General features: G+C 44.7%; 93 protein-coding genes and 1 tRNA gene (1 of these 94 only partly in view). 34 read left to right on the top strand and 60 right to left on the bottom strand.

The features are described 5' to 3' along the window. Positions 1 to 14 precede the first annotated feature (14 nt). The 7 genes from ACFS25_RS02020 to ACFS25_RS01990 all read right to left on the bottom strand — a co-directional run bounded on the left by ACFS25_RS02020 (position 15) and on the right by ACFS25_RS01990 (position 9,878). The gene (locus ACFS25_RS02020) at positions 15 to 1,262 is read right to left on the bottom strand and encodes a serine hydrolase domain-containing protein (protein WP_381496733.1); all 1,248 of its coding nucleotides are present in this window, start codon (positions 1,260 to 1,262) and stop codon (positions 15 to 17) included. Positions 1,263 to 1,400: 138 nt separating this feature from the next. Further along, entirely contained in the window at positions 1,401 to 2,927 is a 1,527-nt protein-coding gene (locus ACFS25_RS02015) for a capsule assembly Wzi family protein (RefSeq protein WP_381496732.1), read from the bottom strand. Between the two features lie 40 nt (positions 2,928 to 2,967). Next, the gene (locus ACFS25_RS02010) at positions 2,968 to 4,347 is read right to left on the bottom strand and encodes a sugar transferase (protein WP_381496731.1); all 1,380 of its coding nucleotides are present in this window, start codon (positions 4,345 to 4,347) and stop codon (positions 2,968 to 2,970) included. 184 nt (positions 4,348 to 4,531) lie between these two features. Continuing rightward, entirely contained in the window at positions 4,532 to 6,013 is a 1,482-nt protein-coding gene (locus ACFS25_RS02005; protein WP_381496730.1) for a capsule assembly Wzi family protein, read from the bottom strand. Between the two features lie 118 nt (positions 6,014 to 6,131). After that, complete coding sequence (locus tag ACFS25_RS02000) at positions 6,132 to 7,280, bottom strand: glycosyltransferase (RefSeq protein ID WP_381496729.1); 1,149 nt, start codon at positions 7,278 to 7,280, stop codon at positions 6,132 to 6,134. A 107-nt stretch (positions 7,281 to 7,387) separates the two neighbouring features. Continuing rightward, positions 7,388 to 7,921 (bottom strand): T9SS type A sorting domain-containing protein, encoded by a 534-nt coding sequence (locus ACFS25_RS01995; RefSeq protein ID WP_381496728.1) that lies wholly within the window; start codon positions 7,919 to 7,921, stop codon positions 7,388 to 7,390. A gap of 1 nt (position 7,922) precedes the next feature. After that, the gene (locus ACFS25_RS01990) at positions 7,923 to 9,878 is read right to left on the bottom strand and encodes a beta strand repeat-containing protein (RefSeq protein ID WP_381496727.1); all 1,956 of its coding nucleotides are present in this window, start codon (positions 9,876 to 9,878) and stop codon (positions 7,923 to 7,925) included. 261 nt (positions 9,879 to 10,139) lie between these two features. On the opposite strand from ACFS25_RS01990, the gene ACFS25_RS01985 reads away from it, so the two are divergent. Continuing rightward, the gene (locus ACFS25_RS01985) at positions 10,140 to 12,035 is read left to right on the top strand and encodes a glycosyl hydrolase family 28-related protein (protein ID WP_381496726.1); all 1,896 of its coding nucleotides are present in this window, start codon (positions 10,140 to 10,142) and stop codon (positions 12,033 to 12,035) included. Positions 12,036 to 12,081: 46 nt separating this feature from the next. Here the strand turns inward: ACFS25_RS01985 and ACFS25_RS01980 are convergent, their stop codons facing one another. The 9 genes from ACFS25_RS01980 to ACFS25_RS01940 form a co-directional block, all read right to left on the bottom strand. After that, complete coding sequence (locus ACFS25_RS01980; RefSeq protein WP_381496725.1) at positions 12,082 to 13,428, bottom strand: O-antigen polymerase; 1,347 nt, start codon at positions 13,426 to 13,428, stop codon at positions 12,082 to 12,084. A 231-nt stretch (positions 13,429 to 13,659) separates the two neighbouring features. Further along, positions 13,660 to 14,325, bottom strand: coding sequence for a class I SAM-dependent methyltransferase (locus tag ACFS25_RS01975; RefSeq protein WP_381496724.1), 666 nt, complete (start codon positions 14,323 to 14,325; stop codon positions 13,660 to 13,662). Between the two features lie 234 nt (positions 14,326 to 14,559). Beyond that, the gene (locus ACFS25_RS01970) at positions 14,560 to 15,687 is read right to left on the bottom strand and encodes a glycosyltransferase family 4 protein (RefSeq protein WP_381496723.1); all 1,128 of its coding nucleotides are present in this window, start codon (positions 15,685 to 15,687) and stop codon (positions 14,560 to 14,562) included. Between the two features lie 92 nt (positions 15,688 to 15,779). Then, positions 15,780 to 16,499 carry a glycosyltransferase family 2 protein gene (locus ACFS25_RS01965; protein ID WP_381496722.1) on the bottom strand — a complete coding sequence of 240 codons (720 nt, stop codon included), beginning with the start codon at positions 16,497 to 16,499 and terminating at the stop codon, positions 15,780 to 15,782. A 66-nt stretch (positions 16,500 to 16,565) separates the two neighbouring features. Then, entirely contained in the window at positions 16,566 to 17,309 is a 744-nt protein-coding gene (locus ACFS25_RS01960) for a hypothetical protein (RefSeq protein WP_381496721.1), read from the bottom strand. 49 nt (positions 17,310 to 17,358) lie between these two features. Continuing rightward, the gene (locus ACFS25_RS01955) at positions 17,359 to 18,915 is read right to left on the bottom strand and encodes a lipopolysaccharide biosynthesis protein (RefSeq protein ID WP_381496720.1); all 1,557 of its coding nucleotides are present in this window, start codon (positions 18,913 to 18,915) and stop codon (positions 17,359 to 17,361) included. A 234-nt stretch (positions 18,916 to 19,149) separates the two neighbouring features. Next, complete coding sequence (locus ACFS25_RS01950; RefSeq protein ID WP_381496719.1) at positions 19,150 to 20,115, bottom strand: GDP-mannose 4,6-dehydratase; 966 nt, start codon at positions 20,113 to 20,115, stop codon at positions 19,150 to 19,152. Positions 20,116 to 20,125: 10 nt separating this feature from the next. Beyond that, positions 20,126 to 21,202, bottom strand: coding sequence for a Wzz/FepE/Etk N-terminal domain-containing protein (locus tag ACFS25_RS01945; protein ID WP_381496718.1), 1,077 nt, complete (start codon positions 21,200 to 21,202; stop codon positions 20,126 to 20,128). A gap of 11 nt (positions 21,203 to 21,213) precedes the next feature. Continuing rightward, entirely contained in the window at positions 21,214 to 23,622 is a 2,409-nt protein-coding gene (locus ACFS25_RS01940; RefSeq protein ID WP_381496717.1) for an SLBB domain-containing protein, read from the bottom strand. Between the two features lie 276 nt (positions 23,623 to 23,898). Between ACFS25_RS01940 and secA the strand changes: the two genes are divergently transcribed. The 4 genes from secA (at position 23,899) to ACFS25_RS01920 (ending at position 30,764) form a co-directional block, all read left to right on the top strand. After that, complete coding sequence (gene secA, locus ACFS25_RS01935) at positions 23,899 to 27,291, top strand: preprotein translocase subunit SecA (protein WP_381496716.1); 3,393 nt, start codon at positions 23,899 to 23,901, stop codon at positions 27,289 to 27,291. 87 nt (positions 27,292 to 27,378) lie between these two features. After that, positions 27,379 to 28,482, top strand: a complete 1,104-nt coding sequence (locus tag ACFS25_RS01930; protein ID WP_381496715.1) for a hypothetical protein — start codon at positions 27,379 to 27,381, stop codon at positions 28,480 to 28,482. A gap of 74 nt (positions 28,483 to 28,556) precedes the next feature. After that, positions 28,557 to 29,681 (top strand): glycosyltransferase, encoded by a 1,125-nt coding sequence (locus ACFS25_RS01925; protein ID WP_381496714.1) that lies wholly within the window; start codon positions 28,557 to 28,559, stop codon positions 29,679 to 29,681. A 144-nt stretch (positions 29,682 to 29,825) separates the two neighbouring features. Further along, entirely contained in the window at positions 29,826 to 30,764 is a 939-nt protein-coding gene (locus ACFS25_RS01920) for a 3-oxoacyl-ACP synthase III family protein (protein ID WP_381496713.1), read from the top strand. 93 nt (positions 30,765 to 30,857) lie between these two features. Here the strand turns inward: ACFS25_RS01920 and ACFS25_RS01915 are convergent, their stop codons facing one another. From ACFS25_RS01915 to ACFS25_RS01865, 11 genes are all read right to left on the bottom strand, one after another. After that, positions 30,858 to 32,834, bottom strand: coding sequence for a M1 family metallopeptidase (locus tag ACFS25_RS01915; RefSeq protein WP_381496712.1), 1,977 nt, complete (start codon positions 32,832 to 32,834; stop codon positions 30,858 to 30,860). A 67-nt stretch (positions 32,835 to 32,901) separates the two neighbouring features. Continuing rightward, positions 32,902 to 33,510 (bottom strand): cytochrome c oxidase subunit 3, encoded by a 609-nt coding sequence (locus ACFS25_RS01910; RefSeq protein ID WP_381496711.1) that lies wholly within the window; start codon positions 33,508 to 33,510, stop codon positions 32,902 to 32,904. A gap of 97 nt (positions 33,511 to 33,607) precedes the next feature. After that, a complete protein-coding gene (gene ispE, locus ACFS25_RS01905) occupies positions 33,608 to 34,414 on the bottom strand; it encodes a 4-(cytidine 5'-diphospho)-2-C-methyl-D-erythritol kinase (RefSeq protein ID WP_381496710.1) in 807 nt (268 codons plus the stop codon). 75 nt (positions 34,415 to 34,489) lie between these two features. After that, positions 34,490 to 36,928 (bottom strand): OmpA family protein, encoded by a 2,439-nt coding sequence (locus ACFS25_RS01900; RefSeq protein ID WP_381496709.1) that lies wholly within the window; start codon positions 36,926 to 36,928, stop codon positions 34,490 to 34,492. An 84-nt stretch (positions 36,929 to 37,012) separates the two neighbouring features. Further along, entirely contained in the window at positions 37,013 to 39,148 is a 2,136-nt protein-coding gene (locus tag ACFS25_RS01895; protein ID WP_381496708.1) for a gliding motility-associated C-terminal domain-containing protein, read from the bottom strand. Between the two features lie 286 nt (positions 39,149 to 39,434). Beyond that, positions 39,435 to 40,895 carry an ATP-binding cassette domain-containing protein gene (locus ACFS25_RS01890; protein ID WP_381496707.1) on the bottom strand — a complete coding sequence of 487 codons (1,461 nt, stop codon included), beginning with the start codon at positions 40,893 to 40,895 and terminating at the stop codon, positions 39,435 to 39,437. A gap of 50 nt (positions 40,896 to 40,945) precedes the next feature. Then, positions 40,946 to 41,473 (bottom strand): hypothetical protein, encoded by a 528-nt coding sequence (locus tag ACFS25_RS01885; protein WP_381496706.1) that lies wholly within the window; start codon positions 41,471 to 41,473, stop codon positions 40,946 to 40,948. Positions 41,474 to 41,656: 183 nt separating this feature from the next. Next, entirely contained in the window at positions 41,657 to 43,375 is a 1,719-nt protein-coding gene (locus ACFS25_RS01880) for a GMC oxidoreductase (RefSeq protein WP_381496705.1), read from the bottom strand. A 100-nt stretch (positions 43,376 to 43,475) separates the two neighbouring features. Beyond that, entirely contained in the window at positions 43,476 to 44,114 is a 639-nt protein-coding gene (locus ACFS25_RS01875) for a gluconate 2-dehydrogenase subunit 3 family protein (RefSeq protein WP_381496704.1), read from the bottom strand. A gap of 385 nt (positions 44,115 to 44,499) precedes the next feature. Further along, complete coding sequence (locus tag ACFS25_RS01870) at positions 44,500 to 45,702, bottom strand: M20 metallopeptidase family protein (protein WP_381496703.1); 1,203 nt, start codon at positions 45,700 to 45,702, stop codon at positions 44,500 to 44,502. A 60-nt stretch (positions 45,703 to 45,762) separates the two neighbouring features. Further along, entirely contained in the window at positions 45,763 to 46,458 is a 696-nt protein-coding gene (locus ACFS25_RS01865; RefSeq protein ID WP_381496702.1) for an RDD family protein, read from the bottom strand. Positions 46,459 to 46,627: 169 nt separating this feature from the next. On the opposite strand from ACFS25_RS01865, the gene ACFS25_RS01860 reads away from it, so the two are divergent. From ACFS25_RS01860 to ACFS25_RS01825, 8 genes are read left to right on the top strand one after another with little or no spacing between them, the layout of a single operon-like run. Then, entirely contained in the window at positions 46,628 to 47,587 is a 960-nt protein-coding gene (locus tag ACFS25_RS01860) for a stage II sporulation protein M (RefSeq protein WP_381496701.1), read from the top strand. After that, the gene (locus ACFS25_RS01855) at positions 47,584 to 48,474 is read left to right on the top strand and encodes a hypothetical protein (protein ID WP_381496700.1); all 891 of its coding nucleotides are present in this window, start codon (positions 47,584 to 47,586) and stop codon (positions 48,472 to 48,474) included. The genes ACFS25_RS01860 and ACFS25_RS01855 overlap by 4 nt, the downstream gene beginning before the upstream one ends. Next, a complete protein-coding gene (locus ACFS25_RS01850; RefSeq protein WP_381496699.1) occupies positions 48,458 to 49,261 on the top strand; it encodes a DUF4129 domain-containing protein in 804 nt (267 codons plus the stop codon). The genes ACFS25_RS01855 and ACFS25_RS01850 overlap by 17 nt, the downstream gene beginning before the upstream one ends. Before the next feature lie 30 nt (positions 49,262 to 49,291). After that, positions 49,292 to 50,476, top strand: coding sequence for a DUF4350 domain-containing protein (locus ACFS25_RS01845; RefSeq protein WP_381496698.1), 1,185 nt, complete (start codon positions 49,292 to 49,294; stop codon positions 50,474 to 50,476). Positions 50,477 to 50,511: 35 nt separating this feature from the next. Further along, positions 50,512 to 51,486 carry an AAA family ATPase gene (locus ACFS25_RS01840; RefSeq protein ID WP_381496697.1) on the top strand — a complete coding sequence of 325 codons (975 nt, stop codon included), beginning with the start codon at positions 50,512 to 50,514 and terminating at the stop codon, positions 51,484 to 51,486. A gap of 24 nt (positions 51,487 to 51,510) precedes the next feature. Then, a complete protein-coding gene (locus ACFS25_RS01835) occupies positions 51,511 to 52,656 on the top strand; it encodes a hypothetical protein (RefSeq protein ID WP_381496696.1) in 1,146 nt (381 codons plus the stop codon). Further along, positions 52,653 to 53,471: a tetratricopeptide repeat protein gene (locus tag ACFS25_RS01830; RefSeq protein WP_381496695.1), complete on the top strand. Its 819-nt coding sequence runs from the start codon at positions 52,653 to 52,655 to the stop codon at positions 53,469 to 53,471. Before ACFS25_RS01835 ends, ACFS25_RS01830 begins: the two co-directional genes overlap by 4 nt. Then, a complete protein-coding gene (locus ACFS25_RS01825; RefSeq protein WP_381496694.1) occupies positions 53,468 to 54,820 on the top strand; it encodes a DUF58 domain-containing protein in 1,353 nt (450 codons plus the stop codon). Before ACFS25_RS01830 ends, ACFS25_RS01825 begins: the two co-directional genes overlap by 4 nt. Before the next feature lie 5 nt (positions 54,821 to 54,825). On the opposite strand, the gene ACFS25_RS01820 is transcribed toward ACFS25_RS01825, so the two are convergent. The 4 genes from ACFS25_RS01820 to ACFS25_RS01805 form a co-directional block, all read right to left on the bottom strand. After that, positions 54,826 to 55,047, bottom strand: a complete 222-nt coding sequence (locus ACFS25_RS01820) for a hypothetical protein (protein ID WP_381496693.1) — start codon at positions 55,045 to 55,047, stop codon at positions 54,826 to 54,828. A 161-nt stretch (positions 55,048 to 55,208) separates the two neighbouring features. Further along, positions 55,209 to 56,069: a twin-arginine translocase subunit TatC gene (gene tatC, locus ACFS25_RS01815; protein ID WP_381496692.1), complete on the bottom strand. Its 861-nt coding sequence runs from the start codon at positions 56,067 to 56,069 to the stop codon at positions 55,209 to 55,211. 88 nt (positions 56,070 to 56,157) lie between these two features. Continuing rightward, positions 56,158 to 57,447, bottom strand: coding sequence for a serine hydroxymethyltransferase (locus tag ACFS25_RS01810; RefSeq protein WP_381497404.1), 1,290 nt, complete (start codon positions 57,445 to 57,447; stop codon positions 56,158 to 56,160). Positions 57,448 to 57,834: 387 nt separating this feature from the next. Further along, positions 57,835 to 58,704 carry an AraC family transcriptional regulator gene (locus tag ACFS25_RS01805; RefSeq protein WP_381496691.1) on the bottom strand — a complete coding sequence of 290 codons (870 nt, stop codon included), beginning with the start codon at positions 58,702 to 58,704 and terminating at the stop codon, positions 57,835 to 57,837. Positions 58,705 to 58,841: 137 nt separating this feature from the next. Here ACFS25_RS01805 and ACFS25_RS01800 point away from each other — a divergent pair, with 137 nt between their 5' ends. The 5 genes from ACFS25_RS01800 to ACFS25_RS01780 all read left to right on the top strand — a co-directional run bounded on the left by ACFS25_RS01800 (position 58,842) and on the right by ACFS25_RS01780 (position 65,123). Further along, complete coding sequence (locus ACFS25_RS01800) at positions 58,842 to 59,675, top strand: phytanoyl-CoA dioxygenase family protein (protein ID WP_381496690.1); 834 nt, start codon at positions 58,842 to 58,844, stop codon at positions 59,673 to 59,675. Between the two features lie 132 nt (positions 59,676 to 59,807). Continuing rightward, positions 59,808 to 61,910: a protein-disulfide reductase DsbD family protein gene (locus tag ACFS25_RS01795; protein ID WP_381496689.1), complete on the top strand. Its 2,103-nt coding sequence runs from the start codon at positions 59,808 to 59,810 to the stop codon at positions 61,908 to 61,910. 721 nt (positions 61,911 to 62,631) lie between these two features. Continuing rightward, positions 62,632 to 63,066: a VOC family protein gene (locus ACFS25_RS01790; RefSeq protein WP_381496688.1), complete on the top strand. Its 435-nt coding sequence runs from the start codon at positions 62,632 to 62,634 to the stop codon at positions 63,064 to 63,066. A 97-nt stretch (positions 63,067 to 63,163) separates the two neighbouring features. After that, a complete protein-coding gene (locus tag ACFS25_RS01785) occupies positions 63,164 to 63,919 on the top strand; it encodes a DUF6597 domain-containing transcriptional factor (protein WP_381496687.1) in 756 nt (251 codons plus the stop codon). A gap of 73 nt (positions 63,920 to 63,992) precedes the next feature. Next, on the top strand, positions 63,993 to 65,123 hold the full coding sequence (locus ACFS25_RS01780) for an FAD-dependent oxidoreductase (protein ID WP_456242994.1): 1,131 nt from the start codon (positions 63,993 to 63,995) through the stop codon (positions 65,121 to 65,123). 272 nt (positions 65,124 to 65,395) lie between these two features. Here the strand turns inward: ACFS25_RS01780 and ACFS25_RS01775 are convergent, their stop codons facing one another. Then, positions 65,396 to 66,427 (bottom strand): fatty acid desaturase, encoded by a 1,032-nt coding sequence (locus ACFS25_RS01775; protein WP_381496686.1) that lies wholly within the window; start codon positions 66,425 to 66,427, stop codon positions 65,396 to 65,398. Positions 66,428 to 66,646: 219 nt separating this feature from the next. After that, positions 66,647 to 67,339: a porin family protein gene (locus tag ACFS25_RS01770; RefSeq protein ID WP_381496685.1), complete on the bottom strand. Its 693-nt coding sequence runs from the start codon at positions 67,337 to 67,339 to the stop codon at positions 66,647 to 66,649. 286 nt (positions 67,340 to 67,625) lie between these two features. Between ACFS25_RS01770 and ACFS25_RS01765 the strand changes: the two genes are divergently transcribed. Beyond that, complete coding sequence (locus tag ACFS25_RS01765; protein WP_381496684.1) at positions 67,626 to 68,432, top strand: lysophospholipid acyltransferase family protein; 807 nt, start codon at positions 67,626 to 67,628, stop codon at positions 68,430 to 68,432. An 82-nt stretch (positions 68,433 to 68,514) separates the two neighbouring features. On the opposite strand, the gene ACFS25_RS01760 is transcribed toward ACFS25_RS01765, so the two are convergent. From ACFS25_RS01760 to ACFS25_RS01745, 4 genes are all read right to left on the bottom strand, one after another. Beyond that, complete coding sequence (locus ACFS25_RS01760) at positions 68,515 to 69,936, bottom strand: inorganic phosphate transporter (protein WP_381496683.1); 1,422 nt, start codon at positions 69,934 to 69,936, stop codon at positions 68,515 to 68,517. A 178-nt stretch (positions 69,937 to 70,114) separates the two neighbouring features. After that, on the bottom strand, positions 70,115 to 71,164 hold the full coding sequence (gene rlmN / locus ACFS25_RS01755; RefSeq protein WP_381496682.1) for a 23S rRNA (adenine(2503)-C(2))-methyltransferase RlmN: 1,050 nt from the start codon (positions 71,162 to 71,164) through the stop codon (positions 70,115 to 70,117). Between the two features lie 46 nt (positions 71,165 to 71,210). Then, the gene (locus ACFS25_RS01750; protein WP_381496681.1) at positions 71,211 to 71,738 is read right to left on the bottom strand and encodes a CvpA family protein; all 528 of its coding nucleotides are present in this window, start codon (positions 71,736 to 71,738) and stop codon (positions 71,211 to 71,213) included. Between the two features lie 66 nt (positions 71,739 to 71,804). Beyond that, complete coding sequence (locus ACFS25_RS01745) at positions 71,805 to 72,254, bottom strand: GatB/YqeY domain-containing protein (protein ID WP_381496680.1); 450 nt, start codon at positions 72,252 to 72,254, stop codon at positions 71,805 to 71,807. A 169-nt stretch (positions 72,255 to 72,423) separates the two neighbouring features. On the opposite strand from ACFS25_RS01745, the gene ACFS25_RS01740 reads away from it, so the two are divergent. Together ACFS25_RS01740 and mnmH are read left to right on the top strand one after the other, a co-directional pair. Beyond that, a complete protein-coding gene (locus tag ACFS25_RS01740; protein WP_381496679.1) occupies positions 72,424 to 73,137 on the top strand; it encodes a pyridoxine 5'-phosphate synthase in 714 nt (237 codons plus the stop codon). A 57-nt stretch (positions 73,138 to 73,194) separates the two neighbouring features. Continuing rightward, complete coding sequence (gene mnmH, locus ACFS25_RS01735; RefSeq protein WP_381496678.1) at positions 73,195 to 74,223, top strand: tRNA 2-selenouridine(34) synthase MnmH; 1,029 nt, start codon at positions 73,195 to 73,197, stop codon at positions 74,221 to 74,223. A gap of 15 nt (positions 74,224 to 74,238) precedes the next feature. Here mnmH and ACFS25_RS01730 read toward each other — a convergent pair whose 3' ends face one another. Next, positions 74,239 to 74,823 carry a hypothetical protein gene (locus tag ACFS25_RS01730; RefSeq protein WP_381496677.1) on the bottom strand — a complete coding sequence of 195 codons (585 nt, stop codon included), beginning with the start codon at positions 74,821 to 74,823 and terminating at the stop codon, positions 74,239 to 74,241. Positions 74,824 to 75,018: 195 nt separating this feature from the next. Here ACFS25_RS01730 and prfA point away from each other — a divergent pair, with 195 nt between their 5' ends. After that, on the top strand, positions 75,019 to 76,092 hold the full coding sequence (prfA, locus tag ACFS25_RS01725) for a peptide chain release factor 1 (RefSeq protein WP_381496676.1): 1,074 nt from the start codon (positions 75,019 to 75,021) through the stop codon (positions 76,090 to 76,092). Positions 76,093 to 76,170: 78 nt separating this feature from the next. Here the strand turns inward: prfA and ACFS25_RS01720 are convergent, their stop codons facing one another. From ACFS25_RS01720 to ACFS25_RS01710, 3 genes are all read right to left on the bottom strand, one after another. After that, positions 76,171 to 76,929 carry a succinate dehydrogenase/fumarate reductase iron-sulfur subunit gene (locus tag ACFS25_RS01720; RefSeq protein WP_381496675.1) on the bottom strand — a complete coding sequence of 253 codons (759 nt, stop codon included), beginning with the start codon at positions 76,927 to 76,929 and terminating at the stop codon, positions 76,171 to 76,173. Between the two features lie 76 nt (positions 76,930 to 77,005). After that, positions 77,006 to 78,943: a fumarate reductase/succinate dehydrogenase flavoprotein subunit gene (locus ACFS25_RS01715; RefSeq protein ID WP_381496674.1), complete on the bottom strand. Its 1,938-nt coding sequence runs from the start codon at positions 78,941 to 78,943 to the stop codon at positions 77,006 to 77,008. 121 nt (positions 78,944 to 79,064) lie between these two features. Next, entirely contained in the window at positions 79,065 to 79,760 is a 696-nt protein-coding gene (locus ACFS25_RS01710; RefSeq protein ID WP_381496673.1) for a succinate dehydrogenase cytochrome b subunit, read from the bottom strand. Between the two features lie 371 nt (positions 79,761 to 80,131). On the opposite strand from ACFS25_RS01710, the gene fabD reads away from it, so the two are divergent. Both fabD and ACFS25_RS01700 read left to right on the top strand, forming a co-directional pair. Further along, positions 80,132 to 81,007, top strand: coding sequence for an ACP S-malonyltransferase (gene fabD / locus ACFS25_RS01705; RefSeq protein WP_381496672.1), 876 nt, complete (start codon positions 80,132 to 80,134; stop codon positions 81,005 to 81,007). Between the two features lie 124 nt (positions 81,008 to 81,131). Continuing rightward, positions 81,132 to 81,202 (top strand) — tRNA-Gln (locus ACFS25_RS01700). 164 nt (positions 81,203 to 81,366) lie between these two features. Here the strand turns inward: ACFS25_RS01700 and ACFS25_RS01695 are convergent. Beyond that, on the bottom strand, positions 81,367 to 81,774 hold the full coding sequence (locus ACFS25_RS01695) for an Hsp20/alpha crystallin family protein (RefSeq protein ID WP_381496671.1): 408 nt from the start codon (positions 81,772 to 81,774) through the stop codon (positions 81,367 to 81,369). Positions 81,775 to 82,056: 282 nt separating this feature from the next. Between ACFS25_RS01695 and hemC the strand changes: the two genes are divergently transcribed. The 3 genes from hemC (at position 82,057) to ACFS25_RS01680 (ending at position 84,736) form a co-directional block, all read left to right on the top strand. After that, positions 82,057 to 82,986: a hydroxymethylbilane synthase gene (hemC, locus tag ACFS25_RS01690; protein ID WP_381496670.1), complete on the top strand. Its 930-nt coding sequence runs from the start codon at positions 82,057 to 82,059 to the stop codon at positions 82,984 to 82,986. Then, positions 82,983 to 83,420, top strand: a complete 438-nt coding sequence (locus ACFS25_RS01685; RefSeq protein WP_381496669.1) for a GNAT family N-acetyltransferase — start codon at positions 82,983 to 82,985, stop codon at positions 83,418 to 83,420. The genes hemC and ACFS25_RS01685 overlap by 4 nt, the downstream gene beginning before the upstream one ends. Before the next feature lie 80 nt (positions 83,421 to 83,500). After that, positions 83,501 to 84,736, top strand: coding sequence for an FtsX-like permease family protein (locus ACFS25_RS01680; protein WP_381496668.1), 1,236 nt, complete (start codon positions 83,501 to 83,503; stop codon positions 84,734 to 84,736). Positions 84,737 to 84,777: 41 nt separating this feature from the next. On the opposite strand, the gene ACFS25_RS01675 is transcribed toward ACFS25_RS01680, so the two are convergent. From ACFS25_RS01675 to ACFS25_RS01650, 6 genes are all read right to left on the bottom strand, one after another. Next, a complete protein-coding gene (locus ACFS25_RS01675; protein WP_381496667.1) occupies positions 84,778 to 84,915 on the bottom strand; it encodes an LbetaH domain-containing protein in 138 nt (45 codons plus the stop codon). 10 nt (positions 84,916 to 84,925) lie between these two features. Continuing rightward, complete coding sequence (locus ACFS25_RS01670; protein WP_381496666.1) at positions 84,926 to 85,972, bottom strand: adenylate/guanylate cyclase domain-containing protein; 1,047 nt, start codon at positions 85,970 to 85,972, stop codon at positions 84,926 to 84,928. Further along, entirely contained in the window at positions 85,969 to 86,349 is a 381-nt protein-coding gene (locus ACFS25_RS01665; protein WP_381496665.1) for a response regulator, read from the bottom strand. The genes ACFS25_RS01670 and ACFS25_RS01665 overlap by 4 nt, the downstream gene beginning before the upstream one ends. 71 nt (positions 86,350 to 86,420) lie before the next feature. Further along, positions 86,421 to 87,482 (bottom strand): alpha/beta hydrolase family protein, encoded by a 1,062-nt coding sequence (locus ACFS25_RS01660; protein WP_381496664.1) that lies wholly within the window; start codon positions 87,480 to 87,482, stop codon positions 86,421 to 86,423. Between the two features lie 61 nt (positions 87,483 to 87,543). After that, positions 87,544 to 88,917, bottom strand: coding sequence for an ATP-binding protein (locus ACFS25_RS01655; protein ID WP_381496663.1), 1,374 nt, complete (start codon positions 88,915 to 88,917; stop codon positions 87,544 to 87,546). Next, positions 88,914 to 92,093 carry a cyclic nucleotide-binding domain-containing protein gene (locus ACFS25_RS01650; protein WP_381496662.1) on the bottom strand — a complete coding sequence of 1,060 codons (3,180 nt, stop codon included), beginning with the start codon at positions 92,091 to 92,093 and terminating at the stop codon, positions 88,914 to 88,916. The genes ACFS25_RS01655 and ACFS25_RS01650 overlap by 4 nt, the downstream gene beginning before the upstream one ends. A 678-nt stretch (positions 92,094 to 92,771) precedes the next feature. Between ACFS25_RS01650 and ACFS25_RS01645 the strand changes: the two genes are divergently transcribed. Next, a complete protein-coding gene (locus tag ACFS25_RS01645; RefSeq protein ID WP_381496661.1) occupies positions 92,772 to 95,573 on the top strand; it encodes a 2-oxoglutarate dehydrogenase E1 component in 2,802 nt (933 codons plus the stop codon). Between the two features lie 97 nt (positions 95,574 to 95,670). After that, positions 95,671 to 97,311: a 2-oxoglutarate dehydrogenase complex dihydrolipoyllysine-residue succinyltransferase gene (gene odhB, locus ACFS25_RS01640; RefSeq protein WP_381496660.1), complete on the top strand. Its 1,641-nt coding sequence runs from the start codon at positions 95,671 to 95,673 to the stop codon at positions 97,309 to 97,311. Between the two features lie 75 nt (positions 97,312 to 97,386). Here odhB and gpmI read toward each other — a convergent pair whose 3' ends face one another. The 4 genes from gpmI to eno form a co-directional block, all read right to left on the bottom strand. Continuing rightward, a complete protein-coding gene (gene gpmI / locus ACFS25_RS01635) occupies positions 97,387 to 98,964 on the bottom strand; it encodes a 2,3-bisphosphoglycerate-independent phosphoglycerate mutase (protein ID WP_381496659.1) in 1,578 nt (525 codons plus the stop codon). Between the two features lie 68 nt (positions 98,965 to 99,032). Beyond that, complete coding sequence (locus ACFS25_RS01630; protein ID WP_381496658.1) at positions 99,033 to 99,566, bottom strand: low molecular weight protein-tyrosine-phosphatase; 534 nt, start codon at positions 99,564 to 99,566, stop codon at positions 99,033 to 99,035. 49 nt (positions 99,567 to 99,615) lie between these two features. After that, complete coding sequence (locus ACFS25_RS01625) at positions 99,616 to 99,927, bottom strand: septum formation initiator family protein (RefSeq protein WP_381496657.1); 312 nt, start codon at positions 99,925 to 99,927, stop codon at positions 99,616 to 99,618. A gap of 140 nt (positions 99,928 to 100,067) precedes the next feature. Next, positions 100,068 to 101,348: a phosphopyruvate hydratase gene (eno, locus tag ACFS25_RS01620; protein ID WP_381496656.1), complete on the bottom strand. Its 1,281-nt coding sequence runs from the start codon at positions 101,346 to 101,348 to the stop codon at positions 100,068 to 100,070. A gap of 260 nt (positions 101,349 to 101,608) precedes the next feature. Here eno and ACFS25_RS01615 point away from each other — a divergent pair, with 260 nt between their 5' ends. Together ACFS25_RS01615 and recA are read left to right on the top strand one after the other, a co-directional pair. Then, entirely contained in the window at positions 101,609 to 102,115 is a 507-nt protein-coding gene (locus ACFS25_RS01615) for a hypothetical protein (protein ID WP_381496655.1), read from the top strand. 176 nt (positions 102,116 to 102,291) lie between these two features. Beyond that, positions 102,292 to 103,386 carry a recombinase RecA gene (gene recA / locus ACFS25_RS01610; RefSeq protein WP_381496654.1) on the top strand — a complete coding sequence of 365 codons (1,095 nt, stop codon included), beginning with the start codon at positions 102,292 to 102,294 and terminating at the stop codon, positions 103,384 to 103,386. A gap of 118 nt (positions 103,387 to 103,504) precedes the next feature. On the opposite strand, the gene ACFS25_RS01605 is transcribed toward recA, so the two are convergent. The 6 genes from ACFS25_RS01605 to ACFS25_RS01580 form a co-directional block, all read right to left on the bottom strand. Further along, positions 103,505 to 104,791: a citrate synthase gene (locus ACFS25_RS01605; RefSeq protein WP_381496653.1), complete on the bottom strand. Its 1,287-nt coding sequence runs from the start codon at positions 104,789 to 104,791 to the stop codon at positions 103,505 to 103,507. Between the two features lie 284 nt (positions 104,792 to 105,075). Beyond that, entirely contained in the window at positions 105,076 to 106,323 is a 1,248-nt protein-coding gene (locus tag ACFS25_RS01600; RefSeq protein WP_381496652.1) for a metal-dependent hydrolase family protein, read from the bottom strand. A 131-nt stretch (positions 106,324 to 106,454) separates the two neighbouring features. Next, complete coding sequence (locus tag ACFS25_RS01595; RefSeq protein ID WP_381496651.1) at positions 106,455 to 106,859, bottom strand: hypothetical protein; 405 nt, start codon at positions 106,857 to 106,859, stop codon at positions 106,455 to 106,457. Between the two features lie 97 nt (positions 106,860 to 106,956). Continuing rightward, positions 106,957 to 109,908 carry an excinuclease ABC subunit UvrA gene (gene uvrA / locus ACFS25_RS01590; RefSeq protein ID WP_381496650.1) on the bottom strand — a complete coding sequence of 984 codons (2,952 nt, stop codon included), beginning with the start codon at positions 109,906 to 109,908 and terminating at the stop codon, positions 106,957 to 106,959. Between the two features lie 230 nt (positions 109,909 to 110,138). Next, the gene (locus tag ACFS25_RS01585) at positions 110,139 to 110,486 is read right to left on the bottom strand and encodes a DoxX family protein (protein ID WP_381496649.1); all 348 of its coding nucleotides are present in this window, start codon (positions 110,484 to 110,486) and stop codon (positions 110,139 to 110,141) included. A 130-nt stretch (positions 110,487 to 110,616) separates the two neighbouring features. Next, positions 110,617 to 111,789 carry a glutathionylspermidine synthase family protein gene (locus ACFS25_RS01580; RefSeq protein ID WP_381496648.1) on the bottom strand — a complete coding sequence of 391 codons (1,173 nt, stop codon included), beginning with the start codon at positions 111,787 to 111,789 and terminating at the stop codon, positions 110,617 to 110,619. An 84-nt stretch (positions 111,790 to 111,873) separates the two neighbouring features. Between ACFS25_RS01580 and ACFS25_RS01575 the strand changes: the two genes are divergently transcribed. The 3 genes from ACFS25_RS01575 to ACFS25_RS01565 all read left to right on the top strand — a co-directional run bounded on the left by ACFS25_RS01575 (position 111,874) and on the right by ACFS25_RS01565 (position 114,468). After that, on the top strand, positions 111,874 to 112,884 hold the full coding sequence (locus ACFS25_RS01575) for a nucleoside hydrolase (RefSeq protein WP_381496647.1): 1,011 nt from the start codon (positions 111,874 to 111,876) through the stop codon (positions 112,882 to 112,884). A 58-nt stretch (positions 112,885 to 112,942) separates the two neighbouring features. Continuing rightward, positions 112,943 to 113,398 (top strand): regulatory protein RecX, encoded by a 456-nt coding sequence (locus ACFS25_RS01570; RefSeq protein WP_381496646.1) that lies wholly within the window; start codon positions 112,943 to 112,945, stop codon positions 113,396 to 113,398. Positions 113,399 to 113,511: 113 nt separating this feature from the next. Beyond that, positions 113,512 to 114,468, top strand: coding sequence for a glycosyltransferase (locus ACFS25_RS01565; protein WP_381496645.1), 957 nt, complete (start codon positions 113,512 to 113,514; stop codon positions 114,466 to 114,468). On the opposite strand, the gene ACFS25_RS01560 is transcribed toward ACFS25_RS01565, so the two are convergent. Both ACFS25_RS01560 and ACFS25_RS01555 read right to left on the bottom strand, forming a co-directional pair. Then, positions 114,465 to 115,142, bottom strand: a complete 678-nt coding sequence (locus ACFS25_RS01560; RefSeq protein WP_381496644.1) for a class I SAM-dependent methyltransferase — start codon at positions 115,140 to 115,142, stop codon at positions 114,465 to 114,467. The two genes, ACFS25_RS01565 and ACFS25_RS01560, sit on opposite strands and share 4 nt — an antisense overlap. Positions 115,143 to 115,257: 115 nt before the next feature. Then, positions 115,258 to 115,343: the end of a ribonucleotide-diphosphate reductase subunit beta gene (locus ACFS25_RS01555; protein WP_381496643.1), read on the bottom strand. Its footprint extends 964 nt past the window's final position; the window shows 86 of its 1,050 coding nt (coding positions 965-1,050); the start codon falls outside the window, past its right edge; its stop codon occupies positions 115,258 to 115,260.

The raw sequence follows: 115,343 nt of genomic DNA, 5'->3' as shown, positions 1-115,343 counted from the left end.
TGGGTCGGCTCTACTCATATTTCTACCTCGTTTTCTTCGGCTGACACTTTGTTATTGGACCCGCCGTGCAATACATCAATAAGTTCTTTAACACGATAAACGGTTGTGTTATACCGGTTCCCAAGAATGATGATGACGTATTCATCTTTGGGACTAAACCAAAACATCGTATTGTAGCCCTTCCACCAACCTGAGTGATAAATATACTCGGGCTGCTTCGTGTCATCCAGCATCATCCGGAAACCGTATCCGTAATTTTTGGCTCCTTTCCGCTCGAAACTACGGGGAACGAAGGCTTCAGCAAGCATCTTCTTCGGTAGCAAACAATCGCCGTTCAGGGCACGATACCATCGAAACAAGTCGCCAGTAGTTGAATATATACCCTTATCGCCCACAACATCGTCGTAATAATCCTTCGGAATGCGTCGATTCCACTGGTAGCCCGCCGTTCGATGATGGTTTATGGAGTCATTTTTAGTCGTAGCAACGAATGTCTGATGCATGCCCAGCGGCTCGAAAATATTCTTTTGAATAAAAGCTTCGTAGCTTTGGCCAGTCGCTTTTTCAATAATCGATGCAAGGACCATATAGTTAGTATTACTGTAACTAAACCCCCGACCAGGAATATTATATGGTTTTGGCGTTGGTTTGACCGTTGCAAACCAACGCATGATAGTCGCGTTAGATGGATAAGGTTTTTCTTTCTTATAAAAATTCACCTTCATACTATCATCGAAGGCATACTGATAGTTTGGTAAGCCGCTACGATGGCTTAACAATTCACGAATTGTGATTCCATGATAAGGAAAATCAGGGTAGAATTTCTGGATGGTATCTTCAAAGCTGAGCTTGCCTGCTTCAATTAACTTCAGAGTAGCAACGGCAGTGAATGTCTTTGACAACGATGCTAACTGAAATTTCGAATCTTCGACCAGCGTATCGCGTTGGCTACGCTCAAAATGACCCAAGCCAAAGCACTTCTTGTACAGAATCATGCCTTTTTGCGCCACTAATACATTGCCATTCAAACCTCCACGTACTTTCTGCCGAAAAATTTCGTCAATCTGCCGGGTTTTTTCATCAGCGTTGAGTTGCTGCCGAATGGTATTTTGTTGGGCAGTTGTCAGAATCTGATCATCTGCACAATTACGTAATGCGCGTGCCGACTGATTTAAGGTTTTCTGGTCCTGCCCACAGGATACCCCTAATCCAACTAACAGTAAAAGGGTAAACCAACTCAAGATTTTATTTGTCTGCACCATCCAACCTCACGTATTCGTTCTTTACTATATCAACTAAGTTCCGGTAAAAATAGCAGTTGCTTACTGTACACTATCGTTAAAGCAGTTAAAATAGTGTGAAAGTTTGCTAACGGGCTAACTAGATCCATATAAAACGTGTTAGAAACCTCTTCTTGGAGAGACTATTACCTGACGTTTATGACTACCGCCAAGAACGCCCGTTTTTCGTAGCCCGACATAGGCTCCTATGCTATTGGGAAGCAATTTGCCTGAGTCAAACCCTAAAGAGCCATTCAAAACCGCTCCTCCTAACAAGCTTATGGGTAGAGACGCCGTCACTAAACCCGAAAATTGAGATGGAATAGTTAAATAAGGGATAGCATATGTTCCGGCATTACGACTGAATGACAACCGAGCTGTTACATCGACTTTATCAAACACTAGAGCACTCAGACCCATATGAAAAGCACTGACCCGATTATTAGCAATACCATAACGGGGCGGTAACGATGTACTTACTTCCTGTTGAGGTGTCAGAAATGGCGTTCCAATGGTGCGGCCAAAGTATGTCCAGCCATCAATATATTGACTATTGTTGAAATAGTCATCCCGCCCCCGGCGCTTGGGATCGTCCAGAATAAATAAATCTCCCCCCTGACTTCCTGTAAACAAATACTCAAAAGTGACTTGTTTGAGGAAGAATGCTGAACCGGTCGGCTGATCCCGATTCCGTATACGTAAGCCATTTAACCCATCGTCCAGGTTTGTACCATAAAACAGCGAACCATCATCATATACAAACTGGCGATAGGCAAATAAATTCCAGCGATTTAGACTGACTTCAATGGCAAAATCAACTGACCCAAGGTGATTGCCAACTCGATTCTCTTCAAAATGAGAAATCGTCTGAATACTTTGATCGTCAGGATAGGGGTTACGAGTACCCAAAATTACTGAAGGGTAATATTTAATATTAGATGGCAGGTTACCATTTGTTGATACCGAAGAATTTAAATAATCGGAATGACCCGCCCACATAACCTGGTGGTTGAAGCCACTATATAATCGAACACGCCACGATGGCTTTCCCAGCCGTCCATAAAAAGAAGACTGATGCAGGTAGGAGCTTTTTACTAGCCGATCTGAATTTTCGAACCAGCCATGCGAGAACGTCCCCATAACAGATATAACCCCTTTCGTAAACGGGACAGCCGTGAATACAGGTAAAGAGAGCTGTATTTTAGGAATTGGCAATGTATTCCCGGACCATATATAAGAACCGCTGGTGAGAAGTGTGTCTACAAGACCAATAACCTCTTTCCGACGACCAACGTAAAGTTCAAAAGCACCAAGACGACCTTTCAGGTAAGCTTCAGGAACAAGAAATTGACTTGTCGCTCCCACATTAGCGACAACATTAAAACCATAACCCCAGTCAATCTTTGGTCTATAACCAGTGCTATCAGTTGGTCGGTAATCTGATCGAAGACCAGCATTCAGGCGTGAGGCTGGATTCTTGAGAGGCACAGTGCCATATTGATTTGCGCGTAACCAAAAAGGTGTTTGATCAGAGGAGGCCAGACCACCTATTTCTAGTTGATATTGATTAACCCGCTGCCCATAAACTACTGTACAATTGGCAATAATAAATAATCCACACCAAATCCACAAAAACACAAATCTCATAGAAAATAGGCCGATTATACCGTTGGTCTGGCAATAGCACTCATTTGCCACGGCCCTGGGCCATTACCCGAAGCGTTTGGGCGATAATCCACATATCAAATAAGAATGACCGGCGTCTGGGGTAAAGCAGATCATAGCGTAACCTCTGTACCATTTCATCAATGTTAGCCGCATACCCGTATTTGATCTGGCCGATGGATGTAATACCAGGCTTTACTTTCAATAAGGAACGGTACTCTGGTGCTATTTCGACGATTTGATCAATAAAATACTGTCGCTCTGGTCGAGGTCCAACAACGGACATATCCCCAATCAATACATTATAAAATTGAGGCATTTCATCGAGCCTGGTTTGACGCATAAAGCGTCCCCAGGGAGTAATTCGATCATCGAGCAGGCCACCAGATAACACGGGTCCCGACTTTTCAGAATCTACATACATACTCCGGAATTTGTATATCTTAAATGGTCTACCTTCTCGCCCAATCCGTTCCTGTGCATAAAATATCGGACCAGATGAAGTAATTCGTGTTATGGCTGCTATAATGAGAAAGAAAGGCATACCTAGCCCAAGGGCCGCTGCCGAAAATATGAAATCGAATGAGCGTTTAAGGGTATTAACCTGAAAGTCAGCCAGCATTTGCGATGACAAATTCAGTACTGGCAAAAAATCATGATATTCAACTGACGCCCCGCGAGCCAGAAAACCTCTAAAATCAACTAATAGTTTCACCTGATAATCAACTACTTCCGCATCTTCAACAATAACTCTGAGACGCCCATTATCAATATAAGGCATACAGCAATAAACACAATCTATTCCCTCCTTCTCTATATATCCCGACAGATCATCATAATTTCCTTTAAGGATTCCGTGGTTTTCTGTGGAAGGCTGATCGAAATAACCGTAAAAATGAAATCCCATTTCAGGGTGCGTATCATAAAAACTTTGGATTGAGGCAGCCAGCTTACCATACCCAACAATTACGTAACGCCTATTATTGTAACCTCGGGCCCGGTATTCTCTCAGAAAAACTAGACTGCCAATTCGAAAGGCCACCGCCAAACTTGTAAATAGTGCGTATGTAATCAGTAAATGTTCTCGTGAGTAGTAATAACCTTTTACAGCTACCCAATACACAGAGATAACAGCTATATGAATAGCCATCAGAATTAATAATTTTTTTATTAAATGGTCGGCCTTAAATAATTGCCGGGGATAGATATAAGGCTTAATAACCAGAATTTCAAGCAACCAAACTAAGTTGAATAGCCCCAAAAGAGACGCATAAGGTGGATATGAAACGGCTTCAATTGAGTGAAACTTAATTGCGTAAGCTCCTACAAAAGCCATGTTTAAGCTCAGGAAATCAACGATTACATGAAGCGGAAAAAATAGTATGGAATAGCGGTGCCTCATACTTCTTAAATTTACTCATCAACAAGTTGACAAGAAGCCTGCCAAACTACAATACGCTAAAATAAAGCCTATAGCTGACGAGTCTATATGAATATTATCCTACGGTTAAAAAAGCCAGACCGCAAATTAGGTAGAAATGCTGTCTTAAAAAAATCCAATATACCAATTCCCTGTACTGGCTGAATTACTTAGATTGGTTTGCATGCCACATCTTCCGTATACTGATGTATGTACCAACACTATTCTGATATAAGGTACCAGCATCGGCAGCAACACTGGCAGTGAATTGAAGACCCCCTAAAATATCTAGAGGAGCGACTAGACTAGCATACGCTGAAAACTGATTACGAACAGACGAAAAAGGATTATTATAGGTACCCAGATTTCGACTATACGATAGCTTTACCTGATAGACTGGTAGACCCGATAGTGCCTGCCAGCGTACCGGTAAACTGCCCGCCAACCCTGTATGGAATACATATACCCGATTATTAGCTGTAAATGTACCATTTGGATATTGATCCTGCGGCCCAAGTGCTGGTGGAATAAAAGGCGTACCAATCGTATGCTGGCGGTAAGCCCAGCCATCACGGAATTGCTGGTGATTAAAGTAATCATCCTTACCCCGCCGAGCCGGATCGTCAATAACAAACTCAGGACCGCCTTGGCTGGTTGTATTTAAAAACTCAAATAAAATATCGCGAACAATTGCTTTCGGGTCATTTCGCCGGAGCCGTACACCATTCAGACCATCAGCAATATTAATTAAATAATATAGCGAACCATCTTCATATATGTTTTGACGGTAAAAATAGAGCGTGTGCCGTACCAGATCAATTTCAATAGCCAGATCAACAGAACCAAGGTGATTACCAATTCGGTTGGTTAAATCAAAGAAATTATACTGTGAAGTATCCGTATTTCTAGGACTAAGAGTTGATACTACATAAAAATAGTTAAGTAGGCCAGATGGCAACTTTCCATCAGACTGAATAGAAGGAGGAATATTCGCTGGGTCAGCGATCTTGCCACCCCAGACAACCTGATGGTTTAGCCCTCCATATACACGTACGACATCTTGTGGTCGCCCAAAACGAAGATATAAGGACTTTTGATGCAACATCGTATTTTTAATATACCCATTCGCATCCAGATAACCATGGGCAAATGTACCCTGAACGGCTACCCATCCTTTCGTAAACCCAATAGGGGTGAATACCGGAATTGAAATCTGAATTTTGGGAACAGGCATTGCATTGCCTGACCAAGCATAGGAGCCCGTTGATAAGGTTGAATCGGCCAGACCAAACTTTTCACGTCGTCGGCCAATATAGGCTTCAAAAATCCCTCGACGCACTTTCACATAGGCCTCTGGCAACAATATATTTCGCTCATAAGGTAATGGATTTCGAGTTGCATTAGCAACTACATCAAGTCCATATCCGAAATCATATTTTGAATTTTTCCATCGACCTGTGCTGGGGCGAGCAGTGTCATAATCACTATGAATACCTGCCCGAAACGTTAGCACAGCTGATCGGTTCGGGACAATGCCATATTGATTGGCTCTTAACCAAAAAGGCGTTTCGGTTGATGAAGAAAGATAAGTACCAACTTCAGCAGAGTACTGGGTAGGCTTACGAATGGGTTGAGCTGGTAATGGCAAAAAAAAAGTGCTTCCTATAATCAATGCACATGATTTATATAATATTGCTAACGCACGCATCGATTATTATTCATTAGATTGTAAATCAATATAGGCACAAGAATAGTGCCGACCGTGTTCATTTTGTTACCATCGGCACCAACTTTCGATGCTGGATATACTTTTCAGCAACAAAATTTCTAATTTTATCTATGAATGTTGATTCATCAAACGATTCTGCATGTTCACGAATGAACCTCGGCTCGAAATGATCCTCCAACTCTTCATACCGTTTTATGGCAGCCACCAGATCGTCAACAGTTTGATTTTTAATAAATAAAGCGGTTGCATACTTGGGTTCTTTTACCACAGGGATTTGTGTTGCTTGAACTCCTCCTTCCCCATAAGCGATAACAGGTCGCCCTGCGGCATTAGCTTCTAAAGGCGTAATACCATAGTCTTCATGCTGCGGAAAAATAAAGGCTCGGCAATCCGCATATACATCAGCTAATTCCTGTGCTGACAAACCACTAAGGAAGGTGATGTTACTATTGGCTTGTGCCTTAATTTCATCAGCTTGTACACCTTTCCCAACAATAATTAATGGATAGCCTAATTGATTGAATGCCTTGACTACCAAATCAACCTTTTTATAGTATTCTAACCGTGAAACGACCAAGAAATATTTCTTAGGTTTCTTAGAAACATAAAATTTCTTGGTGTTAACAGGAGGATTGATAATCGAAATATCATTTTTTACCTGATACGCTTTTTGCAATCGATTAGCGGTTTCATCTGTCATAGCAATGTAATAGTCAGGCCGTTGCCCAAACTTAAAATCAACATTACGCAGATATTTTAAAATTGCATCAAAGAATATTCTTTTTACTGGACCAGCTCCAGCATATTGAGCGTAAGAGGTCGGATCCCAAGCTAATCGGAACGGCGTAAAACTGTAACTGATAACTAACGCTCCTTCTTTGACCTTAACATATTTGGCACAATGTGTACCTGACATTAATACCACATCAAAATCTGTTAGATCATGTGACTGCATTGCCCATACACCTAGAGGAAAGAATAGATTTTTCATCCTATCATCCGTTTTAGCAATCTTCTGCATCCAGGATGTACGGATATCGCAATCTTTAAACTCAGGAAATGTAAGGTCAGGCTGATAACATTGTGTATAAATTGGTGCGTCTGGAAATGCCTTATGAAAGCATAAAGCCACTTGCTCTCCCCCTGCTCTGCACATTAACCCATCCTGTACTAAAGCAATTTTCATAAAAAAGAACTCCTCATTGGTTTACACCTAAAACACCGCAAAAGTAGGCAATCTCATTTGCAAACGGAAGTTCATAAAAATACCCGCTAACAGCGGGCATTTCATGTCTATTTTTTTAATATTCTATTACTAATCTGCTGTCGTTCAGTCTTTAAAATTGGTATATAAACACCAGACGAAAGCGTTTTCGGTATCCATTCGACCTGATGCCGACCGGCCGTTTGAAAACTATTTTCCAGCAAGCGTTCAATTACTTGTCCTTTCTCATCAACTACGAATAAACTAATTTTCCCATCTTCTGGAAGATTGAAATCAACAATAGTTGATCTGTCAAAAGGATTTGGGTAGGCTTTCAATTGAAGAGAAAAGTCGTTTTTATCACTAACTGATTTAATATTGGCAGTAAAAATACTTCCATTCTTTGCTACAAAACCAGGTAATAGAGAAACTGACCGACCAGCTTGATAATCAACAGTAGTCCCTATTCCTACAATATTAACAGCTTCTATAGTCTCTACAGCTTGTTCCAAATATTTACCGCTCCTCTCATAACTTACCTGAATTCTTATTGATTTAGGCGAAGTCTGCGCTAAGCTAAGCAACGTCATAGAACACCCTAATAACAGTAGTAGAAATCGCATATTAGTTTCTGTTATGACGTTGTAAAACCCTGATTTGTTTCTCCATCACCATCGTCTTCTTCTGAAGGAGCTCATTTTCTTTTTTAAGCTGAATCATGTATAACGTCAATTCCTCAACTTTTTCCAGCAGTTTAGCATCCATCTTGCCAACATCCATACCTTCTCTGACAACTTGCTCTGCCGAAGGAATACCTGGCAGATGTTGATTTTCCTTTACATATTTTTCAACCTGGTTTAGACTCCTCAATTTATAGGAACTTCCAAATACTTTATCGGACCAGTCGCCAGTTGTCTTGATGGCCACTTTAACCTTCTCTGTCAGAATTCCTTCGGATACGTACAAACGATAGCCAACGGGTGTTTGCTGAATACCAGATCCAATAATGACCCCCCCCTCATTAGTATTTTGTAGGTTGTTACTTTCTAGCTTCCACAAGCCTGCATCCTCAGCAGCTACTCTCGCCCCACTGCCCGTTGTACTACCCAATACAACATCTCCTTGAGCATTAACTGTCAAGAATTTTGTTTGATTTAATAAAGTTGTAGAATTAACATTTGTAAGCTTGGTGAAGCGAAGCCCGCTCTGACCAGTTGCTGAAGCTGTGATTTCGAGCTTAGCATTAGGAGCGGTATTACCAATACCTACATTGACACCATTACCAAGAATTAATACATTGCTGGCAGTTACCTGAGCATTAGCACCTATAGCTGCAGCATTAGTAAGACTAGACGCGGAAGTAGGCACACCTGCTCCATTTCCAAGAAATGTATTAAAACTGCCACTACGATTTTCAAGGCCAGCGCTTGGCCCTAAAAAAACATTATTACTACCATCAATATTATTATAGCCAGTCTGAGACCCTAAAAATAAATTTGTGTTTCCTGACTGATTGGATAAACCAGCACTATTACCTAAAAATGTATTATTCGTACCCGTTACATTATAATAACCAGTTTGTGTACCCAAAAATAGATTATTATTACCCGATTGATTTTGATTACCAGCCTGTGTCCCAATAAATACATTTAACATACCATTAATATTCTTAACTCCAGAGTTGGAACCGATAAAGGTATTATTACTACCATCAGCATTTGCCATGCCACTCCCAACTCCTAAAAAAGTGTTACCTACTCCTACATTATTTGATGAACCAGTCATAAAACCTATAAAAAGATTAGACTGTCCAGAGGTATTGCTGTACCCTGCCCTTGTCCCAATAAAAGTATTTTGGTAGCCGACATTGTTCTGATATCCAGTAAGATAGCCAATAAATGTATTACTAGAAGCGGAGACATTCGATTGGCCTGAATTGGTTCCTAAAAAAGTGTTTTCTATTCCATCTTTGTTCGCTATTCCTGCTTTGGCTCCAACAAAAGTATTACCGTTACCCAAAGTATTAGCGGAGCCACTGAGAGAACCAATAAATACGTTCAAATTACCTGACGAGTTACTTCCGCCAGCATCTGACCCCAAAAAAGTATTATCTGAGCCGTTCAAGTTGGCATAACCAGCACCTGATCCATAAAATGCATTATTATTTCCAGTTGCATTAAAATAACCAGACCGATAGCCACTGAAAACATTGTTGTACCCAATATTATTTGTGTATCCAGCTCCGGAGCCAATAAAAGTATTGTTATTACCAGTTGTATTACTATAGCCGGAACCATAACCAACAAAAGCATTGTTTTGGCCCCCTGTATTCTGGTTTCCTGCAGAAGCGCCTAAAAATGCATTCTGTGTACCAGACATATTTACAATACCTGTCCCTCTCCCAATAAATAAGTTACTGGCTCCACTCATATTAAGATTGCCAGCACCAACACCTACAAGCGTATTGTCAGAACCAGGAGCAGCAGATGAAGGAGTGGTTGCCACATAATTGCTTTGAGAATACACTTTTGTTATTGTCAATAACAGCAATAGTGCCGTTGTTAGTAATATTCCTTTCATAATCCCCAAAATTATATGTTTATACAATCAAACTTATAGTAGCAATAATTATACCGTTTGGCATTAATTTCTACATTATTTGACCAAACATGCAAATAAATTAAAATTAGCCAACATACTGTAAATTCAACTCTTATTCGTAAGATTAGTCAAAAATCCAAACAATTACTAAGGAATCGTCAAACAGTCATTCAATATAACAAGTTTCCATATAATCAAAGTCAACATTAAACAACCTATATATCAGCAATTTCTTGAAATATGCCATTTATAAATGAACAAGTCAGTGTACAAACTTATGCTAAAGATGTCATTGAATACACAAATATGTCCAACTTATCATATAATTTGATTAACGTCAAAGGCCCGTTAAGCGACAATTCTTGCCAAGAAAGGCAGATCATGCCAAAAAATAGTTGGAAATTCTCCTATGCTAAAGATAGCGTAGAAACTACCGGCAATGTAAAGTCAAATAGAATTCATATAGAAGGCATCTCGAACTATATACCTAATCATCCGCAATACATAGATGTACGTAATTACGGAGCAAAAGGTAATGGCGTAACAGATGATACACAAGCCTTTCAGAAAGCTATTGACTATGCTAACACTTCAGGTATAAAGTTAGTAATGGTCTCAAGAGGCAATTACAAAATAACCAATACAATAATTGTAAGAAGTGGAGTTACTCTTCAAGGTGCCCCTAAAATTCCCTTCAAAGCTAACTTTGCAATGGACTTTGCCTTAATATCAGTAAAAACACAGCAAGGAAATATAAAAAAATCTGTCTTTGTAATAGAGATGGGAGCTGGAATTAAAGGGTTTTCATTTTACTGGCCTGATCAAATGAAAACGGCAAAAATACCCATACCTTATGGTTGGGCTATTACAACAACAGGGAAGCAATCAGGGGCAGATAATATACAAATTGAAGATATTATGCTAACGAATTGCTACAATGGTATAAATGTAGACTTTGGTGGACAACTTAATGTTAGAAATATCTTTGGGCAAACTTTTAATATAGGTATTCGTCTAGACAGACTATACGATGTAAGCCGGCTTGAAAACGTTCATTTTTGGGACTTTTGGGCCAATGAAGGGAGCAAAGCAAAATCATACATTCAGATAAACGGAAAGGCGGTAGTAATTGGGCGAGTAGACGGATTACAAGGTACAAATATTTTTGCGTATGGGCATAAAAATGTCTTAAATTTTGTCGATTTTGGTTATGGATCTGCTTGGGGGCAGTTTAGTAATGTTACAGCAGATGTTTGTTATATTCCTATTCAAATTGACAAAGTAAATATAGTTCAGTTAATCAATGTTAATGGAACAATTTGGGACAAAAAAACTGGCAAAAGTTTTATAGAAACAGGCACAAATATTATAGGCGAAGTTAGTATTACAAATTTAAACGCTTATCTACCTCAAACAGTTATTAACATAAGTTCAACTAGCGGAGTTTTTAAGTTAACAAATATAACTGCGAGAAAAAGAGGATTAGATCAATTTGATGTTTTTCAGTATAAAATAATTAATCAATCAACAGCAAAAGTCTTCATTGATGAAGCCGATTATAACGAAGTTTCTGGTATTGTTCAGATTGGCACTCATATAAAATTTTCATCTGATGAGGACATTACAGCATCTATTGAAAATTTTTCTTCTCCATACAAGTGGAATAATAATTCAGGTCGTGTAACACCTATTCAGAATGGAAGTAGATTTGTCCTAAACGGTAAAATAGAAGTAGCTAGGATTCCAGTACCACTATTTATTAGTAATAATGCGGGTGTATACATAATAGAGTGTGATATAAAGCTCAATAATCCTGAGAATTTAAATGCAGATGGGCAATTTTACCTGCGGTTAACTGACTTTACCATCAATGATGTCATATTACCAGGAAATCCCTTAAACGGTTTTTTTACAGAAAAAACACATCTTCGTATTCCCTTTATTGTTCGCAAATCTGGACTATACTTTGATTTTGTATTTGGCAACAATAGTAATATTAAAGAAAGCAGTATGGATATTAGTAATTTAAAAATTTATCATATGGATACTTACAAAACTACGCGTTCACTAATTGATTGGTTACATGTTAAGCAACCTAATGCATTAAACTTACCTCTACCGAAGGTATTAAAGTAATCAAATACTAAATATTTAATAAATATTTAGTATTTGAAACTGAAACTTATTTACTTAAACGAAGCCGGGTAATTAAGTATAATGACACCAACAAAAAAATAGTAATATAGAAACCCCAAAAACCAGCAGAAACTGTTAGATAGGATATGAAAGCAGAATATATTATTACACTGCTAGCTTTTATTACATTACCTTGATCTGCGTACTTTTTTGTCAAAATATCAAGTCGTCTTTGAATATATCCCCAAGCAAACCCAAATATTATTACGCCTATGATTCCAAAGTTCAAATACATCTCACCAAACATACCCATTCTTAACCCCGGATGAGTTGTAGCATCTAAACCTGCTGTATTTACAGTAATTTTGCCAATTCCATAAGTATCTCTAATAGAATAAACAGAAGATGGTATAAAAGACAAGAAAGCAGCTAAATAACTTAGTCCCCAATAATGTTCTCTATTCCAATAACCAAGAACCCAACTAAAATCACGTATATCAGAAAATGTATTGCCATAAAAAATCTCAGGCAAAAAAGATTGCAGAGCAGTATCTAGATTTAAGTCATATCCATTGCTACTGTTTCTAATAAAAGCTAATGCCATTACTAAGATGAGTGTAGCGAAAACGATGCCTAATATTTTGACAATGGGAACATAACCTTTCTTTCGATATATCACATATAATACTCCGAAGCTTAGCCCTTCCAATATTAAAGGAGCGCGCACACCCAAAAAAAGCCCTAATAAAATAAGAGTTGATAATAAAAATTTGTCCATGTTTGCTCTATACTGTAATACTCTAGTTGAAGTCATAATAAAAACGACATCAAAAGTAGATAATATAAAGGTATATATTGGACCATATTGTGGATTCAACATAAAAAACTCTCTAGGATTTTTTACTAAACCGGCTAAAAATATAAAGATTACAAAGCCTAGTAATAAAAAAATATAACTAATTGTAAAAACTCTTGACACTTTTGAATTTTCCGTTACAGCTACAAAATATCTTCCTAAAGTAGAAGAAAATAAGACTATAATTCCTTCTAAAGCAGTGAATGGTCGGAAATTGTCATATATATACTTGCCCAAATATGCAGCAGTAAACCCTATAATTGTAACTATATAAGCTTCATTTGTAGCTTTTTCTATAGTATATAAGTTACTGGGTCCCCATACAGCCCAAACGTTTAATATAGAACTGCTAAATGGATACATTATTAATATTGGTATAAAAAACACTAAAAAAAGATTGAAATGCCAATAGTCTATATAAGCATTTGTTTTTTTGTATTGTCTATACCAACTAAAAAGGAAATATACAATCAATATAGCATCTAGGGAGAGAAGCCAAGGGTTAAATTTAATTATACCATCAAACGCTTCTACCATAACTTGATACTTAATTAAAAATTTTTGTACTTAGGATGACTTTTATATAATTTTTCATTAGTAAAATAGATATATCAAAAAGTATTATTCATTATAAATGTCATTACGTTTCATAAATCAATATAATAAGATTTACTTTCACTAGCGTTAACATATTGTATCCCTATATACGATATATAACCTAATAATTTTTAGATTATATGCCATTGAACCTAATAGCATATAATCTAGCTACAGATGGGCTACAATTGCGAATTGCAAATATTCCATATCAGATATATATTTAAAAAAAATAAAATTTAGAATATTAAAGTTCTTATAACCTTTGATATTTATTTCCTTTATAGAATTAATACCTTCAATTTTATCTACTTTGTAGCCTGCTTCTATAAACATTCTTTCGCTACTTTTTTTGGTAAAAAATCGCAAATGCGTTTTATCAAAAATTCCTGCATCTACATAATTAAAATCCTTCTGAATTAAAATATGATACATTGCATCAAAGTACCTCAAATTTGGTATAGAACATATTATGATTCCATTGGGTGAAAGATACTTTTTACACAACTGGAGAGCGTCAAAGGGACTTACCAGATGTTCCAAAACATCATTGAAAAATATACAATCAAATTTTTGATTGAGAAGATCAATATTTTCATCAAAAAAAGTATTAAAAACTTTATTCAAAACTAACCTCGCTTTCTCAGATGATTTTTTATCTGGTTCAATTCCCCAAACCTCACAATTGAATTTTTCCCTAATGGAGCTTCCAAATGCGCCACTACTACAACCAACATCTAAAATATATTTCACATTTTGAGGTATGTATTTCAACATTTCATGCCTTTCATGAGCGTAATAGCTTTCATTTTTCGCATCGTATTCTTTCTTTAACATAGTCTTCTGTAGTAAAAAAATGCATTTTAAACAACTGTTCTGCTGTATCAAGTATAAATAAGAATACTCGATACGTTATATTAAATAAAAAAAGCACTACTATGCAAATTTTTTATTCAACTATTGTAATAATAAATGACAGTAAGTTTTTATCACTAACAATAGCTTAATACATAATCTGCACGAAATGGCTAATTAAATAATAAAACGTTACACTAAAAGCAAGTTGAAATCTTATAATTTGCTCTCAGATGATTTGAAAACTGAAGGAACTTCTATAGGCCTTTCGGTTCTATCAATCCTTCTTATAATATCCGCTAATTTCATAGCAGATTGGTGCCAATTAAACTTAGATATTTGTTCATATCCTCTCCTAATCAGTTCTGTTCGCATTTGGTCATTGCTTAATATGCTAAGCAGACCATCACGAATACTAATTGTATCATAAGGATCTACATAAACGCTTGCTTCTCCGCATACTTCAGGTAAACTAGTTGTGTTTGAAACCAAAGTTGGACAACCACAAGCCATTGCTTCCAAAGGTGGAATTCCGAAACCCTCAAAGAATGAGGGGTAAGCGAAGACAAGCGCATGTTGATATAACTCCACTAACTCACTATCTTGTATATAACCTGTAAATACAATTTGCTTGTTACCACCAACTTCTTCTTTAATATTGCTATCAGCAAATACTTTATGTTCTGAACCAACAATGACGAGCTTAGTATCCATTAGATTACAGGCCTTGAAAGCTCTAATCAACCCTATAAAGTTTTTACGTGGGTCAATTGATGACACAGCTAGAACATATTTCCCATATGGATTTAAAGACGATAAAGGAGGAGGATTAAGAAAATTATTTGATACACTAGGGTAGACAATATCTATTTCAGATTGAGGCACACCAAAATATTTAACAATGTCATTTTTAGAACTATTGCTGATAGTGATAACTCTTTTTGCTCTAATAGCCGCTCTAGGTATAAAAAAATTATATAAAGTAGAAAATTTAGTTGAAAACCATTCAGGATGTAAATGAAAAGATAAATCTAAAATTGACACTAAATTGTTTGAATAAAATATAGGAGCTAAATTACAAAGATTTATTAACAAAGGATTCCCGTAACGACGTAGTATTATAGGCAGTTCAATTTGTTCCCAAATGATTCCTTTTCTTATCTTACCAACAACTTGCACATTTAACTCCTTTGCAATGTCTGGATGAATTATATTGTTAGGAGCAATCAATACAAGATTTGGAAGCAATTTTTTAAGCTCTCTGCATAATTCAATAGCAAATCTTTGTGTACCAGTTATTGGTTGAGTTAAAAACCGAGCATTAACAACAACTAAATTTTCCATAATCTATTTATTTAATTAACAAATATAACAATAAGGATGTCATTTTGTGCTCTTTCATAAGATAGGTTATTGATTTAAATCATTCAGTAATTTTATCTCGATAAGAATAGTCTTACTCTATCCATTATCGATCTATAGAGATATTGGTTATTAGACATTAATCCTAACTTTAACCACAAACGGTAATTCTCCCAAACTGCCTTTGGGTTGTGTGAAGCTCCACCTTCACGAAAATTAGCTAAAACGTTCTCAATTAGTATAAATTTAACTCCAAATTTTTTCAATCGTAGCATAAATTCATAATCACCTGTATATTGATACGATTCATCAAAAGGACCATATTTTTCGTAATAAAACTTTGGTACGAAACAAGTAGGGTGTTCAATCATTTTTTTATCAAGTTGGCTTACGTTTGTACATTGCAAGCCAACAAGTAAAGTATCTTTATATGTGCGCTGAATACCGTGGTAAACAGCCGGACCGTGAGTATTATAGGCGTCAACTACTATCTGCACCGCCGTTAAATCATACCAATCATCACTGTTAATGATACCAATCAGTTCTCCTTTAGCCATAGCAATTCCTTTATTCATGGCATTATATATACCCGTATCTGGCTCAGATAGGTACCGGACTTTATTTGGATGAATAATACTATATTTCTTTACAATGCTTAGTGTATCGTCTGTCGATTTTCCATCTATCAAGATATATTCTATATTACTATATGTCTGTTCCAAAACAGATTTAATCGTTTGTTCAATAGTGTTTTCGCTATTATAACACACGGTAATAATAGTAACAGTTTTCATAATTCAAAAAGAGTTATTATAATAACATAGTTAAATATTCTACTGTTTCTTAATTTACTTAGAATACTATATCCAAGGTAGATTACCAAGTCCTATACTTCTACGTTTTAAAATATATTCATATTTATAACGAAGCCAATGAAAATAATTACTATTATATTTAACACCTGTTGAACCACTATACCCTTCTATACGTGGCAATGTTATAAGTGGTTTATATACATAATCATGAGCAATAGCAGTTAGAGCAGCTTTACATAAAATATGTTCAAAAAAAACACCTTTACTATCATCTACAATGTTTTTGTACGGCAATAAATATTCAGGCAAAAACGATGTAGTAAAGCCAAAAAATCGAGAGTCGCAAAAAGAAAGATTCCACTTGAAATCAACTAATATATTTACATTAGACTGTACAAAATAATCATTCAAAAAAGTTGAAAAATTAATTAATTTATTTCTCCCTGTCACCTTAAATATAAATTCAGAATCTTTTATGAATTTAGAATTTAAGTAAGCATACTCTAAACAATTTAGTTCACCGTAGCCTTTACCAAGGCTTTTATCGTAATCGTTTCCATTAAAACTTAAAATCTCTATGGAATTACTATATAATTCATTCTCAAAGTAGGGAGATAGATCAGTATTTGTATTTTCAACAAATACGATAGGGACCTTAGCAACTTCAATCCAAAATCGGATTGAATCAATATATTGGCTTTTACGCACATTAGCATCCTGCAACTTCGTAAATGCCATATTATCTGGATTTACAGTACCAGTCAATATAATTACTACTTTTTTGTTCATTCAGTTTGTAATGATTTAATTTCCAGAGATTACTAGTATCTTTAAAAAATCATAGTCTATGTTTCAGTCTAGGTAAGATAACAGTCGAATATATTTTCATAAGTATCTTTCTACAAAAAATTCCTATGAATAATAAAAAAACTCCACTAGACAAACAGGACAAAAGTAGTATAATTACAATATTACTAAACTCTTTTCCTGACGTCTGATTCTCCACATATAAAACCAAAGATAAAGTTAGTATTAGTGATAAAAATAGAGGTGAAAAAATACGCCTTGTGTAATCTTTTAACGTTAACCCAACCCTTTTTAAACCAAAGTATAGCACATACCAATTTAAAGTCATTAATTTAGAGACTAATGTAGCTAATGCAATACCAATTAAACCATAATAATTTCCAAGAAAATATCCTAAAATCACAGTTAACATACCAGCCCATAAAGTCCATTTGTTGAATGGCCATGAACCTGTATTCCAAACAAAGTTACCTGCAACCGAATGTTGAACTTCTAAAAAAGTAGTTATACCGAAAATGGCAGATAATGTATAACCTAAAAAATGTTCTGGTCCGATCCATAAAGTTATAATATTTTTACCACATGATAGTTGAATTATGATAAGGACGCCCACCATTGATAAGCAAATAAGTATCGTATTAACAAATAAATCCTGTAGACCACTCAGCTTATTTTGTATATAACTTTTAGCAATAAATGGACCTATCGATTGATTCATCACTAGGGCTATAGCTGCTATATAAGTAAATATCTGTTGATTAATAGCATAATCAGACACTTTATCTGCTCCAACAACAATAGATACAATAAATATATTACCTTGACTAATTAGCCATCCACCTAATTGATTTATTACTAATGGAGCAGATTGACTATATATTTGTTTTGCTATATTAAATTTAACAAGTTCTTTCCAATGGTTTTCATTCTTGAAAATATTTCTATGCTTTACATAAAATGCAAAATGTAGAGTTACCAGTTGCCCCAAGTTTTGTAACATAAAGCTAAGTGATACTAAAACTATAGAATGGTAATAAGGCAAAAAAATAAGAAGTATAGCAAAATATATAATTTGTGCTATACTTCTTATTATACTATCAGTACCAACTTCACGATAACCAATTAGCATCGAAGCTGGAACGTTTGACAACAAATTAAATATAATTCCAATTACGTAAATTAAAAAAGCAATTTTCAGATTAAAGATATTTGTCTTTTCGTAGTAAACTGTTAGATAAATAATAAATACGCCAACTCCCGCTAGTACTAAAATAGTAAAAAATGAGAATAAAGCCGTAATATATATTTGTTTTATCGAATACGACGCTAAGTTTTTAATTGATCCTTCACTTTTAGATAAAGCGTTTGAATTATCAATGTAGGCAATCAGGCGAGATATAGTCTGCACAAGACCTAAATCTGCCATTTGCAAAAATGCGCCGAATGAATAAAATATATACCAAAAATTTAACTCTTCTTTATTGAGGTTATTAAATAATAGTGGAGTTTGTATTATCCCAATACCTATTGTAAGTGCAAATCTTATCCATGAGAAAGAAATACCTTGCAAAAGTTTTTTCAAATCCATTATTTTCTCCTCATAGTTTGACTACAGTTAGATGTTTTTTTCTAGTTTTAATAGAAAAAAACATCTAACATTATGATTTATTATGAAAATATAATATTCAGATAAAATTTCACAATGGTTTTACAAGTAATTATTAATGAGGTTATTTTATCGAAAAATTCATTATGTAAAAATCAATAACCTACTAAAGATTTAACATGGATATATAAAGAATAAAGTGCTGAGTTTTTTTCTTTATATATCCATGTTACCTACTCGACCTTCAACCATCATTTTAGCCACATCTTCCATTATATAACGAGCTTCCCATTTCAATTTATTTTTGGCCTTATCTGGATTGGCATGTCCTTCAGCAATATCAGTTGGACGAAAGAAAGTAGAATCAGTACGAACATGTTCCTCCCAATTCAAATTAACACTTGCGAATACAATGCGAATAAAATCTCGCAATTTATTTGTTTTACCTGTTGCAATAACATAGTCATCAGCTTGATTTTGCTGAAGCATGAGCCACATAGCTTCTACATAATCTGGTGCCCAGCCCCAATCACGAGCAATATCAATATTACCTAACGTGAGAATTTCCTTGTTACCATTAGCAATACGACAAGCTGTTGCAACAATCTTTTGTGTAACGAAACGCTCAGGTCGTAGCGGAGATTCATGATTGAAAAGAATACCCGTACTTGCATGCAATTGATAAGCTTCCCGATAATTGGCTACCTGCCAGAAGGCAGCGGCCTTAGCAACTCCGTATGGGCTACGCGGTCGAAAAGGCGTATTTTCATCTGCTTCTACATTCCCTGTATCACCAAAACACTCACTTGAACCCGCATTGTAAAAACGAATAGATTGCCCAGTGAAACGAATAGCTTCTAAAAGATTAAGCGTTCCAACACTGATACTTTCTAATGTTTCAACAGGTTGTTCAAAAGAAAGTCCAACAGAGCTTTGTCCAGCTAAATTGTAAATTTCATCTGGTTTTGTACGCTGTAGGGTTTGCAGAACAGAGCGAAAGTCGTTGATACTAATTGATACGGTTTCTACCTTTTCTCGAATGCCCAGCCTTTTTAAACTACTGAACGAAGCCATTTGGGCATCACGTGATCCTCCAAATACTTTGTATCCTTTTTCTAATAATAGTTTAGCCAGGTACGCACCATCCTGCCCTGATACACCACATATTAACGCTGTCTTCACGAGATCAATTTTATGAGTTAAGAATGAATCGCCGTGTTCCACAAACAAGAAATCCTAGAATAATTCCAGCGATGCTAAAACCTAATATTATAAAGGTCCTTTTAGGCGCACTTTTTTTCAGAGGTACCCGAGCCGGCTCCAAGACTTTAAATACTGGTGATTCTTCAGATACTTTAATTTTTGCCTGTTCAAGCTGTCTAGAGAGTTCATTGACAAGATTCTGAGTTAGCAGAAAGTCTGCCTGAAGTCGCTGTTCTTCAATTTTTGCTGTATTCAGATACAGGCTGCGATTTTTATCCCGATAGTTGGATAGAGCATATTCGGCCTTTTGATACCGATCTTTTGCTTCTTCTACTTGATGGGTTAAAAAACGAACTTGGCTCCTGGTTTTCTCTGTTCGATAACTCGAAATGTAATTAGTCAAATATTCTAGAGACAAACGAGCTACTATGGCTGCTACGACTGGATCAGGCATAGTAGCCGCTACAGTAATGACCCCGTTTTTTTTGTCGTACGTTGCTAATACGGCATTATGTATCTGATTAATAAAAATTTCTTGCTTTTTCGTGATCTGTAATGTCTTACTCTGATTTTTCGGATCAGGCAATGGGCTTTCCTGAACACTATCAGAACTTAACAAGCTTCCCAATAACGATTGCTTATTTTGCTCTTCAATAAAAGTTTGTAAGGAAGTTTCTTTGCCCAAAAGTTGCGAATAAACGGATTGCTGTAAAAGTTGAAGTGCAAATGGAACACTTTGTAGCACATCCGGATATATATCCGGCCGAATAGCATCCATATTACCACCCGCGGCACTGCTGATATCAATTCCAGCCAAACCAGCTAACGATCCCAATCCTCCTAATCCTCCAGCTTTAGATTGAATTTCTGGCATAACCGTTACCTGCACATTATACTGGTCAGGCTTCGAAAAAGCATACACAACCCCAATAATTAGCATAATCAGCCCACTTATGATAACTGTCCTGCGGCTACTTTTCAAAAATTGGACAATATCACTCAACCGAATTTCAATTTCATCGGGATCAGATTGGTTATTAGGTGATATGGCTTGTGTAGTAGACATGGCAGTTAGGACTACTTTCTTAGGTTGATAATGACCGACGTAGCAGTGGCTGCCAGTGTGCCAATGAGCGAAAGAATACCAACACGTTCAATTGGGCTTAAGCGATTACTATCTATTGGTTTAAATGGAATAACGACCGTTGACCCTGGCTCGACACGGGGCCGTGATGTAAAAAATAAGAATCGGCGGGTGCGAGCCTTACGACCGTTTGGATAGTTTACATAGGCTTTGCTTATTCGGGCGTTATCCGTAAAGCCACCTGCTTCACTGATGTAGTCGTCAAATTTATAATCCGCTTTGTAGCTGATCGATGATGGGTTCAGAACTCCCCCCTGAATAGTAACTACCTCAGACCTTCGTGGAATCAATAACGTATCACCGTCCTGAAGTAATAGATTTTCTTCAACGCCCGGATCAGCAATAAGATTGCGCAAATCATTTCCAATCAATTGTCCCTGCCGTCGGAATTGGGCACCGGCCATATAAGCTTCTGGCTTTAAGCCTCCTGCCCGCTTAATAATATCGCCGATACGTTCCTGCCGGTTAAAGATGACATAGGTACCAGGTTGCATAACCTCTCCATAAATATTTACCTGACGCTGTGCCTCATAGTTAATCGACGTACGGACATAAACAATATCAAATGGTTGAAGTCGAAATTCAGCCGACTTATCAGAATTACCTTCTACTGTCGTAATCTGCAAATTTCGGTCTACAGAAAAGCGGTGTATCTCTTGCGTAGTGGTACGGACGCCAGCAGAGTCCTGACGAATGCGCCGAGCTACCTCAATTAAGTTGGGCTTAGCTCCTTCCTGAAAACCACCGGCATAGGCAATCAGGTCAGCAACACTCATATTCGTGATGAACTCAACTGTATCAGGCTTGTTTACGGCTCCTTCGATGGTAACGTAGTACTTCTCTCGCAAATCCTGAATGGATAAGATAGTCAGGCTATCCTGCCGCATAAGTGGGACATCCGCAATTTCACCCCGCATAAGTTTGCCTAAGTCAAACGATACGTTTTCTCTATCCAGATCGGACCGTTCACGAATAATAGTCGCGCGGTTCATAAAAGCATCTTTACGAAGACCTTCCGCCCGACTGATAAGTTGACGGACTGTTTCTAAACCGGGTTCTAGTGAATAATCACCGGGCCGCATGATTGCCCCTGCAATTTGAATCCGGTTTTCATAACGTTCCAAAATTTTTCCAACTTCGTACTTATCACCCCGTTGTGGCACGAAGCTAGCTATTTGGTCTTCAGTAATTGTTACAATTCGACGTTCACGGGCCGTATTGCGCCGAAGTGTAATGGATGCTCGATAGGCATCATCGGCAAACCCCCCGGCAAAACTCATTACTGTCTTTAGAGTTTCTCCCGGTAATACTTCAAAAATAGCGGGCCGGCGTACCTGTCCAGTCAGTTCAACGTGGGTTTCGTAATCAGCTACCCGGATAACGTCCTGGTCCTGTAGCCGGATATTGTCCCGCTGATCAGCTTTCAAAATAAAATCGTATAAGTCAAGTGTCCTGACAACGCGATTACCCCGAACAACATTGATTTTTCGGAATGATCCTGTCTCCGGGTTGGGACCACCTGCCAGATAAAGAGCATTTAATACAGATCCAAGGGATGAGATTGTATAAGTTCCCGGTCTAACCACTTCGCCAACCAGAATGACTTGGATACTTCGAATATTAGTCAAGCTTACATTGGCACTGGTTCCACTTCCCGGCTTGCCTAAGCCTTGATAGCCCCCTTGCCGTAACCGGGAAATAATACGCTGTTCAGCTTGTTCAATAGTGAGTCCGCTAACAAAGATCGGAGCTAAATCAGGCACTTTTACGGCTCCATCCGGGCTTACCTTTAATTGAAATGCGCCCGTTGATGCACCAGAAATATCAATACTAATTTCGTCGTCCGGCCCTACTACATAATTACGGGGTGTAGCAATACGCAAGTTTGGCTCAAATGACAATTTGGCATTTTCGAATAGTGATGCGCCAAAAACCTTAAGCTTACGGCTGGTATCTCTGCGCATCGTATCCGGCGAAAGCGAATCTATGCGCATCGAAAGATTAGATGGGAGAGATCGGCCCCTAGAACTTTCAGATGGCTGTTGATTTTGCGGTAAGGATGTTGATGTACGCATCTGAGTCATACGCTTTCGCATCTTGGCAATATCATCAAGGGTATACCCCTGCGACATTGCCGCCTGCTCAATTTGAACTTCGCTAAGGCCGCTGGCCTGCGCTTTCTTGTAGAAGTTCTGTACGTCTTCATCACTCAACTGATCAACCCGCGAGCGGGGTTGTTGAGCGATTACCGAATATGGTCCTGTCAGCAAAAAAAACAGGATAACAACTTGATAGGGACGAATACGGTGGATGAAATGTGACAATTTGTCCTTAATAAACATAAACAATGGCTATTGGGCCAAAATTTGAATTGCAAAAGTAACAGATTCCTGTCAAAACTACGTTCCCATACAATAATGAGTATCTATCAATAGGACTCTTAGGTTGTAGTAACGCTGTAATGCACTAAATTTGCAAAAAAAAGTCGGTTGATCAGTTAATACGAGGCCGTTCGTACGGTCACTCGTATATAGTATCTAAACTAACGATTACACAGACGGCCCCTTGTTGACTGTTACGGTAGACTAAACCGTTGACGGCTAATTACTAACGATAAGATGATTAAGCTCATAGCTAAATTTTTCGGAACAAAATCCCAACGGGACATTAAGGAGCTGTTTCCTTATGTTGAGATGGTGAATACCGAATTTGCCCAATTAAAAGATCTTTCCAACGACGAACTACGTCGTGTTTCAGCCGAACTCAAAGCTCAGATCGCTCACGAACTGGCTGATATTGATGCTCAACTTGCCGACCTTAATGAACATGCCGGTCGCCCTGATGTAGATGTCAATGAGAAAGAACAAATCTTCGACAAGATTGACAAACTCGAAGCTGATCGCAATACGGAATTAGAACGCGTTCTCCTCGATATTCTGCCCCGCGCTTTCGCGGTTGTGAAGGAAACGGCCCGCCGGTACACCGAAAATGACTACCTGACAGTTTCGGCTACTGACTTTGACCGTGAAATCGCTACCCGCAAGAAAAACGTTGTCATTGAGGGAGACCAGGCTCACTGGGCCAATGTTTGGGATGCTGCCGGTACACCCGTTAAATGGGATATGGTGCATTATGACGTCCAGATTATTGGTGGCGTTGTGCTCCACCAGGGTAAAATTGCGGAGATGGCTACGGGCGAAGGGAAAACTCTCGTTGCTACGTTTCCAGCCTTTCTTAATGGGCTGGCTGGCCGGGGAGTGCATATTGTAACGGTCAACGACTATCTGGCTAAGCGTGACTCGGAGTGGATGGCTCCATTATTTGAGTTTCACGGAATGCTGGTGGATTGCATTGATAAACACCAGCCCAACTCAGAACAGCGTAAAAAAGCCTATCTCGCTGATATTACCTACGGGACTAATAATGAATTCGGCTTTGATTACTTACGCGACAATATGGCTCGCGAAACGGGTGAGCTAGTTCAGCGCAAACACCACTACGCTATGGTGGATGAGGTTGACTCCGTTCTGATTGATGATGCCCGGACACCGCTTATTATTAGTGGACCCGTACCGCGTGGTGATGAACAGGATTATATTGAACTGAAGCCACGCGTATCCCGATTGGTTGAAGCGCAGCGGAAATTGGTTTATGATTATTTGAACGATGCCAAAAAGAAAATAGCGGCTGGCGATGAAAAAGAGGGAGGAGTTTCGTTGTTCCGCGCTTATCGTGGTCTGCCAAAACACAAACCCCTGATTAAGTTTTTGAGCGAAACAGGGAATAAAGCCTTACTGCAGAAAACAGAGTCTATCTATCTGGCCGAAAACCAGAAACAGATGCCTGAAGCAGATGCTCCTTTATATTTTACCATCGACGAGCGGCACAATGGTATAGATCTGACCGAAAAAGGTATTGATTACATTACTGGCTCGGGCGAAGATCCTAACTTTTTCATTCTACCTGATCTGTCAATTGATCTCAATGCCATTGACAAAAACGGTGAGTTCTCGGAGCAGGAGAAAATTCTGAATAAGGAATCTATTGTTCGTGACTATGCTGTTAAAACACAGCGTATCAATACCGTCAACCAGTTATTGAAAGCTTACTGTTTGTTCGAGCGCGACACTGAGTACGTTATCATGGACGGAAAGGTGAAGATTGTGGACGAGCAAACGGGCCGGATTATGGAAGGTCGCCGGTGGTCGGATGGATTACACCAAGCCGTAGAAGCGAAGGAGAATGTGAAGGTCGAAGACGCCACGCAGACTTACGCAACGGTTACGCTCCAGAATTATTTCCGTATGTATCATAAGCGGGCTGGTATGACGGGTACGGCGGAAACCGAAGCCTCTGAATTCTGGCAGATTTACAAAATGGACGTGGTCGTGATCCCGACAAACCGAGCCATTAGCCGGGCCGACGAAGAAGACAAAGTTTATCGTTCGGTACGCGAAAAATACAACGCTGTTGTTGATGAAATTACCAGTCTAGTTGAAAAAGGCCGGCCAGTGCTTGTGGGTACGACCTCGGTCGAGAACTCCGAATTATTGAGTCGCCTGCTGACTCTTCGCAAAATTCAGCATCAGGTTCTGAATGCTAAACATCACCAACGCGAAGCTGAAATTGTGGCTTCGGCTGGTTTCTCCGGTACAGTTACCATCGCCACTAACATGGCAGGTCGAGGTACAGATATTAAATTGACTCCTGAGTCTAAGGTGGCGGGTGGTCTGGCCATTATCGGTACAGAACGTCACGAGTCGCGCCGGGTAGATCGGCAGTTACGCGGTCGGGCAGGTCGTCAGGGCGACCCCGGAACATCGCAGTTTTTCGTCTCTCTCGAAGATAGCCTGATGCGCTTATTTGGTTCAGAACGCATTGCTAAGGTAATGGATCGGATGGGTCTGGAAGAAGGTGAAGTTATTCAGCACTCGATGATTACGAAGTCCATTGAGCGGGCGCAGAAGAAAGTCGAAGAAAACAACTTCGGCATTCGGAAGCGGCTTCTGGAATATGATGACGTGATGAACTACCAGCGCGAGGCCATTTACAAACGCCGTCGAAATGCACTCTTTGGTGATCGTCTGCCCCTCGACATTGCCAACACAATGTATGATGTGGTTGAAGAAACGGTAAACAATGCTGAAGGCAATTATGAAGAGATAAAACTTCAGTTGCTAACCACGCTCGGGGTATCGCCCGAACTAACCACCGAGGAATTTAATCGCCTGAAAAGGCCCGACCAGATTCGGCGGTTATACGACGAAGCCGAAGTAAATTATCAGGCTAAAAACCAGGCTATCGCTGAGAAAGCATTACCCGTGCTGACGCAGGTATTTACCGATCAGGGGCATCAAATAAAAAACATCGTCGTGCCCTTCTCCGATGGTCTGCACGAGTTGACAGTAGTGTCAGATTTGCGTAAGGCTATTGATTCGGGGGCACGTGAGATCGTGACCGAGATGGAAAAAGCGGTAACGCTGTCGGTAATTGACCAGGAATGGAAAGAACACCTTCGCGAAATGGACGACCTGAAACAGTCGGTACAAAACGCTGTGTTTGAGCAAAAAGACCCGTTGTTGGTGTATAAATTTGAATCTGTTGAGTTATTCAAACGATTCCTCAATAAGGTTAATTTCGACACAATCAGCTTCCTGACTAAAGCTGATATTCCAGCACAGGAGGCCGAAGAAATACAACAGGAAATCCGTCAGGCTCCGGCGCATAAACGTCCTCAGCCTCAGCCAAAGCTCCATACGAATATGGAAGACTTCGATGACGATCATCTTGCCACGGGTCCTGAAGAATATGCCCGGCGCATGGCTCAGAATGACGCGATGGGGGCTGGTGCACCGCCCATGCCCGCGCGTCAGGCTCCGGTACGTGTAGCTAAGTTAGACCGTAACGCACGCGTTAACGTTCAGTATGTCGATGGTTCTGTGAAGCGCGATGTCAAGTTCAAAACTGTCGAAAACGATGTTGTAAGTGGTAAGGCAATGCTCATTGAGTAAAGCCTTGTTAAACCTTACAAAAACGCCCGACGAATTGTATATTCGTCGGGCGTTTTTATGGAGTTGCATGGTGTACTATTTACAGATATGAGCCGTTATCATGGCAAGATGAACAAAGCTTTTTTCCCCCTGTTAGCAGTCGGTTTAGGTGCGTTCTTATCAGCACCTGATCCAATTCGACTTCGCTCTGAATCGCTCCCCTTTACACCAAAAGAATTCTATATTGCTGCTGTTACCGACCAACGCCCTGATAAAGGTCCGGTTGCACGTTTGGTCTTGGCACTTAATCAATCGCCACAACCCGTTGATCTGGAAAGAGGGATAACCAGTAGCTTTCAGCAGTTTATCAACCAGGGATTAAAACAAAATAAGACTTTACGACCCATTGCTATGCGCATTCGTCAATGCCGGGTGAGTGAAACGGCTGTTGGCAATCGTATAACGGGCCAATTTACTTTTGCCGTTACATTTGAACTGCTAGGCAAGGATGATGCAGGTGCTACAACCAGCACCCGCCTGACCGACTATCAGGGTAGTGCCAACTATACTCGACCATTGGACCATCTGGACGTTGTTGAGCCTACAATCCGGCAGGCTGTAGTTTCATCTTTACGAAGCCTGAATGAGTATATGAAGCGCGAGAGTGGCCGAAATGAGAAGTTAGCCAGGAGTCTGCGAATTAACTTTGTTGATGATACTCGAATCACTACAGATGACACGGTTCACTATAATACCGCTCGCAAACTCACCTGGGCCGATTTTCAGGCTCCCCCACGCCGGGGTAGTCATTATGCCGCCGAGGTGTTCACTAGTTTTGCCTATGAAGGCAAGAGTACGGTGAAGGACGGCGTGATTATCCTCAACCTTACAGCGAAAGCATACATGTTAAAATCCTCCTCATGGGCCCGACCTGATGCGCGCAATGACTATGCCCTCAACCACGAACAGCGGCACTTCGATATTGTAAAAATTATCGTTGAGCGGTTTAAACGGAAAATTCAGCCTGATAGCCTGACACTGGAAGATTATAATAGCATCACGCAATATCAGTTTATTGAGTCGTTTCGGGAAATGAGTCAGATGCAAACTCAGTATGACGATGAGACGAATCACAGCATTAATCAGGTCGCTCAGGAACGTTGGAACCAGAAAATTGATGCAGAACTACATACTTTCGGTATAAAGAAATGACTATAGCCGCACAAAGTAGTTCCCCATTTTGGCTCCATTATATAGGTTATCTACTCCTTTTTTCATCTTATTGAATGAAAAAAGTTCGCGTTCTACACGTCAGCACCGCCCACCAGCCTCAGGACCCGCGTGTAGTATTTAAGCAATGTCAGACGCTTACCGAGTCGTACGAAGTGTTCTGTGCTCTACCCCATGCCGATCCAGCCGTTGCACCTGATATTCACTTTATCCGGTTACCCTATTACCGGCGTGTTATCTGGCGAATACTGATTACCTGCCCATTTATTTTGTTTCGCTGCTTATGGTTACGTCCTCAGCTTATCCATGTGTATGTGCCGGAATTTATCCCGTTTGCTTATGTATTCCGACTTTTTGGGGCGCAGATAATTTATGAAGTACAGGAAAACCTGTACAAGAAGATGCACCTGAAAGCAGTTAATAAGGGCTATTTGCTGGAACAGGCATTTCATTGGTTTGATCAACTTGCCCGACGGCACTTCTACCTAATTTTTACTGAGCACGGCTATTTAGACACCTACACTCACCTTGCTAAACCTCATGAGGTGATTTATAACTATCCTTTGCTCACTTTTTTGGAGCCATTTCGAGCACCATATCAACCTAGTAAAGAGCAGCCGTCCTTTTTTTATATAGGCTGGCTCAGTTTCGAGCGGGCGTTCGATACACTAATTGATAGTTTGGCCATATTGAAAACAACATATGCCCAATTTGTTGTTCATCTGTTCGGTCGGCGTACCTTTACGGAAGTTAATTTGGAAAAGCTTCCCAATTTTGCCTGCGTGCGCGATAATCTTCGTTTCTATGGATATAAAGACCAGCGTATTGCTTTTTCTTACGCGGGTGGAGCAACAGCCGGAATTGCCTTATTAAAGCCTATCGGCGACTATCCAGACTCATATACGACAAAATTGTTTGAATATATGGCCCTCGGCCTACCAGTCATTACATCCGACTTTCCGCTTTATCGTGACGTTGTTGAACGACACACTTGCGGTTTTTGCGTTTCGCCTTATGACCCGGTACAGGTAGCAGACGCACTGTTGTATTTGATTGAGCATCCCGACGAAGCCCGTGTTATGGGACAGCTGGGACGTAAGGCCGTTGAGCTGTTTTATAACTGGTCCAGCGAAGCGACTAAACTACTAAGCTTTTACAAACTCGTACTCAGTCAAGAGTAAGCGTGTTAAGGGGCTTATTAAAAATACGATAAATTCAATGCATTGTGGTATTGTTCCAATGTTCAATACCACGTTTTCCCGGAAGGATTTAACTTTAGGCACTAATTCGGGTTATACCTGGGTTAGCCCTACTTATTTGGCCTGATGTATATACATGCAGTAAGCCATTACCTGCCTTCGCAGGTAGTTGGCAATGAACATTTTACCCAGCTTAACGGTCTATCCAGCGACTGGATTGTGGAACGTACGGGCATTGTAGAGCGACGCAAAGCCGCTCCTGATGAAAATACGAATACCATGACGGTTGAAGTTGTTCAACGACTTATGGACAAAGTTGACCTGACCACCGTTGATTTAATCGTAGGGGCTACTTATACACCTTATGATACCATTGTTTCAATCGCTCACGAAGCTCAGCATCATCTCGGCATTCCTGATATTCCGGTTGTCTCAATCTCAACAGCCTGCTCGTCGCTGCTGAATGCTATCGAATTGGTAGAGGGCTACTTTGCCTTGAATAAAGCCAGCCGTGCCTTAGTTATTGTATCAGAGCATAATACGCTTTATTACAACGAACAGGACACCATTTCTGGACATTTATGGGGCGATGGGGCGGCTGCATTGCTTATCACGAAAGAACGGCAAAGCGAAGGTGATTTTACGATAAAAGCATTACTAACCGGCGGAGCAGCTCACACGGCTAAAGCCACTACGGCTGTGATGATGAAACCCGCCAATGGGGGCGTTACGATGCCGCACGGGCGCGATGTATTCATCAACGCCTGTCAGTATATGCCTAAAGCCAGTTTACAAGTGATTGAGCGTTGCGGACTGACTCTAGCCGATGTAGATTATATTTTGCCCCATCAGGCTAATCTCCGCATCTCTCGCAATGTCATGAACACGCTTGGGTTGCCAGAAGAAAAGTTGATTTCCAACATTCAACGATACGGTAATACGGGTTGTGCGGGTTGCGCAATCGCTCTTTCGGAGCAGTGGGATACGTTTAAGAAAGGCCAACGCATTGTCATCACTGTCTTCGGAGGAGGTTATTCATTTGGGGCAATGTTGGTAGAAGTATAAAAAGTAATGAATCAAAACCGCCGTTGTGGTAAGTCGTTTAGTACTAAACGACTTACCACAACGGCGGTTTTGATTCATTACAACAGCTCTTATTTACTGGGCTTCTGCACGCCAAGTGTTGTTCTTACCGTTGATGTCAGGCAGTTTTTGGTCGGGATCAACAACGACCGTCTTTATCGGTGAAGTCGAATTGTACTTGAATGTCCAGGTACTACCTCGTTGCCAAACCTCAATTGGCAGGTTTATACGACCTTTCTTGCCATTCGTTTCGGTTACTTCAATCGTAACAGGCATAGCCAGCTTTTCGAGATTTTCGACGGAAATCAGCGACCCTTTATCGGCTGTACCATCTACATATTTTACGTCTTTTACGCTCTGATCCAATTTCCAGGTTTCATAGAAGTAACCGCGCCAGAACCAGCCTAAATCCTCACCGGCACCGTCTTCTATACTACGGAAGAAATCATAAGGTGTTGGGTGCTTGAAGGCCCAGCGGCTAACATAGTTTTTGAAGGCAAAATCGAAACGATCGGCACCAAGGATAACGTCGCGAAGTAGTTTGAGGCCCATACCCGGTTTGTAATAGGCCAGAATGCCTAAGGCTCTCGGCTGCTGTACATCGGGAATGGTCATGATTGGTTCAGCAGGATAGAACAAGGCAGGCGCAATATCGTGCATTGTGCCGCGCTCCCGATTGTATTCGCCTTTGTTAAAACTAGCCGTAGAGAGGGTATTAATAAAGGTGTTAAACCCTTCATCCATCCAGGGGAATTTTCGCTCGTTACTACCCACAATCATCGGGAACCAGTTGTGGCCAAACTCATGGTCTGTTACACCCCATAGGGCATCTTTCTTGTCTTTATGGTCACAAAAAATAATGCCGGGATACTCCATGCCCCCAACAATACCGGCCACATTTGTCGCCACCGGATAACTGAATTCGTAGAGGTATTTAGAGTAAAACTCTACACACGCTTTTACATACTCTGTCGAGCGATTCCATGAATCATTAGTTGCACTTTCAACCGGATAAATAGACTGAGCAAGGGCTGGTTTGCCACTCGGCAGATTCATTTTGGCCGCATCCCACACAAACGCCCGCGACGACGCCCAGGCAACATCACGGGTATTCAGGCAACGGAACTTCCAGGTTAGCGTACCCGATTTTTTCGGGCGGCTGTTTGCATCCGTAACTTCGTCCTTTCCACGGATAATAACCGTCTGATCACTTTTGCGAGCCTGGTCCAGACGCTTAATTTGTTCACTGGTTAGCACTTCGGTCGGATTCAATAATTCGCCCGATCCCGCAACGATATGATCCCAGGGAGCCGTAACGCTGTATTCATAATCACCGTAATCGAGGTAAAACTCGCCTGCTCCTAGGTAAGGTAACACATTCCAGCCCTCAATGTCATCATACACACACATCCGAGGATACCATTGGGCAATCTCGTAGATAATACCGTCTTTTCGTTTCAGCTGACCCATTCGGTCAGATCCGTATTCAGGGATTTTGAACGCATAAGCGACTTTCACCTTCACCACATCGCCATTTGGTTTCACCGACTCTGCCAACCGAACTTGCATTCGGGTGTCGGTAATGATGTATGGAACGGTTGTAAACTTGCTCTTTCCCTGCTCGACAGTGACGCTTGAAATGGTCAATCCACCGGCAAAGCCCACATTACCAAATCGCCCACCTGCAACGGGTGTCGTTTTTGAGGCCCGTGAGGAATCACTGAAAGCATTCTGGTCTAGTTGCAGCCACAAGTACGATAACGTTTCGGGCGAATTATTTTTGTAAGTAATTGTCACTTCGCCAGTGATGGTATTCTGCTGATCGTCAAGTGCGACATTAATCTGATAGTCTGATCGATTTTGCCAATACCTCGGACCGGGGGCACCGCTACCCGTACGGTAATCGTTGCCAGGCTGCATGTTAAAGAGTGGATGAAATAGAGCTAATGGGTCATACTTTGACCCAGCTACTGATGTTGACGAGGGTGCAGTTTGGGCGAAGGATGCTAGACTTAGTACCCACAATCCTGCCCAGAGAGCGATTTTTTTCATGAAATAATAGAAATACGAACTTTATACTAAACAAATAACGGTATAAAGCGGCAAAATTAGATAGCGGTCAAAGAGACAGACGCAAATCGAGGCCGTGGTGAACGAGTAAAAAGGCAAACAGGGCAAGCCAGAGGATATCAACGAAGTGCCAGTATAAAGTAATCAATTGTATTTTCAGACGATTGGGTGGATTAACGCTATAGACAAAGGAATCGACATAGAGCCGGCGACGCATGGCTTCTGACAGGATAATGGCTAAAAAAATAAGTCCAACCAGAATGTGAAGTAGATGGATACCCGATATGATATAGACGAAACCACCAGCAGGGTTTCCTTTTAGCCCAATACCTGATCTGAACATCTGCCGCCATCCCCAGGCTTGTAAAAGAATAAACAGCGTACCAAGTCCGAGTGTGGTAGCAATATTGGTTCGGTAATTTCCGAAGCGTTCATGCCGAAATGCCTGAATAGCATTTTTAAGCGTAAAACTGCTAAGTAGAATAACCCCTGTGCTGATTAAGAATACGTTAGGCAGTTTTATATCGGTCCAGCCGGGTCCAGTGCGCCGAACCACATAAGCGACTAGTAGTATTGTGAATATCATCACACTACTCGCAATACCCATCCAGACCATAAAGCGGAACGGCTCACGCCGTTTCGTCACGAAATTGCTCATAGAGTATGTTTGTGTATGTATCGATCAATCGGAATAGCGTATAGATAGCTGACGCACGCATAATTGCCAGGTGCCCGGTACAAACCACAAACTGGTTTTACAGCTTTCCTTCCCAAACGCGGTAAGCCGAAAATTGGTTTGGCATAACAATGGGAGCGTTAAAAATGCCATACACAGTTGATCCGGAACCACTCATACTGGCATAAACGGCTCCAGCATCATAGAGTTGTTCTTTAATTTGATTTAGGATTGGATAGGTAGGAAACAGGCTATCTTCAAAATCGTTTTGGATAGTGCTGCGCCATGTATCTATAGGATTCAATAACTGATTATGTAATGGTACTTTGGGTTGCCGGGGTTGTATCCCGGCATAGGCTTCGGCGGTTGAAATGGCTAGGTTTGGGTAAACCAACAGGATATGATAGCCACTTAAATCAACGGTTATTTCTGAAAACACATCACCCTTTTCTGAACAGTACACTGGCCGGTTCTGAACAAAAAAAGCACAATCGCTGCCCAGCAATCGGGCGTAATCCTCTAACTCTGTACTACTCAGGCCCAAGACGAACCGGTCATTTAGCAGCTTTAGCGTAAAGGCCGCGTCGGCAGACCCGCCACCCAGCCCAGCTCCAATAGGCACAATTTTGTGAAGGTGTAGCTGGACAGGTGGTAAATCAAAATCGGCTTTCAGCAAATTATAAGCCCGAACGCAAAGGTTACTATCCAGATTGTCGGGGATAGGCAGGCCACTGCTGCTAAACGTAAATTTATCGGAGGGAATTAACTCCAGTATATCTCCCCACCCTACCGGGTAAAAGCACGATTGCAGGTTATGGAAACCATCTGGTCTCTTTTCGACGATGCGCAGACCAATATTAATTTTACAGCTAGGAAAAACAAGCACAACTCAGCAGGATAAATGATGACTGATAAACGCTACGAGGAAGAATATCATTCATCATTCAAAGGCCGTTACGCCCTACTTTATTTCTACCACCTTAAACTCCGTTCGGCGATTACGCTGGTGTTCGGCATCGGTACAAATGACCCCATCGGTGCAGTTGTTCACTAATTGTGACTCACCCATCCCTATAGTGGCCATCCGTTTACGGCTAATTCCTTTCGATACCAAGTAGTTTGCTACAGCTTTAGCCCGTTGCAGTGACAGGGCTTTGTTATGTTCTGCATCACCCCGGCTGTCGGTATGCGACCGGATCTCAATGATCAGCGATGGATATTTCCGCATGGTGGCGACTACCTTATCCAGTTCGCGAGCGGCATCAGTTCGAAGGCTGTATCGGTCGAGGTCATAATAAATATTATCAATCGTTACAACATCACCTACGCTAAGCATTCGCAAATCAGCCGACATCTCCTTGGGCTTTGTCTTTTTAGGCAAACGCTTAATTCGGTTTGTATTGGTGCCAAACGCCGGTTTAGAAGCAACCAGCGTATAATCGCACCCTTCAATCAGATCAAAAACATATCGACCGTCCGGACCGGTTACGTATTCTCGTTGTGAGCGGTCGCATTCATTACGAAGGCGAACCGTTACACCTTGAATCGGTCGGCGGTCACGGGCTCCTATAACGACACCCCGGATGCGTGACTGTGTCAGTGGGCCAGTGCTATTCTCCGGTGCTATAGTCGCAATAGTGTCCATTTCGATAGTTGGCTTTATCAACCCAATTTCGAGCCGGCTCGGCTGGTCGTCGGTTAGCGAATGCGTTGTAAAGCCCACCGTACTATTGATATAGCCATCCCGACTAGCCTGAAATATAAAGGCATTATCGCCTTCTAAACAAATTTGCAGGACTCCGTTTTCGTCGCTGAGTACTGTCCGGTCAGGGCGACCCTCTCCGTGTGATTTAATAAGCACACTCACACTATCCAGAGGCTGTTGAGTGTTGGTGTCATACAAACGGATAGTCAGATCACGGCATCCGAATAAAGAACTCTCCCGTACGAAGCGGTAAATGTCATCACTACCCTCGCGTCGATTACTACTGAAATAGCCCCCACGTCGGTCGCTATCTGTAATCAGGCTGAAATCATCTTCTGCCGAGTTGATCGGCGCGTCGAGGTGTTCGACTGCCTGTACAGTTACGCTGTTAGACATATTCGCAAAAAATATGTCTAATGCGCCAAGTCCTTTCCGGCCATCAGACGAGAAATACAGATTTCCAGCGTCATCCACAAACGGAAATAATTCGTTGCCTTTTGTGTTAATTGTGCTACCCAGATTAACAGGTCGGGTCCACTTTCCGTTTTTATTTTGGCTGACGTACAGGTCTGTACCACCAAGTCCACCCGGCATATCTGAGGCAAAGTAAAGAAATTGCTCGTCGCGGCTAAGTGTTGGGTGGCCAACAGAATATTCATCACTATTGAAGGGTAATTCCTCAATGTTCACCCACGAACCATTCTGCTGAGTAGCGGTGTAAAGTTTGAGCTTGTTTACCCCTTCTGCACTCTTATTAGCCCGGCCATTATTGTAGTTATTACGGGTAAAAATTATACGCGAACCATCCCGCGAAAACGTGGCCGGGCCTTCGTGGTATTTAGTATTGATCGTCCGACTAAAGCGTTGAGCCAAGTTGACATGTTGATCGTCATACCCTAAACCCTCCGAAATATTAATGCCCTCGTAAAAATTAGGTACTGTGCGTGAGTCATTGGCTGTTGGACGGGAGTATTCATCATCACCAAGTTTATTTTTGGTTTTAACGCGGGTGTCAGAAGGCTTACTTGTGCTTCCGTCGGCGTTAATTATGCTACCCACCTTCAGGTTATTTCGGTTTGGCACATAAAATAAATCGAGATAACCCGATCCGCCACCACTGCCCGTGGTTTCAATAGCTGAACCGCCTTTACGTCCCGCTACATAAACCAAGCCATCGCGATAAAAGGCAGGACTAAACTCGGCGCCCTTAGAGTTTAATGCCAAATATTCCAGCCGATAACGTACAGCGTCTTTCCCCTTATTAGTCAAGGAGCCAGTTGCTGTCGGCCTCACCGGTTGTTTATCTTTTGCCTGTAGATAACGTTCATATTGCCTTTGAGCCTCCGGGAATTTACCATTGCTGGCCAACGTCTGAGCGTACTGTAGAATTTGTTGTGGGTTTCCTTCCGTATCATTATCTATAGATTCACGGTAATACCGCTCCGCTTTCTGATTATCACCAACCTGTTGATAGGCAAATGCTAAGCGGTTTTGCGCCGTAGACTTCTGCGAAACGGTAAGTTGTTCCGCATGCTCGGTTAACAGTTCAGAATAGGCTTCTATTGCGCGGCCATAGGCTTTATAGTTGAGCAAACGGTCGGCCTGCTGCAACAATGAATCAGCCTGTGCCCAGGCTGTTGAGCAGCTTAGCCAAAGCAATCCTCCCAAAATCCATAATATCCGATTCTTACCCATCAGTAAATTAATTCCATGCCTTACGGCCTTTGCTCTCACATATCATCCGGCAAACGAATTCGTCCTAAAATCATTACTAAGAAATCATCGTGCCAATGTTAGAAACCGGACATATTCGCGACTATCGCTAAGTCGAATCTGGTAGTAATATGTCCCGTCAGGTAACCCTTCTTTCGCATCGGCCACGTTAGCGCCCTGATTGGCCTTTCCATTCCAATCGTTCTTGTAATCCGTATTGTGGTAAACGACGTGCCCCCACCGATTATAAACATCCAATTGAGCCGTTAGATTAACGGGTAACCGCCGAATAACAAACAAATCGTTGATGCCATCGCCGTTGGGAGAAAAACCTTCAGGAATAAAGACGGTTTCTCCTTCTTCGGGTCGTAGCGAGTGAAGGGTTATGGTAGTTGGTTCTTCATTATCACCCGGATTGCCGTTCTGATCGGGATCAGCCTCTATACCATTAGTCGAACGGTCTCGGCAAATCGTCCCATTTATATCAACGCCCTCAGCTATTGCTTTATTAACAAAGGTCAACGTAGTTGCCTGGCTCATATCCAGCCGAACTGTTAACCAGATACGGCCCTGTTTGCCAGCCGCCAGATTTCCGCTACTTAATAAGGTCGTATCAGCACCACGTCCCGTATAGGTCGATTTGGTAACCAAACCGCTATCAGCCCTACTATTTACTGAGTGAATCTGCGCACTCGAACTCGAAAAAGCAGCGTCCAGATTGTCAGTTATCTGCATGTCCGTTAACGCATGCGCACCAAGGTTTACAAGTGTCAGTTGATATGTCAGTTCAACAAGATGGGTATCTCTTTCAGTCAACCAAACCGGCTCATTTACTTTTTTACTCAGCCCTACCATTTCCCGCGATGGGGCTGTTATCGTTCGCTGGACAGAAGCACCTACGCAGGGGCCATTACCATCCGGGTCAGGTATCGAGAGAGTAAAAAGGGCCGTCCCACGTTGTCGGTCCGTTTCCGATAACAGGTAACGAGCCGTCAGACCAGTATCTGTAAATAACCCACCGCCGTCACTCTGCCAGTTGGTTTCATTGGCCGAACCTCCTAGTTGAGCCGTCAATCGAACAACACCCTTTACCCAGTCAAGCGAATCGAGCTGAACTGCAACCGTTGCCGGGTTGCTCATGCAGGGTGAAACAGCATTTTGACAGGGGGTAATACGCACCGTTACCGCTACGGGATCCGTATAACAGCCCTGTTTACTACATCCAAAAATATAATATTTCCCCGCCAATACTGCGCCCGGCGACTGCACGATGGACGCAGTGAGTAACGGCCCTGTCCGAAACTGGTAATAGGGACTTAACGTTGAATTTTTCTCCGTAATAGCTTTCGACAAATCGGCTGTTTGAAAAGGGCAACCGTTGCTTAGAGTAGCTAATAGAGTTAAAGGCTGATCGGCTGTACGTACCACTATAGATACGGATTCAGAACTGTCGCTCCGGCACGAACCAATTTGGCAAATAGCCCGGTACTTTGTCGTCTGATACGGAATTACGGTTTTGACCAAACCCTCGCTCCCATCAGCCCAACGAATAGTGCCTACACAACCAGATGCGGTAAGTTGAATCGGTTGACCAGCACAAATTTCGGTTTTGCTAGCAGAAATAATTGGTGTAATTGGCGTAGCTACCTGCACCGAAACCAGCGCAGATGGATTACTCAGGCAATTATTTTGCTTACAAGTAGCTTGAAAGGTAGTAGTTTGTTGCAGTTTACCCGTCCAGATAGCACCCGTAGTCTGGTCGGACCAGTGGATTACACCAGTACAGTTGGATGCCGTTAGCGTAACCGCGTCATTAGCGCAGACAACTTTTGCCGAGCTTGTCACGACGGGCGCACCAGGCGTGTTAACGACAACTTTCCAGACATCGGCGAAACAACTAATGCACCCCGGTCGAGCGCGGCAAATAGCCGTATATTTCGTGGTTTGTTGCGGCTGAACCTGTATAACACCTCCCGTTTCACCATTCGACCAAACAACCGTGCCAATACAACCTTTGGCCGTGAGCGTAACGGGTTCATTACGGCACACAGCATTTGCCGAACCTGCAATTACAGGCGGGGCCGAATTTTGACATGTATCGGCCAATGGATAAGTTGAGGCTATAACTCTGGAGGTTAGTAAACTCAAGACCACTAACCACCTGAAGTTGCCAATAAATTTAGCTAGTAGTTGTCTCCTCATTTGGAATGTCAGTTATGCCATATTAAAACGAATATCATGCCAAGCTTTTTTTTAGTAACTTTTAACTTGTATGAGTGTCCATAACCAGCCAATTCCTTACGTTCTTAATACCCTTTATTTCTCAAAAAGCATCTTTATCACATGATGAAAAACACGTATGAATTCATCACAAACCATGCCAACATTCTGACTTTTTACCAGGTAAAGCGGTCATTTATAGTAGAATGCTGATTAGAGAATGACCTGTGTAAATGGGAGTCATTGAGTAATTTGATAAAAATTCGTTCTATTCCAACGACTTATTGTTACGGTCAGCAAGGGTGAAAATCTGGTCGATGCTTTTCGGAAGTTCGTTCCGATTGTGCGTCACGAACAAAATTGTTTTGCCGATGAAGCTATCGATTAATCGGCGAGCGAGTTCAATGTGGTACCTGTCTATGGCCTGAAATGGTTCGTCTAATAGCAACACGGGCGCATTTTTCAAGAAGGCCCGAACCAGCAAAACTAACCGTTGCTCGCCCGCAGACAACGTTCCGAATGGTCGATTCGTCGTATCGGTTAGATCGAAATAAGTTAATAAACCGGCTAAATCAGCTTCGGTTTCGGGCGAAACTCGATTTGGTGGGGCAAGCGTATCAGTCAAGCCAGATAGGGCCACCTGCCGCACCGATAAATGTTGTGGGAAATATAAATGCAGTTCTGGCGAAACAAACCCAATCCGGCGCTTCACATCCCAAATACTTTCGCCCGATTTGCCACGCCGGTAACCAAACACACTCACATGATTAGAATAAGCCTGGGGATGGTCTCCATAAAGTAAACTGAGCAGCACCGATTTCCCTGCTCCATTTTGGCCAAATAGTGCCCAACGTTCACCCGCCCGAATTACCCAATCGACGTCCTTTAGAATGACAGTATCCCCATAGCGAACTAAGATATTTTGTAATCGGAAAACTTCCTCAAAATTTACACGTTGGGGCTGTGTCTGCAAAACTGGTAGCACCCTGATTACGGGTTTTTTCTGGTGCCCTGGCTTGTACTCTTCTTTAGCACCTGACCAGCGAAGTTGTCCTTTTTCCATCACAGCAAGATGCGTAGTGAATGTTGGAATGTCGGCCGCATCAGTTACCAATACAATCGTCAGGCCGTGATTCATTAGTTCGCCCAACCACGTTGTTAACTCAATTCGGAAATTTACATCTAAGCCTACGAATGGATTATCCAATAGCAAAACGGACGGATGCCGTAGAAGAGCTTTGCCAATGCGGGCCTTACGAGTTTGGCCGTTAGATAGTTTGATAAATGACCGGCTTAACAAAGGCATCAACCCTAATCTCTTCAGAAGCGCAGTTGATTCTGGAGAGTCGTTGGTCAACTGCAAAAAATCGCGCAACGAAGGAATAGCGGTATAACCGGCATCACTTCCTGCTGCACTATCGCTCATTGTAGCCTGATACCGCTGTTGATAAAAATAACCGTTGTAAGAAAACTGGTTGGATTCTTCTTTAAAAGAGACGAACTCGGCTGGTACCCGACGCGATAATGTGCCCGGCAAAGCCGGAAATCGGCCCGCTAGGGCTTGTAAAAACGTAGTTTTACCACTACCCGTTGGCCCAATTACAGACCAGCACTCGCCCAGATTTAGTTGAAATGTGAGATCACTACTGACTATTCGGCCATTACGCCGAACAGTTAACTTGTGTAAAGAGATTAATGGAGTTTGTTCGGACATAAAAATCGGGGCCATACCTTTGCAAAGGTATGGCCCCGATTAGTCTTTTAGCTTCTTAATTCCTACTACTTGTTGGGTGGCGTTGTCGTCGTCGGAGTTGTGGGGGGCGTAGTAGTCGAACCTGAGCCCGTTGTACCAGTACCACTCGTCGAACCACTCCTTGTACGTCGGCTACCGTTGCCTGTCGAACCGTTATTCATTCGGTCAGTCGTGCCCGAATTCGTTGTGCCACTGTTCATCGTACCAGTAGTACCCGTTGTACCGTTGTTCATTGAACCAGTAGTGGTCGAACCGGTGCCCATTGTACCATTAGTTGACGTACCCGTACCCGTGTTAACACCAGTGCTTTGGCCGTTCGAGTATGTTCCTGTTGTTGTGCCCTGATTCGAATTAACTGGTGGCTGCGTTTGGTACGTACCCGAAGTTGTACCCGTGTTGGTACCATTTGTGGTTGTTCCCATTGTGCCCGTCGTTCCGGTACCCGTTGTGCCGGTTGTACCTGTACCCGTCGAACCAGTGTTCGTTGTTTGGGCATTAGCGTTGAGGGCCATGCCAGCTACTAGCATCCACCCCATAATCATTATTTTTTTCATCGTCGAGTTCTGTTTATTTGATTAATAATACTGTTTAATCTATAGTATAACTCAACTTGTGGGTAAGTGTTTATTTTTTGTTACTATTTTTTTATATGTCAAAGAAAATCAGCGTATTCTACAAAAAATCGGGTAGTTAGTATAGTGATACTAACTACCCGATCAGATTCATTTACTAACCTCTTATAAAGTACCTTTCTTCATTTCCTTTACCGCAAAGTCAGCAGCACGGGCGGTTAGAGCCATATAGGTAAGAGATGGGTTTACACATGAAGATGAAGTCATGCAGGCACCATCTGTATTAAAGACATTCTTAACAGAATGAAGCTGGTTGTGCGCATTCAGCACCGACGTTTTAGGATCACGGCCCATGCGGGCTGTTCCCATTTCGTGGATTCCGATACCAGGATGTTTCGACTCATCATTATAGGCTGTCACGTTTTTAAGACCAGCGGCTTCAAGCATCTCGGCGGCATCGTTCATCATATCGATACGCATTTTCTTCTCATTTTCGCCGTAGGCTGCGTCGAACTCGATTAGTGGCAAGCCCCAGCTATCTTTCTGGTCGGGCGAGAGTGTCATGCGGTTATTCGGGTTGGCAATCATTTCGCCAAAACCGCCGAGGCTCATTGTCCATGGGCCAGGTGTTGTCAGACTTTCTTTGAAATCTGCGCCAAAACCTTCCTTACCGTTGCCACTGTTCCAGCCACCACGACCGGCTCCACCCTGATAGCCAAAGCCACGAACATAATCGCGTTTATCACCACCCCAGTTCCGATAACGAGGCACATAAACGCCATTTGCACGTCGACCGTAATAATATTGATCTTCCATACCATCAAATGTACCGGCAGCACCAACAGCCAGGTGATGGTCCATGATGTTACGGCCAAGTTGATCAGAATCATTTCCCATCCCGTTTGGGAAACGGTGCGACTTCGAGTTCATCAAGATAGATGTACTGCCAAAAGCTGATGCGTTCAGGAAAATAATCCGGGCGTAGTATTCGCGAACTTCTTTGGTATTTTGGTTAATAATCCGAACGCCAGTCGCTTTGCTTTTCTTCTCGTCGAAGAGCACTTCCGACACAATCGCGTCAGGCAGCAGAGTTAGCTTTCCCGTTTTTACAGCGGCTGGCAATGTCGCTGATTGCGTGCTGAAATAGGCACCATAAGGACAACCGCGCATACACTGGTTACGGAACTGGCAGGCCGCCCGCCCGAGATCATAGTGTATTTGCTTCGGCGCAGTCAAGTGGGCTGTCCGGCCCATTGTGACGGTACGAGCCGGAAATGCCTTTTCGATTCGTTTCTTCGCTTCTTTCTCAAGGCAGTTCATCTGCATTGGAGGCATATAATTGCCATCCGGCAGAACGTCCAGACCATCTTTACTGCCAGATATTCCAGCGAATCCTTCTACATATGTGTACCAATCTTTAAGGTCTTCATAGCGAATCGGCCAGTCAACACCAATGCCTTCCTTACCATTTGCCATGAAATCCTCTTTATTCAAGCGATAGCTTTGCCGTCCCCACATCAGCGACCGTCCGCCCACGTGGTAACCCCGAATCCAGTCTACCTTTCGTTTTTCGAGATAGGGGTGTTCTTTATCGTTTTCAAAGAAGTGCCGCCATTCCTCGTTAGCCGTGTAGCCAGTGCGCATATTGGCCCAATATTCTTCAGCCGCCATTGTGGTGATACGGCCCCGATGCGGAAAATCCCACGGATTATTGGTTGCTGTTGGGTAGCCTTCAATGTGTTTCACATCACGACCTCGCTCCAACATCAGCACCTTTAACCCTTTCTGCGTTAATTCTTTAGCGGCCCAGCCGCCAGAAATACCTGATCCAACAACAATAGCGTCGTAGGTCATATCCTTTTTTGCGTCGATATTAAGATTCATTTTTCTAAAGAGTTATAGAGTTTTAAAGCAGCAGATTAATAAAGTAGATAAATAGCTTCCAGCGCTATAAATACACGTTTATAACCTAACACTTTATAACTTAAATAGCCCATGCCTTCTGGCCGGGTTTGAGAGGAACACAACCATCATAACGACCAGGAACAGCTACATACTCGAGGGCCTGTGTGCAGCCTATTTCGGATGTAAAATAGCCAGTCAAGGTTAAATCTTTCAAAATTGTGAAGAAAGGCGTGTACCGTTTCTTAGCGTCGGGCATTTGTAAATCAGCCTGAGCATTTTCCACTTTTGTCGCACCCTTACCCGGATTCATCTGTGCCAGTTGCTGCTTGGCATCGGCTTGCAATTTTTTTACGATCTCAATTCGTTGAGTTGGATCGAGTTGTACAAAGGCTTTACCATATGCCTCCTGACTCAATTTGTTGGTTTGTGTCAGGCCATCCAGAAAACGTTGCTGATCGTCTGGTTTGTAACAGTCTTTCAGGATGATATCGATTACCTCATTCACCTTGGCGGCTTTAGCGCCGGGGGTGTTCGTTGTTGGAATAATGGTATCGGCCAGTTCAGCAACGGTTGCATCCTGATCGGCCGTCAAGAAAAGCGGCTTGCCTGTCAGGGCACGTCGGGCAGCCGAGGCTTCGAGCGTATCGGCCAAAACGGGCAGCGACATTGTTGCGCCAGCCAGCGCGGCCACCCGCATAAGGGCGTCTCTTCTGTTCATGTTCGTAGAGCGAATTATACTTTCAAATAGAACGATGTAAGCAAGTACAAATGTATAACAATCGGGGAATGGATTGTGCAATTTGGGGATACAGTTTTAGGGAATAACTTTATTTAGAAGGTTGCTAATTATGCGCTTAAAATCAGCGAGGTCTACAATTGAACCAGAAGTTGCAGACCTCAATGGATGAGCCGAATAGATGAAGCACCTACGCATGAGCGTATTCGGTACGCGATAGCAACAATTGGCTTTCCACGGCGGCATTAGCCGCGAATTTGCCACTTGATTTACCCACTAAGTACTGTAGTACTTTTGCTCCTCCAAAAACCAGGCCCTGACTAATAACAATTAATCAGGGCCTGGTTTTTTCTTTGAAATACGCAACTCACATAATCCCTAATTCCTGCACGGCCAGCCAGCTCATCAGGCCCGCGCCCGTTTCCAGAGCCGCTTCGTCGATGTCGAACGTTGGCGTGTGAACACCGGAGATAATTCCCCGCGCTTCGTTGCGGGTTCCGAGCCGGTAGAAACATGAATCAACCACCTGCGAATAGAAGGCAAAATCTTCTCCCGCCATCCACAAATCGAGGTCAACGACGTTTTCGGCACCCATGTAGTCAACGGCCTGCGCCCGCACGCGACGGGTTAATTCGGGATGATTTTTGAGGAAAGGATACCCGTGAACAACGGTAAATTCACACGAACCGCCCATAGCTTCGGCAATGCCTTCGGCCAGTTTGACCATGCGCCGTTTGCCCTCTTCGCGCCATTCTTCGTTCATGCACCGGAATGTGCCTTGAATCGTAACTTCGTTTGGAATGACGTTCGTGACACCATCGGCGATAAACCGCCCGAATGATAACACCGACGGACTAGCCGGAGGACAGTTTCGGCTGATGATCTGCTGCAATGCAACAATAATATGTGACGCAATCAGGACAGGATCAACGAGGTTGTCAGGCATAGCCGCGTGGCCTCCTTTCCCGCGCACGGTCAGATAGAGTTCATCAGTGCTGGCCATGTACATGCCTTCGCGGAAGCCGATTTTGCCCACTGGAATATTCGGAGCTACGTGCTGACCAAGCATACTAATTGGTGTCGGGTTCTCCAGAACGCCTTCCCTGATCATGAGTGATGCCCCACCCGGTGCTTTTTCTTCCCCTGGTTGAAACACTAGCTTTACCGTTCCCTCAAACTGGTCGCCCAGGACGTGTAAAATGCGGGCGACACCAAGCAGACTAGCCGTGTGAGCGTCGTGCCCACACGCGTGCATAACCCCCTCAACAGTGGATTTATACGATACATTGTTCGCTTCATGGATGGGCAAAGCGTCCATATCAGCCCGCAACGCAACGACTTTTGAACTGCTTGAAGAACCGTTATTTTTACGGCCTTCAACAATGGCAACCAGACCTGTATCGGCTACTCCTTCCTGCGGAGTTATGCCAATGGCTTTTAGTTGGTCGGCCACGAAGCGGGCCGTATTATGCTCCTGAAAGGAAAGTTCGGGATGCGCGTGCAGGTGTCGGCGAGTCTGAACGATGTCGGCTGCGTACTGCCGAGCAAGTGATTTGATGGAGTCTAGCATTGAATAACGCAGCTGGAAGGCCGCATTTATAAGTAATTGACCTGTGGCTTTCCAGCCGTGTTATTGTGTCGTTATAAACTGATAATCGCTGATAACCGTTTCCAAAAATGCCCGATTTGGCAAATCACTCTGAATACTGGTCACTCGCTTGATTTTATCGGTGGTGCGCTGGATTATATTTTCATCGCCCTGACGCAGGATTTGGCGAACGATCCCCATGTCCCGATCTGTGAGTAACCGTATATCAGGAAATTGCACGGTGTAGTTTTCGGATAAGGGCCGAATCAAGATATCATCCAGTAATACAGCTGGTTTTAATTTAACGACGGCAGTTCCAGCAGCAATGTCACCCAATCGTTGGCCTTTACCGTTAATTGCTACGGTAACAATCGGCACAATACCGCCAAACAAGCTCACCGATTCAATAATGCGCAGTAGCCAACGGAGCAGGTAAGCCCCCAAACCCGGCTGTGATCCATCAAGCATAACAACTCGGATACCCAGCGCTATTTTGCCCACACTACGGCCATTTAGGAACCATTCAGATACTAAATCGTAAAACACCACCGGCAATAACAAGATGACAGAATAAAAAGTACCTAGCGGTATGCCTAGTCGGGCGGGCAGGCCGAATACCAACAATGTCCAGCCGAAAATGACCAGATAATCAAGCATAGACGCCAGAATCCGGTCGCCGATGCTGGCAGGTTCATATTCCAGTAAAACATTTTGAGAAGTGCGAATAGCAATCGACATGTACGTAAATCAAAACGGGGCCGCCTGTGCGGTCGATGTCAAAAGTCGTAAGTAAGGCTGTGCGGTCAAAATATTTCCCGTAAAAGAGAGTTAAGTCCTTCTTAAAATCAGATTTTTAAGTCAATTTAACAACCTTTACGACCATTACCGATAATCATCGGCTTACTATATGCGCGAAGCTCTTTTCATCAAACGTAACTCCGACAAATGGCGCGCTATGGAACAGACTCCCAAAGCAACGGCTGCCCAGTCGGACCCCGACGAATTGGTAACCAATTTTGTGGAATTGACTGATGACCTGTCGTATGCCCGAACATTTTACCCTGACTCGAACGTAACACGCTACCTCAACGGCTTAACGGCCCAAATGCACCGGGGCCTGATGCAGAACCGGCGCGACGACCGAAGTCGATTTATTACCTTCTGGCAATATGAGTTACCCTTGTTGTTTCGGCAGTCGCACCGATTACTGGCTATATCGGCGGGTATTTTTCTGGCGGCTGGCATTCTTGGCTGGGTATCGGCAGCTCATGACAACACGTTTGTCCGGCTCATTTTGGGCGATGGCTACGTAAATATGACGCTTGAAAACATCAAGAAAGGCGATCCGCTTGGTGTATATAACAGTAGTGATCAATCGACAATGTTCGTCCAGATCACCCTGAATAATATCTACGTAGCCTTCCGAACATTTATATTCGGCCTGTTTGCCTCCTTCGGGACCATGGCGATGTTGTTCTACAATGGGGTGATGCTGGGAGCGTTTCAATATTTTTTTCACGAACGAGGGCTACTTCTCGACTCGATTCTGAAAATCTGGATTCATGGCACGCTCGAAATATCGGCTATTATAATTGCGGGCTGCGCGGGCCTGACCGTTGGCAACAGCCTGCTATTTCCGGGAACTTACTCGCGGTTGGACTCATTCAAACGGGGCATTAAACAGGGACTAAAAATTGCTATCGGGCTAGTACCGATTTTCATTATGGCGGGATTTCTGGAAAGTTTCGTTACACGGCTAACCCTATCACCCCTTGTTAGCGGAGGTATTATTTTGATCTCTGCCGCTTTTATTATCTGGTATTTCATTCTATATCCTATCTCACTTAATCGCAATAACCAGTTATGATTCAACTTTTCGAACAACGCGATTTCGGCAACAAAATCAACGCCACATTCCAGTACATCACCCAGAATATGCGTAGTCTGGGGATAGCTCTGCTCTATATTGTAGGTCCGGTGGCTTTAATTGCGGGCATCGCAACGGGTATCATGCAGTCTAACTTACTGCAGCTTACTGGCGGTTCTACCCATACGGATACCAGTAATCCAATGGCGGCCTTCCAACTGATGAGCCAATTTGTGTCACCCTCGTTCTGGATAGCCATTTTTTTCAGCCTTTTGGCCAACATTGCTGTAATCCTGACTACCTATGCGCACATGAAGGTGTACGACAAAACGAAGAGCGGTGTCATTAGTGTGGCTGACGTTTGGACCGAAGTACAACCCATGCTGGGACGAGCCATCACCATATCAATTCTTAACTCAATCGTTATTACTGTTGGGTTCATATTTTTCTTTATTCCCGGTGTCTATCTCGCCGTTGTGCTATCACTGTCCTTAGCCGTTACCGCTTTTGAAGGCACTGATTTCGGCGTTACCTGGTCCCGCTGTTTCCAGCTAATTCGAGACAAGTGGTGGTCAACCTTCGGATTAATTTTAGTTATGGGCCTTATCGTGGCTATTATAGGGTTAATATTTGCCGCGCCAACGGCCATCCTCGCCTTTCTTACAGGAATGAAGATGCTTCCCGATGTCTCGGTTGTATGGCTTATGGTCGGCAATGTCATCAGCATCGTTGGCCGGACATTACTGAACGTCATACTGTATACAGCAATCGGTTTTCAGTACACGAATTTAGTTGAACGGCAGGAAGGCCGGGGCCTGATTTCGGCTATCGATTCCATTGGCACGTCACCAACTTTACCCCGCGCAACGGATGAAGGAACATTTTGAGTTACATAAAGAACTATTATTTAATCAGTTACAATGGAAACTTTATACCGGACGACGTTTCTTTAGTCTGACTGGTTTTCCGCTGTGGATTTGGGTAGTCCAGTTTTTTATCATCACCGCATTCCCTAGCCTAGCGCAACCTGTCTCCACTCGTGATGATCGCTCAACGATGGTTGTCCGTTATCCCAAGCAAGAACACCTGCACGACCTGCAAACCGATCACGATTATCAATATGGTCACGATGTCCCTCCACCCGAAAATCCATTAGCGCGGTTTTGGGTGTGGTTGGTTCGTAAAATTGGCTATTTCCTGTCTAGCGATGCCTACCAGAACATCTGGCAGTACGTTATTCTGGCAGTCGTTGCCGCTGCCGTGATTTATCTACTTACGAAAGCCGACGTACTGAGTTTTATGTTTCCGAAGAAAGCTCAATCGGCGGGACTGGATTATGAAAATTTGGCAGAAAACATCAACGAGATTGATTTCGATACCGCCATCGATGAGGCCATTAGCCAGCGAAACTTCCGGCTAGCCGTTCGGCTCTTGTACCTGCAAACACTCAAACATCTGACGGATGCAGGCCGTATTAACTACAAGCCCGAAAAGACCAACCACCAATACATTTATGAGTTGGCAAACTCACCGCTAAAATCCGATTTCGAAGCCTTGACCCGACAATTTGAATTCGTTTGGTATGGTGATTTTCCGATAGATGAAACGCGGTTTGCTGCCTTACAAACTGCCTTCAAACAGGTCAATAAAGCTGCTCGACAACCAACAACCTAAGAATCGTCGGGCAACCCGGCACAAGAAATTTTGCTCAAACCGAATAAATATCTTCTCATCCTGCTAGCCACCGTAACGGCCTACGTACTCTTCGAGTATTACCGTCCGAAGCCAATTGACTGGCGACCGACTTACGAGAATAATGATAAAATTCCGTTTGGTACGGAGGCTTTGTTTGAGCTATTGCCGGATATGATGCAACCGTCGGCCATTAAGATGGTGCGGTTGCCCGTATACAACTTTCTGACGGAGACGAAATTGCCAACTCGCAGTAACTATATACTCATCTGCCATAGTTTTAAAGCCGATGGCAATGACTTAAAACAACTTCTAGCATACGTCCGGCGCGGTAACAACGCCTTTATTTCCGCTTACGACCTGCCTGATTCGCTAGGGAAAGTAATTGGTTTCAAAGCCGACGTAAAAGACCCGACTAAAGCTGATTCGACGTTGCGGCAGAATTTCACCAATCCACCTCTGCAAAAAGCGACCGGCTACAACTTCTTTCATGATGATGGCCGTAATTTCCTGGCCGTCAGAAAGCCCCAGAATACAAGCGTGTTAGCCCGTAACGCCCGTAAGGAACCAGTTTTCATTCGCGTTCACTACGGTAAAGGGCAGTTTTTTATTCATAATCTGCCGCTGGCCTTCACCAACTACTATGTACTGGACCAGAAAACGTCAGATTATGCGTTTAAAGCCCTCTCCTATCTACCCGCTCTGCCAACCTACTGGGATGAATTTCAGAAGCAGGGCCGGTTCGATGAGGACCAGCAGTCTATTTTCCGGTATATTCGTTCGCAGCCAGCCCTTAACTGGGCGTATTATTTAGTGGCGTTTGGCCTGCTTTTCTATACAATCTTTGCCGGAAAGCGAACCCAACGCATCATTCCCATTGTAGCCCCCCCCAAAAACACCTCGCTGGACTTCGTAAAAACCGTTGGGCGAATGTATTTTCAACAGGGCAATCACGATAACCTCGCTCGCAAGAAAATTCAGTACTTTTTAGCTGATGTCCGCGAACAATTCGGATTAAACACAGCGATATTAGATAAAGAATTTGCCGATACGTTAGCCCGAAAAAGTGGCGCATCGAAAGAAGAAACCGATGAATTAGTGCAGCTGCTGCGCAATGCGCAGAAAAGCATCTCGCTGTCGGAAATTGATTTGCTGGCACTGAATCGGGCAATGGAAAAGTTTAAACAAACCATCTAATCGTGCAGGCGGCTCCTCACGATCAGGTATACTTTATGGAAAATTTCGAAACTCGCTTAGACCTTGCGTCGCTCACAACCGCTGTTGACGCCATCCGTGCCGAAGTAGGTAAAGTCATTGTTGGGCAACACCAGACGGTTGATTTATTGCTGACGGCTTTGCTCGCCGATGGTCATGTACTGATTGAAGGTGTGCCGGGCGTAGCCAAAACACTGACTGCCAAATTGCTTGCTAAAACAATGTCGGTGGGGTTTAGTCGGATTCAGTTTACTCCCGACCTAATGCCATCCGACGTACTGGGAAATTCTGTTTTCATGCCAAAAACCGGCGATTTCTTGTTCAGGAAGGGGCCAATTTTTTCCAACCTTGTCTTAATTGATGAAATCAACCGGGCTCCGGCTAAGACGCAGGCGGCTCTATTTGAGGTAATGGAAGAACGTCAGGTGACAAACGACGGTACAACTTATCTTCTTGATGAGCCGTTTATGGTGTTGGCTACTCAAAATCCGATTGAACAGGAAGGAACCTATCGCTTGCCTGAAGCACAGTTAGACCGTTTTTTGTTTAAAATTGTCGTAGGCTATCCTATTGCAAATGAGGAAGTTGATATTCTGAGAGGCCATCATCAACGTCGAAACTTGACAGATGCCCTCGACGCTGTTAACGCCGTATTGACTGCCGAGCAGTTAACGATATTACGTGGTCAAGTTCATCAGGTTCATGTAGAAGACAAGTTATTCGACTACATCGCTCATATTGTGCAGGCCACCCGCGTCAATAAATCGCTCTACTTAGGCGCGTCACCCCGCGCATCGGTAGCACTGTTGAATAGTGCGAAAGCTCTTGCTACCCTCCGAAGCCGCGATTTCATTACGCCCGAAGATGTGCAGGAACTGGCCGCACCCGTATTACGCCACCGGGTATTGCTCACACCCGAACGCGAGATGGAAGGTGGTACGGCTGACGAAGTTGTTGCGCAGTTAGTGCAGAAGATTGAGGTACCACGATAGATGACTAGTAACTAGTGTAAAATAATGATCTGTCAAGAGCCAGAAATAGCCGACTGCCGCTTTGCCCAATGGCATAGCGTGGAGCGACTATGGCTGCTCTATTTGTCTTTTACACTCCTCCTTATTCGTTGTTCATTCGCTCAGGGGCAGACACCACCGCGTGAGCAGTTGATAGGCACATGGATTGGCGTTCACTCAGAATTGAGTACGGATTTAGTATGTCCATTACCAACCTATATCCAATTAGATGCCGACAGTATCTATCATCTTGGCCTGGTCGATGGCTCAACCAGTGAACTGAAGTCAACCTGGTCCGTCACTGGTGAGAACGTCCGTTTGGACACGATTCATTACGCTTCCCGGCTCCTTAGCGTAAAGGATAACCTACTCCGAATTGGGACAAACTACCCGATGGTTTTTCGCCGATTTACCGACATATCGATTGACTCAGCAAGCGCTTATCAGCAACTAAGCGGACATGTCTGGCAATCAGACAACCTGACGATTTATCTTTACACCAATGGTCAAGTGAGGCTGGAAAATACGATAACAAACCAGCGTACGGCTCACTTCTGGCAGTTGGCGCAGTTTGGCCAATCGGTATTTCTGATTATTCGAGGTAACCAGTACAATCACAACGGTGGGTACAAACCGTTGTGGCAGATTAGCACTGTATCATCAAAATTAATGCAGGCTATCGGCTGGAACGGTTGCCGGGTAGCGTCTGAGACGTTTCGGTTGGTTAGAGATTTATCGCCTGACGATTTGCACCAACCTACTGATTTTCAGACTTGTGATAACTGTTTCCAACCAATATGGCATGAAGTGCCCCTTAGCCATTCGCCCAGGCGTTACGACATTAACCAATTATTCAGGAAACAGTATCAACCAGTTAGTCAGTCAGGGCAGTCGGGGTTAATTCGGATTCAGTTTGTGGTTAACTGTGAAGGCGAACAGGGATTGGTTGACTTACATGGTTTTGGCGAGGATTATTGCCCGAAAATCTTCGACTGCCGAATTACCGACCAATTGCAGACAATATGCCGGGACTATGTAGCTGCTGACCCATCGCTTCGTATGCCTGAAAAGACAGATGCTCGTCTACAGGATGTCTCCGTTTCACTTACGTTCCGGCTTAAAGACGGACTCTTAACCGACATTCTGCCATGAAGCGCCTTTTCTTCTTAAGCCTTCTACTACCCATTGCGGTGCAGGCGCAAGATGGTGAACGCATTCTAAAGGCTTGTGCGTCAATGCTGGCGAATAACAGAGCACCTCAGCCTATGCCTTTTTTTGGGATTAGGCGAGAGAACATTCGACTAGATACGATGTCGGCCAGCGCTCAGAGTTATCGCCATCGAGCCTTTACGTATCTCTGGCAAGGTAATTATGAAGAAGCTGCGCTGTGGTTGGAAAAAACGGGCGATAACTATCCCAGAGAACATGGCATCATCGGTGAAATTTATCTATCAAAACTACAGGATTATCCCCGTGCTCTTCGTCATTTAGATACCTATGACGCGCTGACGCCTAATTTCGATGACATGATTAGTAACAACCCAATCAGTTATCTACGTGGTTTAACGTATCGAAGTATTGGCAATCACACCAAGGCGATTGAGCAGTTTTCAATTGCTATAGATTCTCTTTCCAGGAAACACGGGCCGGAATGGGTTAATTACAAGCACTTTGTCAGCCGGGCGGTAAGTTATATTGCTACACAGCAGTCAGAAAAAGCGGTAGATGATCTGAACAAAGCCGCTAAAAATTTTACTCGTAGTGCGCTCATAGCCTACCATCGAGGCCGCGCACTCCTGCAACTGAACCGGACGACTGAAGCCCGCACTGCTTTCGAAGATGCTTCGTTTTTTTTTAAGTCTTTACGAGCCGAACGTACGGCTGATTACCAGGAAGATGAATTTAATCCTGTTTACGAAGAAGAGATTGATGAGGCTCTAACCCATTTAAAAAACCAAACCCGTTGACATTTTTTCGTTCTCTTTTCGTAGCCACCCGCCTGTGGTTTATCCTTACAGTGTTTGTGTTGCTGTTCATTACAGCCTACGCTTTCCCAATTCTGTTCCCATTGGTGCAGGTTGCCTTTGTTGTATTTATCATTCTAATTGGGCTGGATAGTTGGCTCCTGTTTCGAACCAAAGCCGGGAATGGCATTTTCACCCGACGTGAAGTACCTGATCGTTTATCAAATGGTGATGAAAATCCGATCACAATTTACCTCGAAAATCGGTACTCATTTCGGACCGATGTGGAAGTAATCGACGAGATTCCGTTCCAGTTTCAACGGCGCGATGTGCTGTTCCGCGCGCGCCTGAATCCGCGGGAGACACGGGCTATTCGCTACGAACTCCGGCCCACTCGTCGGGGTGAATACAGTTTTGGAGCCGTCAACGTTTTTGCGTTGTCACCACTGGGTTTGCTAAAACGACGGTATCAAGTTGAACAGGGCAAGATGGTGGCCGTCTATCCCTCTTTTTTGCAGATGCGGCAGTATGAACTTCTAGCGGCTACCAACCGCCTGACCGAAGTTGGTGTGAAGCGTATTCGGCGCATTGGGCACAGTATGGAATTTGAGCAGGTTCGCCCGTATGCCACCGGCGACGACGTTCGAACGATCAATTGGAAAGCCACTTCCCGCCGAAGTGATTCGCAGGGTGCAGCATTAATGATTAATGCGTATCAGGACGAACGCTCGCAACCCGTTTACTGCCTGATCGATAAGGGCCGCGTAATGCAGTCACCGTTTGACGGGCTTACACTACTCGATTATGCCATTAACGCCAGTTTGGTACTGAGCAATATTGCGCTTATGAAACAGGACCGAGCCGGTATTCTGACTTTCTCCGATCATATTGGCCAGCTTCTCCCCGCCGACCGTCGTACGGGGCACATGCTCAGAATTTTAGAATTGCTTTACCGACAGAAAACGCGATTTCTGGAAACGAACTACGAGAGTCTTTATGCCAGCGTTCGGACGCACATCCGCCAGCGGAGTTTATTGCTGTTGTTCACTAACTTCGAGACCGTGAGTGCTATGCAACGGCAGTTGCCGTACCTGCGTCGATTGGCTAAAGACCATTTACTGCTAGTAATCTTCTTCGAGAATACCGAACTCCGTAACCTGCTTGAGCAACCGGCAGCCGATACCGAGCAGATTTACCTCAAGACAATTGGCGAGAAATTCACGTTTGAGAAAAGACAGATTGTGAAAGAGTTGGCGCAATTTGGCATTCAAACCATTCTGACGGCTCCGCAAAACCTGACAGCCAATACAGTGAATAAATACTTGGAAATGAAAGCGCGGGGGATGATTTAAGAATTTTAATTCTTACCCAAGCCCCCTTTAACCGACTCATAATCAGATTTTAGCCGCCCGGCTTCCTTCGCCAGAAACGTTTGTAGCTGACTGTTAAATTCATCTTTTTCAGCATCAGACAGGGATGCATATATATCTTTTAACTCCTGATTGATAGCAGCCCGCTCAGCATTAGTAGCCGCGTTGATGGATCGGTAATGGTATTTTCGAAAATCGTACTGTGTCATGTCTAATGGCTATTCTTCAGGTAGATTAACGTTACGATACACTCTATTATTCAGCCGTGTCTTTGCTAAGTCCATTCGCTTTCTAGTAAAGATACACGAACCACTTACAAAGCAAAAAGCCCATCCTTTATGAATGGGCCTTGCATTAATTTTTTGTGCTATTACGATTCCATCAGTTCTTTACGCTCCTTCAATCGAGTCCGTTCTATTCGTGCCGACACTAGAATGCTCACTTCGTATAATAATGTAAGTGGCAACGCTACCAGTACCTGACTGTAAATATCCGGCGATGGTGTGATAACACCAGCCACAACCAGAATTATAATCCAAGCGTGTTTGCGATATTCCCGCATAAATTTCGGGGTTAAAACACCCACTTTCGACAGTACATAGGCAACCATCGGCATCTGAAATATCAGCGCGCATCCCAGCGAGAGTGTTACCAGAATACCGATATACGATGTAATATCGAATTGGTTTTTGATTTCGGGTGTAATCTGAAAGTTAGCCAGGAAATTGATGGCTAGTGGCGAGACAATGAAATACCCGAATAACAGGCCAATAAGAAAGAGCAACGAGACAAAGAACACAGCTCCGCGAGCCGCATTTTTCTCGACTGATCGCAGACCAGGTTTAATAAACCGCCACACTTCCCAGAAAGCATATGGGAAGGCAAAACAGAGTCCAATAATAGCCGACGATGTCATAGCCATTGTGAACTGATCCGACACGCCCAGAGACTGCAACTCGAAATTGAGTTTCTTTACGCACAAATCTGCATAGCCCGTCGCATCTGCCAGTTTACACATCATTCGATACGTCCAGAAGTTAGGGTTTTTGGGGCCCATAACAACGACTCTAAAAATATCATCAATGTAAACAAAGGCAATGATGGCAAACAAGAAAATAGAACCGACCGCACGGATAATGTGCCAGCGGAGTTCTTCCAGATGGTCCAGAAAAGACATTTCCTTGCCTTCGGACACTACCTCTTCTTCGTCAGTCAGTTGATCTAATGGCATTGTTATAATAAGTGAAAGATCGGCAAAAGAATGAAAAAGTGAATGACTATGGCGAACCCATAAAATTCACTCTCGCACAAGTAATGAGTTAACTTTTATAGAGCGGAAATGCTTTCATCCACTCATTAATTTCTTCTTTAACGGTCGCCAGCGTTGCGTCATCGTCGTGATTCATCAACACCTTGTCTATATATACGACAACTTGCTCCATATCCGATTCTTTCAACCCGCGTGTAGTCATAGCTGCCGTTCCAATACGCATCCCCGACGTTACCATAGGCGATTTATCATCGAACGGAACCATATTTTTGTTGATCGTGATATCAGCTTTAATAAGCGTGTTTTCAGCCAGTTTACCCGTCAAGCCTTTCGAGCGTAGATCAATCAACATCAAGTGATTGTCTGTACCACCCGAAATAATTTTGTAGCCCAAGCCTAGAAATGCGCTCGCCATCGCCTGTGCATTAGCTTTCACCTGCACGGCATACTCATAGAATTCGTCGCTCAACGCTTCACCGAATCCAATTGCTTTTGCCGCAATGATGTGCTCCAACGGACCACCCTGTGTACCCGGAAAAACGCCCGAATCCAGTAGCGACGACATCAGACGCGTTTCGCCTTTTATAGTTTTAATACCAAATGGATTCTCGAAATCATTCCGCATCATAATTATACCGCCCCGTGTACCACGCAGCGTTTTGTGCGTCGTTGTCGTAACAATGTGCGCATGATCGAGCGGATCATTTAACAATCCCTTGGCAATCAGGCCAGCCGGGTGAGATATATCAGCAAGTAATAAAGCGCCAACTTCGTCGGCAATGGCCCGCAAACGAGCATAATCCCAATCGCGACTATAGGCCGAAGCGCCACAAATAAGCATTTTTGGCCGTTCACGCTTGGCTGTTTCCTCAACAGCATCATAATTGATAACACCCGTTTCCCGCTCCACGCCGTAAAATGTCGGACGGAAGTATTTGCCCGAAATGTTTACCGATGAACCGTGCGTCAAGTGACCTCCGTGAGAGAGATCAAAACCCAAAATTGTATCGCCGGGGTGTAGACAAGCTACGAACACAGCTGTATTTGCATTGGCACCGGAATGCGGCTGCACATTGACCCAGGTAGCGCCAAAGAGTTCTTTAGCCCGGTCGATGGCGATTTGCTCAACCTGATCTACGACCTCGCATCCGCCATAGTACCGTTTACCGGGTAAGCCCTCAGCATATTTGTTGGTCAAAACACTGCCAGCCGCTTCCATAACGGCAGGCGACACGAAATTTTCGGAAGCTATTAGTTCAATCCCCGACTCCTGCCGGTGTTGTTCTTTGGCAATCAGGTCAAATACCTGCGTATCGCGGGTGGTAGTGGCGGTCGTCATGCTACGAGCGTTTTTGTATTCAGTTATTCTGGTCATTGGCGGTTACTTCTGAGAACCGGCAAACAACCAACTCATTATACAGCAAAGGTACGGCAGAAAATGGTAGGATTTGGAAGATTTTGACTGTGATATAGTAAGATGAAATGCGGACAATATTTATTTATTTTTGAGCCTATACGAACACTATCCAAACCATCGAATAAAACTTCATCCTACCAAAAAACTATCAATGGCGTTGGCAATTCCTTTCGTTCCTGCTACATGTCAGCACTAAACAGGTATATATCATGAGAAAGTCAAGTCACTGGCAATTATCCGAACAAAGAGAAGACAAATCAGGTGAAATTGATGGCCGGTAAAGCACAAGGCATCAGCTCGGTGTAATTATCATTTTCCTTTCGCTATTGTCTGATACTTAAGAGGAGTCATGCCCACATGTAACTTAAACTGTTGGTGGAAATGTGAGCTATTATTATAACCACATTCCAGCCCCACCTGCCCAATACTTAAGTCGATGTTTATAAGCAGTTTACGGGCGTGACCAATGCGCAACTCATTAAGGTATTCTACAAACGTTTTTCGGGTGCGATTTTTAAAATACCGACAGAATGCCGCCGGAGCCATACCGGCCACAGATGCTATCTGCTCTACCCGGATTTCAGTCCGAAAATTCGCCAGGACAAACTCTAAAACTCGCTTCATCCGCTCAGTATCAGCTGCTCCCGGAGCAAGTTGATAGCTATCGCTAGCCAATAAGCAATCATCCTGGTCAGTAGCCAACTGGTTCAAAATAGTCAATAAACCCATCAATTGAGTTAAGCCCGTCTGTAGAGGTAGTTGTTCCATCATCATCGCTACCGATTGGCTCATTGACGTACCAAAGCGCAGACCAAACCGAGCGCGTTCGAGCAGTTGGCGTATAGCGTCAGCCTCTGGTACAGCGGCCAGCCCTCGCTCAGTAAACGTAGCCGGAAACTGCACCACCACCGATTCGGCCTGCTCCTCTGAACTGCCCTGGTAAAACTCTTCGTCGTTCCGCCAAAAATGTGGTAAGTCAGGACCCAGCAATACCAAGTCACCCGCTCGAAATGACTCAACGTGATCGCCAACAAAACGACGGCCATGACTCTTGGCAATGTAAGTCAGTTCATACTCTGGATGATAATGCCAGGGTGCGTCGAAGTAGGGCAACTGAAATCGACGAACCAGCAGCGAACTCTGCTCACTGAACATTACTTTCTCGAAAAGAGCTTTCACAAAATGGTCTATTTTAACCTGTTTTCTTAAACAGTAAAGGTAAAGTCATCAAAATTAAATACAAATCAGCAAAATATCTGCTTTTAGTCTTACGAACGCCCAGCTACTTTTGCTTCATATTCTTAAACTACCAGCCAATGGAAGCTACAATAGACAAAGAAACGCTATTAAATGAACTGGATTCTGACTACACCGTTAGTCCAGAAGCAATTGCGTTTTATCGGGAGAAAGGATACGTTAAACTCAAAGATGTATTGAGTCCAACCGTCTTGGACTACTATGGCAGTATTATCACGGACTTAGTTTTTCGGCTTAATACGCTCATAAAACCGATGGAAGAGCGTACAACCTACGAGCGGGCTTTCCTGCAAATTATGAATCTATGGCGCGAAGATGAGGAAGCGAAAGCCTTTGTTTTCTCGAAACGACTCGCCAAAATTGCCACCGATTTAATGGGCGTTCAGGGCGTTCGGATCTATCATGATCAGGCTTTGTATAAAGAACCATCAGGCGGTATTACGCCTTGGCATGCCGACCAATTCTACTGGCCACTGGCATCACCCAATACAGTTACCGTCTGGATTCCTTTGCAGGAAACACCAATGGCAATGGGTCCGCTGGCTTTTGCAGAAGGAAGCCAGCATGTTGAAATTGGCCGCGATGTTGAAATTAGCGACACGAGTGAAAAAATCCTGGCCGACGAGTTGCAAAGGCAAAATTTCAACGTTCATGATACACCGTTCGACCTTGGCGAAGTGAGCTACCATGCGGGCTGGACGTTTCACCGGGCAGGACCAAATGCATCAAACCATCCCAGAAAGGTTATGACGATGATTTACATGGACAAAGACCAGATTATTACACAACCGCGTAATAAATTTCAAGTGGCCGACCATGCGAAATGGCTCAACAATGCACCCATTGGCAGCAGCCCACAAGACGACCTGAATCCAGTATTATTTAGCTATTGATCGGCTATTCCTGCCTTTTGTCCAGAAAACCCCGGCCAACGCTGGGGTTTTCTCGTTTAGTTAGGGTGATGAATGGAAATATTTTCGTTCAATTGCTGTTCACTTACCAAACCATCACTTACCCGAAGCGGTATGAAATCTATTTTCGCACTCGTTGGGTGGCTATTTATTAGCTTAACCGCAACAGCGCAGATTCGTAAAGACCCGACCAGCTGGTCAGCCAAAGTCGATAAACAGCCCGCCAAAGTTGGCGATGTCATCAGTATCCGCATTCAGGCCAGTATTGGCGATGGGTGGCATCTCTATTCAAACGACCTTGATCCAAACATTGGTCCTATTCCAACCACATTCAAATTTTCCGCTTCCGATGCGTTTACCCTTGTAGGCAAACCAGTTCCGGTAGGTGTTCAGGAGGTTTTCGAGGAAGTTTGGGGGGCTAAAGTCAGGCAGTTTGAAAACAAGGCCGTTTTTCTGCAAAAAGTCAAGCTTCTTAAGTCAACCGCTACTTTCGCCGGGACGGCTGAGTACCAAGTTTGCTCAACTAAAGACGGGGTTTGTTTACCGCCAGCCGAAGCTGAATTTTCGGCAACCATTCAGGCAGCGGCAGGCGCCAACACTTCCCTGGCTACTACACCCCCTGTAGCGTCTATTCCCGGAGCAACGTCAATTGTTACGAAGCCAACCTCAGAAACGGTCGTTGCGGCAATTACCCCAGCTTCAACACTAGCTGCTACGGAATCTATTCCACAAGCGGCATCCATCAATACAGCACTAACTAAAGAGCCGGAATTGATCATTGACGAAGCGACAAAAGCATCGGATGGATCATTGTGGAGCTTCATGCTAGCGGCTTTTCTGTCAGGTCTGGTTGCCTTACTCACCCCTTGCGTGTTTCCTATTATCCCGGCGACGGTCAGTTTTTTCACAAATCAGCAAGGCGGGCAGTGGAAAGCCTTGTTGTATGGAGCATTCATCATCGGCATTTATGTCCTGATCGGCACAGTTGTGTCACGATTTAACGGACCTGCCTTTGCCAACTTCGTTAGTACCCACTGGTTACCAAACCTCTTGTTTTTCGCCATCTTCTTTATTTTTGGGTTATCCTTTCTGGGGCTTTTCGAGATTGTTTTACCCAATTCGCTTATTAATCAAGCTGATGCCCGTTCAGAGAAAGGAGGCATTGCCGGTATTTTCTTCATGGCATTTACTCTTGTGCTGGTATCATTTTCCTGCACCGGACCCATTGTTGGCAGTTTGCTTGTAGCATCGGCAGGTGGCGAAGTCATTAAACCCATTTTGGGGATGGCAGCCTTTTCGTCGGCTTTTGCTATTCCATTTACACTATTTGCGGCTTTTCCTCAATGGCTTAAAAACTTGCCCCGCTCGGGTGGGTGGCTCAACTCAGTTAAAGTAATATTGGGCTTTCTGGAACTGGCTCTTGCCTTAAAATTCCTGAGTATTGCTGACCAGGTTTATCATTGGGGATTGCTCGACCGCGAAGTTTTCCTGTCGCTCTGGATTGTTATATTCGCCTTAATTGGCTTCTATTTCCTGGGTAAAATCCGTTTGCCTCACGACAGCGAAACCAAATATATAAGCGTTCAAAAATTGTTGATGGCTATCGCGACGCTCTCGTTTGTTGTTTATATGATCCCAGGACTTTGGGGCGCACCGTTGAAAGCCCTGTCAGGTTACCTACCTCCCGAAACCTCGCAAGATTTTAACCTAAATGATCGTCAGGGGGCAGCAAGTACAATAGCGAATCCGCTAACCGAGACGCCTAAATATGCGAACCTGTTTCGCTTACCGCGCGGTTTACAAGGCTTTTTCGACTACAAACAGGGATTGGCTTACGCAAAAAAAGTAAACAAGCCCTTATTCATTGATTTTACGGGCCACGGCTGTGTCAACTGTCGCGAGATGGAAGCCCGTGTCTGGTCGGACCCTGCGGTGATGTCGCGGTTGCAGAATGATTTTGTAATTGTGGCTCTGTACGTAGACGATAAAACCGAGCTTCCCGAAGCTGACTGGTATACCTCTACTTACGATAACAAGGTAAAGAAAAGCATTGGTGCACAAAACGCTGATTTTCAAATCACTAAATTTAATAATAATGCTCAACCGCATTACTGCTTAGTTAACGGTGAGGGGAAGTTGCTGGTGTCTCCTAAAAATTATGACCGCGACGTAGCACATTTCGTTTCGTTTCTGGATTCCGGTAAAGCAAAGTTTTAAGAAAAATAGTTGTAACGTGGACGGTCGGCAGCAGCGACCCGCGTATCCATAGGCTAATAGCATTTCAGTTACAACTTGGCCTTTGGCTACGCGGGTTACCACAGGGCCGACCGTCCACGTTACACAACAAAAAATCCCTGCCAGACTCTGGTGGGGATTTTTGTTACTCCATAAAGCCTACTTATCGGACAACGCTTTGTGCCGGAAATGATTGGGCCTACATCATTTTCATGTCTGTTTTCGACTGGTCGGTAAGTAATACGCGACCGCGCTCTTTATGAACAACAGGGAATTCTTATAAAAATGCTCTTTGTGGTGTCAGGTTTGAGAACCTGACACTACAAAGAGCACATGAAATATCCTGATCGAACAGAAAACGGAAAAACAACCGAGCGAAGGACATGTAAGCAAACAAAGTTTGAAAAACATTAAAATCCTTTGAACAACTTGTAAAACCGCATTGCATAAAAGGTATTTCCGCTATATTCTTTCACTAAATCAACGATAACAACGCTCTACCTATCAACACATTAACGAATATATCCTTCTTTTACCTCAACTGTGACTTATTACACCTAGATTTGGATATACATGTAAAATATGCGTATATCCACGAGTTAGCGGCAACCTCGACAAAACGAAAGTACAAACATAGTTGACAATAATTTCGCTTGTACCGTTTTGTGCAAGCTGTGATTCGATAACTAAAAAAGCAAAAAAAATGGAAGACAAAAAGAATCAAACAGACCACTCAACTTCCCCCGTTAATACAACACCAAAGGTGACAGGAATTGGCGGCATTTTCTTTTTTTCAGACAATCCGCAGGAAACACAAGAATGGTATGCCAAAAATTTAGGGCTTGAAATCAATGAATGGGGTTCGTCGAGTTTTGAATCCAGAAACATTAATAGACCTGACGAGATAAACTCTCTTCAATGGAGCCCTTTCAAAAAAGGAGATGAGTATTTTTTTCCATCCAAAAAAGATTTTATGATTAATTACCAAGTCCAGAATATTGAAGGGCTTGTAAACAAACTCAAAGAAAACGGGGTGACCATACTTGACAGCGTTGCAACGTACGATTATGGAAAATTTGTCCATATTATGGATTCAGAAGGCAACAAGATTGAACTATGGGAGCCTATTGACAGCTAAGGCAGCCAATAACATCAGTTTGGCAATATGGCAACCATCATCGTTGCGGGACTACTACTCTACCTTTCTTTTTAATCAAGTCCAGTAAAGTAGAAAAATGGAGCTAACAATCAAATCAGCTTTACCCAACCATTCCATTTCGCATTTTGTTCATAGCTTCTGGATGGTGGAAAACAAGACAGGAATAGACATTACGTCAACTGTGCTACCAAATGGAATGGTTGATATGATTCTGATAAAAGTGAATTCAGAGAGTTTGAAAATGTTATTGATAGGCATTGACACGATACCCAGTCAGGTAACTATCACAGTAGGCACGCAATTATATTCGGTGGGTTTCAAGTTATTGGCAGTGGAATACCTGTTTGGAAATTCTATCAAAGATGTGCTGAATGAAGCACAACAAATTTCAAATGATTTCTGGCAATTTGAAGAAGACGATTTGAACAGCTTGGAAAACTTTTGCAACAAGGTAACACAAAAAATAAAAACCATTTCAACAGAGAATATTGACAGCCGAAAGAAGAAATTATTTGAACTTATTTATTCCTCGTTTGGCTCAATGACAGTAAAAGAACTTTCCGAAAAAGTGTATTGGAGTAGTCGGCAAATCAATCGTTACTTCAATCAGCAATTTGGTATTTCGCTCAAGGCATACTGCAACATTCTTCGTTTCGGAGCTTCATTCAAAAACATCAGCGAAGGCAAACTTTTCCCAGATCAAAATTTCACAGACCAGAATCATTTTATCAAAGAAATTAAAAAGTATGCCGGGGTTACACCAAAAGAGTTGAGCAAAAACAAAGATGAACGTTTCATCAACCTTACTGCAATCAAAAAGTTTCCTTCTTAAAAACGGCTGATTTTTACTATTCCATTTCTTATAACATCAGCAATTTTGCATCGTAATTAAACAATGCAAAATCGTGTTACTGAAAAATAAAAAAATAGCCATAATCGGTGCGGGACCCGTTGGTCTGACCATGGCAAGATTACTACAGCAAAAAGGAATAGATGTAGCCGTTTACGAACGAGACAAAGACGCACAAACACGGATTTCAGGTGGTACACTAGACTTGCATAAAGGCTCAGGACAAGATGCAATGAAAAAAGTAGGATTGTTGGAGAGTTATTATTCAATGGCGAGACCCATGGGAAGAACCGTGGTTGACGAACAAGGCAAGGTGTTGTTGGCCAAAAACCCTACTTCTGAGGAGCAATATGACAATCCTGAGATAAACAGAAACGATTTAAAACAACTATTGCTTGCTAGTTTAGCAAGCGACACAGTTGTTTGGGACAGAAAGTTTATCGGACTTAAAGAACACAACGGAAAATGGCTTTTGTATTTTGACAATAATGTAAATGCAATCGCAGACCTTGTTATTGGGGCTAATGGAGGAATGTCTAAAGTAAGAGAATACGTTACAGATTCAGCAATTGAATATACTGGAACGGTTATGATACAGGGCGAAGTATTTCAGCCGGAAATAAACTGTACGGAGTTCCACCAATTGTGCAATGATAACATATTAATGACTGCAAGTAACGGCAATTTATTAGTTGCAAATCCCAGAAACGGCAGCGTATTGAGCTACAATGTAATTTTTAAGAAGCCTGAAGAATGGGTTCACGAGAATGAATTAAATGGTCAAAATAAGGAAAGCATCATTGCGTTCCTGTTAAATAGATTACCTGCTTGGCATGAATCTTACAAACAACTATTCCGTTCAACAGCTTCTTTTGTTATATGGCCAACGAGAAAAATACCGTTGGATAAACCCTGGAAAAACAATCGCTCTTTGCCTATAACACTTATTGGAGATGCCGCACATATAATGCCGCCCTTCGCAGGTCAGGGTGTAAATACCGGACTGATTGACGCATCAATTTTATCTGATAATCTAAGTAATGGAAAGTTTGAAACCATAGAAGCTGCAATAACCGACTATGAACAAAAAATGATTATTTATGCAAAAGAAGCCCAATTGGAAACGAGCAAGAACGAATTAGATATGCAGCACCCCAACTTTTCCTTCCAAAATTTTTATCAATAATTTCGCAATAGAATGGGGGCTGATAAACAAAGACTCAAGTTTAGTTTTCCGATGGCACCGACCACCCGTTATCTTTAATACAAGGGTTAGGCTAACGTTCTCTAACCTGCTTTTCAAAGCTAATCGCTTTGAAAGTATGGCTAATTTTCACTTTATCTGGATAACATCGAATAGCCAAAGGCAAATTACAGAGCGGCACAAACTAGATACTGATTAATAAAAAATCCCCGCCAAGTTCTGGCAGGGATTTTTTGTATAATAAAGTCAACTTATCAGGCAATGCTTTCAGCCGGAACCGTTTGGGCCTGCATCATTTCCATGTCTGGTTTCGATTGGTCGGTAAGTAATACACGACCGCGCTCTTTACGGACAATACGCGAATAAAGCGAAATCTCCTGATCAAACAGAAAACGAAAAAACAGCCGAACAAATGATGTATGGTATTTCAGCGTTTCGTAATATTCTGGTGCCGATTTCTTAATGTCGGGTAGTCTGTTCCAGGGAATAGACGGGAAGTCGTGGTGTTCGTTATGAAAGCCCACGTTCATGTTAGGAACATTAAGCGGGCCATAATAACTATAGGTCTCCTGTTCTGGATCAAGTGTCAGGAAGTGCTCCTGAATCCAACGTGCGCCCAGTGGGTGGAAACCAACCGAGAAAAACAGGCAAAGTCCCAGAAATGCTAATGCTTTCCAACCAAACAGAACAACAATCAGCGTATCGAAAGCTAACTGAATCACTGTATTAGCCACAACCCATTTGTCAATCACAGCTAACTCCTGCATTCTGAGGGTACGAATACCCTGAAAAATTGGAAAGAACAGCAACCAGATTGCCTTACCGATGGCGTAGTTTTTAATCAATTTAGCCTCGTACCAATCTGGTAAATCAGCGTCCAGCTCATGAACACCTTGAAAGGCGTGATGCTTGATGTGAAAGCTCTTGAATGTCAAGGCCGTTGGGAATACCGTTGGCAGGTTGGCGAAAATTGCCGCCCACGTGTTGGCGACTGGTTTGCGAAAAATTAAGTTGTGAGCTGCTTCGTGAATACAAACGAACAGCGTATGTGCCGGGAAAGCCCCAATAAACCAAGCCGCTGCCACAACAATCCACCAAGATTGGTCGCGAACAAGGTAGGCCATACCCGTCATAAGTATAACACACCCTACACTAACCCAAAACGTAGTTGGATTTTTTTGCCCAATCAATTTTTTGATTTCGGGGTGAGATTTCAGGATTTGTCGGGTACGAGTCCGATGAGGTTCGGAAGCGTTCGAACGAACAAAATCAGTTAACGTTGCCATAAGATGAGTGCCGCTAGTACAACGGGGTCGCCCGTGTGATTCGGTAGAAAATGAACAGTAAAATTAACACAATTCTAACTGGAAATGCCATTTATGCAACCGAAATTCCTCAATTTTAACGGCATTCTCATTTCAAATAAGAAAGGCGGAGCCAACTGGCCCCGCCTTTTCTGATTCAGGTTGATTCAATAACATTAAAGTGAATGGTAGAATTAGAAATTAAAACCCAATTGGGAATGAATAACCCAGCGATACAACTACACCCCGGTTACGAACATTGACGTTTACAACTGGCACTTGTATCTGCCGGGTAAAGCCCTGTGTATAGCGGCCTTCGATAAAGAACTTTCCAGCACCAGCATCCATGGCTAAGCCCAGCCCACCAACTGCGCCAACATCCCAGCGACTTAGTGTACCGCCATAATTGACATCCATATCAAATGGGCGTGTGCTAAAAAGTGCCGAAGCACGGGTACGAATACGGCCATCAATCGCATAACTCACAGCCGGTCCAGCAATTAGGTAGGGTTGCACAGGGCCATCGGTCAGGTTAAATTTAAATAACAACGGGATTTCAATCTGTTGTGACTGATAGGCAATAGTTGCTCCGAGCGGCAAACTAAATCCACCAAGGTTGAGATCTAATCCTTCTTTTATAGCAATGCCTTTCTGTATATAAGACACTTCGGGACGAAATGATACACGGTCACTTAGTGGAATATCTAAGAAAATAGCACCGGTTGGCCCAACAGAAGGGTGAAATGCGGGGGCTAAGCTACCCAGATAATTGGGTTTAGACGCAAAACCCCAGTTAGCACCGCCCCGGATGCCGATCTGAACTTGAGCAAATGAAGTTTGGGTAGTGAGTAAGCCAAACAAGGCAATGGCACCGGCAAGCACAATTCGTTTCATGGTGTTAAAGGGAAAAACTGGTTGAAAACGCGAACCTGAAATTGATTGTGTAAACTGTCGGCTATAGGCTGAATGGTTTTTTAGTTACGAATTTGACGGTTAGAGAGGGTGGCCAGAGAAAGGATTAATCAGGTTTAGAAAAAAATTATGATTCTATTCCTGATGGGTAGTACACTGATTACGCGCTATAGCCTGTTTTCACTATGAATCAGCCAGTTGCACTTTTTCTTGAAAACATTGTAGTAGCCTCGTAACTTTACCAATCACCTACGCTCTTAACCGGACAATGAATTATATTAAACCAACCAAATTTAGCTATCTGCCAAACTTTTTGATGCCATTAGATGTGCTTGGCATCTTTGAGCGCGACCCCTTTGGCAATTCGCTATTAATCAGGCGTTTTATAATTGGTTTAGTAGGCTGGCTGACCTATGCCCGATATACCGTAGTAAACCGAATTCAAATCGAGGGGACCGAAAATTTAGAGAATTTGCCCATTAATAACGTGCTGTTCCTGTCGAATCATCAGACGTATTTTGCCGACGTTATTGCTTTTTTTCACATCTTTTGTGCTGTGAAATGGGGGTTTCAAAACACCATGCTGCCGCCCGTCTATTTGTTCGGACCTCGGGCTCGGCAGTATTACGTGGCCGCTTCAGAAACGATGAAAAAGGGAATTGTACCGCGCGTTTTTGCAGCGGGAGGGGCTATAACTATTGAACGCTCATGGCGAGCTGAAGGGCGTGAAGTTCAACGGGCAGTTGATAACACAGCCAACGAGAAAATTGCCAAAGCGCTGGCGCACGGGTGGGTCGTTAGTTTCCCGCAGGGCACAACAACTCCTTATGCACCTGTACGCAGAGGAACGGGGCATCTCATCAAAAACAACGGGCCGATTGTTGTGCCGGTAGTTATCAATGGGTTTCGACGAGCCTTTGATAAGAAAGGGTTACGTTTCAAAAAACGCAACACGCTTTTAACCGTTCAGTTTAAGGAACCTCTCCAGTTTAGTCCCGATGAAACCGTTGATGACATCATCGCTAAAGTACGCCACGCCATCGAACAGGATGCGCCGGAGTGGGTCAAAGAATAGAGACATAGATGGAAAGCCCGTGTAGCAAGGAATGAAAGATACACAGGCTCCTTAGCCTTCGTTCAGACTTTTGTCCATGCGGCTAAAGTACCCAGCGGAAGAAAATATAAAGCGTAAAGGATAGTAATATCGAGACGGGAAGCGTCAATATCCAGGCAAGAGCAATATTTCTGATTGTACCCGCCTGCAAGTTTTTCACTCCTTTATTAGCAACCATGCTCCCGGCAATCCCCGACGAAAGTACATGTGTCGTACTAACCGGTAGTTTCAGCCAGGATGCCATACCAATCATCATAGCTGCCACCAGTTCTGCTGAAGCACCTTGCGCATAGGTTAAATGTTGCTTACCAATTTTCTCTCCTACGGTTACCACAATCCGACGCCAGCCAATCATCGTGCCAAGACCCAGCGATAAAGCAATCATCAAAATTACCCACAATGGTGCGTAATCTGTAAACCGACGCAGCCCGCTTTCTTCACCCAGATTTTTGTTTAATAAGGATAGCTGACTTGCACTAAGGTTTGACCCTTCATCCTCAGAAATTTTCTTTATGTTGCTATTAATGAGCAGCAAATCTCGCCGTACATCCAATCGTTTCTCATTTGGAATTCTGTTTTCAACGAGTGTACCGTTTACTAATGCACTCAATTCAGAAAGTTCATTACGAGTCTGGGATAACCGGGCACGGTTCGTGGCTGAAAGGCGACTCGAGTCTAACGTAGAAATCGTTTGTTGAATACCCCCAATATTCGACTGCATCAAGCGAGGATCAAGATCAGATTTCACAGCAAAATGATAGGGTACGATGCCAATCAGAATAAGCATGATTAAGCCAACCCCTTTCTGGCCGTCGTTGCTACCGTGAAAAAAACTCACCAGGGAGCAGGTAGTAATCAGCACCGCCCGAATCCAGGTGGGCGGCTCTGTATTCTTTTTAGGTTCTTTAAAAAGCTGGTCTTTTGCTTCGTCGGGTACTGATCGGCGCAGAATAAACATCAGCACAATTGCCAAGCTAAACCCTAATAATGGTGATAACAATAGAGCGTAGCCCGTCTCGATGGCTTTTTCCCAGTTAACAGCGGCTCCGGTTTTGTTTTCGGGCATCGTGGCAAAAGCCAGACCTACACCCAAAATCGACCCAATAAGTGTATGCGAACTCGAACTCGGTAAGCCGAAATACCACGTACCGACGTTCCAGATGATGGAACTTAATAGTAGGGCCATGACCATCGCTACGCTGTGATAAACGTTTTGATCCACCAGCAGTTCAACCGGAAGCAGGTTCACAATACCCATTGCAACACCAATACCACCCAGCAGAACACCAGTGAAATTGCAAATCCCCGACCACACAACGGCAGCCGTCGGCTTTAGCGAATTGGTATAAATAACAGTGGCAACGGCGTTGGCTGTATCGTGGAAACCATTAACAAACTCAAAGGCACAGGCAGCGAATAGACTGATAAAGAGGAGGATAAAAACATCCGTTTCTAAGCCAAACATAAGTAAATTGTATTCTATAGTTAAGCAAACGGGGGGTCCGTAGGCTAGTGATTGCCACAAAAGTACGTCAAACTAGGTAGAGCGATATTACTAAATTGTTAAGACACGCAATACAACTTCCCTGCCACGCCCAGTTTGCCCGTATTTTAAACAAAAAAAGAGCGACTTTCCAGTCGCCTTACTTCTTCCCGGCCAGTTGCCCACAGGCGGCATCAATATCTTTGCCCCGACTCCGGCGGACGTTTACCGTTACGCCTTTAGTATCTAAAAATCCGGCGAATCTATCCAATGTTTGGGGGTCAGTATTTTTGAAATTAGCTTCGGCAATGGGGTTATATTCAATAATATTAATTTTTGCCGGAACGCGCTTTGTGAACTTCCAGAGTTCCTGCGCGTCTTGCAAGGTATCGTTGAAGTTGTAAAATAGAATGTATTCAAACGTAATTCTCGTACCCGTTTTTTTGTAGAAATAACTGAGTGCGTCTCCCAAGACCTCCAACGTATTGCTTTCGTTGATAGGCATGATCTGGTCGCGTTTCAGGTCGTTGGCCGCGTGAAGCGAAAGGGCGAGATTAAATTTTACGGCATCATCACCCAGTTGCCGAATCATCTTGGCAATACCCGCCGTTGAGACCGTAATCCGCTTTGGCGACATACCCAGGCCATCGGGCGAGGTAATGCGGTCAACAGATTCGAGTACGTTTTTATAATTCAGCAATGGTTCGCCCATGCCCATGTACACGATATTCGAGAGTGGCGCGTCGTAATTCTCCTTTGCCTGCCGGTCAATGGTCACTACCTGATCGTAAATTTCGGCTGCGTCGAGGTTACGCTTACGATCCATATAACCCGTCGCGCAGAACTTACACGTCAATGAGCAACCTACCTGACTCGATACACAGGCGGTCATGCGGTCAATGTCATCGGTACGCAGAGATGGAATTAAAACACCCTCAACCAGATTCCCATCAAACAATCGAAATGATGACTTTATTGTGCCATCATTACTACGTTGTTCCTGATCGATGGTTAATGGCCGAATCTCAAAATTAGCATTCAACAAGTCCCGCGTTGGCAGTGACAGGTTCGTCATCTGCTCAAACGAAATCGCCGATTTTTTCCAGAGCCATTCATGAACCTGTCTAGCTCGGAATCCCTGCTCATTATTCTGCGTAAACCAGTCTTTTAGCTGAACAGCCGTTAGCTTACGAATATCTTGTTTCTCCATTTTTGATTGAGCGAGTGAGCGAATGGACGGGCCATCTACTCAATCACTAATTAATTTCAGCGCGCCATTTCTTTCCTGCATCCAACCCTTTAGGCACCCAAACGGCGGCTTTATCCATTACTTTCGGCGCAATTGGCCGGATATAAGGATACAGAAAGGCGGTTTCGATTTGACGGGGAGGCATTTTAACGCCCATATAGCTGAACAACCAAAAGATAACACTAATTCCAAAGACCCACGTAAAAAGACCCACAGTTGCACCAGCCACGCTATCGAATGTGCCTAGTATAGAATATTTTAGCGACCGCCGGATGGCAAAACCCATCTGGTTAATCATGACTACCGTCGGGAAGAATATTATCGAAAAACCCAGCCAGGGCAAAATTTTCCGGGCAAGCTCACGGCTGATATATGGACTGAGCAAGTCTATGCCAAACGCCAGAAATTTAAACCCGACAATCATAGCCACAACAAACGCGATGACCGCAACAATCTCCACCAGAAGACCTTTCCGGTATCCGTTATAAGCCCCCCAGATGAGAGGAATAAGCATAAGTAAGTCGAGGGTATTCATTCGTACCTACGGGTTTTAGCCCGTATCTGGCAATAATTTATTACAGGCTAAAGCCCATAGGTACGTTTATTGTAACAACGTTTTGACCATTGCTAAAATAACTTTTCCGTCGGCTTGACCAGCAAGTTCTTTGCTGGCTACACCCATCACTTTACCCATATCTGAGGGAACGGATGCGCCAACGCGGGTGATAATGACTTGTAGTTTCGCCTTCAGTTCATCTTCCGACAGCTGTTTGGGCAAATACTGCTCGATAACCGCAATTTCAGTTTCTTCTACTGCCAGCAAATCCGGGCGATTCTGCTGTCGGTAAATGTCGGCTGAGTCTTTCCGCTGCTTCACCGCTTTTGTTAGAATCTTGGTTTCATCTTCGGGTTTAAGTTCGCCGGACTGACCTTCTTTAGTTTCTTCGAGCAAAATCATGGATTTTACTGCTCGCAGCGCGCGGAGTCTATCCTGATCTCTAGCCAGCATAGCTTGCTTAATATCGGCGTCAATTTGTGCTTTTAATGCCATCTTGTCAATTAGTAAATTAGCGAACAACCGGGTCGCCGGTGCGGTGAAACAAAAACAATGAACCTTCACTACGTTGGCAAAGTTACGAAATCAGTGAAGCTATTCACTACGGGATGTCAGTCCAGTCAATCATCAATCCAACAGCCCGGTCATACGTTAATTGAAAAAGATGACACGTTTAAGCGTTAATATCAACAAAATTGCCACCATTCGAAATGCACGGGGCGGCAATAACCCAAATCTCGTGAAAGTTGCACTCGACTGCGAACGCTTTGGTGCGCAGGGAATTACCGTTCACCCACGCCCCGACGAACGTCATATTCGTTATCAGGACGTGCTGGATTTGAACGAAGTCGTTACGACTGAATTTAATATTGAAGGCAACCCGGATGAACGGTTTATTGAATTGGTCAAACGAATAAAACCTGCCCAGGTGACACTCGTTCCCGACGCGGACGACGCTATTACATCCAATGCAGGTTGGGACACGATTCGTCACGCCGATCATCTTCGGCAGCTGGTTGAGACGTTCCAGGCCGACGGCATTCGCGTATCAATTTTTGTGGATGCTGATGAGCGTATGGTCGAAGGGGCCAAAGCCGTTGGCACCGACCGGATTGAGTTATATACGGAACCCTATGCTACCCTTTATGCAGAAGACCGCGAGGCTGCCATCGCGCCCTTTGTCCGGGCTGCTCAACGGGCTATCGAACTAGGGTTGGGCCTCAATGCAGGTCACGACCTTAGTTTAGAAAATCTACGTTTTTTCAGTGAACAAATTCCGGGGTTGAAAGAAGTATCCATCGGACACGCCCTTATAAGCGATGCGCTATACTTCGGATTAGAGAATACAATACAGATGTATTTAAGGGAGCTGCAATAGCGTAGACTTTAGCCTAATGTAGCTTTGCAAAAAAAGGCTAAAGCCGGTGTCACATACATGGTAAACCAGTTATCAGTTAACGAATTTCTAGAAAAAGCTCAAAGTTTGCCCGTCATCGACGTTCGGTCGCCGGGGGAGTATGACCGCGCCCATATTCCCGGAGCTGTGAGTATTCCACTGTTCAATAACGACGAGCGGGATCAGGTCGGTACAAAATACAAAAATGCAGGCAAGGACGCAGCCGTGTTGATGGGACTCAATTTTGTTGGTCCCAAATTGTCGGACTTTGTTAAACAGTCAAAAAAACTTAACCCCCAAAGCAAAGAAGTATTGGTGCACTGCTGGCGCGGAGGTATGCGTAGCGGATCATTCGCCTGGTTGTTAGACACAGCAGGGCTCACTGTGTCTATCCTTACTGGCGGATATAAAGCTTACCGAAATACTGCTTTAAGTAGCTTTGCCGAACCACTAAAACTCATTATTCTGGGTGGCAAAACAGGAAGTGGTAAAACAGATATTTTGAAAGAATTAGCCCGGCAAGGTGAACAGATTATTGATTTGGAAGGGCTGGCCCATCACAAAGGCTCAACCTATGGAGCCATTGGTCAACTCCCGCAGCCGGTTACAGAACAGTTTGAAAATCAGCTTTTTCGAACGCTTAAGCCGCTGGATGCCAACCGCCGAATCTGGCTTGAAGATGAAAGCCGCAATATCGGTTCGTGCTTTATCCCCATGCCGCTTTGGCAACAAATGCAGGTCGCTCCAGTAGCTTTAGTCAACATCCCAAAAGACAAACGAGTAAACCGTTTAGTGGCTGAATATGCGGGCATTGATCACAACTTACTTGTTGAAGCTACCGAGCGAATTCGCAAGCGGCTTGGTGGTAAAGTGACTAAAGATGCCCTTACTGCACTAATTCACCAAGACTATGCAACTGTGGCTGATTTAACACTGGATTATTACGACAAAGCCTATCTGCACGGACTTTCTCAGCGCGATGCGGCACAAATTTATCCGATAGAAATAGGAGAAGATAACCCCACTCAAACGGCTCAACAGCTTATTAAGTGGGCAGACACCCTGTAATTAATTGGGCCAAGATTATTTTCTTTTCTTCGTCTCACTCATCCGCCGAATCACCTCGCGCTTCTGAAATCCCAGGTGCCACACCGCGAAGGGCGTTTCCTGCTTACCAAAACAGGCTTCGCAAATAGGGCTGTTGGCTGGAACAGCCGCGTTATACACAAAAAGTGTATCGTTAATTTTCTGGATGTTGGAAATTGGCGACTGCTTCTGTTTCGCACTATATAAATAAGCGTCCAAAATTTCCCGCTCTTTACTATTCAGCGTTTTATTCTGTATATCAGTGGCGCCCAACAAGCGTATATCTAAGGCGTAATGCTCGGCAATTGCTTTCGTGCGAGGCATATTTTGCAACTGGCAAAGTTTGGCTCGCCCGGCAGGATCAGTCATTTTTTGAAGTTGCGTTGTCAGTTCTTTCTGCACCACCGCACTAACTTTTCCACCCAGATTATCAACCGTCTCTACTAAATCTGTATTGGTAATCCGCTTAATTTTCGAGTCGGCCATCTCTTCTTTCAGTTCATTCGTGTAATGAACCCGTTCAGGGTTACAAGCCGTTAAAAAGCTGATTAATAAGCTGGACAGTAACAGAGGACGTATCATAAACAGGAACTTAATGCAGTTGGGTTTCGTCATTTATCTGGAAAACGATTCCGTTGGCTGCTTGGTTGCAATTGTTGATGACAAAGCCTAACTGCCAGGATTTTCGTAATTTTGTTTTTTATTATCTGTAACTCCCCTTGCCGTACCACCTTCAATTATATATGCTGGCTGGAACGGCAAATAAAGTCATATCTCATGCTTGATCAGTTAGAAGCCATCAGCGAACGCTTCAACGAAGTAGCTCAACAAATTGTGCAACCCGAGGCCGTTTCTGATCAGAAGCGGTTTATGAAGTTGAGTAAAGAATACAAGGATTTAGAAAAGATCGTTGTGCAATATAGGGCCTATACGCAACTGCTCGAAGAAATTGAGAATGCGAAGCAAGTTATTGCGACCGAAAAAGATGAAGATTTTCGGGATATGGCCAAAGGTGAATTAGATGAACTGCTGCCCCGCCGGGAAACGCTGGAGGAAGCGCTCAAGGAAATGATGATGCCAAAAGATCCAAATGACAGCAAAAACGTCATTCTGGAAATTCGTGGTGGCACCGGGGGCGACGAAGCAGCCATTTTCGCGGGTGATATTTTCCGTATGTACCAACGGTTCTGCGAGAAAATGGGTTGGAAAATGTCACTGGTCGATTTTACAGAGGGCACATCTGGCGGCTATAAAGAAATTATTACTGAGGTAGAGGGCGAAGACGTGTACGGTAAACTGAAATTCGAGTCAGGTGTGCACCGGGTGCAACGCGTACCAGCAACCGAAACCCAGGGACGGATTCATACGTCGGCGGCAAGTGTGGCCGTACTACCGGAAGCCGAAGAAGTGGACGTTGAACTGAACATGAACGACATCCGTAAAGATACCTTCTGTTCGTCGGGGGCGGGTGGTCAGTCCGTAAACACCACTTATTCGGCGGTTCGGCTTACGCACATTCCATCCGGTATAGTGGTCCAATGTCAGGATGAACGCTCTCAGTTAAAGAATTTCGACAAAGCGTTGACGGTACTGCGGTCCCGGATTTATGAAATCGAATTGCAGAAGCACAATGACGCTATTGCTTCGCAGCGCAAAACGATGGTGGGTAGTGGTGACCGCTCCGACAAAATCCGGACGTATAACTATCCGCAAAGTCGTGTAACGGATCACCGTATCGGCTTAACTGTTTATAACTTACCCGCCGTAATGGACGGTGGTATCGGCGAATTTATCGAGCAGCTTCGCATTGCTGAAAACGCCGAACGATTGAAGGAAGGGGCAACGGTATAGGTCCATCTACAAAAAGCATTTTCTACATGCAGAAAGCCCGGTCATTCCTGACCGGGCTTTCTGCATTTTTACTTTACTCTAACCTTGTACGTTATCCGAAACCAGCTTAGCACCCAAGTACTCGCGGTTCATACGGGCAATATGATCAAGTGAAATAGATTTTGGACACTCAACCGAGCAGGCACCGGTAAACGAACAGGCCCCGAATCCTTCGGCATCCATTTGGGCTACCATTCGCTCTGCCCGCTCCTTTTGTTCTGACTGTCCCTGTGGCAAAATCGCTAACTGCGACACTTTTGCCGAAACAAATAGCATAGCCGAGGCATTTTTGCAGGCAGCTACGCAGGCTCCACAGCCAATACAGGCAGCCGCGTCCATTGCTTCATCGGCAACAGTACGAGGAATAAGAATTTCATTCGCATCACGCGCCGAACCCGTGTTAACGGATACATAACCGCCTGACTGGATAATCCGGTCGAAAGCAGATCGGTCAACCATCAGGTCTTTGATAACCGGAAATGCCCGCGCCCGCCAAGGCTCTACCACAATTGTATCGCCGTCATTAAATGACCGCATATGCAACTGGCACGTAGTAGCACCAGTTTGTGGGCCATGCGCCCGACCATTGATATACATCGAACACATTCCGCAGATACCCTCGCGGCAGTCGTGATCGAACGTAACCGGGTCTTCGCCTTTCCGGGTAAGTGTGTCGTTCAGTACATCGAACATCTCCAGAAAAGACATATCCTCCGATACGCTATCCAGATGATATTCAACCAGCTTTCCGTCTGTATTACTATTTTTCTGTCTCCAGACTTTCAGGTTAATTTTCATTAATGTAGTCGTTAGTCTGTAGTCATTAGTCAACAGTGTTCGTTTCTGACACCCGTTGACTAATGACTACAGACTGTTATTTATAACTCCGCTGTGTCAGTTTCACGTTCTCGAATTCGAGTACTTCTTTATTAAGCAGTTCAGGTTGATCTTCTCCCTGAAACTCCCAAGCCGCTACATAAGCAAAATTGTCATCGTCACGCAGGGCTTCACCGTCGGGCGTCTGGTATTCTTCGCGGAAATGGCCACCACAGGATTCGTCTCGGTTCAGCGCATCGTCAACCATCAGCTCACCTAGTTCGATAAAATCGGCCACACGTGATGCCTGCTCCAACGCCTGATTCATCTCTTCCGCATCACCCATGATCTTCACATTAGACCAGAACTCTTTTTTCAGCGCCTGAATCTTCTGCTTGGCTGTTTTCAATCCTTCGGCAGTGCGTGACATGCCGCAGTACTCCCACATGATATGGCCCAATTCCTTGTGCAAATCATCAACGGGCCGTTCACCTTTTATTGATAGCAGACGAGTAATCTGAGCCTCAATTTTCTGCTCAGCTTCTTTAAAAACTGGTGCATCAACAGGTAATTTATCAGCTGGACCGATAGTCGCCAGATAGTCGCCAACAGTGTACGGAATCACGAAATAACCATCAGCAAGTCCCTGCATCAGCGCCGACGCACCAAGACGGTTTGCCCCATGGTCGGAGAAGTTAGCTTCGCCGAGTGCATACAGACCAGGAATAGTTGTCATGAGGTTGTAATCTACCCACAAACCACCCATTGTATAGTGAACGGCGGGGTATATCATCATCGGCAACTCGTAGGGATTTTCGCCGGTGATTTTTTCATACATCTCAAAGAGGTTACCGTATTTGGCCTCAATCGTTTTCTGACCGTCGCGTTTAATTGCATCGGCAAAGTCCAGATAAACAGCCAAGCCGGTTTTACTAACGCCCCGGCCTTCATCGCACATGTTTTTGGCATTGCGCGATGCTACATCACGGGGAACCAGATTCCCAAAGGCAGGATAACGACGCTCAAGGAAATAATCACGGGCATCTTCGGCCAGATCAGTTGGCTTTAGCTCTCCTTTCTGAATTTTTTGTGCGTCTTCTTTCGATTTTGGTGCCCACACACGGCCATCATTTCGCAGCGATTCCGACATAAGCGTCAGTTTCGACTGGTAGTGGCCTGATACGGGAATACAGGTCGGGTGAATCTGCGTAAAACAGGGATTCCCAAACATAGCCCCTTTCTTGTGTGCTCGCCAGGCCGCTGTCACATTAGAACCCATCGCGTTTGTTGATAGGTAGAACACGTTACCATAGCCTCCTGTACAGAGTAGGACAGCGTGGCCCGAATGCGATTCAATTTTACCGGTAATCAGGTTGCGGGTAATAATTCCGCGCGCTTTGCCACCCTCAACAACAAGGTCGAGCATTTCGGTTCGTGGAAATAACTTCACTTTTCCGTTGGCAACCTGACGGCTCAGAGCTGAATAAGCCCCGAGCAATAACTGTTGGCCGGTTTGACCACGAGCATAAAATGTCCGTGATACCTGCGCACCCCCAAACGAGCGGTTAGCCAGCGTACCACCGTATTCACGGGCAAATGGAACGCCCTGCGCTACACACTGGTCAATGATATTAACGCTAACTTCGGCCAGCCGGTGTACATTACCTTCCCGAGCGCGATAGTCACCCCCCTTGATGGTGTCGTAGAACAATCGAAATACGCTGTCGCCATCATTCTGATAGTTTTTGGCCGCGTTGATTCCGCCCTGAGCGGCAATTGAGTGTGCCCGGCGGGGACTGTCCTGAAAACAGAACGCCTTAACGTTATAGCCTAATTCGGCCAGCGACGCAGCCGCCGATGCACCGGCTAAGCCAGTGCCCACCACAATAATATCGTATTTACGCTTGTTAGATGGATTTACCAGCTTCAAGGCGAATTTTTGCCGTGCCCACTTTTCGGCTAAAGGGCCTGCAGGGATTTTAGATTCCAGTTTCATTCGTCCAATTATGAATGAGTGATCAAGCGAATGAGTGATTAACAACCGCACGACACTAACCGACAGCCAACTATTTACTCATTGCACTGACAGACCAGTCGTTCTTTCACCCATTCACTCATTAAATTATATGGTGAACCTGTAAAAACACATAAATCGGCATAGCAGCAAAAGCAGCTGGAATGATGATTGCAAAAAAGTATTTGCCCACAATCTCAATGACTGGCGTGTATTTCTTGTGGCGGATACCAAGCGTTTGAAAGCCGCTCTGAAAGCCATGGGCAAGGTGATACCCAATAGCTACCATACAGATAACGTACAATAATACATACCACCATTCAGCAAAGGCAACCTTCACAACGGAGTACAAGTCTTTGTACTGCTTGCCATCATACTCGGCCATTGGGACCGAACCAAAGTGCATTTCGTACCAGAACGTACGCATATGAATGATGATAAACAGCAGCAAAATAGTGCCCAGAATGCCCATATTACGAGACGACCAGTCACTGTTTGCTTCCGGCTTGCTATAGGCATACTTAACCGGCCTTGACGCCTGGTTGTGGCGCGTCAGGATGAAAGCCATCAGCGCATGGACCAGGATAGACGTATAGAGCAGGTACGAGACAGTAATGATAACCGGATTGTGGGTCATGAAGTACGTGTACTCATTGAATGCCCGTCCGCCATCACCCTTAAACAGCTGGAGATTACCAGCCATGTGAATAATCAGAAAAGAACTTAAAAACAGTCCCGTCAGCGACATGATGACCTTGCGGCCGAGGGAGCTGGACAGAGTTTGTGTTACCCAAGCCATACGGTGAACGACACGAAATTTTAGTGGTAAACTAGTAAAAAAAAGCCGCTTTAAACGGCGCATCAAAGCTAAATCACAAACCCGATGCAAACAAGGCTAAACGTCTTTATCCGCCGTTTTATAACTTATTTACAGTCGATATAAATTGAGCGAATGTCTATTTTAGCAACAGAATGTTAGAGTCAATTGTTCGTCTGGTTTAGGTTTTAAATAAGTGGCTATCAAAAGATAAACCCTCCGCGTTTGTAGACGACTTCTGTGAACGATAGATTAGTGACAGAGAGGGAGTTATTGCCCAGATTAGGATTTTCCTTTTGAACAACCATAATTATCCCCCTATTTTGCACCATTTGTCAGCTCCATTTCTTGTTATGAAGGCATACGTATTTCCCGGTCAGGGTTCACAGTTCAGGGGCATGGGTCAAGATCTCTACCAACAATCCGAAGCCGCCCGTCAGTTATTCGAGCAAGCCAATCAGGTGTTAGGTTATAGCTTAACTAGCATTATGTTCGACGGTACCGACGAAGACCTTAAACAAACGATTTATACACAGCCAGCCGTTTTTCTGCATGGCGTTATCCTGGCATTAACTACCGAGTCATTCGAGCCAACTATGGTGGCCGGTCACTCTCTTGGCGAGTTGTCTGCTTTAACAGCGGCTGGTGTACTCTCATTCGAGGATGGCCTACGATTAGCATCAGTTCGCGCAACGGCTATGCAGCGTGCCTGCGAACTGGTTCAGTCGACGATGGCCGCTGTGCTGGGCCTGACCGATGACGTAATTGAGCAAATATGTTCGGAAATTACGGAGGAGATTGTCGTTCCAGCCAATTATAACTGCCCCGGCCAAGTGGTTATTTCGGGCAGTGTAGCGGGTATTCAGCTGGCTGGCGAGCGGCTAAAAGCAGCCGGTGCGAAACGGGTTGTGCCACTGCCTGTAAGTGGTGCCTTCCATTCTCCATTTATGGAGCTAGCACAGACCGAATTTGCCGAAGCGGTCCAAAACATGCCGTTCAGTACACCCCGTTGCCCCGTCTATCAGAATATCAGTGCTCAAGCCACGACGGATCCACAACAGATTAAAACCAATCTAATTGCTCAGTTAACGTCGCCCGTTCGCTGGACACAATCCATTGAGCGGATGGTAGCTGACGGCGCTACCGAATTTTACGAATGCGGGCCAGGCAAAGTGCTTCAAGGATTAATTAAGAAAATCAGTCCACTTACTCCGGTTATGGGAATATAAGCTTTATAGGTTGCTGAGAATCAACTGAGAAACCTTTATTAGTGCAAAAAAGTCACTTTTTTTAAGACAGCACTTGTTTTTGACGCCGGTCATCAGTTACCTTTGCACTCGCAATTACAAAAAAGGCCCGATAGTATAAGGGTAGTACGACAGATTTTGGTTCTGTTTGTGGAGGTTCGAATCCTTCTCGGGCTACATAGAAAAAGCCGCTTGATTTTAATCAGGCGGCTTTTTCTATGTATGTGTATTTTATTGAATCAATCAATACAGAAAAGCCGCTTTCGTGAAAGCGGCTTTTAATTCATCTATAGGCTACAGGACCAACATATAAGTCCCGGAAGGAAATGCAGTGGATAGACTTAAAAAAGATTTTTGATGTCGATTCGACGATTTACGTGTTCCTTGTCTTTAAAGGGTAGCGTAACCACTACCTGACCACGTTCGTGAATAGCTTCAATACTATCGGCATCAACAAACGATGGGATGTCCAGAACCCGCAGAAACATGGGTACAGCCAAGCGCTGGTTAAGCCCGTCTTCCTGAGATTGCTTGGATGTACTGACCAACAAGGTATAGAGAACGAGTTTATTGCCCTCAACCAGCACATTAAACGAATTGGCACTTACGCCGGGAGCAGACAGGGTTATTATTAAGCGTTCGTCGTCTTTCTCAACGTTCATGGTTGTCTGACTAGAACCACCGTAGAGCGTATTTAGCAAGTCGACCTGACCGCCAGTTCCCTGAAACACATTTTCTATAGCTTTCATAGTGGATGTTATTTACTGTTCAAGTAGTAGGTAATAGACAAACCTCGTGCCTAATACATTAATCCTTACTTTCGCGGCCAGATTGTCAGCCGAATAACATCCAATTTTGTCATACAATGCCGTTTTGACACTGTATGAACACACTTTGCCTTTTCTACAGTATATCCACGTGTAAACAATAGTGTTGCGATTTCTGGTCTGAATGTGGTTCTCTTTCTACACATGACCACAATGCAACAGAGGTACTGAAAGCTGGTTTTCATGCCGTACCTTTGTTGAACCATGCATATCAGAATTGGAACACGTAGCAGCCGCCTAGCAGTGTGGCAGGCGGAATACATACAAACATTACTTCAGAAGGAAGGTCTGACATCGGAGTTAGTGCTTATTGAAACCAAAGGTGATCTGGTACTCGACCGGTCACTGGCGAAGATTGGCAGCAAAGGCGTTTTTACTCAGGAACTGGAAGATCAGCTGCGGGCAGGAACCATTGATATTGCGGTTCATAGTGCAAAAGATCTACCATCGAGCTTACCTTCCGATCTACACCTTATTGCGTTTACAGAGCGCGAACCCGCCAGCGATGTCCTCGTTAGCCGTAATAAATCCCTATCCCTGGGTGGAGGAGAAGCGTTTCGGATAGGTACGTCGTCTACCCGGCGAGTGGCTATGCTCAGACACTATTGCCCGCATATAACCACCGTTGATATGCGCGGCAATCTGCAAACCCGGCTTCGCAAACTTGACGAAGGTCAATGCGACGCCCTATTGCTGGCTTATGCAGGTGTTCACCGTATGGGGTATGATGATCTGATTGTAGAACGATTACCCGTTGCTGAATTTACCCCCGCCGTTGGACAGGGAAGTATTGCCATTGAAGCCTCGATACCTTCGTTGGATACCCACGTTAGCAAGACTATTATACGACTTGTCAATCACGAACCAACCGCTGCCTGCCTGCGGGCTGAACGGGCATTTCTAGCTCGTCTTGAAGGGGGTTGTAGCATCCCGTCTTTTGCACTAGCTCAATGGACCGATGAGAAAACCATTAGTCTGACTGGTGGACTTGTGAGTCTGGACGGTAACCAGTTATTGCGTGAGACCTTTGTCGGCGCATCAGAGGAAGCCCCGTTGTTAGGTCATTCTCTGGCGGAAGCGATTCTGGCACGCGGGGGCGATGAATTACTTCTACAAATCCGCGAACAGATATGATGCCTACCATTGCCCAATCTGATGCCGATATTCGTCGGTGTTTGCCCGCTATGCTGGCTTTACGGCCACACCTGACGCCCGAACAGGCTCTTGAACAAATTCGCTTTCAGCAAGCCAATGAAGGATTTGTTCTCGCCTTTGTTGCTGCCGAAAATCCGTCGGAACCAGCGCCAGCCGTGATAGGTTACCGTACCTTGAATTTTCTATACAGCGGCAAAACGATTTATATTGACGACCTCTCAACGCTGCCTGCTGGGCGGGGAAAAGGGTACGCCAGCGAATTGCTCGACTTTGTTGTTGAACAGGCTCGCCAGTCTGGCTGCCAATGTGTATCGCTCGACTCAGGCCAGAATCCGGCACGATACGATGCTCACCGGCTTTATTTGAACAAAGGATTTAATATTACCAGTCATCATTTCAAACTGGATTTGTAATAGCGTTGCTAACCATAAGGTTGTAATTCAGTAATTTGCGGGTGCATCTTCTGAAAAAAGATCAGTATTGAGCTGAGACTATGAATCTTTTTCGAATTAGTTGGAGTAATCTAAAAGACAAACCCCTAAGCAGTTTTCTGAGTGGGTTGTTAATGACATTCGGCATCACGATTATTTCGTTACTGCTCCTGCTCAACAAGCAATTGGATGATCAGTTTCGTAAAAACATTAAGGGAATCGACATGGTGCTGGGCGCCAAAGGCAGTCCGCTTCAACTAATTTTATCCAGTATTTATCAGATTGATTCGCCCGTAGGAAATATTCCGCTCGATGAAGCAGAACGGCTAACGCGAAATCCGATGATTAAAACGGCCATTCCGTTATCAATGGGCGATAATTACCAGTCGTTTCGCATCGTTGGCACGAACAAAAAATACCTCGACCATTTTGGCGCTACTATAGTACAAGGAAAACTATTTCAGCAACCTTTAGAGGTTGTCGTTGGCCCTCGTGTCGTTGCTGTAACAGGGTTGAAAATTGGTGATACATTTGCCGGATCACACGGTTTAGACAAGGATGGTGAGGTTCATGCCAATTCAAAATACAAAGTTGTAGGGGTTCTTAACCCGACAAATACCGTCGCTGACCAGCTCATTCTGACGCCTTTATCGAGCATTTGGTCCATTCATGAACATCACGACGAACACCACGAAGTAGGCGAAGCGCACGAAACCGGCGCAACCCATGAAGAGGAAGACCACCATGAGGAGGCCCCGCGTGAGATTACGAGTATGCTCATCAAGTTTCGGAATCCGATGGGTATGATGCTGGCACGGGGTATCAATAGTAACTCAAAACTTCAGGCAGCCTTACCTAATATTGAAATCAATCGGTTGTTTTCACTACTCGGCGTGGGCGTCGAAACGTTACGAGGACTAGCCATCGTAATTATGCTTATTTCCGGTATCAGCGTGTTCGTCTCTCTTTACAACTCATTGAAGGAGAGACGCTACGAAATGGCGCTGATGCTGTCTATGGGAGCCACACGCGCCCAGCTTTTCGGCATGTTACTCCTTGAAGGATTAGTTTTGGCACTGATCGGTTTTGTATTGGGAGTTATTTTTAGCCGCGTTGGATTATGGCTATTTTCAAGCAGTGTCTCCTCAGAATACCACTACAATCTAGCTGCGTTTGGTATACTACCCGAAGAATGGGTACTCCTGGGGGTTGCCATTATTATTGGTTTATTAGCCGCTGCCCTCCCCGCTCTGGGCGTTTATCGCATGAATATCTCGCGAACGCTGGCCGAAGAGTAGAGCCGATTTGTGTAGTCGAAATACTAATGCTTGTCACTAACTCAACTGGCAATTTCTCGAATAACCCGGTACGGATTACCGGCAGCCAGCACATTTGCCGGGATGCTTCGCGTAACGATACTACCCACGCTAATCGTCTTGTTTTCGCCAATACTTAGGCCGCTAACATTTGCTGCCAACGTTCCTCAACTACCCCACTACATTATAAATCACTACGGGGGCGGCTTTATTTTTCAGGGTTACCTCACCAATACGTTCACAGGTAAAGGACTCAGCTATTTTTTGTTGTGCCGATTCGACAATGACTATTTGGCCGGGTTGAGCGACCGCTTGTAACCGCTGAGCCATATTGACCGCATCGCCAATTACGGTATAATCCAGTCGCCGGAGGGTAGCCGAACCGATATTGCCCGACACCATTTCGCCGGTATTAATGCCAATAGATACCTGCGGGTGATAGTTAGGACGATTTGGCAGGTTGTCTTCCAGCGTAGCTATCTGCGTTCGAACGGCCAACGAAGTTTCAATGGCGCGATCAAAATGGTACTCCCCCCGAAAAACTGCCATCACCGCATCGCCCATAAACTTATCCACATAGCCACCCTGAGCAATAATTTCCTTAACCATCACATCGAAATACCGGTTAACCAACCGCACGACGGTATCCGCTGATTCGCGTTCAGCGATGGCGGTAAAACCGCAAATGTCAATAAATAGAACAGTGGCTACAATGGTTTCACTAGCCGATAAAGCGGCCTCAAATTCGGGCCGGTTCATAAACGTCAGCACCGATTCATCCACGTACATCCGCAGAATATTGTTTTCTTTTATGGCTTGCAGGGTTTGCCGGAGCTGAACGACATACTGCATCGTTTTCTGCATTGTCAACTCCAAATCCTCGAAATTGACGGGCTTCGTGATGAAGTCAAAGGCACCCCGGTTCATGGCCGTGCGAATATTATCCATGTCGCCGTAAGCCGACACAATCACAGATTTGAGCATTGGGTTGCTCTCGTGCAGTTTGATCAACAACGTCAGCCCATCCATACCCGGCATGTTAATGTCGGTCAGAACCATATCAACGTCCGACTGTAGGGCCAGGGTTTCAAGGGCTTCTACGCCATCGTGCGCAAAAACAAATTCGTACTGTTTCTCCCGAATCTGCCGCCGAAATTTCTGCTTGATAAGTAGTTCAAGATCGGTCTCATCGTCAACCACCAATATTTTGGCCTTCATGCTAAATCCTGAAGTTTTTGTTTGAGAACCGCAAAGTCGAGTGGTTTTGTCAGGAAATCATTAGCTCCCAAGTTAACGGCCTGTTGCTGCGATTCAGGGTCGCCATAAGCCGTAATCATCATAACGACGGGGGGCGGAGGTGATTTAAAATCTTCCCGAATATGTCGAAGCAACTCAAAGCCGCTCATACCCGGCATGTTAATATCAGATAAAATCAACACAACTTCTGAGCTATGACCAGCAAGGTACGTAAGAGCCTCTTCGCCGGAATTGGCGAAGTCCAGTTGAAATTCTGCGTTACGAATTTCGCGACGAAACCGTTGGAGAAATAGATCTTTTACGTCAATTTCATCATCAACGACTAAAATTTTCATCATGATCAGAGGGAGGTATGAGTCAAATATAAGAACTTTACGGTAGGCCCTTACAGATCAGAGACGGTTCATTTTCATTTCTGCGCATTAGGCGGTGATAGATACCGAGCCAGAAACCGGTAGATCTCATCACGCGAATCACGGGCTAGTTTGGTATCAAGTCGATTAAAACTATGCCCACCCGGTGCATCCTGATAAATTTTGTACTCAAATTTTTTGTCGTGCGCTTTCAGGGCATTGATTAGCGATTCTACTTCTAGTACGTTTACATCTTCGTCGTTCGTATTTGTGTGAATCAGTAGTGGCGTTTTAAGTTTCTGGGCGTTCCAGACAGGCGACCGACGACGGTACTCCGCTACATTGTCGGACGGATCTTTGCCAATATGCGTAGCTTCCGAAAATATTGTGCGGTAACTCTGTGGTTTATAGCCTAGTCGGGCAATAATATCGGTGACGGGTACACCGGCATAAGCGACCTTATAGTCTTCGGGGTGATCGAAAATGTTCATCAGCGAAATCATACCGCCATGACTCCAGCCGATGACACCTACACGGTCTGCATCGACCTGCGGCATATTTTCAACGGCCCAACGCTTCCCGGCCAGCACATCATCATTTTCAAAATCGCCGTAGTCAATCTGCTTATAAAATTCACCGCCATAACCGGCGCTACCCCGATATTCGGGTGCGATAATCAAATAACCCTGATCCAGCAATTCACGAACGACATGGGCATAGAGCGTGCTAAAATCACCGTGGATGCCGTCATGCACAAAAACCAGAAGCGGTAGTTTTTTGGCTGATGCAAACTTTTTCGCCACAAACGTGTAGGCCGGAATGACAACAGGGTTACTGGCCCCCTGCCCCGTCGGATTCTTGATAACATGAGGTGGTTTGCTACCATAACGAACTTTATCGATGATGGCTATGTCGCCCAGCTTCTGATACCAGAGCAGGTCATCGACCGTTTTTGCTAATCCCTGGTTGGCAAACCGGAGATTTTCTTCAAGCATTCGAACACGTTCATTAATATCCACGGGTGATGATGGGGCAGTTGTCTGGACCGGGGGTGTAATTTGCCCGTAGGCAGTAAAATGAATGAGGATGATAAGGAAAAAGAGGTACAGATTACGCATAGGTTGATGAATGATTAGGTAAATGCTTAGTTCAATTCAGGTAATATTAGTAGTCATAATTTTAGGCGGGGAGCGTGATGATAAACGTTGTGCCCTCGCCTTCTTTACTCTCCATTTCTAAGGTGCCGTTGTGCCCTTTGGTAACAATATCGTAGGCCATTGACAATCCTAATCCGGTGCCTTCACCAGTAGGTTTTGTCGTAAAAAAAGGCTGAAAAATCTTTTGTTGTACCGCTTTTGGAATACCCGTACCATTGTCGCTGACAGTGACTTCAGCCTGACCATCGGCGCATCTCGTACTGACCGTTACCGTTGGTTTATACTCCAATGTTCCAGCTTCCTTCTGCCGTTGCTGAACGGCATAGAAGGCATTCGTAAAGAGATTAAGCAGTACCCGCCCCATGTCCTGCGGAATCATGCTGACCTGTCCCAGCGAGGTGTCGAGATCAGTACTAAAATAGGCATTGAAAGTTTTGTCCTTTGCCCGAAGGCCGTGATACGCTAGCCGTAAATATTCATCGCAAAGGGCGTTAAGGTCAGTAGGTTCCCGTTGACCGTTACTAGCGCGCGAGTGCTGAAGCATGCCTTTAACAATGGATGAAGCCCGCCCACCGTGATGACTTATTTTTTGGAGATTCTGCTTCAGGTCTGTTAGCAGTTCAGTTTCCAGACCAAGATCGCGGTCTGTTTTATTTTGTTCCGTGGCTAACTCGTCGAGCAATTCGATGCTGACTTCAGAAAAATTGTTGACAAAGTTGAGTGGATTCTGGATTTCGTGGGCAATACCCGCCGTCAGTTCTCCCAGCGATGCCATTTTTTCACTTTGAATGAGTTGGCCCTGCGTCGCTTTCAGCTCGACAAGGGCTTGTTCCAATTCTTCTTTTTGCCGGGTAATCTCAGCCGTTCGTTCAGCAACTAAGTATTCCAGTTCGTTCTTTTTATTTTCAATAATGCGCCGTTGTTCAGCCTCCTTTTCACGTTCCAGTTGTTCTTTTTCTGCCGCCTTCTTTTGGCGCGCTGCAATTACAGCAAACGTAACTAGCCATATACCTGCGAACCCATTAGCCACATCAAAGAAAGCGTTGCTAGATTTCGTAAATCTAGGTAACAGGCCTTTTATCAGCTCATTGAGAAAAAAAATCAGTGCATATGGGCCTATTGCCAGCAGTAAGGTTCGGGCCGGTTTAAATTCATACCGCTGCCAGATAGTATAGACAATCATCAGGAAAATAATCAGCCAGAACCAGCCTAGTGCTATTGGCGCTGATAATAGTTCACCAATGCCTATCAGGCCAAGACCAATTAGCCATACTCGTTTGAGGTACGTATCCCAATTTGGCAGTAGTGTATCGGTATCTAAAAGATTACGAATGTACCGGACTACAAAAAAAGCGACTGTAATTGCTATATAAGCCTCTGGATCTTCAACGCTCATACAATTTGTTCGTTAACAGGATTCGACTGGCGGGCGATGATCTCATTTTGCCGACGAATGCGCCCCGACAAACTCCTAACAATACTACGAAGTACTTCGCCCCGTTCTTCCATCAAGTCGTAGAAATCGTCCTGATCGATTCTCAATAGCCGCACATCGGTGATCGCTTCGGCCGTTGCTGACCGGGTTTCGGTATCCAGCAGAGCCAATTCACCGAAGAAGTCTCCCCGACCGAAGCGGGCCAGTTCAGTATCGCTATCAATAATAGCCACCTCACCCGTATAGATAACGTACATGCCCGTACCCAGGTCACCCTTGTGGAATATGGCATCACCCGCGCCGTGTTCCTCCTCTTTCATTATGGGCGTAATACTAGCCAGCACATTTTCAGGCGTTTGAGAAAACAAGCTGGTCTGGGCTAGCAATAATACCCGGTCGTAGGCTGAAATCTGGTCGGTCGAATGGGCATCGTGAGGCATAAGCAAAGGAGATAAGGAGGCAAAGCGAGATTGTAAGGCTTGTTTGGCAGCCAACGCATCAGCTATCGGCAGGCTCAGTAAGACAACATGCACCGTCCAGGCCGAAAAGATAGACTCGCCTTTTCGCAAAATAAACGTTCGGATGGGTTCAGTATCATCCAACGGTCCCAGTTCAACATCGAGAATACGATTCTTTTCGGACCGGGGCAGATCGTCAACTAATACCTGTAGCGTTTGATAAGTAGTTCTTGGAATCAGATTATCGAGCATTTCAAGGGCATTGGCCCGGCGTTCGCGGGCTGGATGCCCGACACCCAGCCGTGCTCCGGCAATAGTTTCGGAATCGTAAAGCTGCATTAACACATCAAACAGCCGTTGTACTAGTACCGACAGTTCATAGTCAAGCGTACTGGTCAGGTCATCGTCCGTTAAGCTTCCATGCAAGAGTCGTTGTGCCAGAAGGACTTCTTCGTGCATAATGGTGCGAAACAGGGTGTCGTCGGCAGGCTCATTTGGGAAACGACGCAAGGCTCGCAAGGCGGCACCACGCACCGTCAAATCGTCCTGCTGAGCAAGTCGGTTCAGGAGTTGGTGGCTGCCAGGGGTATGGATAGCTCCGCAAATGGCCGCAATGCGCTCCAGAACCAATCTGTCTTTTGTTGACCGTTGTACCTGACTCAGCGCCGGAATCGTCTCGGCACCTCGCGCTTTGAGTGCCTGCGTTACGGCCCGACCAATTGTTTTATGAGTAAGATTTTGAAGTAAATAATGTGTCAGGTCAGCATTGACCAAGTGACCAGCGGCTGAAATCGCGGCTCTTTTTACATTGGTATACGGGCTTGTCAGTTGCTCGTTTACTAAGGGTGCAAAATTATTCAGATGCAGCGTTTCAATCAAACTCAAGGCTATTTGCTGGTGCACAGGATCAGTGTCTTTAGCTAACTGAGTTAAAGCCGTTTGTGCAGCGACATTACGCGGATTTAATTCCAGAATGCCTTTTATGGCTCCCTGCCGAATATTCAGGTCTGTGTGATTTAGAAGTGGGGCCAATTCAGCCGGTTCAGCATTAATTCTTCGGCCCAACAAATAAGCAGCCTGCTGTCGTAACGACGGCTCATCATCTGCTAAGGCAATATGAGTTAGTTGACGAACTGGTACAGTCTGATTCATGCGGGCAATAGCACTTAGCGCCCGCCATCGAATTTTTGCATTGGTATGGATGAGCAGTGCTGGTATTTGCCGGGCCAGTTCCGTCGAATCGTGGGAATCGAGCCAGCTAATAGCCGTCAGCACATCGTCGGGTCTGTTGCTTTGTAGTTGGCGGACAAGGCTAGTCTGGGCTACGGTTGGCATAGCCAGCTGGTCACGCTCCAGAAATCGACGGCCAATGGCATCATTGAGTTCATACAGATACCGCTTGTAGGTTTGGCGCAACAACCATACAGCCCCAATCAAGAGCGATATCCAGACAAGTGCTCCGCCAGCATTGAGCGTTGTGTGAAGCACAAAAATCAGCAGACCGGCCACTCCCAAGCCAATTGGTTCATATAAACCCTTTGCCAGTGTATGCCCCTTAAGACGTTGTGCAGGTAGCAAAGGTTGAAACAGAACCAGAAATACAGGGTCAAATAGGGCCCGTCGTATAACTTCAAAAATTAGGTAAAGACCACAAAAATAAATAAGCAGTGCGGTTTCATTCGCAACAAAATAGCGCAGAACAGTCAGGCCGGCCAAACCAATTAAAGCGACCCAGGGTAGCATCAGCAATGAACGTTCTACACCAAATCGGTCAAGTACTTGCCGCGACAATAGTAGTTTAGCCAGCATAGCCACCCCATAGGTTAGAGCCAGTACATAGCTTACGTACCGGATAACATCGGTTTGGTCGTGGAAACGGTGTTTTACATTAATGAAAAAGTTGTATTCTATTTCGGTGGCAACGGCCGCCAGAACGGCTAAACTCAAGCACATGTAAAAGATCAACTCACTGCCGCCAAAGCGCTTGCCAATTAGTCGCGATGGTTCCCGACGAGGAGCCCGGTCTGATCCTTGTGGTGCCTGTACATCATGCGACTGGATGGTTAACTGAAGGACATAAAGTGCCGCCAAAAACGCCCCAAAAGCTACCAGCAGTATTCGTAACACATCGGCATGGGCATGAACCAACGCGGCAAGAATAGCGCCTATGGCTTTAGCAGGCATATCGCCCGAGCTGATAACACCAAACAGCCTTTTGCTTTGCCGGGTATCGAACACGACCGCCGAAACGCCCCAAAACTCAAGATTTGTAAGCAGATAAATAACCCGATAGCCTGTCATTATACTCACCGCAGCTAGGACCGAATGACCAATGATAACCAGAACACCAACCACTACCGTCATGACAACGGCGGCTATCAGCACGCGCACTGCCAGACTGCGTAACACCAGATGATGCTCAAAATAGGCATATACTCTACCTACGCCAATCATAGCTACTGCCGACAGTATGTAGGCAATGGGTAGGCTAGTTTCGGGGTTATTTTCCAGCAGGATGGCATTGGCCGACACATAAATAAGAATAGTGCCAATGCCCAGTAGAAAATTATGGATAAAGAATAACCACACGGTTCGGCTTTCCTCCGGCCGGATGCCTAATGCACGGTGCCATCGTTGAGAAGAAGTAGATTGAGAAGTAGAGTCTGCACCAACAATCATAAGCAGGATTCACGACGCGATTTAAGGTCAAATATAAGCATCGGCACATGACAAGACGATAGACCAATGGTTAATAAGTACCCAACTAGACTTGTCACGGGCTAAAAATCGCAACAAGTGCCTGTCATCTACTAATTTCAGCACCTAAATCACCCGCCTATAGCCCGGAGAGGTAATTATCAGGTCAGACGCAGCAAGGGTAGTAATCCCTTGTACATGGGTCAAAAAGTATAGTTGTAACTAGTGTATAATGGATACGCTAATCTCTTTTTAGTCTTTACTTAATTATGACTTAATCCTAGTAGCCGACTCTTTTATGGCTTTTGGGCCTGAACGTAACTGATTATCTGAATGGAAACACAAATCGAACCACTTACCCACTACGTTCTGGCAAAAAAAGTAGACGTTGATTCAAACAGGAAGCCATCTCCAAACCGGGATGGCTTCCTGTTTGAATCAACATTTCGACCGGCAACATTAACCAATGAATGCTTACTTGGAAAAGCGATCAGGCGTCAAATTTGGCTTCCGTTTGCGTCAACGAAAACAGTTTTTTGGTTGTTGTGCACATAAACAGGTTGTTATCCACAATCGGTAGAATAAAAACAGAAGATTTTGCAGTCAAGTATTTGACCGAAACGCTACCTTTGCGGGTCATAACAACGACGCGCCCTCGTCATGGATCAGTACTCATATATCGCCAATTCCGACGCGGCTTACGTAGATCAACTCTATCAGTCTTATAAAAAAGACCCACAGACGGTTGACGAAAGCTGGCAGCAATTTTTTAAAGGGTTCGAGTTTTCACTCACCTATGGTGAAAAAGCCAATGGAACCGGAACACCGGGCCAAGGTACACCAGGCAAAACCAACGGTGCCACATCAAATGGTTCATCCGGTAACGGACAAGCTACAGCCAAGCCAGTTATAGATACTTCCCACGCAGAAAAGGAAGTCTCGGTTGCTAGTTTGATTAAGGCCTACCGCTCACGTGGTCACTTGCTGGCAAAGACAAACCCACTTAAAGAACGTAAAGATCGGCAGCCACGAGTCGATTTACCCGACTATGCCTTGTCGGAAGCTGATTTAGACACGGTTTTCGAATCAGGTAAGTTGCTTGGTATCGGACCGGCCACACTCCGCGTTATTATGGAGTCGCTCCGCAAGATTTACGCGGGCGAAATCGGGTTCGAGTACATGTACATCCGCGAACTGGATGTTAAGAACTGGTTGCGTAACAAGATTGAAAAAGAAGCCCTTGTTTTCATGCCTTCACTGGATGAGAAGAAGCGTATTCTCGAAAAGCTGAACGAAGCAACTGTTTTCGAAAACTTTCTGGCAACCAAGTATCTGGGCCAAAAACGTTTTTCCCTCGAAGGGGGCGAAGTGACCATTCCGGCTTTGGATACAATCATCAACCAGGCGGCCGACATGGGCGTTGAAGAGGTGATGATTGGTATGGCTCACCGGGGACGACTGAATATACTGGCCAACATTCTGGGCAAGTCGTATGAGTCTATCTTCGACGGCTTTGAAGGAAACGTACCAGAACAGGTACATGGCGATGGTGATGTTAAATATCACCTTGGCTATTCGAGCTTGATCGAAACCAAGTCAGGCAAGCAAATCAGCGTTAAACTTGCCCCTAACCCTTCTCACCTAGAAGCGGTTAACCCGGTTGTCGAAGGTTTTGTACGAGCGCAGGCCGACGAGGAGTATAATGGCGATTTCACTAAAATCATGCCTATCCTGATTCACGGTGATGCCGCCGTTGCAGGACAGGGTATTGTCTATGAAGTAACACAAATGGCTAAACTGGCGGGTTATAAAACCGGCGGCACAGTCCATTTTGTTATAAATAACCAAATTGGCTTTACCACCGATTTTGAGGATGCCCGCTCGTCTATTTACTGTTCAGACGTCGCTAAAATTATCGACGCGCCTATCTTCCACGTTAACGGCGACGACCCCGAAGCGGTAATTTTCTGTTCTAAATTGGCGGTAGAATTTAGGGAGAAATTCAATCGTGATGTGTTTATCGACATGGTCTGCTATCGTCGCTACGGTCACAACGAAGCCGATGAGCCGAAGTTTACGCAGCCGACGATGTATAACATCATCGAAAAGCATCAAAATCCGCGCGAAATTTATAAAGACCTGCTCATTAAGCGGGGCGATGTAGATGCCGAACTGGCGACGCGTATGGATACGGAATTCAAAAAGCAATTGCAGGACCGACTCGACCGCGTCAAGCAAAAAGCGGAGATTCCATATAAACCGCTTCGTCTGGATCTCGATTGGGCCGAACTCCGCTTCAGCGAACCGAAGGACTTTGATCAGTCTCCCGAAACGGGTATCTCATCCGAAGTACTGGATGCTGTGGGCAAAGCTTTGGTAAAAATTCCTGAAGGTTTCAAACCGCTGAAACAAATTGATAAGCTCCTGAAAGACCGGCAGGCCATGCTTACCGACACTAAAATGGTGAACTGGGGTACGGCCGAATTGCTGGCTTATGGTTCGCTGCTGGTAGAAGGTAAACCCGTTCGGTTGAGTGGTCAGGATGTGCAGCGTGGAACATTCTCGCACCGTCATTCCGTTCTTCACGATTCCGAAACGAACCAGGCATATTCCTCGCTCGACTTTATTAAGGAAGGACAGCAGAAGTTTCAGGTTTACAACTCGTTGCTGTCTGAGTATGGCGTATTAGGCTTTGAGTATGGCTATGCAATGGCAAATCCGCACGCGCTGGTTATTTGGGAAGCGCAGTTTGGCGACTTTTCCAATGGTGCTCAGTTAATTATCGACCAGTTCATTGCGGCTGCGGAATCGAAATGGGGTATTCAGAACGGCGTAACGTTATTGCTTCCACACGGCTATGAGGGTCAGGGACCAGAACATTCCAATGCCCGCCCTGAACGCTATTTGCAACTCTACGCTGAGTACAATATGATTGTTGCGAATATCACATCACCCGCCAATTTCTTTCACCTGATGCGTCGGCAGTTGATATGGCCATTCCGCAAGCCACTCATTGTGATGTCGCCAAAGTCGTTACTGCGGCATCCGAAGTGTGTCTCACCACTGGAAGAACTTACTAAAGGTTCTTTCCAGGAAGTACTGGGTGATAGCTACGCACAAGCGAAGAAAGTGAAACGGGTATTACTTTGTACGGGTAAAATCTACTATGATCTACTCGAAAAGCAACAGACTGATCAGCGTGACGACGTAGCTATTGTGCGGCTGGAGCAAATCGCTCCTTTCCCCAAAAAGCAATTGGATGCTATCTTGGGAGCCTACAAAAACGCCAAGGTTTTGTGGGTACAGGAAGAGCCCGAAAATATGGGATCGTGGACTTATCTGTTGCGCATTGGCATGAATCTGCCGATTATTGCTCGTAAAGCTGCGGCTTCGCCAGCAACAGGCTACGCCAAAATACATACTCAGGAACAAGCCGACATCGTTCGGAGAGCGTTTGAATAAATTCAGTTGTAAGTTGTAAGTGATTAATGTGTACGTAGATTATTCAATCAGTACGTAGACTTATTAGCTTACAACTTGCTCACTTACAACTCGATATATGGCCGTTGACATGAAAATCCCTCCTGTGGGGGAATCCATTACCGAAGTAACCGTTGGCACCTGGTATAAGAAAGAAGGTGATCACGTAAAAATGGACGATGTTCTTTGCGGGCTTGACTCCGACAAGGCTACGTTCGAATTAACGGCCGAAGCCGATGGTATTCTGCATATTCTAGCTCAGGAAGGCGATGTATTGCCTATTGGTGCCAGTATCGGTACAATTGACAACGGCGGTAGCGCCCCAAGCGCTGCCCCGGCAGCCGAACCAGCTAAGGTAGAAACGCCGGTACAAGTTGCACCTACACCACAAGCTACGCCCGCTTTACAAGACGTGGCTGAGCCTGTTCAGGCTCCTGTTGCAAACTCGGCTACGAGCGTTGTTGAGATGAAAGTTCCGGCCGTAGGCGAATCCGTTACAGAAGTAACGATTGCCTCCTGGAGTAAGAAAGATGGTGATCAAGTCGCCCTTGATGAAGTTTTGTGTGAACTTGAGTCAGACAAAGCTACATTCGAACTCCCGGCCGAAGCTGCCGGAACGCTACGTATTGTAGCACAGGCTGGCGAAACGTTGCCTATCGGTGCGTTGATTGCCAAAATTGAAGTAGGTGCAGGTGCCGCAGTCACTCCGGCAAATACCCCCGCTCCGCAACAGGCTACGAGCGCACCGGCTTCTGAAGTTGCCTCTAATGGTCAGAATGGGAATGGCTATGCTGCTCATTATCCATCACCCGCAGCGGCCAAGATTCTGGACGAAAAAGGTGTTAATGCACAACAGGTTCAAGGTACGGGTGTTGGTGGTCGTGTAACGAAAGAAGATGCGGTAAAAACATCGTCTGCTCCGGCACCAGCGGCTCCACAGCCGTCCGGCGTTTCGGCACCATCCACAGCACCAAAACCAGCCGCTCCAACGCCAGCTGCAGCACCCGCACCAAGCGGAGAACGAGGTCAACGTCGGGAGAAAATGACCTCACTTCGACGGACAATTGCCCGCCGGTTGGTAGCGGTCAAGAACGAGACGGCTATGCTGACCACCTTTAACGAGGTGGATATGAAGGCCGTTATGGACCTTCGGAATAAGTACAAAGACAAGTTTAAGGAAAAAAACGGGGTGGGGCTTGGCTTTATGTCGTTCTTCACGAAAGCGGTTTGTATTGCTCTCAAAGATTTTCCAGCCGTTAACGCGCAAATTGATGGCGATCAAATGATCTTCAATGATTTCTGCGATATTTCGATTGCCGTTTCGACAGAACGGGGTTTGGTTGTTCCGGTCATTCGGGACGCTGATAAACTGAGCTTTGCCGGCGTTGAAAAAGAAATCGTTCGGCTGGCTGGTCTAGCTCGCGACAACAAACTGACTATTGAGCAAATGACCGGTGGTACATTCACCATTACCAATGGCGGTACATTCGGGTCAATGCTTTCAACACCAATTATTAATGCACCACAGTCGGCGATTCTGGGCATGCACAACATCGTTGAGCGGGCAGTGGTTGTTAATGGCGAGATTGTCGTTCGACCAATTATGTACTTGGCCTTGTCATACGATCACCGGATTATTGATGGTAAAGAATCCGTTAGTTTTCTGGTTCGTGTGAAACAAATTTTGGAAGACCCTTCCCGGATTATATTTGACATGTAATCGTTAACGGTTCATTCATAAAAAAGCTGCTCTGAGGAACTCAGAGCAGCTTTTTTGCTTAGTTAACTAGTTAATCTACGCCATAATTAAACTCATACCGCCCATTTGGGGTGGTTGCGGAATGCCCATAAGTTGTAAAATCGTGGGAGCAATATCAGCCAGTTTGCCATTATTAAGCGTTGGATGATAGTCTTTATCGACCATAATACATGGCACTAAGTTGATTGTATGAGCGGTATTGGGCGTCCCATCATCATTAGTCATGTATTCTGCGTTGCCGTGATCAGCAATAATAATGGTTGTATAACCATGTTCCAGTGCAGTTTCCGTAACGGCTTTTGCACAAGCATCGGCAGTCTCGGCAGCTTTTATAACGGCTGAAAATACACCCGTGTGGCCCACCATGTCGGTGTTAGCGAAGTTGAGGCAAATAAAGTCTGGTTCTTCGCTCTCTAACTCCGGTATTATGGCGTCACGAATGGCGTATGCTGCCATTTCGGGTATCTGATCGTATGTTTTTACGGGCACGGTAATCGACATCCCCTTATCATCCTGAATCACCATTTCTTTCGGTGAAGGACACAAAAGACGTTTTTCGCCCACAAAAGGCTCTTCACGGCCACCCGAAAAGAAAAATGTAACGTGGGGATACTTTTCTGTTTCAGCAATTCGAATCTGCTTCCGCCCCGCTGCCGCAATGACTTCACCTAACGTATTTTGCAGGTTGTCTTTGTCGTAAATAACCTTTACGCCCACAAATTCGCTGTCGTAGTTGGTCATCGTAATATAGTCCAACGACAGTTTCGTCATGCCCTGCTCGGGGAAATCTTTCTGCGTTAGCGCCTGTGTGATTTCGCGACCCCGATCTGTGCGGAAGTTGAAACACAATACAACATCGCCTTCTTCGATAACAGCGATCGGCAAGCCATCAGCTTTCGTTATGATAAGTGGCTTTATAAATTCATCCGTAACACCGGCATCGTACGATTCCTGTAATGCCTGTGTCACGTCGGTAGCGGCCAGTTTCTCCCCTTCGCCCTTTACCATCGCGTCATAGGCTATTTTGACCCTCTCCCAGCGGTTATCACGATCCATGGCGTAATAACGACCAATAACGGTAGCGATCTGCCCAGTTGTCACCGCCATATGGGACTGTAAATCGGTCAGATAACCAATTCCGCCTTTAGGGTCGGTGTCACGTCCATCCGTGAAGGCGTGAACGAATACGTCAGTCAAGTTGTGCGCGTGGGCAATAGATAACAATCCTTTGATATGCTCGATGTGGGCATGAACGCCCCCATCAGACACTAAACCCATAAAATGCACCTTTTTGCCATTCGTTTTGGCATAGGTCAGCGCATCTACTAAAACAGGCTCGTTATCAAGCGTATGTTCTTCAACGGCTTTGTTGACCTTCACTAGATCCTGATAAACAACCCGGCCTGCACCAAGATTCATGTGGCCCACTTCTGAGTTTCCCATCTGACCCGTAGGGAGCCCAACAGCCAGTCCCGAGGCTTCTAGTGTGCTATTGGAATACTTGGCATACAACGAGTTCATAAACGGTGTGTGAGCCGCTTCAATAGCCGATACTTCGGGCTTAAGGGGAATACCCCAACCGTCGAGAATAAGGAGAAGAACTTTTTTTTCCATAGTTCTAAAGAATAAAAAAGAGTAAAGTCGAACCGTTGAAACGACGCAAAGGAATGGCGACAACCAAATTATTTTTTCGTCACGCCATGACCCGGCTTTTCGCTCGGTCGCTCATTAAGGTTATGCTGTTGAATAAAATAGGTGAGCAATTGGCGGCAACAACGGAGGGTAATTTGGTAAACCTCTTCAAAAACCTCCGGCCCTTCGTAATAGGGATCCGGCACGTTAGGCTGATCGCTTACATCTGGATCAAATTCACGAAGTAAAAAGATTGTATCGGTAGAATACAGCCCTGTGCTTCGGTAATTCAGTTTTTCGATGGCTTCGAGATTGGTCTCGTCCATAGCTACGAAATAGGTGAACTGAGCTAAATCTTCGCCGATTAAGCGTCGGGCGCGATGTGAGAGTGTTAGCCCGTGTTCCAACGCGTTTTGGCGGGTTCGGCGGTCAGGTAGTTGGCCGAGGTGAAATGACGCTGTTCCAGCTGAATCAACCTGAATTAGTTCACCTAATCCAGCTTCGGTGACGAGCATCCGGAAGACACCCTCCGCCACCGGCGACCGGCATATATTGCCGTAACAAACGAAGAGAACAGAAATCATAAGGTATAAATCACAATGATGAATGCCCTACGAGGTGCACCATCCATCATTATTTTTCTAATGGTTCATTCTGCTCATCTACAATGACAAACACATCTTCGCCTACTTTCTTCATCAGGTATTTTTCGCGGGCAAACTTCTCCCGAAGGCGGTCGTTACCGAGCACCTCTTGTCGTTCTGTCTGCACAGCTTTAATTCTAGCCTGATAAAACTTGGCTTCTCCATCCAGTTCACGCAGTTTCCACCAGTTCCGAATCTGGGTTGGCAAATCGTTGGCATCAAAAAATGTCATCCACGCCAGTAGTCCTAAGCCAGTAGCGACATAGAAATTGCGAACATAGCGGAGAATGCGATTAAACATAGTTGCAGTATCGAGCCGAGTGATTGTTGGGCCGCCGAAACGACCATTTGCCGTGTCATTTTTAACCCGACACCCTTATGAATCAAAAGGTGCCGGGTTGAAACTAGTATCGGCCACCTGGCCCGACACAACAGAAATGCTTAAAAATTCAAACCTGGGAAATAACCAGTTTCGCCTAGTTCTTCCTCAATACGCAGCAGTTGGTTATATTTCGCCATCCGGTCTGACCGCGAAGCTGAACCCGTCTTGATCTGGCCCGTATTAAGCGCCACTGCAAGATCAGCAATGGTCGAATCTTCGGTCTCGCCCGAACGGTGCGACATGATATTTTTGTAGGCGTTACGCTTCGCCAGATTCACGGTATCAATCGTTTCCGTCAAGGAGCCAATCTGGTTTACTTTCACCAGAATGGCGTTAGCAATACCTTTATCGATACCTTCCTGAAGCCGAGTTACATTGGTTACAAACAGATCGTCACCAACGAGTTGAACTTTGGAGCCTTTCAGTTCGTCGGTGTGGGTTTTCCAGCCCGCCCAATCGTCTTCAGCCATACCATCTTCAATCGACATAATGGGGTATTTGCTCACCCAGTCTTTCCAGAAACCCGCCATTTCTGACGAAGTCAATTTGTCGCCGGTTGATTTTTTGAAGTGGTAAACACCAGCATCGGCATCATAAAACTCCGATGAAGCAGCATCCATAGCAATCCAGACATCTTCACCTGGCCGGTAACCAGCTTTCTCGATGGCCTGGATAATTATTTGAATCGCTTCTTCATTCGACTTGATGTTAGGGGCAAAACCGCCTTCATCACCCACGTTAGTACCGAGACCCAACTTTTTCAGAACGCCTTTGAGCGTATGGAAAATTTCGGTACCCATCCGCAACGCTTCCGAAAAACTTGGTGCGTTGGCAGGCATAACCATAAATTCCTGAAAATCGATGGAGTTATCGGCGTGAGAACCACCATTCAGAATGTTCATCATCGGAACGGGCAGTGTATTGGCATTAACGCCACCAATATACCGATAGAGGGGCATTCCTGCTTCCTGAGCGGCAGCTTTGGCTGCGGCCAGAGACACCCCAAGAATAGCATTCGCGCCTAAACGGCCCTTATTAGGTGTACCGTCCAGTTCAAGCATGATTTTATCAATCATACTCTGTTCGAAGACCGAAATGCCGACCAGTTCTGGAAAAATCAATTCGTTTACGTTCGAAACGGCTTTCAGAACACCTTTACCTACATACACCTTTGGATCATCATCGCGAAGTTCGACAGCTTCGTGGGAGCCAGTTGATGCGCCCGATGGCACAGCGGCCCGCCCCAGATAACCATTTTCGGTGCGGACGTCCACTTCGACAGTTGGATTGCCACGTGAATCCAGAATCTGCCGGGCATGAATGCTTTGGATGGTACTCATTGCAAAGAAATAAGAAGGGTTAACAACGAAATATTTTATCGCTCCGGCGCACCGGTTTGTCGGGTTTGACTACCAAGCCATTAGGCTAGTTAGCTAACCAGCCGTAAAGTAACGAAATACAGGGCAGAACTTTAGAAAAGGAACCGTATTGGTGCGTGACTTAACGATTAATTTATGGTCTATACTGTCCTGAAACAGAAGTTGTCAGAAAATGTTGTCTATTTGTGTGCTCATATATCGCCACTAAACCAACCATACCTATGCGCGGACTCTTATATTTCCTGTTGTTTTTATTAGTTATTTTCGGTGTTCTCTATGCGCTTACTGGCTGGAGTTATAGTGATGGCGAACGCGCCGGGACCGTTTCAAAGTTTAGCCGACGGGGTTTTCTCTTCAAAACGTACGAAGGCGTACTGAACGTGGGCGGGTTTTCGGGCGAGACAGGCTCGCTAACGCCACAGTATTTTGATTTTTCGGTAAAAGACGATGTCGTATCAAATCAGATTACCGAAGCCGTTAAATCGGGTCAGCGCGTAACGCTACATTATGAAGAAAAAATCTTGAAATTTCCCTGGAACGGTGAAACAAAGTATTACATCACCTCTGTAGAAGTAGTAGGGACGCCTGCACGCCCATACGGTGATGGGTCAGCTTATCCGGGCTATCAACAGGGGCAACCGCAATCGGGTCAGCCTCAGCAAACACAACCCCAAATTCAGCAACCGGCACCCGCTCAGCAGCCCGCTACCGCCGACTCAACACTGTAAGTGAATTAGTCGCTAAAAGTCCATCAATTATTCTGAAAACGAGGCAGTTGATGGACTTTTTTGCAACCACTATTTCCCTATAATTAAGGCCCTCCAGAGTCTTATCTATTTTCAAAAAGTGTTTGGTAGTCTGCCCATTTTTGGGTAATTTTATCTGTTTAAACAACCGTCCTAACATGGCAAAATCAGATTCGGCACAAGCCACAGCATCTGCTCATGAAAATAAATTAAAAGCCCTCCAGACTACCATTGAGAAGCTGGATAAGGCATTTGGCAAAGGCACTGTAATGCGTTTGAGCGAAAGCAAAGTTGTCGATATTCCAGTTATTTCTACGGGTTCTCTAGGGTTAGATTTAGCCCTTGGTATTGGCGGCTTACCACGTGGCCGCGTTGTGGAGATTTACGGGCCTGAATCATCGGGTAAGACAACACTTACACTGCATGCTATTGCCGAAGCACAAAAAGCAGGTGGTCTAGCTGCTTTCATTGATGCAGAACACGCCTTTGACCGTAGTTACGCCGAGAAGCTTGGTATTGACGTTAAGAATTTACTTATCTCGCAGCCCGACAACGGCGAACAGGCGCTCGAAATTGCAGAGCATTTGATCAGTTCAGGTGCCATTGATATTATTGTTATTGACTCCGTTGCTGCCCTTGTGCCAAAAGCCGAGATAGAAGGCGAAATGGGAGAAAGTAAAATGGGTCTACAGGCTCGTTTAATGTCACAGGCGTTGCGGAAGCTAACTGGTACGATCAACAAAACAGGTTGCTGCTGTATCTTCATCAACCAGTTGCGTGAAAAAATTGGTGTTATGTTCGGTAACCCCGAAACAACAACCGGTGGTAACGCATTGAAATTTTATGCATCAGTTCGTCTGGATATCCGACGCATTGGTCAGATTAAAGAAGGTACCGATAATGTAGTAGGTAACCGCACGAAGGTGAAGGTTGTCAAAAACAAGTTGGCGGCTCCTTTTAAAGTTGTTGAGTTCGATATTATGTACGGCTTAGGCATCTCCAAAGTTGGCGAAATCCTCGACTTAGCCGTTGAGATGGAAATCGTTAAGAAGGCCGGTTCCTGGTTCTCCTATGGCACTAGCCGTTTGGCGCAGGGTCGTGATGCTGTTAAGGAATTACTTTTGGATAATCCTGAGCTAATGGCGGAGATTGAAGGCAAGATTCGGGCGAAAATTTCTGAAGATGATACCGTCCTGCTTGATCCGGTTCTTGAAGGTACGGCTGCCGATGATGAAGGTGAAATTGACGATTAACTATTAGTATTGCTGAATCAGGATATTCGGCGTGTAAAATAAAAAGAGGTAGCTAATCCACATTAGCTACCTCTTTTTATTTTACACGTATGCAGTTTACTCTCAAATAAGGAGGTAACTACCGCTTATCAATTGATTTGAATTCGCGTAGCGTTGCGCCAGTATAAATCTGACGCGGACGGCCAATAGGTTCTTTCTGTTCACGCATTTCTTTCCACTGCGCTATCCAGCCCGGCAAACGACCAATCGCGAACATCACGGTAAACATGTTCGTTGGGATACCCAAAGCACGGTAAATAATACCCGAGTAGAAATCTACGTTTGGGTACAGTTTGCGTGACACAAAATACTCGTCGTTCAGCGCGGCTTCTTCGAGCCCTTTGGCAATTTCGAGTATTGGATCGTTAACACCGAGTTTGCTCAGTACATCGTCGGCTGCTTTTTTGATAATTTTAGCACGAGGGTCGAAGTTTTTATACACCCGGTGGCCGAAACCAAATAAACGGAAGCCCGTTGTTTTCGCATTTTTGGCCATATCAATGTACTTCGAAACATCTCCGCCATCGGCTTTGATATCTTCGAGCATTTCAATTACTTCCTGATTGGCACCACCATGCAACGGACCCCATAAGGCACTGATACCCGACGAAATGGACGAATAGATATTAGCCTGAGACGACCCTACAAGTCGGACCGTTGAAGTTGAACAGTTTTGTTCATGGTCAGCATGGAGAATAAGCAACACGTTCAATGCTTCGGCCACCACCGGATCAACGGTATAATCTTCGACTGGCAACGAGAACATCATGTTCAGGAAGTTCGGTATGTAGTCAAGATTATTTTTGGGGTAATTAACCGGATGACCCAATGACCGTTTGTAGGACCAGGTAGCAATGGTTGGTAATTTAGCCAGCAACCGAATAATGTGCGCGTCGGTTTGATCTTCTCCCTTGCCACTTTCCAGATCAGGATAGAACGCACTCATTGCGCTAACCAAAGACGACAGAACACCCATAGGGTGGGCTTTAACCGGAAAACCATCGAAAATTTTCCGCATGTCTTCATTCACCAGCGTATGACGACGGATAGCCGTTTCAAATGTGGAGAATTCTTCTTGTGTCGGCAGTTCGCCGTAAATTAGGAGATAGGCGACTTCCAAAAACGATGCTTTGGCGGCCAAATCTTCAATAGAATATCCCCGATATTGCAGAATGCCTAGTTCTCCATCCAAGAACGTGATGGCACTTTTTGTGGCACCGGTATTTTTATAACCCCGGTCCAAGGTAACATAGCCCGTCTGATCACGGAGGTTCGAGATATCGAAGGCTTTTTCATGTTCGGTTCCCTCTAAGGTCGGAAATGAATACGTTTTACCATCGACGGTTAATTCAGCGGAGTTTGCCATACAAAAAATCAGGGTAGAGTAATCAGAGATAATGAATTAGGCATTTATTGGGCATCGGGACACATTTCGATTGGACAGATTCTGCTTCAGCGAAGCAACCACACCAAGTAAAATACTGGCATTGAACCAACCGGACAAATCCACTGCACCAGCAGACTGAATAGTCCAGTCCACACCGGGCGAAATTAGTCCAAAAACCCAAACGACAGATGAAATTGTCTAAAAAAAGCCGTGTTACGTTTGTATTAAAATGTAACTTAAAGAATTCACAATAAGTTTTCTCATTATCGTTTGGAGAAAATTCCTCCTTTCATGACTATTCGAACTCGCTGTACATCGGTAATTGTTTTGGTCGGATCACCATCTACCGCCACTAAATCGGCCAGCAAACCCGATCGAACCCGTCCCCGGTCGGCCAAGTGAAACGCATCGGCGTTGACCGATGTAGCTGAGCGCAGAACATCAAGTGGTTTCATACCATAATCCGCCATCATTACCAGTTCGCGTGCGTTGTCGCCATGGCTAAATACCCCCACATCGCCACCCGCACAAATCGTCACTCCCGCATCCAGTGCCTGCTTAAAGGTCACTCTTTTTTGTTTTATCCGGTCAGGTTCAGGCTCCTGTCCCTTTTTCCAACCGCGATACTGGCTAACAGCGTCTCCAGCCGCCAATGTTGGACAAAGTGCGGTGCCATGTTGTTTCATAAGCGCAAAAATTTCAGGCGTTCCGGCGTCACCGTGCTCAACCGTTTCGCAACCACCCAAAATGGCCCGGCGCATTCCTTCAGCCGTGCTGGCATGAGCAGCCACACCTCGACCACTACTTTTAGCAACGTCGACAATGAGTTTAATTTCTTCGATAGTATAAGTTGGCCGAGCCTCAGCCATTAGCCCCCAACGATAGTCAGCATAAATTTTTATGGCATCAGCTCCTTTGCCAATCTGCCGACGAACAGCCTGAATAAGTGCATCGTGACCATCAGCTTCTTCGGCACCTTGTGGCACATCTATATCCGGGCTGAAGCCTTTGGGCGCGTAGCTACCCGTGGCTATAAGCGCCCGCGTAACAATGATCATGCGTGGTCCGGGAATGATACCCTTGTTAATGGCTTGCTTTAGGCCAACATCGTCGTACTCTGCGCCTTCTGTACCGAGGTCACGAACGGTTGTAAAACCTGCTAACAGAGTTTTTTGGGCATGAACTGTCGCCCGCGCCACTCGTAGCGAACGGGCTTCTTTCAACACCTGATCATCCCAGGGCGTTTCGTTATAAGGGTGTAACAGCAAATGCGAATGGCCTTCAATCAGACCAGGCATTAAAGTGGTGCCTTTCAAATCGACGACTTCAGCACCAGTTGCCGAAACAGTATTGGCCGCACCGACAGATTCAATTTTATCACCCGATATCCGAACCACCCAGCCTTCGTGGGTAGTTTCTCCATCGAAAACGCGGTCAGGTTTGAGAAGATACGTTGGCTGTGCAAAAAGTGACACAGGAAACCAGAGTATCAGAAAGTACAGTTTGTTCATAAGAGAGGAAGTGATAAAATTAGAAATAGGCAAAGACGCTTATGAGCTACAGTGGTCGTTTTTCTCAACTAGCACGGATATCCCTAAAGAATTAACAATATGACGGATGAAATACAGAACATAATTATCAATCAACGACGCTTTGATACTATAACATCCCAGGCATTCTTTCCAAATAGTAGCACTAACAAGGCCGGCAACAGGATTGCACCAGTCCGAAATCCGTCACCAGTAAGCTTGTAGATTCCCGTATTATATTGGGTAAAGCTCTGAAGTAGATAGTAAATTGACGCAGCCAGCAACGCAACCATTAATACCATATATACAGCTTGCCCCAATCGGCCAATCAACCACGTTATCAGCAGAGTTAGACCCACTACGACGGAGACCGTAACCAGAGCTTTCGGAAAGGTTTCGAGGTAGGAATAATCAAAAAAGAACACCCCAGCTTGACCAATCAGATTGGGGTGAGACAGTAGCCAGGCGTCCAGGACGACTAGCACCAGGAGTAAAACGTAAAAGAAAGGGTTACGCATGAAATTAGTTTACGTATTGATTTGACCTTGCTAAGGTAGACTGAATCAGGTGAATGCTAAATATGGTCGACTTAGCATCTATCCGATTCAGTGTATTTTATCCCGCCAACTCCATCTTCAAAAACTTGCCCGTATAACTTCCTTTCACTTCAGCCACCTTTTCGGGTGTGCCTTCGGCAATGATGTAACCACCTTTGTTACCGCCTTCGGGGCCAAGATCGATGAGGTGATCAGATACCTTAATCACATCTAAGTTGTGCTCAATAATGAGAACAGTATTACCCTTATCGGCGAGTTTGTTCAGAACGTCAAGCAAGTGCGCGATGTCCTGAAAGTGCAGCCCCGTAGTTGGTTCGTCGAGGATATAGAGCGTCTTGCCAGTATCTTTCTTCGACAATTCTTCGGCAAGTTTCACGCGTTGGGCTTCGCCACCCGACAGCGTCGTGGCGTGTTGACCAAGCGTAATGTAACCCAATCCGACATCGTTCATTGTCGTTACTTTACGCAGGATTTTGGGTTGGCTCGCGAAAAAATCCAATGCCTGCTCAACCGTCATATCAAGTACGTCCGCAATAGATTTACCCTTAAACCGCACTTCAAGCGTTTCGCGGTTAAAGCGTTTTCCCTTACAGGTTTCGCACATGATATGCACGTCGGGTAGAAACTCCATCTCGATTTTCTTCATGCCCGCGCCCTCGCAATCTTCACAACGGCCACCCTTTACGTTAAACGAGAAACGACCAGGTTTGTACCCCCGAATCTTAGCTTCAGGCAACTCAGCAAACAATGTTCTTATCTCCGAAAACATACCCGTGTAGGTTGCCGGATTCGAGCGAGGTGTTCGGCCAATGGGCGACTGATCTACCTCAATTACTTTATCCAGATATTCCAGTCCATCCACCGTTTTGAACGGTAGCGGTTCACGCTTCGACTTATAAAAATGCCGATTCAGCACCGGAAACAGCGTATCGTGAATCAATGACGACTTACCACTGCCCGATACGCCCGTAATGGTCACCATGCGCCCAAGTGGCAGTTTCAGGGTTACGTTTTTGAGGTTGTTACCCGTTGCATTCTTGATAATCAAGAACTTGCCGTTACCTTTCCGGCGTTCGGCAGGTACTTCGATGGCTCGCCGACCACTCAGGTAATCGGCTGTTGTGCTGCTGCCCGCCGGTCCGGCATACTTGTTTTTTAGAAATTCATCGGGTGTTCCCTGATTAACGACTTGCCCCCCGTGCCGACCTGCGCCCGGACCAATGTCGAGAATGAAATCTGATTCGAGCATCATGTCTTTATCGTGCTCAACGACCAGAACAGTATTACCCAAATCGCGCAGGTTCTTTAGCGAATCAATTAGTTTCACATTGTCGCGCTGATGGAGACCAATACTGGGTTCATCCATAATGTAGAGAACGCCCACTAACTGCGTTCCGATTTGCGTAGCTAACCGGATGCGTTGCGCTTCACCACCCGACAAGGTCCGCAAAGGTCGGTCCAGCGTCAGATAATCAAGGCCAATATCGAGTAAGAAACCAATACGTTTACGAATCTCTTTGAGAATTTCTTTAGCAATAATATTTTGTCGGTCGCTCAGGCGGCTTTCCACGCCATCAAACCATATTGTTAGTTCCGAAATGTCCATACGGGCCAATTCGGAAATATTTTTCTGATCGATTTTAAAGTATAACGATTCCTTTTTCAGCCGCGCGCCCTCACATTCGGGGCAGGTTTTCACGACCATAAAGTCTTTGAGCCATTCCTGAATTTTATCCGTACTATTTTCCTGCTGACGCTTCAAAAAGTTAACGATTCCCTCAAACTTAAAGCTATAAAAATCTTCTGGTCGGGATGCCGCATCACTATCGCCACGTCCAACATTTTTCTTAGCGGGCTGTGCCGGTTGACCATCTATAGCTTCCTCTTCTGTACCATACATGAGAGCATGAAGCAGGTCGTCAGGAAATTTAGTAACGGGTGTGGTGAGGTTGAGTTTGTATTTTTTCAGAATCGTTTCAATCTCCTTAAAGATCCATAACTCCCGGTACTCTCCCAACGGCGCAATAGCTCCCCTGCTTATACTCAACGATCTATCAGGAATAACTGACTCCTCGGTAATTTCTTCAATCACACCCAGCCCCTTACAAACCGGGCAGGCTCCATAGGGCGAGTTGAATGAAAACGAGTTCGGCGATGGCTCATCGTAACTGATACCGGATTCAGGATCCATCAAATTTTGCGAAAAATAGACCAGCGTGTCAGCACCGTCAAGCATCTGCATCGCACCTTTACCCTGCTTCAGAGCCGTTTGTACAGATTGACTAAGCCGGTAGCGTGACTGCGAATCCCCGTCTTCAATTTTCGGCACGAGCCGATCAATTACTATTTCTATATCGTGGATTTTGTAGCGGTCCAACTGCATCTTCGGCACAATGTCCTGCACTACACCGTCCACTCGCACTTTGGTGTATCCCGTCTTGGCAATCTGCACGAACAGTTCGCGGTAGTGACCTTTACGACTCTTGATGATTGGTGCCAGCAACGTCAATTTTTGCCCTGTATATTGCTCCAAAATCGTGTCGATAATCTGATCCTGCGACTGACGTTCCATTTTACGGTTCGTTAGGTACGAAAATGCTTCACCAGCGCGGGCGTAGAGCAATCGCAGAAAATCATAAATTTCGGTTGTCGTGCCAACCGTCGAGCGCGGGTTTTTAGATGTGGTCTTTTGCTCAATGGAAATTACTGGACTAAGCCCGTTGATTTTGTCCACATCGGGACGTTCCATGTCGCCAATAAACGAGCGGGCATAGGCCGAAAAACTCTCCATATACCGACGTTGGCCCTCGGCATAAATCGTATCGAAAGCCAGCGATGACTTTCCGCTGCCACTGATACCCGTCACGACCACCAGCTTGTTGCGGGGTATGGTAACGTCAATATTTTTCAGGTTGTGTTCGCGGGCGCCGAGAACCTCAATATGGTCGTGGCCCGTCAGGTCAATATCGGTAAGTCCGGGCCGACGCTCGGTTGCTTTTTCTTCAATCACGCTGGCAATGGGTTATTCTAAAGAACAACGTAAAACGGGCGGGGGTAGTTTCCAGAAAAAGAACAGGTTTTTACAATAGCAGGCCCTCCCAAATTTCTTCTCGATGAGAACCTGCTGTACTCAACTTATGATGGATATTGCCCAATTCATTTTTCGACCATATTCTTCTATTCGCATGCATAAACGTCCCACAAGTAGAGTAGAACGAAACCTCAACTACATTTCACACATTAAGTATACTGGTAAGCCCACCAAATCAGAACGCCCTGCAATGGTAGCCGTGCCCACCGCAACCAGACAGGCAATTTTCGGAAGCGGCTTGAAGTAACCATATAAACATTGGCCGGAAATACAGCAACCAACAGCAAAACAAGCCCCCAGGCCGATAGTGAACGGGTAGCCGGAAACAGTAGTCCAATGCCCAACACTATTTCGGCGATGCCGCTCAACGTTACCATCAGGTTATGTGCTGGTATGTAGGGCGGCATGATAGCCAAATACGTTTTGGGATTGATGAAGTGGTTCGTCCCGGCAGCAATGTAGATAATGGCCTGAATATAAAGGCTTAGGTTATACATGAATAATCGGTAGGCAGGATTTAGTAAGACAGATATACGGGGGTTGAACCAATAGCATAAACGGAAAACAACCAGTTTTTGATTAACCCTTTTCCAACGTTAAGCTGGTCAACTACTGAAACCCAACTACTTATTCAATAACATGACCGACAAAACCCGCCGTATTATCCAGAATCAGGCCGCCACGTCGGAAGCCTAATCCACAAGCTTCGCCCGCGTAAATAACACCCGCTTGATACGTATGCCCGGCTGAATCCTGCGGAAATTCAACATACTCCTGATATATTTTCGGGTAATCGCCATAATCTCCATCCACAGCCTGTCGTTCGCTACCGTCGGCATTCAGGATCCGGGTGTTAGCGCCCTCCCGCCCAAACAACACTTTTTCTACGCAGGGCTTATTAGGCAGTGGTTTCGTATCTGTTTCGAGCAGTAAAGGGTGATTCGGGTAAAGCTCCCATAAAATTTTCAGGACGTATTTCGACTGAAAAAGCAGCGTATAAGCTGGATTCAGCACGACGGCCAATCGCTTGCGAACAATTTCAGTTAGGATTTGGACCAGTTCGGGCTCTTCTTCGGCCATGGCTTCCCAGGGCACTAGTTTAAACCAGAAATCCATTTTTTCGAACTGCCCGTTTTTAGGGTTCTGCCAGAAAATGCCTTCTTCTGCCGAAAAATCAACGTTATCTATAAAATCGAAATCGATGTCAAACCCAGCTTCACGGGCCGCTTCACCCAGTAAAGCCACGTTAGTATCGTCTTCAGGGAAGTCACGCATGGCCGATAGCAACAGCGTTGGTTGCAAGTCGGGGTTAATTGCCAGCAGTTCTTCAAACTGACCCGTTAATGTCTCGAATACTGCATTGAACTGCTGACTGTCATTGAGGCCATTCGCCTTGAGGTGGGCATATTGAACCACTGCCGTTTCGGGCAGGCACGTTGCTGTGTCAGCATTGAACTCAATGAGTTTTATCTCCCGACCATCAATGCCCCCAGCTAGGTCGAAGCGGCCATAGAGATGAATATTTCGGTCGTCGTCCCACGATAATTTAATCAGGTCAATCAGATTTTCGGGGATTCCCAATTCGGCAAAACGGTTCTCATCAATAATCTTCTGACCAGCAGCGACGAACATCTCGAATAATTCGTTGGTCGCTTCGTAGTAAGCATCTGCTTCGGCGGTTTTAATTGTCACAACCTCGTTTGTCAGGTAGGGTAGCGTGTCCTGGCCGAGCATCCAATCCCAGCCGAGATTACGTAGTTGGGAATCAGGCGGTATGGGTAGCGTTTTGAGAGAAATCATAGCAGTTGGTAATTTACAAAAGGCGAAGTACGATCTTTATCAAAACAATTCGAAATTCGCCTTTCGTAAATCTCGCTTAACCAAATGATTCGAACATACTTATTTTTAGCTAGTGTGCTGCTAACCCTGACAGCCGGTCTGGTTCATGGACAGTCGGATAAAAAGAGTCAGGCTATCCCTGTTATTTTCGACACCGATATGGGACCGGATTACGACGATGTTGGAGCGATTGCCCTGCTTCACGCTTTTGCCGATGAGGGACAGGCCCGGATTCTGGCAACCATTGCCAGCACGAACTACCCCAATGTAACGCCGGTATTGAGTGTGCTGAATACGTATTTTAATCGACCCAACATACCTATTGGCGTTCCGAAAGGAAAGGCGATCAGCGATAAAGATTCGCAGCACTGGTCTGATACGCTGGTCGTTCGCTATCCGCACACGGTTCGCTCGAACGACGATATGCCTGATGCTGTTGCGCTGTACCGCCAGATTCTGGCCAAGCAACCTGATCATAGCGTTACGGTCATTACGGTTGGCTTTCTGACTAACCTTGCCGATTTACTTGACTCCAAACCTGACCAATATTCCAAGCTGACAGGCAAAGCATTAGTTGCGCAAAAGGTAAAAAATCTGGTCAGCATGGCGGGCAAGTTTCCGAATGGTCGGGAATACAACGTGTTTAGAGACTCTTCGTCCTCAAGAATCGTGTTTGCCAACTGGCCGACGCCTATTCTAATGAGTGGTTTTGAAATTGGTGAACAGATTCATTCGGGTCTACCCTTGACCCAGAACACCCGTATTCAACATAGCCCAGTGAAAGATGTATTCACGATTTCGTTGCCCAAATCAGCCGACGATAAAAACGGGCGAATGAGCTGGGACCAAACCGCTGTACTGGTCGGAGTTAGAGGGCATGAACCTTACTATTCCATCAAATCCGGAAGATTAACGATGAATGCCGACGGCTCTAACGGTTGGGACGATTCGGGAAAGGGCCATCAATATTTAGTTGAAAAAATACCCTCATCGCAGGTTGAGGTATTGATTAATAAGCTAATGCAGCATCAGCCAGGAAAAAAACAACTAGAATAGCCTCCTTCTATAGCTATAAACCTGAGTCATTTCGGGCCAATATGTGTTATCTTTTTGTATGACTGATTCAGTAAAAGATGCGATTCGCAAAGCTGCCATGTTCTGCGCTTATCAGGAACGCACCCAGCAGGAAGTTCGCGACCGATTGAAGGATTGGGGCGTTTTTGGCGATGATGCCGAAGAAGTTATTGCTGAGTTGATTCAGCAGAATTACCTGAACGAAGAACGATTTGCCAAATCTTTCGCAGGTGGAAAATTCCGCGTGAAAGGCTGGGGCCGACGCAAAATCACACAACATCTGAAGCAACGCGGCATTTCGGGCTACAACCTCGATCAGGCCATGAAGGAAATTGCCCCGGACGATTACCGAGGTACACTCACAACGTTATTAAACAAAAAACGACAGAGTCTTCACGATGCTAATCCATTGGTTATCAAACAAAAACTTGTGCGCTACGCGCTTAGCAAAGGGTACGAATCGGACTTGATATTTTCGGTGTTAGGGGGCGAGTAGAGTGGCTGGAAAACTGAATCTCTAAACAGTCCTTCGGTGCGGTTTTTCATTGGTACGCTGAATCGAACACCCTATAGTTGATTTCGCCCAACAATTCCCGGTTCTTTGTGCCTATGAATCCGCGAAAAGTTTCCATTATCCTCATCAACTATAACTCTCATCAGTTTACTTACGACTGTGTTGATTCGATCATTGAGAAGACCGCGCCGGTAGATAGAAAAGGTGTTGATTACGAGATCATAATCGTTGACAATAATTCAATTGTCAACGATTATGAAGCCTTAAAACCTATTACTAATTCGAGTCAGCGCAACGGCCCGCAGATACAACTCATTCGCAGTCGGATTAATCTTGGATTTTCAGGAGGAAACATGCTTGGTGTTCAATTCGCCGATCCAAATACTGACTATTATTACTTTCTGAATAACGACTGTGTGTTGCGAACGGACGTGTGCAGTCAGTTAACCGATTTCATGGATGCCACACCCAATGCGGGTTTGTGTGGGGCGCAAATGTTTTCGGGCGATGGCTCCCGGCAGATCACCTTTGGCTATCTACCCACGCTCGGCAGCAAAATCCTCGGTCATGGTTTTGTGCGCATGTTCAATCCAGCACTTTATCCCTCTGTACGGCAGGTTTATACCGAGCCGGTCCGTGTGCCGTTTGTAATGGGCAGCACGTTATTTGTACGAGCGTCAGCATTCAATATGATTGGTGGGTTCGATATCGCTCATTTTCTGTACGTTGAAGAAGAGGACCTAGCGAAGCGATTACTGTTAAAGGAATTTTACGTTTATCTGGTCCCACAAGCCGAGTATGTGCATTTCACTGGGCAAAGTACTATCCGCACGTATGACGTTGAGAAAGAATACTACATTTCGCTATTTCACTATTTCCGGAAATATCATTCCTGGTTCGAACGGGGCCTGTTTCGAGTGTATTACTTTATCAAGAACGGACGCAAATTCCGCCGAAACCGGGTATATGCCCGGCTGGCGTGGTTTATCGGACGGGGTAGTCCCATGCGCGAGAGCTTACGGTATCGACAGATAATTAGTGGGCAGAACTAAACCCTTTTCAGCCCAAAATACTCATAGAAATAATCTGCTGGTTTCAGATTCAGCCACGACTCGCGGTTTTGAACCAAGCCATCATAAGTAAGTGCCTCAATTTGAGCGGGCGTAAAATTTAGCACTGACTCTGGTTTCTTTTTAGTAATAATGCCCAATCCCTGATCACAGTCAAGTACGAATACATTCAGGTCGGGGCGTTGGCTGCGTAGGTGAATAATCGTTCGCCATACATCACCGTTCCATTCGCCCACTTCCCAGTCTTCAAAACGCCCGGCGGCACCAGCTGACTGAGGATTACAGTCATGCAGAATAATGATACCGTCATCCTCCATGTAGGCAAGCGTGTTTTCAACATCACGGAGGGCAAAATGATAGGTATGCATTCCGTCGACGAGTGCCAGCTGAAGTTTTTTTCCAGAGAAGACCCGTTGAGCATCCTGAGCAAAAAAATCGTCGCTGGTTTTCTCGAAATACTGATTATTAAGATTATAGGGGTTGATAATCGCTTTCCCAAATCGGCGGGTGGCATCGAAGATAAACTTCGGATCAACCGCAATTTTAAATGTGCTTTTGATGCGAAAGAAAATATGACCGTTCTCCACCCCGATTTCGAGGTAGTTTTTCCGGTTTTTCTGTTGCATCAACGCTTGGATAACATCTAATCGATTCATTCAGGCAGGTTTAGTTTCTACCCGAATTATACGGACAGTGAGTCAAAAATAGAAAAGTCCCGGTATGGATTGCAGCCATGCCGGGACTTTTCTTCAAAAAGCAGGTACACTATTCTTAAAAATCAGCGTCGAATGTAATGCCTTTGGGTTCTTCCGTGACCGCAACGGGCATTGGGTTTTCAGAATCTTGCGGCTGGGAAG

The sequence above is a fragment of the Spirosoma flavum genome, from assembly GCF_042686045.1.
GTDB classification, from domain to species: domain Bacteria; phylum Bacteroidota; class Bacteroidia; order Cytophagales; family Spirosomataceae; genus Spirosoma; species Spirosoma flavum.
Note: the sequence above shows the minus strand (reverse complement) of the source record. Positions and strands in the feature narration are given on the sequence as shown.

Bases quoted from the DNA above. Each gene is read 5' to 3' on its own strand.
- ACFS25_RS02020 (WP_381496733.1), bottom strand. From the start codon at position 1,262: ATGGTGCAGACAAATAAAATCTTGAGTTGGTTTACCCTTTTACTGTTA.
- ACFS25_RS02015 (WP_381496732.1), bottom strand. From the start codon at position 2,927: ATGAGATTTGTGTTTTTGTGGATTTGGTGTGGATTATTTATTATTGCC.
- ACFS25_RS02010 (WP_381496731.1), bottom strand. From the start codon at position 4,347: ATGAGGCACCGCTATTCCATACTATTTTTTCCGCTTCATGTAATCGTT.
- ACFS25_RS02000 (WP_381496729.1), bottom strand. From the start codon at position 7,280: ATGAAAATTGCTTTAGTACAGGATGGGTTAATGTGCAGAGCAGGGGGA.
- ACFS25_RS01995 (WP_381496728.1), bottom strand. From the start codon at position 7,921: ATGCGATTTCTACTACTGTTATTAGGGTGTTCTATGACGTTGCTTAGC.
- ACFS25_RS01990 (WP_381496727.1), bottom strand. From the start codon at position 9,878: ATGAAAGGAATATTACTAACAACGGCACTATTGCTGTTATTGACAATA.
- ACFS25_RS01985 (WP_381496726.1), top strand. From the start codon at position 10,140: ATGCCATTTATAAATGAACAAGTCAGTGTACAAACTTATGCTAAAGAT.
- ACFS25_RS01980 (WP_381496725.1), bottom strand. From the start codon at position 13,428: ATGGTAGAAGCGTTTGATGGTATAATTAAATTTAACCCTTGGCTTCTC.
- ACFS25_RS01975 (WP_381496724.1), bottom strand. From the start codon at position 14,325: ATGTTAAAGAAAGAATACGATGCGAAAAATGAAAGCTATTACGCTCAT.
- ACFS25_RS01970 (WP_381496723.1), bottom strand. From the start codon at position 15,687: ATGGAAAATTTAGTTGTTGTTAATGCTCGGTTTTTAACTCAACCAATA.
- ACFS25_RS01965 (WP_381496722.1), bottom strand. From the start codon at position 16,499: ATGAAAACTGTTACTATTATTACCGTGTGTTATAATAGCGAAAACACT.
- ACFS25_RS01960 (WP_381496721.1), bottom strand. From the start codon at position 17,309: ATGAACAAAAAAGTAGTAATTATATTGACTGGTACTGTAAATCCAGAT.
- ACFS25_RS01955 (WP_381496720.1), bottom strand. From the start codon at position 18,915: ATGGATTTGAAAAAACTTTTGCAAGGTATTTCTTTCTCATGGATAAGA.
- ACFS25_RS01945 (WP_381496718.1), bottom strand. From the start codon at position 21,202: ATGTCTACTACACAAGCCATATCACCTAATAACCAATCTGATCCCGAT.
- ACFS25_RS01940 (WP_381496717.1), bottom strand. From the start codon at position 23,622: ATGTTTATTAAGGACAAATTGTCACATTTCATCCACCGTATTCGTCCC.
- secA (WP_381496716.1), top strand. From the start codon at position 23,899: ATGATTAAGCTCATAGCTAAATTTTTCGGAACAAAATCCCAACGGGAC.
- ACFS25_RS01930 (WP_381496715.1), top strand. From the start codon at position 27,379: ATGAGCCGTTATCATGGCAAGATGAACAAAGCTTTTTTCCCCCTGTTA.
- ACFS25_RS01925 (WP_381496714.1), top strand. From the start codon at position 28,557: ATGAAAAAAGTTCGCGTTCTACACGTCAGCACCGCCCACCAGCCTCAG.
- ACFS25_RS01920 (WP_381496713.1), top strand. From the start codon at position 29,826: ATGTATATACATGCAGTAAGCCATTACCTGCCTTCGCAGGTAGTTGGC.
- ACFS25_RS01915 (WP_381496712.1), bottom strand. From the start codon at position 32,834: ATGAAAAAAATCGCTCTCTGGGCAGGATTGTGGGTACTAAGTCTAGCA.
- ACFS25_RS01910 (WP_381496711.1), bottom strand. From the start codon at position 33,510: ATGAGCAATTTCGTGACGAAACGGCGTGAGCCGTTCCGCTTTATGGTC.
- ACFS25_RS01900 (WP_381496709.1), bottom strand. From the start codon at position 36,928: ATGGGTAAGAATCGGATATTATGGATTTTGGGAGGATTGCTTTGGCTA.
- ACFS25_RS01895 (WP_381496708.1), bottom strand. From the start codon at position 39,148: ATGAGGAGACAACTACTAGCTAAATTTATTGGCAACTTCAGGTGGTTA.
- ACFS25_RS01890 (WP_381496707.1), bottom strand. From the start codon at position 40,895: ATGGCCCCGATTTTTATGTCCGAACAAACTCCATTAATCTCTTTACAC.
- ACFS25_RS01885 (WP_381496706.1), bottom strand. From the start codon at position 41,473: ATGAAAAAAATAATGATTATGGGGTGGATGCTAGTAGCTGGCATGGCC.
- ACFS25_RS01880 (WP_381496705.1), bottom strand. From the start codon at position 43,375: ATGAATCTTAATATCGACGCAAAAAAGGATATGACCTACGACGCTATT.
- ACFS25_RS01875 (WP_381496704.1), bottom strand. From the start codon at position 44,114: ATGAACAGAAGAGACGCCCTTATGCGGGTGGCCGCGCTGGCTGGCGCA.
- ACFS25_RS01870 (WP_381496703.1), bottom strand. From the start codon at position 45,702: ATGCTAGACTCCATCAAATCACTTGCTCGGCAGTACGCAGCCGACATC.
- ACFS25_RS01865 (WP_381496702.1), bottom strand. From the start codon at position 46,458: ATGTCGATTGCTATTCGCACTTCTCAAAATGTTTTACTGGAATATGAA.
- ACFS25_RS01860 (WP_381496701.1), top strand. From the start codon at position 46,628: ATGCGCGAAGCTCTTTTCATCAAACGTAACTCCGACAAATGGCGCGCT.
- ACFS25_RS01855 (WP_381496700.1), top strand. From the start codon at position 47,584: ATGATTCAACTTTTCGAACAACGCGATTTCGGCAACAAAATCAACGCC.
- ACFS25_RS01850 (WP_381496699.1), top strand. From the start codon at position 48,458: ATGAAGGAACATTTTGAGTTACATAAAGAACTATTATTTAATCAGTTA.
- ACFS25_RS01840 (WP_381496697.1), top strand. From the start codon at position 50,512: ATGGAAAATTTCGAAACTCGCTTAGACCTTGCGTCGCTCACAACCGCT.
- ACFS25_RS01835 (WP_381496696.1), top strand. From the start codon at position 51,511: ATGATCTGTCAAGAGCCAGAAATAGCCGACTGCCGCTTTGCCCAATGG.
- ACFS25_RS01830 (WP_381496695.1), top strand. From the start codon at position 52,653: ATGAAGCGCCTTTTCTTCTTAAGCCTTCTACTACCCATTGCGGTGCAG.
- ACFS25_RS01820 (WP_381496693.1), bottom strand. From the start codon at position 55,047: ATGACACAGTACGATTTTCGAAAATACCATTACCGATCCATCAACGCG.
- tatC (WP_381496692.1), bottom strand. From the start codon at position 56,069: ATGCCATTAGATCAACTGACTGACGAAGAAGAGGTAGTGTCCGAAGGC.
- ACFS25_RS01810 (WP_381497404.1), bottom strand. From the start codon at position 57,447: ATGACGACCGCCACTACCACCCGCGATACGCAGGTATTTGACCTGATT.
- ACFS25_RS01800 (WP_381496690.1), top strand. From the start codon at position 58,842: ATGGAAGCTACAATAGACAAAGAAACGCTATTAAATGAACTGGATTCT.
- ACFS25_RS01795 (WP_381496689.1), top strand. From the start codon at position 59,808: ATGAAATCTATTTTCGCACTCGTTGGGTGGCTATTTATTAGCTTAACC.
- ACFS25_RS01790 (WP_381496688.1), top strand. From the start codon at position 62,632: ATGGAAGACAAAAAGAATCAAACAGACCACTCAACTTCCCCCGTTAAT.
- ACFS25_RS01785 (WP_381496687.1), top strand. From the start codon at position 63,164: ATGGAGCTAACAATCAAATCAGCTTTACCCAACCATTCCATTTCGCAT.
- ACFS25_RS01775 (WP_381496686.1), bottom strand. From the start codon at position 66,427: ATGGCAACGTTAACTGATTTTGTTCGTTCGAACGCTTCCGAACCTCAT.
- ACFS25_RS01770 (WP_381496685.1), bottom strand. From the start codon at position 67,339: ATGAAACGAATTGTGCTTGCCGGTGCCATTGCCTTGTTTGGCTTACTC.
- ACFS25_RS01765 (WP_381496684.1), top strand. From the start codon at position 67,626: ATGAATTATATTAAACCAACCAAATTTAGCTATCTGCCAAACTTTTTG.
- ACFS25_RS01760 (WP_381496683.1), bottom strand. From the start codon at position 69,936: ATGTTTGGCTTAGAAACGGATGTTTTTATCCTCCTCTTTATCAGTCTA.
- rlmN (WP_381496682.1), bottom strand. From the start codon at position 71,164: ATGGAGAAACAAGATATTCGTAAGCTAACGGCTGTTCAGCTAAAAGAC.
- ACFS25_RS01750 (WP_381496681.1), bottom strand. From the start codon at position 71,738: ATGAATACCCTCGACTTACTTATGCTTATTCCTCTCATCTGGGGGGCT.
- ACFS25_RS01745 (WP_381496680.1), bottom strand. From the start codon at position 72,254: ATGGCATTAAAAGCACAAATTGACGCCGATATTAAGCAAGCTATGCTG.
- ACFS25_RS01740 (WP_381496679.1), top strand. From the start codon at position 72,424: ATGACACGTTTAAGCGTTAATATCAACAAAATTGCCACCATTCGAAAT.
- mnmH (WP_381496678.1), top strand. From the start codon at position 73,195: ATGGTAAACCAGTTATCAGTTAACGAATTTCTAGAAAAAGCTCAAAGT.
- ACFS25_RS01730 (WP_381496677.1), bottom strand. From the start codon at position 74,823: ATGATACGTCCTCTGTTACTGTCCAGCTTATTAATCAGCTTTTTAACG.
- prfA (WP_381496676.1), top strand. From the start codon at position 75,019: ATGCTTGATCAGTTAGAAGCCATCAGCGAACGCTTCAACGAAGTAGCT.
- ACFS25_RS01720 (WP_381496675.1), bottom strand. From the start codon at position 76,929: ATGAAAATTAACCTGAAAGTCTGGAGACAGAAAAATAGTAATACAGAC.
- ACFS25_RS01715 (WP_381496674.1), bottom strand. From the start codon at position 78,943: ATGAAACTGGAATCTAAAATCCCTGCAGGCCCTTTAGCCGAAAAGTGG.
- ACFS25_RS01710 (WP_381496673.1), bottom strand. From the start codon at position 79,760: ATGGCTTGGGTAACACAAACTCTGTCCAGCTCCCTCGGCCGCAAGGTC.
- fabD (WP_381496672.1), top strand. From the start codon at position 80,132: ATGAAGGCATACGTATTTCCCGGTCAGGGTTCACAGTTCAGGGGCATG.
- ACFS25_RS01695 (WP_381496671.1), bottom strand. From the start codon at position 81,774: ATGAAAGCTATAGAAAATGTGTTTCAGGGAACTGGCGGTCAGGTCGAC.
- hemC (WP_381496670.1), top strand. From the start codon at position 82,057: ATGCATATCAGAATTGGAACACGTAGCAGCCGCCTAGCAGTGTGGCAG.
- ACFS25_RS01685 (WP_381496669.1), top strand. From the start codon at position 82,983: ATGATGCCTACCATTGCCCAATCTGATGCCGATATTCGTCGGTGTTTG.
- ACFS25_RS01680 (WP_381496668.1), top strand. From the start codon at position 83,501: ATGAATCTTTTTCGAATTAGTTGGAGTAATCTAAAAGACAAACCCCTA.
- ACFS25_RS01670 (WP_381496666.1), bottom strand. From the start codon at position 85,972: ATGAAGGCCAAAATATTGGTGGTTGACGATGAGACCGATCTTGAACTA.
- ACFS25_RS01665 (WP_381496665.1), bottom strand. From the start codon at position 86,349: ATGATGAAAATTTTAGTCGTTGATGATGAAATTGACGTAAAAGATCTA.
- ACFS25_RS01660 (WP_381496664.1), bottom strand. From the start codon at position 87,482: ATGCGTAATCTGTACCTCTTTTTCCTTATCATCCTCATTCATTTTACT.
- ACFS25_RS01655 (WP_381496663.1), bottom strand. From the start codon at position 88,917: ATGAGCGTTGAAGATCCAGAGGCTTATATAGCAATTACAGTCGCTTTT.
- ACFS25_RS01650 (WP_381496662.1), bottom strand. From the start codon at position 92,093: ATGATTGTTGGTGCAGACTCTACTTCTCAATCTACTTCTTCTCAACGA.
- ACFS25_RS01645 (WP_381496661.1), top strand. From the start codon at position 92,772: ATGGATCAGTACTCATATATCGCCAATTCCGACGCGGCTTACGTAGAT.
- odhB (WP_381496660.1), top strand. From the start codon at position 95,671: ATGGCCGTTGACATGAAAATCCCTCCTGTGGGGGAATCCATTACCGAA.
- gpmI (WP_381496659.1), bottom strand. From the start codon at position 98,964: ATGGAAAAAAAAGTTCTTCTCCTTATTCTCGACGGTTGGGGTATTCCC.
- ACFS25_RS01630 (WP_381496658.1), bottom strand. From the start codon at position 99,566: ATGATTTCTGTTCTCTTCGTTTGTTACGGCAATATATGCCGGTCGCCG.
- ACFS25_RS01625 (WP_381496657.1), bottom strand. From the start codon at position 99,927: ATGTTTAATCGCATTCTCCGCTATGTTCGCAATTTCTATGTCGCTACT.
- eno (WP_381496656.1), bottom strand. From the start codon at position 101,348: ATGAGTACCATCCAAAGCATTCATGCCCGGCAGATTCTGGATTCACGT.
- ACFS25_RS01615 (WP_381496655.1), top strand. From the start codon at position 101,609: ATGCGCGGACTCTTATATTTCCTGTTGTTTTTATTAGTTATTTTCGGT.
- recA (WP_381496654.1), top strand. From the start codon at position 102,292: ATGGCAAAATCAGATTCGGCACAAGCCACAGCATCTGCTCATGAAAAT.
- ACFS25_RS01605 (WP_381496653.1), bottom strand. From the start codon at position 104,791: ATGGCAAACTCCGCTGAATTAACCGTCGATGGTAAAACGTATTCATTT.
- ACFS25_RS01600 (WP_381496652.1), bottom strand. From the start codon at position 106,323: ATGAACAAACTGTACTTTCTGATACTCTGGTTTCCTGTGTCACTTTTT.
- ACFS25_RS01595 (WP_381496651.1), bottom strand. From the start codon at position 106,859: ATGCGTAACCCTTTCTTTTACGTTTTACTCCTGGTGCTAGTCGTCCTG.
- ACFS25_RS01585 (WP_381496649.1), bottom strand. From the start codon at position 110,486: ATGTATAACCTAAGCCTTTATATTCAGGCCATTATCTACATTGCTGCC.
- ACFS25_RS01580 (WP_381496648.1), bottom strand. From the start codon at position 111,789: ATGATTTCTCTCAAAACGCTACCCATACCGCCTGATTCCCAACTACGT.
- ACFS25_RS01575 (WP_381496647.1), top strand. From the start codon at position 111,874: ATGATTCGAACATACTTATTTTTAGCTAGTGTGCTGCTAACCCTGACA.
- ACFS25_RS01570 (WP_381496646.1), top strand. From the start codon at position 112,943: ATGACTGATTCAGTAAAAGATGCGATTCGCAAAGCTGCCATGTTCTGC.
- ACFS25_RS01565 (WP_381496645.1), top strand. From the start codon at position 113,512: ATGAATCCGCGAAAAGTTTCCATTATCCTCATCAACTATAACTCTCAT.
- ACFS25_RS01560 (WP_381496644.1), bottom strand. From the start codon at position 115,142: ATGAATCGATTAGATGTTATCCAAGCGTTGATGCAACAGAAAAACCGG.